The organism is Humibacter ginsengiterrae (assembly GCF_054780115.1).
On record NZ_BAAGWY010000001.1, the window covers coordinates 1 to 114,637 of the forward strand.

Annotated in this window: 113 protein-coding genes and 4 tRNA genes (1 of these 117 cut by a window edge); 38 read left to right on the forward strand and 79 right to left on the reverse strand. The window is 67.3% G+C overall.

The genetic code is table 11. The annotated features are described in order from the left end of the window. From ACYVII_RS00005 to ACYVII_RS00025, 5 genes are all read left to right on the forward strand, one after another. Positions 1-609 (forward strand): HNH endonuclease signature motif containing protein (locus ACYVII_RS00005; RefSeq protein ID WP_460529091.1); only part of this gene is annotated, 609 nt, incomplete at its 5' end. A gap of 52 nt (positions 610-661) precedes the next feature. Further along, positions 662-1,309, forward strand: a complete 648-nt coding sequence (locus ACYVII_RS00010; RefSeq protein ID WP_460529094.1) for an HAD family hydrolase — start codon at positions 662-664, stop codon at positions 1,307-1,309. Positions 1,310-1,550: 241 nt separating this feature from the next. Continuing rightward, complete coding sequence (locus ACYVII_RS00015) at positions 1,551-3,188, forward strand: HAD family acid phosphatase (RefSeq protein WP_460529097.1); 1,638 nt, start codon at positions 1,551-1,553, stop codon at positions 3,186-3,188. Positions 3,189-3,327: 139 nt separating this feature from the next. Beyond that, positions 3,328-3,969: a hypothetical protein gene (locus tag ACYVII_RS00020; protein WP_460529101.1), complete on the forward strand. Its 642-nt coding sequence runs from the start codon at positions 3,328-3,330 to the stop codon at positions 3,967-3,969. Positions 3,970-4,013: 44 nt separating this feature from the next. Continuing rightward, positions 4,014-4,565 carry an EXPERA domain-containing protein gene (locus ACYVII_RS00025; protein WP_460529104.1) on the forward strand — a complete coding sequence of 184 codons (552 nt, stop codon included), beginning with the start codon at positions 4,014-4,016 and terminating at the stop codon, positions 4,563-4,565. Between the two features lie 64 nt (positions 4,566-4,629). On the opposite strand, the gene ACYVII_RS00030 is transcribed toward ACYVII_RS00025, so the two are convergent. After that, positions 4,630-5,004 carry a hypothetical protein gene (locus tag ACYVII_RS00030; RefSeq protein ID WP_460529107.1) on the reverse strand — a complete coding sequence of 125 codons (375 nt, stop codon included), beginning with the start codon at positions 5,002-5,004 and terminating at the stop codon, positions 4,630-4,632. Between the two features lie 151 nt (positions 5,005-5,155). Here ACYVII_RS00030 and ACYVII_RS00035 point away from each other — a divergent pair, with 151 nt between their 5' ends. From ACYVII_RS00035 to ACYVII_RS00045, 3 genes are all read left to right on the forward strand, one after another. Continuing rightward, on the forward strand, positions 5,156-5,941 hold the full coding sequence (locus tag ACYVII_RS00035) for an SGNH/GDSL hydrolase family protein (RefSeq protein ID WP_460529110.1): 786 nt from the start codon (positions 5,156-5,158) through the stop codon (positions 5,939-5,941). Positions 5,942-6,061: 120 nt separating this feature from the next. Further along, on the forward strand, positions 6,062-7,534 hold the full coding sequence (locus tag ACYVII_RS00040; RefSeq protein ID WP_460529113.1) for an MFS transporter: 1,473 nt from the start codon (positions 6,062-6,064) through the stop codon (positions 7,532-7,534). Positions 7,535-7,620: 86 nt separating this feature from the next. After that, positions 7,621-8,259, forward strand: a complete 639-nt coding sequence (locus ACYVII_RS00045; RefSeq protein ID WP_460529116.1) for a phosphoribosyltransferase — start codon at positions 7,621-7,623, stop codon at positions 8,257-8,259. A 15-nt stretch (positions 8,260-8,274) separates the two neighbouring features. Here ACYVII_RS00045 and pyk read toward each other — a convergent pair whose 3' ends face one another. The 44 genes from pyk to ACYVII_RS00265 form a co-directional block, all read right to left on the reverse strand. Further along, positions 8,275-9,723, reverse strand: coding sequence for a pyruvate kinase (gene pyk, locus ACYVII_RS00050; RefSeq protein WP_460529119.1), 1,449 nt, complete (start codon positions 9,721-9,723; stop codon positions 8,275-8,277). A 76-nt stretch (positions 9,724-9,799) separates the two neighbouring features. Then, the gene (locus tag ACYVII_RS00055) at positions 9,800-11,257 is read right to left on the reverse strand and encodes a glutamate synthase subunit beta (protein ID WP_460529122.1); all 1,458 of its coding nucleotides are present in this window, start codon (positions 11,255-11,257) and stop codon (positions 9,800-9,802) included. Positions 11,258-11,310: 53 nt separating this feature from the next. Further along, entirely contained in the window at positions 11,311-15,888 is a 4,578-nt protein-coding gene (gltB, locus tag ACYVII_RS00060; RefSeq protein WP_460529125.1) for a glutamate synthase family protein, read from the reverse strand. A 151-nt stretch (positions 15,889-16,039) separates the two neighbouring features. Beyond that, positions 16,040-17,038 carry a prolipoprotein diacylglyceryl transferase gene (gene lgt / locus ACYVII_RS00065; RefSeq protein ID WP_460529128.1) on the reverse strand — a complete coding sequence of 333 codons (999 nt, stop codon included), beginning with the start codon at positions 17,036-17,038 and terminating at the stop codon, positions 16,040-16,042. Between the two features lie 80 nt (positions 17,039-17,118). Further along, positions 17,119-17,922: a tryptophan synthase subunit alpha gene (gene trpA, locus ACYVII_RS00070; protein WP_460529131.1), complete on the reverse strand. Its 804-nt coding sequence runs from the start codon at positions 17,920-17,922 to the stop codon at positions 17,119-17,121. Beyond that, complete coding sequence (trpB, locus tag ACYVII_RS00075) at positions 17,919-19,154, reverse strand: tryptophan synthase subunit beta (RefSeq protein WP_460529134.1); 1,236 nt, start codon at positions 19,152-19,154, stop codon at positions 17,919-17,921. The genes trpA and trpB overlap by 4 nt, the downstream gene beginning before the upstream one ends. 2 nt (positions 19,155-19,156) lie before the next feature. After that, positions 19,157-19,945, reverse strand: coding sequence for an indole-3-glycerol phosphate synthase TrpC (gene trpC / locus ACYVII_RS00080; RefSeq protein WP_460530469.1), 789 nt, complete (start codon positions 19,943-19,945; stop codon positions 19,157-19,159). Between the two features lie 3 nt (positions 19,946-19,948). Further along, positions 19,949-20,179: a DUF6704 family protein gene (locus ACYVII_RS00085; RefSeq protein WP_460529137.1), complete on the reverse strand. Its 231-nt coding sequence runs from the start codon at positions 20,177-20,179 to the stop codon at positions 19,949-19,951. 38 nt (positions 20,180-20,217) lie between these two features. After that, positions 20,218-20,919, reverse strand: a complete 702-nt coding sequence (locus ACYVII_RS00090) for a Trp biosynthesis-associated membrane protein (RefSeq protein WP_460529140.1) — start codon at positions 20,917-20,919, stop codon at positions 20,218-20,220. Between the two features lies 1 nt (position 20,920). Then, positions 20,921-22,474, reverse strand: a complete 1,554-nt coding sequence (locus tag ACYVII_RS00095) for an anthranilate synthase component I (protein ID WP_460529143.1) — start codon at positions 22,472-22,474, stop codon at positions 20,921-20,923. After that, positions 22,471-22,881, reverse strand: a complete 411-nt coding sequence (hisI, locus tag ACYVII_RS00100; RefSeq protein ID WP_460530471.1) for a phosphoribosyl-AMP cyclohydrolase — start codon at positions 22,879-22,881, stop codon at positions 22,471-22,473. The genes ACYVII_RS00095 and hisI overlap by 4 nt, the downstream gene beginning before the upstream one ends. Positions 22,882-22,895: 14 nt before the next feature. Further along, positions 22,896-23,660, reverse strand: a complete 765-nt coding sequence (gene hisF / locus ACYVII_RS00105; RefSeq protein ID WP_460529146.1) for an imidazole glycerol phosphate synthase subunit HisF — start codon at positions 23,658-23,660, stop codon at positions 22,896-22,898. Between the two features lie 18 nt (positions 23,661-23,678). Next, positions 23,679-24,560, reverse strand: coding sequence for an ATP phosphoribosyltransferase (gene hisG / locus ACYVII_RS00110; protein WP_460529149.1), 882 nt, complete (start codon positions 24,558-24,560; stop codon positions 23,679-23,681). 59 nt (positions 24,561-24,619) lie between these two features. Beyond that, positions 24,620-24,883 (reverse strand): phosphoribosyl-ATP diphosphatase, encoded by a 264-nt coding sequence (locus ACYVII_RS00115; RefSeq protein ID WP_460529152.1) that lies wholly within the window; start codon positions 24,881-24,883, stop codon positions 24,620-24,622. 30 nt (positions 24,884-24,913) lie between these two features. After that, positions 24,914-25,570 (reverse strand): ribulose-phosphate 3-epimerase, encoded by a 657-nt coding sequence (gene rpe / locus ACYVII_RS00120; RefSeq protein ID WP_460529155.1) that lies wholly within the window; start codon positions 25,568-25,570, stop codon positions 24,914-24,916. Between the two features lie 2 nt (positions 25,571-25,572). Further along, positions 25,573-27,000, reverse strand: a complete 1,428-nt coding sequence (locus tag ACYVII_RS00125) for an RsmB/NOP family class I SAM-dependent RNA methyltransferase (RefSeq protein WP_460529158.1) — start codon at positions 26,998-27,000, stop codon at positions 25,573-25,575. Then, positions 26,997-27,944: a methionyl-tRNA formyltransferase gene (locus tag ACYVII_RS00130; RefSeq protein WP_460529161.1), complete on the reverse strand. Its 948-nt coding sequence runs from the start codon at positions 27,942-27,944 to the stop codon at positions 26,997-26,999. Before ACYVII_RS00130 ends, ACYVII_RS00125 begins: the two co-directional genes overlap by 4 nt. A 129-nt stretch (positions 27,945-28,073) precedes the next feature. After that, positions 28,074-30,071 (reverse strand): primosomal protein N' family DNA-binding protein, encoded by a 1,998-nt coding sequence (locus tag ACYVII_RS00135; protein WP_460529164.1) that lies wholly within the window; start codon positions 30,069-30,071, stop codon positions 28,074-28,076. A gap of 8 nt (positions 30,072-30,079) precedes the next feature. Continuing rightward, positions 30,080-31,273 carry a methionine adenosyltransferase gene (metK, locus tag ACYVII_RS00140; RefSeq protein WP_460529167.1) on the reverse strand — a complete coding sequence of 398 codons (1,194 nt, stop codon included), beginning with the start codon at positions 31,271-31,273 and terminating at the stop codon, positions 30,080-30,082. Positions 31,274-31,371: 98 nt separating this feature from the next. Then, on the reverse strand, positions 31,372-32,610 hold the full coding sequence (gene coaBC, locus ACYVII_RS00145) for a bifunctional phosphopantothenoylcysteine decarboxylase/phosphopantothenate--cysteine ligase CoaBC (protein WP_460530474.1): 1,239 nt from the start codon (positions 32,608-32,610) through the stop codon (positions 31,372-31,374). A 60-nt stretch (positions 32,611-32,670) separates the two neighbouring features. Further along, on the reverse strand, positions 32,671-32,928 hold the full coding sequence (gene rpoZ, locus ACYVII_RS00150) for a DNA-directed RNA polymerase subunit omega (RefSeq protein WP_460529170.1): 258 nt from the start codon (positions 32,926-32,928) through the stop codon (positions 32,671-32,673). Between the two features lie 100 nt (positions 32,929-33,028). Then, the gene (gmk, locus tag ACYVII_RS00155) at positions 33,029-33,985 is read right to left on the reverse strand and encodes a guanylate kinase (RefSeq protein ID WP_460529173.1); all 957 of its coding nucleotides are present in this window, start codon (positions 33,983-33,985) and stop codon (positions 33,029-33,031) included. Positions 33,986-34,008: 23 nt separating this feature from the next. Beyond that, positions 34,009-34,842 carry a beta/alpha barrel domain-containing protein gene (pyrF, locus tag ACYVII_RS00160; RefSeq protein WP_460529176.1) on the reverse strand — a complete coding sequence of 278 codons (834 nt, stop codon included), beginning with the start codon at positions 34,840-34,842 and terminating at the stop codon, positions 34,009-34,011. Beyond that, positions 34,839-38,126, reverse strand: coding sequence for a carbamoyl phosphate synthase large subunit (gene carB / locus ACYVII_RS00165; RefSeq protein ID WP_460529179.1), 3,288 nt, complete (start codon positions 38,124-38,126; stop codon positions 34,839-34,841). The genes pyrF and carB overlap by 4 nt, the downstream gene beginning before the upstream one ends. Positions 38,127-38,129: 3 nt before the next feature. Continuing rightward, positions 38,130-39,380, reverse strand: coding sequence for a carbamoyl-phosphate synthase small subunit (gene carA, locus ACYVII_RS00170; RefSeq protein WP_460529182.1), 1,251 nt, complete (start codon positions 39,378-39,380; stop codon positions 38,130-38,132). A 1-nt stretch (position 39,381) separates the two neighbouring features. Beyond that, complete coding sequence (locus ACYVII_RS00175) at positions 39,382-39,969, reverse strand: PH-like domain-containing protein (RefSeq protein ID WP_460529185.1); 588 nt, start codon at positions 39,967-39,969, stop codon at positions 39,382-39,384. Then, positions 39,962-41,326, reverse strand: a complete 1,365-nt coding sequence (locus tag ACYVII_RS00180; protein WP_460529188.1) for a dihydroorotase — start codon at positions 41,324-41,326, stop codon at positions 39,962-39,964. Before ACYVII_RS00180 ends, ACYVII_RS00175 begins: the two co-directional genes overlap by 8 nt. Next, entirely contained in the window at positions 41,326-42,276 is a 951-nt protein-coding gene (locus ACYVII_RS00185; RefSeq protein WP_460529191.1) for an aspartate/ornithine carbamoyltransferase family protein, read from the reverse strand. Before ACYVII_RS00185 ends, ACYVII_RS00180 begins: the two co-directional genes overlap by 1 nt. Next, entirely contained in the window at positions 42,276-42,869 is a 594-nt protein-coding gene (pyrR, locus tag ACYVII_RS00190; protein WP_460529194.1) for a bifunctional pyr operon transcriptional regulator/uracil phosphoribosyltransferase PyrR, read from the reverse strand. The genes ACYVII_RS00185 and pyrR overlap by 1 nt, the downstream gene beginning before the upstream one ends. Before the next feature lie 200 nt (positions 42,870-43,069). Then, positions 43,070-43,780, reverse strand: a complete 711-nt coding sequence (locus ACYVII_RS00195; protein ID WP_460529197.1) for a DsbA family protein — start codon at positions 43,778-43,780, stop codon at positions 43,070-43,072. A 52-nt stretch (positions 43,781-43,832) separates the two neighbouring features. Next, positions 43,833-44,249, reverse strand: coding sequence for a transcription antitermination factor NusB (gene nusB / locus ACYVII_RS00200; protein ID WP_440293318.1), 417 nt, complete (start codon positions 44,247-44,249; stop codon positions 43,833-43,835). Between the two features lie 14 nt (positions 44,250-44,263). Then, entirely contained in the window at positions 44,264-44,830 is a 567-nt protein-coding gene (gene efp, locus ACYVII_RS00205; RefSeq protein WP_440293319.1) for an elongation factor P, read from the reverse strand. Between the two features lie 121 nt (positions 44,831-44,951). Continuing rightward, positions 44,952-45,422: a type II 3-dehydroquinate dehydratase gene (aroQ, locus tag ACYVII_RS00210; RefSeq protein WP_460529201.1), complete on the reverse strand. Its 471-nt coding sequence runs from the start codon at positions 45,420-45,422 to the stop codon at positions 44,952-44,954. Next, a complete protein-coding gene (aroB, locus tag ACYVII_RS00215) occupies positions 45,419-46,525 on the reverse strand; it encodes a 3-dehydroquinate synthase family protein (RefSeq protein ID WP_460530477.1) in 1,107 nt (368 codons plus the stop codon). Before aroB ends, aroQ begins: the two co-directional genes overlap by 4 nt. Beyond that, positions 46,522-47,022 (reverse strand): shikimate kinase, encoded by a 501-nt coding sequence (locus tag ACYVII_RS00220; RefSeq protein ID WP_460529204.1) that lies wholly within the window; start codon positions 47,020-47,022, stop codon positions 46,522-46,524. The genes aroB and ACYVII_RS00220 overlap by 4 nt, the downstream gene beginning before the upstream one ends. Then, positions 47,019-48,218, reverse strand: a complete 1,200-nt coding sequence (aroC, locus tag ACYVII_RS00225) for a chorismate synthase (RefSeq protein WP_460529207.1) — start codon at positions 48,216-48,218, stop codon at positions 47,019-47,021. Before aroC ends, ACYVII_RS00220 begins: the two co-directional genes overlap by 4 nt. Before the next feature lie 103 nt (positions 48,219-48,321). Then, positions 48,322-49,245 (reverse strand): shikimate dehydrogenase family protein, encoded by a 924-nt coding sequence (locus tag ACYVII_RS00230; RefSeq protein WP_460529210.1) that lies wholly within the window; start codon positions 49,243-49,245, stop codon positions 48,322-48,324. Then, the gene (gene mltG / locus ACYVII_RS00235) at positions 49,229-50,632 is read right to left on the reverse strand and encodes an endolytic transglycosylase MltG (RefSeq protein WP_460529213.1); all 1,404 of its coding nucleotides are present in this window, start codon (positions 50,630-50,632) and stop codon (positions 49,229-49,231) included. The genes ACYVII_RS00230 and mltG overlap by 17 nt, the downstream gene beginning before the upstream one ends. Next, positions 50,629-51,102 carry a RuvX/YqgF family protein gene (gene ruvX / locus ACYVII_RS00240; protein ID WP_460529216.1) on the reverse strand — a complete coding sequence of 158 codons (474 nt, stop codon included), beginning with the start codon at positions 51,100-51,102 and terminating at the stop codon, positions 50,629-50,631. Before ruvX ends, mltG begins: the two co-directional genes overlap by 4 nt. Positions 51,103-51,109: 7 nt before the next feature. Next, positions 51,110-53,764: an alanine--tRNA ligase gene (gene alaS, locus ACYVII_RS00245; RefSeq protein ID WP_460530479.1), complete on the reverse strand. Its 2,655-nt coding sequence runs from the start codon at positions 53,762-53,764 to the stop codon at positions 51,110-51,112. A gap of 62 nt (positions 53,765-53,826) precedes the next feature. Then, positions 53,827-54,042: a hypothetical protein gene (locus ACYVII_RS00250; protein ID WP_460529219.1), complete on the reverse strand. Its 216-nt coding sequence runs from the start codon at positions 54,040-54,042 to the stop codon at positions 53,827-53,829. A 66-nt stretch (positions 54,043-54,108) separates the two neighbouring features. Beyond that, a complete protein-coding gene (locus ACYVII_RS00255; protein ID WP_460529222.1) occupies positions 54,109-54,489 on the reverse strand; it encodes a DUF948 domain-containing protein in 381 nt (126 codons plus the stop codon). 172 nt (positions 54,490-54,661) lie between these two features. Continuing rightward, entirely contained in the window at positions 54,662-55,285 is a 624-nt protein-coding gene (rpsD, locus tag ACYVII_RS00260; RefSeq protein ID WP_440298895.1) for a 30S ribosomal protein S4, read from the reverse strand. Positions 55,286-55,547: 262 nt separating this feature from the next. After that, positions 55,548-56,927 carry a replication-associated recombination protein A gene (locus tag ACYVII_RS00265; RefSeq protein ID WP_460529226.1) on the reverse strand — a complete coding sequence of 460 codons (1,380 nt, stop codon included), beginning with the start codon at positions 56,925-56,927 and terminating at the stop codon, positions 55,548-55,550. 313 nt (positions 56,928-57,240) lie between these two features. Here ACYVII_RS00265 and ACYVII_RS00270 point away from each other — a divergent pair, with 313 nt between their 5' ends. The 3 genes from ACYVII_RS00270 (at position 57,241) to ACYVII_RS00280 (ending at position 60,082) form a co-directional block, all read left to right on the forward strand. After that, positions 57,241-58,053 (forward strand): peptidylprolyl isomerase, encoded by an 813-nt coding sequence (locus tag ACYVII_RS00270; protein WP_460529229.1) that lies wholly within the window; start codon positions 57,241-57,243, stop codon positions 58,051-58,053. A gap of 99 nt (positions 58,054-58,152) precedes the next feature. Then, positions 58,153-59,382 (forward strand): DUF349 domain-containing protein, encoded by a 1,230-nt coding sequence (locus ACYVII_RS00275; protein ID WP_460529232.1) that lies wholly within the window; start codon positions 58,153-58,155, stop codon positions 59,380-59,382. Between the two features lie 97 nt (positions 59,383-59,479). After that, the gene (locus ACYVII_RS00280; RefSeq protein WP_460529235.1) at positions 59,480-60,082 is read left to right on the forward strand and encodes a type IV toxin-antitoxin system AbiEi family antitoxin; all 603 of its coding nucleotides are present in this window, start codon (positions 59,480-59,482) and stop codon (positions 60,080-60,082) included. On the opposite strand, the gene ACYVII_RS00285 is transcribed toward ACYVII_RS00280, so the two are convergent. From ACYVII_RS00285 to ACYVII_RS00325, 9 genes are all read right to left on the reverse strand, one after another. Beyond that, positions 60,052-62,307: a RelA/SpoT family protein gene (locus ACYVII_RS00285; protein WP_460529238.1), complete on the reverse strand. Its 2,256-nt coding sequence runs from the start codon at positions 62,305-62,307 to the stop codon at positions 60,052-60,054. The genes ACYVII_RS00280 and ACYVII_RS00285 overlap by 31 nt on opposite strands. A 76-nt stretch (positions 62,308-62,383) precedes the next feature. Continuing rightward, on the reverse strand, positions 62,384-62,725 hold the full coding sequence (locus ACYVII_RS00290) for a rhodanese-like domain-containing protein (RefSeq protein WP_460529241.1): 342 nt from the start codon (positions 62,723-62,725) through the stop codon (positions 62,384-62,386). Then, a complete protein-coding gene (secF, locus tag ACYVII_RS00295; RefSeq protein WP_460529244.1) occupies positions 62,722-63,744 on the reverse strand; it encodes a protein translocase subunit SecF in 1,023 nt (340 codons plus the stop codon). Before secF ends, ACYVII_RS00290 begins: the two co-directional genes overlap by 4 nt. Beyond that, positions 63,744-65,483, reverse strand: a complete 1,740-nt coding sequence (secD, locus tag ACYVII_RS00300) for a preprotein translocase subunit SecD (RefSeq protein ID WP_460529247.1) — start codon at positions 65,481-65,483, stop codon at positions 63,744-63,746. Before secD ends, secF begins: the two co-directional genes overlap by 1 nt. A 59-nt stretch (positions 65,484-65,542) precedes the next feature. Next, positions 65,543-65,947 carry a preprotein translocase subunit YajC gene (gene yajC / locus ACYVII_RS00305; RefSeq protein WP_460529250.1) on the reverse strand — a complete coding sequence of 135 codons (405 nt, stop codon included), beginning with the start codon at positions 65,945-65,947 and terminating at the stop codon, positions 65,543-65,545. A 76-nt stretch (positions 65,948-66,023) separates the two neighbouring features. Continuing rightward, complete coding sequence (gene ruvB / locus ACYVII_RS00310; RefSeq protein ID WP_460529253.1) at positions 66,024-67,061, reverse strand: Holliday junction branch migration DNA helicase RuvB; 1,038 nt, start codon at positions 67,059-67,061, stop codon at positions 66,024-66,026. Then, complete coding sequence (gene ruvA, locus ACYVII_RS00315) at positions 67,058-67,675, reverse strand: Holliday junction branch migration protein RuvA (RefSeq protein WP_460529257.1); 618 nt, start codon at positions 67,673-67,675, stop codon at positions 67,058-67,060. Before ruvA ends, ruvB begins: the two co-directional genes overlap by 4 nt. Before the next feature lie 47 nt (positions 67,676-67,722). Continuing rightward, positions 67,723-68,349: a crossover junction endodeoxyribonuclease RuvC gene (gene ruvC / locus ACYVII_RS00320; protein WP_460529260.1), complete on the reverse strand. Its 627-nt coding sequence runs from the start codon at positions 68,347-68,349 to the stop codon at positions 67,723-67,725. Between the two features lie 25 nt (positions 68,350-68,374). Then, positions 68,375-69,133: a YebC/PmpR family DNA-binding transcriptional regulator gene (locus ACYVII_RS00325; protein ID WP_460529263.1), complete on the reverse strand. Its 759-nt coding sequence runs from the start codon at positions 69,131-69,133 to the stop codon at positions 68,375-68,377. Between the two features lie 199 nt (positions 69,134-69,332). On the opposite strand from ACYVII_RS00325, the gene pdxY reads away from it, so the two are divergent. Continuing rightward, a complete protein-coding gene (gene pdxY, locus ACYVII_RS00330; protein WP_460529266.1) occupies positions 69,333-70,184 on the forward strand; it encodes a pyridoxal kinase PdxY in 852 nt (283 codons plus the stop codon). 16 nt (positions 70,185-70,200) lie between these two features. On the opposite strand, the gene ACYVII_RS00335 is transcribed toward pdxY, so the two are convergent. The 6 genes from ACYVII_RS00335 to ACYVII_RS00360 form a co-directional block, all read right to left on the reverse strand. Next, complete coding sequence (locus tag ACYVII_RS00335; RefSeq protein ID WP_460529269.1) at positions 70,201-70,815, reverse strand: HIT family protein; 615 nt, start codon at positions 70,813-70,815, stop codon at positions 70,201-70,203. Then, entirely contained in the window at positions 70,803-72,737 is a 1,935-nt protein-coding gene (gene thrS, locus ACYVII_RS00340; RefSeq protein WP_460530482.1) for a threonine--tRNA ligase, read from the reverse strand. The genes ACYVII_RS00335 and thrS overlap by 13 nt, the downstream gene beginning before the upstream one ends. Positions 72,738-72,844: 107 nt before the next feature. After that, positions 72,845-74,164 (reverse strand): alpha/beta hydrolase, encoded by a 1,320-nt coding sequence (locus ACYVII_RS00345; protein ID WP_460529272.1) that lies wholly within the window; start codon positions 74,162-74,164, stop codon positions 72,845-72,847. A gap of 642 nt (positions 74,165-74,806) precedes the next feature. Then, positions 74,807-74,878: transfer RNA gene (locus ACYVII_RS00350), tRNA-Val, on the reverse strand. A gap of 38 nt (positions 74,879-74,916) precedes the next feature. Further along, positions 74,917-74,990 (reverse strand) — tRNA-Cys (locus ACYVII_RS00355). Between the two features lie 62 nt (positions 74,991-75,052). Then, a tRNA-Gly gene (locus ACYVII_RS00360) sits at positions 75,053-75,125 on the reverse strand. Between the two features lie 191 nt (positions 75,126-75,316). Here ACYVII_RS00360 and ACYVII_RS00365 point away from each other — a divergent pair. Then, positions 75,317-75,389: transfer RNA gene (locus ACYVII_RS00365), tRNA-Val, on the forward strand. A 99-nt stretch (positions 75,390-75,488) separates the two neighbouring features. Here ACYVII_RS00365 and ACYVII_RS00370 read toward each other — a convergent pair. Continuing rightward, positions 75,489-76,721, reverse strand: a complete 1,233-nt coding sequence (locus ACYVII_RS00370) for a tyrosine-type recombinase/integrase (RefSeq protein WP_460529275.1) — start codon at positions 76,719-76,721, stop codon at positions 75,489-75,491. Next, the gene (locus ACYVII_RS00375; protein WP_460529278.1) at positions 76,718-77,515 is read right to left on the reverse strand and encodes a hypothetical protein; all 798 of its coding nucleotides are present in this window, start codon (positions 77,513-77,515) and stop codon (positions 76,718-76,720) included. The genes ACYVII_RS00370 and ACYVII_RS00375 overlap by 4 nt, the downstream gene beginning before the upstream one ends. A gap of 86 nt (positions 77,516-77,601) precedes the next feature. Between ACYVII_RS00375 and ACYVII_RS00380 the strand changes: the two genes are divergently transcribed. From ACYVII_RS00380 to ACYVII_RS00440, 13 genes are all read left to right on the forward strand, one after another. Then, on the forward strand, positions 77,602-77,796 hold the full coding sequence (locus tag ACYVII_RS00380) for a helix-turn-helix domain-containing protein (RefSeq protein WP_460529281.1): 195 nt from the start codon (positions 77,602-77,604) through the stop codon (positions 77,794-77,796). A gap of 42 nt (positions 77,797-77,838) precedes the next feature. Then, on the forward strand, positions 77,839-78,159 hold the full coding sequence (locus ACYVII_RS00385) for a hypothetical protein (protein ID WP_460529284.1): 321 nt from the start codon (positions 77,839-77,841) through the stop codon (positions 78,157-78,159). After that, positions 78,156-79,496, forward strand: coding sequence for a YfjI family protein (locus tag ACYVII_RS00390; RefSeq protein WP_460529287.1), 1,341 nt, complete (start codon positions 78,156-78,158; stop codon positions 79,494-79,496). The genes ACYVII_RS00385 and ACYVII_RS00390 overlap by 4 nt, the downstream gene beginning before the upstream one ends. Continuing rightward, a complete protein-coding gene (locus ACYVII_RS00395) occupies positions 79,493-79,696 on the forward strand; it encodes a hypothetical protein (RefSeq protein WP_460529289.1) in 204 nt (67 codons plus the stop codon). The genes ACYVII_RS00390 and ACYVII_RS00395 overlap by 4 nt, the downstream gene beginning before the upstream one ends. Beyond that, positions 79,693-79,956, forward strand: coding sequence for a hypothetical protein (locus tag ACYVII_RS00400; RefSeq protein ID WP_460529292.1), 264 nt, complete (start codon positions 79,693-79,695; stop codon positions 79,954-79,956). The genes ACYVII_RS00395 and ACYVII_RS00400 overlap by 4 nt, the downstream gene beginning before the upstream one ends. Continuing rightward, positions 79,953-80,135 carry a hypothetical protein gene (locus ACYVII_RS00405; protein WP_460529295.1) on the forward strand — a complete coding sequence of 61 codons (183 nt, stop codon included), beginning with the start codon at positions 79,953-79,955 and terminating at the stop codon, positions 80,133-80,135. Before ACYVII_RS00400 ends, ACYVII_RS00405 begins: the two co-directional genes overlap by 4 nt. After that, the gene (locus ACYVII_RS00410) at positions 80,132-80,839 is read left to right on the forward strand and encodes a hypothetical protein (protein WP_460529298.1); all 708 of its coding nucleotides are present in this window, start codon (positions 80,132-80,134) and stop codon (positions 80,837-80,839) included. Before ACYVII_RS00405 ends, ACYVII_RS00410 begins: the two co-directional genes overlap by 4 nt. A gap of 19 nt (positions 80,840-80,858) precedes the next feature. Beyond that, positions 80,859-81,158: a hypothetical protein gene (locus ACYVII_RS00415; RefSeq protein WP_460529301.1), complete on the forward strand. Its 300-nt coding sequence runs from the start codon at positions 80,859-80,861 to the stop codon at positions 81,156-81,158. 65 nt (positions 81,159-81,223) lie between these two features. Continuing rightward, a complete protein-coding gene (locus tag ACYVII_RS00420) occupies positions 81,224-81,586 on the forward strand; it encodes a hypothetical protein (protein WP_460529304.1) in 363 nt (120 codons plus the stop codon). After that, entirely contained in the window at positions 81,573-81,884 is a 312-nt protein-coding gene (locus ACYVII_RS00425) for an HNH endonuclease (protein ID WP_460529307.1), read from the forward strand. Before ACYVII_RS00420 ends, ACYVII_RS00425 begins: the two co-directional genes overlap by 14 nt. A 144-nt stretch (positions 81,885-82,028) precedes the next feature. Then, complete coding sequence (locus tag ACYVII_RS00430; protein WP_460529310.1) at positions 82,029-82,445, forward strand: hypothetical protein; 417 nt, start codon at positions 82,029-82,031, stop codon at positions 82,443-82,445. 22 nt (positions 82,446-82,467) lie between these two features. Further along, positions 82,468-82,773, forward strand: a complete 306-nt coding sequence (locus ACYVII_RS00435) for a hypothetical protein (RefSeq protein WP_460529315.1) — start codon at positions 82,468-82,470, stop codon at positions 82,771-82,773. Further along, complete coding sequence (locus tag ACYVII_RS00440) at positions 82,773-83,207, forward strand: hypothetical protein (protein WP_460529318.1); 435 nt, start codon at positions 82,773-82,775, stop codon at positions 83,205-83,207. Before ACYVII_RS00435 ends, ACYVII_RS00440 begins: the two co-directional genes overlap by 1 nt. On the opposite strand, the gene ACYVII_RS00445 is transcribed toward ACYVII_RS00440, so the two are convergent. Next, the gene (locus tag ACYVII_RS00445; RefSeq protein ID WP_460529321.1) at positions 83,197-83,460 is read right to left on the reverse strand and encodes a hypothetical protein; all 264 of its coding nucleotides are present in this window, start codon (positions 83,458-83,460) and stop codon (positions 83,197-83,199) included. The two genes, ACYVII_RS00440 and ACYVII_RS00445, sit on opposite strands and share 11 nt — an antisense overlap. A 69-nt stretch (positions 83,461-83,529) precedes the next feature. Then, positions 83,530-83,745: a hypothetical protein gene (locus ACYVII_RS00450; RefSeq protein ID WP_460529324.1), complete on the reverse strand. Its 216-nt coding sequence runs from the start codon at positions 83,743-83,745 to the stop codon at positions 83,530-83,532. 421 nt (positions 83,746-84,166) lie between these two features. Between ACYVII_RS00450 and ACYVII_RS00455 the strand changes: the two genes are divergently transcribed. Beyond that, complete coding sequence (locus ACYVII_RS00455; RefSeq protein ID WP_460529327.1) at positions 84,167-84,526, forward strand: hypothetical protein; 360 nt, start codon at positions 84,167-84,169, stop codon at positions 84,524-84,526. Positions 84,527-84,538: 12 nt separating this feature from the next. Here the strand turns inward: ACYVII_RS00455 and ACYVII_RS00460 are convergent, their stop codons facing one another. The 3 genes from ACYVII_RS00460 to zapE all read right to left on the reverse strand — a co-directional run bounded on the left by ACYVII_RS00460 (position 84,539) and on the right by zapE (position 87,865). Next, positions 84,539-84,781: a hypothetical protein gene (locus tag ACYVII_RS00460; protein ID WP_460529330.1), complete on the reverse strand. Its 243-nt coding sequence runs from the start codon at positions 84,779-84,781 to the stop codon at positions 84,539-84,541. A gap of 569 nt (positions 84,782-85,350) precedes the next feature. Then, entirely contained in the window at positions 85,351-86,625 is a 1,275-nt protein-coding gene (locus ACYVII_RS00465; protein WP_460529334.1) for an ammonium transporter, read from the reverse strand. A gap of 187 nt (positions 86,626-86,812) precedes the next feature. Then, positions 86,813-87,865, reverse strand: a complete 1,053-nt coding sequence (gene zapE, locus ACYVII_RS00470) for a cell division protein ZapE (RefSeq protein WP_460529337.1) — start codon at positions 87,863-87,865, stop codon at positions 86,813-86,815. 223 nt (positions 87,866-88,088) lie between these two features. Here zapE and ACYVII_RS00475 point away from each other — a divergent pair, with 223 nt between their 5' ends. Both ACYVII_RS00475 and ACYVII_RS00480 read left to right on the forward strand, forming a co-directional pair. After that, a complete protein-coding gene (locus tag ACYVII_RS00475; RefSeq protein WP_460529340.1) occupies positions 88,089-88,991 on the forward strand; it encodes a sulfurtransferase in 903 nt (300 codons plus the stop codon). Positions 88,992-89,034: 43 nt separating this feature from the next. Next, complete coding sequence (locus ACYVII_RS00480) at positions 89,035-89,475, forward strand: SufE family protein (RefSeq protein WP_460529343.1); 441 nt, start codon at positions 89,035-89,037, stop codon at positions 89,473-89,475. 14 nt (positions 89,476-89,489) lie between these two features. Here the strand turns inward: ACYVII_RS00480 and ACYVII_RS00485 are convergent, their stop codons facing one another. Beyond that, positions 89,490-90,737 (reverse strand): alpha/beta hydrolase family protein, encoded by a 1,248-nt coding sequence (locus ACYVII_RS00485; RefSeq protein WP_460529346.1) that lies wholly within the window; start codon positions 90,735-90,737, stop codon positions 89,490-89,492. 29 nt (positions 90,738-90,766) lie between these two features. Here ACYVII_RS00485 and ACYVII_RS00490 point away from each other — a divergent pair, with 29 nt between their 5' ends. The 5 genes from ACYVII_RS00490 (at position 90,767) to ACYVII_RS00510 (ending at position 96,630) form a co-directional block, all read left to right on the forward strand. Further along, positions 90,767-91,363 (forward strand): DUF3000 domain-containing protein, encoded by a 597-nt coding sequence (locus tag ACYVII_RS00490; protein ID WP_460529349.1) that lies wholly within the window; start codon positions 90,767-90,769, stop codon positions 91,361-91,363. Next, positions 91,356-92,552 (forward strand): ribonuclease D, encoded by a 1,197-nt coding sequence (locus tag ACYVII_RS00495; protein WP_460529352.1) that lies wholly within the window; start codon positions 91,356-91,358, stop codon positions 92,550-92,552. Before ACYVII_RS00490 ends, ACYVII_RS00495 begins: the two co-directional genes overlap by 8 nt. Before the next feature lie 115 nt (positions 92,553-92,667). After that, positions 92,668-93,867, forward strand: coding sequence for a thiolase family protein (locus ACYVII_RS00500; RefSeq protein WP_460529355.1), 1,200 nt, complete (start codon positions 92,668-92,670; stop codon positions 93,865-93,867). An 8-nt stretch (positions 93,868-93,875) separates the two neighbouring features. Further along, positions 93,876-96,017 carry a 3-hydroxyacyl-CoA dehydrogenase NAD-binding domain-containing protein gene (locus ACYVII_RS00505; RefSeq protein WP_460530485.1) on the forward strand — a complete coding sequence of 714 codons (2,142 nt, stop codon included), beginning with the start codon at positions 93,876-93,878 and terminating at the stop codon, positions 96,015-96,017. Between the two features lie 79 nt (positions 96,018-96,096). Continuing rightward, positions 96,097-96,630: a dihydrofolate reductase family protein gene (locus tag ACYVII_RS00510; RefSeq protein WP_460529358.1), complete on the forward strand. Its 534-nt coding sequence runs from the start codon at positions 96,097-96,099 to the stop codon at positions 96,628-96,630. An 18-nt stretch (positions 96,631-96,648) separates the two neighbouring features. On the opposite strand, the gene dxs is transcribed toward ACYVII_RS00510, so the two are convergent. From dxs to dut, 5 genes are all read right to left on the reverse strand, one after another. Continuing rightward, positions 96,649-98,595 carry a 1-deoxy-D-xylulose-5-phosphate synthase gene (dxs, locus tag ACYVII_RS00515; RefSeq protein ID WP_460529361.1) on the reverse strand — a complete coding sequence of 649 codons (1,947 nt, stop codon included), beginning with the start codon at positions 98,593-98,595 and terminating at the stop codon, positions 96,649-96,651. A gap of 119 nt (positions 98,596-98,714) precedes the next feature. Further along, on the reverse strand, positions 98,715-101,537 hold the full coding sequence (gene acnA, locus ACYVII_RS00520; RefSeq protein WP_460529364.1) for an aconitate hydratase: 2,823 nt from the start codon (positions 101,535-101,537) through the stop codon (positions 98,715-98,717). 113 nt (positions 101,538-101,650) lie between these two features. Further along, entirely contained in the window at positions 101,651-102,415 is a 765-nt protein-coding gene (locus tag ACYVII_RS00525; protein WP_460529367.1) for a DUF3159 domain-containing protein, read from the reverse strand. Between the two features lie 2 nt (positions 102,416-102,417). Further along, positions 102,418-103,020, reverse strand: a complete 603-nt coding sequence (locus ACYVII_RS00530) for a DUF3710 domain-containing protein (protein ID WP_460529370.1) — start codon at positions 103,018-103,020, stop codon at positions 102,418-102,420. Then, the gene (gene dut / locus ACYVII_RS00535; protein WP_460529373.1) at positions 103,017-103,475 is read right to left on the reverse strand and encodes a dUTP diphosphatase; all 459 of its coding nucleotides are present in this window, start codon (positions 103,473-103,475) and stop codon (positions 103,017-103,019) included. Before dut ends, ACYVII_RS00530 begins: the two co-directional genes overlap by 4 nt. 38 nt (positions 103,476-103,513) lie before the next feature. On the opposite strand from dut, the gene ACYVII_RS00540 reads away from it, so the two are divergent. Continuing rightward, positions 103,514-103,981, forward strand: coding sequence for a DUF3093 domain-containing protein (locus ACYVII_RS00540; protein ID WP_460529376.1), 468 nt, complete (start codon positions 103,514-103,516; stop codon positions 103,979-103,981). A gap of 7 nt (positions 103,982-103,988) precedes the next feature. Here the strand turns inward: ACYVII_RS00540 and ACYVII_RS00545 are convergent, their stop codons facing one another. Next, a complete protein-coding gene (locus tag ACYVII_RS00545) occupies positions 103,989-104,282 on the reverse strand; it encodes a DUF4193 domain-containing protein (RefSeq protein WP_146322659.1) in 294 nt (97 codons plus the stop codon). 213 nt (positions 104,283-104,495) lie between these two features. Between ACYVII_RS00545 and sepH the strand changes: the two genes are divergently transcribed. Continuing rightward, positions 104,496-105,542, forward strand: a complete 1,047-nt coding sequence (sepH, locus tag ACYVII_RS00550) for a septation protein SepH (protein WP_460529379.1) — start codon at positions 104,496-104,498, stop codon at positions 105,540-105,542. A 32-nt stretch (positions 105,543-105,574) separates the two neighbouring features. Here the strand turns inward: sepH and ACYVII_RS00555 are convergent, their stop codons facing one another. Next, positions 105,575-106,711, reverse strand: a complete 1,137-nt coding sequence (locus ACYVII_RS00555) for an alkaline phosphatase family protein (protein WP_460530488.1) — start codon at positions 106,709-106,711, stop codon at positions 105,575-105,577. 99 nt (positions 106,712-106,810) lie between these two features. Here ACYVII_RS00555 and ACYVII_RS00560 point away from each other — a divergent pair, with 99 nt between their 5' ends. Beyond that, on the forward strand, positions 106,811-109,303 hold the full coding sequence (locus ACYVII_RS00560) for a DNA gyrase/topoisomerase IV subunit A (protein ID WP_460529382.1): 2,493 nt from the start codon (positions 106,811-106,813) through the stop codon (positions 109,301-109,303). Positions 109,304-109,309: 6 nt separating this feature from the next. Here the strand turns inward: ACYVII_RS00560 and ACYVII_RS00565 are convergent, their stop codons facing one another. Then, positions 109,310-111,394 (reverse strand): DNA gyrase/topoisomerase IV subunit B, encoded by a 2,085-nt coding sequence (locus tag ACYVII_RS00565; RefSeq protein WP_460529385.1) that lies wholly within the window; start codon positions 111,392-111,394, stop codon positions 109,310-109,312. A 237-nt stretch (positions 111,395-111,631) separates the two neighbouring features. On the opposite strand from ACYVII_RS00565, the gene ACYVII_RS00570 reads away from it, so the two are divergent. Then, positions 111,632-111,874, forward strand: a complete 243-nt coding sequence (locus tag ACYVII_RS00570; RefSeq protein WP_440293372.1) for a DUF7455 domain-containing protein — start codon at positions 111,632-111,634, stop codon at positions 111,872-111,874. Between the two features lie 59 nt (positions 111,875-111,933). On the opposite strand, the gene ACYVII_RS00575 is transcribed toward ACYVII_RS00570, so the two are convergent. The 3 genes from ACYVII_RS00575 to ACYVII_RS00585 form a co-directional block, all read right to left on the reverse strand. Further along, positions 111,934-113,034, reverse strand: a complete 1,101-nt coding sequence (locus tag ACYVII_RS00575) for an alanine racemase (protein ID WP_460529388.1) — start codon at positions 113,032-113,034, stop codon at positions 111,934-111,936. Then, positions 113,031-114,062, reverse strand: coding sequence for an alanine racemase (locus ACYVII_RS00580; RefSeq protein WP_460529391.1), 1,032 nt, complete (start codon positions 114,060-114,062; stop codon positions 113,031-113,033). Before ACYVII_RS00580 ends, ACYVII_RS00575 begins: the two co-directional genes overlap by 4 nt. A gap of 73 nt (positions 114,063-114,135) precedes the next feature. Further along, positions 114,136-114,637, reverse strand: the 3' portion of a protein-coding gene (locus ACYVII_RS00585) for a hypothetical protein (protein WP_460529394.1). It continues 254 nt past the right edge of the window; 502 of the gene's 756 nt are visible here — the last part of the coding sequence; its start codon lies off the right edge, out of view; the stop codon is at positions 114,136-114,138.

Here is a 114,637-nt window from a genome sequence, read left to right on the forward strand (position 1 = left end):
CGTGCCCTGCCCGGTGAGAACCGCACCCTGGATCAGTTGCGTGCCGACCTGACCCTGCAACTCCTCACCACCGGCGCCACCACCCACGACGGCACCACCACCTGCGGCGGCACCGCCACCTGCGGCGACGCAGCGGGTGTCGCACCGGTGAAGACCGGTGTCCAACCGTTCGTGTTGATCGATGACGCGGGCCGGTTCGCCGAGCTCCTGGGCTACGGTCCGATCCCGCCCAGTGCTGCAGCGAAAGCGTTACGGGACGCACCCTCATTCCGGAAAGTGCTCGCCGACCCGATCCGGCCGGCACAGTTGAACCTGGACACGAAACGGTACCGTCCAACCCCGGATCAGCGGACCTGGCTCACGTTGAGGTACGGGCTGGATGAGGACGCCGCACCCTACCTCCCGGTCAGCGTCACCACCGGTGCCGAGATCGACCACGTCATCGAACGACAACACGGCGGACCCACTGACGTGGCGAACCTTGCCCCGTTGAAACCCCGGCTGCACCGGTTGAAGACGGTGACCGGGATCCGGTTGGACCCGAAACCCGACGGCGGCATCCGCGTCCGCACCCCCACCGGATACGACAGCGACCCACCACCCTTCTAAGCACCATCACCGCGTTCGTCGTCCGACGTTCGTCCGTGTACTCTTCGGCAAGGTGACCACGATCATCCGGGCATCGGCCGTTCTGCTGGACATGGATGGCACGCTCGTCGACTCGTCGGCCGTCGTGGAGCGCGTATGGACCGATTGGGCTCTCGCGAACGACCTCGAGCCGGCCGGGGTGCTCGAAGTCGTCCACGGTAGGCAGGGTCACGAGAGCATGGCCATTCTGCTTCCGAAGCGAGCGCCGGAACAGAACCTCGCCGACAACCGGGCCCTGCTGGAGCGCGAGACCGCGGAGCTCGACGGCATCGTCGAGATCACCGGCGCGGCCAGCCTGCTCCGTTCACTGGCGGATGCGCCGCACGCCCTCGTGACCTCGGCGACCCTTCCATTGGCAACGGCGCGGATGAACGCGTCGGGCCTGGCCATTCCCCGTGTGGCGGTGACCGCGGAGAACGTTTCGGCGAGCAAGCCGGATCCGGAAGGATTCCTGGTCGCAGCCGCAGCACTCGATGTACCGGCCGCTGAGTGCGTCGTCTTCGAGGACTCCGGTGCCGGCATCGCCGCTGCAAGAGCCGCCGGTATGCGGGTCGTCGGGGTGGGCACCATGGCAGAGCGTCACGGCCCGGATTGGCTTGTGCCCGATCTGGCCGATGTGCGCGTTGGCATCCATGAGGACGGCATCGAACTCGTGCTGTAGCGGACGGAGTCGACGCTTCGCTCACTGCGACCTCATAGGCGGCTCACATGAGCAAAACCGCTGTCCGGTTCTAGTCATCCGCACATCGCGTCGATACGGTGCAGGCGGACCCCTGTTCAGGGGTGCAAAGCGCAGGGCCGCAGAGCACCGGCCCTGACGGATCGAGGAATTCGAATCACACAGGGGGTGTGGAATGCAACCTGAGCACGGGAGGGCGGCAACGCGAAGCCTTGGCCTGCGGATGCTCGCGGGCGCGGCCGTGGTGGCGGTCGCGATGGGAGTCGGGCTGTCTTCGGCGGCGCCGGCCCAGGCATGGGACGGCGGACAAGGCCGGGGCGGCGGCTGGGGCCACGGTCAGCAGCTGGCTCCGCGCACGCAGTTCACGATGGCGCCGGACGGGTCGAGCGGAGCGACGCAGGGCGGCGAGGGCATCCCGAACATCGACTCCGTGAAGAAGACCATCTACACGTACTACGGCGACCCGGGCACCGGGATCGCGAACAAGGAGTCCTCGCCGTACATCAGCGAGATGGACCGCATCGTCGCCAAGGCCACGGCCGAACTGAAGCCCGAGTACGACGCCGCCATCGCCAAGGGCGAGAAGCCCGCCATCGTGTTCGATGCCGACGACACCACGTTGTGGACGTACGACATGGAGGTGGGCGACATGCACTTCAACTACAACCCCGCTGAACAGGATGTCTGGGTGCAGGGTCAGAAGTTCCCCGCGGTTCCCGGAATGGTCGCCTTCGCCAATGCGGCCGCTGCCATGGGCTACACCGTGTTCGGCCTCACCGGCCGCAACGACGACCAGAAGGCCGCCACGCTGGGCAACCTGGCCAAGGTGGGCTATACCGCGTTCACCGCCGACGACTACTTCACGAAGTGGACCGGCAAGGGCACATCGCAGCAGCCGCCGTACATCACGTGCGCGACGTCAAGCTGCACGACGGTCGAGTACAAGGCGCTCACCCGCAAGCACATCGAGCACGACCTCGGCTACACCGTCACGTTCAATATCGGCGACCAGTGGAGCGACCTGCAGGGCGGTTACGCAGACAACATCATCAAGCTGCCGAACCCGACCTATTACCTGCCCTCCCCCGACCTGCCTGGCATGTCCGAGCCGAACCTGGCACCCCGCACCCACTTCACCATGAAGCCGGACGGATCCAGCGGCGCGACCGAGCCCGGTGACGGCATCCCGAACATCGACTCCGTGAAGAAGACGATCGCCACCTACTACGGCGACCCGGGAACGGGCATCGCGAACAAGGACACGTCGCCGTACATCCGCGAGATGACCCGTCTCGTCGCCATTCAGACGCCCATCGTGGCGGCGCAGTGCTTCGTCGAGAAGAAGCTGCACAAGAACCCGGCCATCGTGCTCGACGCCGACGACACGACGTTGTGGACGTACGACATGGAGGTGGGCGACATGCACTTCAACTACAACCCCACCGAGCAGGATGTCTGGGTGCAGGGCCAGAAGTTCCCCGCGGTCCCCGGCATGGTCGCCCTCGAACGCGCCGCCGAGAAGGCGGGATGCACCGTGATCGGGCTCACCGGGCGCAACGACAACCAGAAGGATGCCACGCTGGCCAACCTCGCAAAGGTGGGTTACACGGGCCTCACGCCGCAGAACTACTACACCAAGTGGACCGGACAGGGCGCATCCCAACAGCCGTCGTACATCCACTGTGAGGCAGCGAGCTGCACCACCATCGAGTACAAGTCGCAGACCAGAGCGCACGTGGAGTCGTGGGCTGGCGGCCGCTACGACATCGTGGCGAACTACGGCGATCAGTTCAGCGACCTGATCGGTGGCCACGCCCACCGCACGATCAAGCTGCCGAACCCGACGTACTACCTGCCATAGAAATCGGAATCCCGATGGTCCGGCGCCTCTGCAGGGCCGGACCATCGGCGTGTTCGAAGCAGGAGCAGCGTGACATGCAGCACGCTGGTGCCGGTGTCCATCGCAATCGACCGCGCGGCGGTTGCCGTGAGGAGGGCAAGTGGACTGGGCTGTACTGGCCGACTTCGGCACCGCCATCGGCACGCTGGTACTCGCGGTCGCGACGTTCGTCTCGACTCGCTCGGCCAACCACTCTGCGCGCCTGGCGGAGCGGGCGCTTCTGGAGGGGCTACGCCCCCTGCTCCTGCCGTCGAACTTCACCGACGACGCACAGAAGGTGCGCTTCATGGATGGCCGTTGGCTCACCGTGCAAGGCGGGCGAGCCACGATGGAGGTTGACGAATCCGTTGTCGCGCTCGCACTGTCGGTGCGTAACGTCGGCTCGGGCATCGCCGTGCTGCACGGCTGGCACATTCCGGAAGGTCCGTACGCTCAACCCGCAACGCCGGAGGAGTTCCAGCGTCTGACGAGAGACATCTACCTTTCGACCGCGTACGTCGGATTCGTGCAGGTGGCGATCCGGGATCCGCGCTCCGACGCCTACCGGCGCGTCGTCGATCGGATGAGTGCCGGTGAAATCGTGCTGGTGGACGTGCTCTATGGCGATGCGGAGGGGACTCAGCGCGTGATCAGCCGCTTCAGCGTGAGCAGAGGCCCGGCCGAGCACGACGCGTCCGAGCAGGAGTTGTTCGTGACGGTGTCGCGGCACTGGAACATCGACCAGCCGGCGCCGCGCGTCTGAGCGGTACTGCGCCGCAGTGGCCTTCCGGCGATAGTCTGCAGACCATGTCGGAAGCCCCCACCACTACCGCGCACAACGCATCGGTTGCCGGCGCGACGAGCCCTGCGAACCTTCCGCTGAAGAAGCGGCCGATCGACATCGTGTTCCTGGTCATCTTCGCTGCGTTCATCGTCACCTGCATCATCAGCGACTCCGTCGAGGGACTCGGTCTCGACCAGGTGAAGGACTCGCCGAACATCCTCGTGCAGTGGAACTACTGGTACGCGTCGAACTTCGACCCGCTCTACCGCTCGCATCCGGTGTGGCTGCGGTTCATCAGCGGAACGTCGGCGTTCGTCTACGTCGCGTTCTACGTGCTGCTGATCCTGGCCATCGTGCGCAGATGGAACTGGATCCAGCTGCCGAGCGTCATTTACGCGACGATGATCATCTCGCTCACGGGCATCCCGATCTTCGGCGTGGAGTTCTTCGGATCCGCGGCCGAGCGGACACCGAACCCGGCCGTGTTCCTGGCGTTCAACCTGCCGTACATCGTGTTCCCGTTGCTGCTGCTCATCCGCATGCGCAAGCCGCTGCCGTTCACCCGCAGGTTCTGAGTCAACAAGCTGCGAGCCGGATGCCCAGGAGGGCATCCGGCTCGCGCGGTCTCTGCCGGTTCGCCTACGCGAACACCTTCACGCCGTTGGCCATCTTGAACGTAGGCGCGATGATCACCGCGAAGAACGGCACGGCGATCCGCAGGAAGTAGACGAGCGGCACCAAGTGCAGGAAGTCGCCGAACGCGAAGCCGACGACAGCGATCAGCGCGAACAGCAACGCGATGCCGAATCCCTTGACCGTCTTGAGGAACGGCGTCGCCGTGCCGACACTCGCAATGACGATGCCCACGTCGACGATGAAGGGCTGCCACGCGCCGGTGTTGCCGAGCGCGACCCCGGCGACGATCCAGGCGGCGATCGCCACCACCCAGAACAACAGGAACACGGCGCCTGCGATGCGCTTGTCGAGTTCACCCTTCGGTGGCCGAGCGATCATCTTTTCAGTAGTCCTTCCGAAGGCGGTGGGCCGGCGAATTCAGCACGTCGTCTGAGGTGAGACGGCTGGTCGAAACGTCCTCTCGATAGTACCGCCGGGCGCGAGCCGCCCGAGCGCGAAGCACCCTGGCTGCGCCGGATACCGTTGAGGGATGTACACGAGCTACGTCGCGATCGGAGACAGCTTCACCGAGGGCGTCGGCGATGTCCTTCCGGACGGTCGTGTGCGCGGGTGGGCCGATCTCGTCGCCGTCGGGCTCGCCGCCGCAGCGGACGAGCCGGTGCGTTATGCGAACCTGGCGATCCGCGGCCGCAAGCTGGGACCGATCGTCGGTGAGCAGCTGGATGCCGCCATCGCGATGCGCCCTCAGCTGCTGAGCATCAACGGCGGCGGCAATGACATCATGCGGCCCCGCGTCTCGGTGGACGACATCGCCGGGCAGACTGCCGAGGCGGTGGGCAAGGCCGTGGACGCAGGCATCCACGTGCTGCTGCTGAGCGGCGCCAACCCGAGCGACAACCTTCCGGGCGGTCGTGCGATCCAGCGCAGGGGCGACGAGCTGGCGGTGCGGGTGCGCGCCTTCGTGAGCGAGGTGACGGCGGCCGAAAGCGACGTCACCTTCGTGGACAACTTCGCCGATGCCGGGCTACGCGACCTGCGCTACTGGTCGCTCGACCGGCTGCACCTGAACTCGTTCGGCCATGCACGCGTCGCCTCCAACGTGCTGACGGCGCTCGACGTGGGCGTGCCGTCGGCCTGGCGCGTCGACGAGGTGGCGGCCCAGCCGCCGTACGGACGGCGCCCGCCGTCGTTGAAGTACTACCGGGAGTACGTGCTGCCGTGGATCGGACGCCGGATCACCGGGAGGTCGTCGGGCGACGGCCGCAGCGCGAAGTTGCCTGAGCTGACGCCGATCGATCCCGGCGCCATGTTCTGAGGCGGAGTCTCGCCGCTTTCCGGTTTCCACGAGCGGTGCCTGCAAGGGGTTGTCGCGCCGTCTCTCCTGCCCTTACCGTCGCCAGGTCGCCGTCGAGGTAGGCGGGGTTGAGGAGGACGCATGAGCACGCACGAGTTGAAGACGATCCGCACGAGCATTCCGGCGCGGATGGATCGTCTGCCATGGTCGAAATGGCACTGGATGGTCGTGGTCGGGCTCGGCACCGTGTGGATTCTGGACGGACTCGAGGTCACGATCGTGGGGGCGATCGGCAGCCGCCTCACCGAGAAGTCCAGCGGACTGGGACTCACTGCCGGCGAGGTCGGGCTTGCGGCGGCGATCTACGTCGCCGGTGCCTGCGTCGGAGCCCTGGTCTTCGGCTACCTCACCGACCGGTTCGGCCGCAAGAAGCTCTTCATGATCACGCTCGGACTGTACCTGCTGGCGACGGTCGCGACGGCGTTCTCGTTCACGCCGATCTTCTTCTTCGTGTGCCGGTTCTTCACCGGGGCCGGCATCGGCGGCGAGTACTCGGCCATCAACTCCGCCATCGACGAGCTGATCCCGGCGAAACGCCGCGGCGTCGTGGACCTCGCGATCAACGGCTCGTACTGGCTGGGCACGGCGTTCGGTGCCATGCTCACGGTCGTGCTGCTGAATACCGCGATCTTCGCACCCGCGCTCGGCTGGCGCCTCGCGTTCGGCCTCGGCGCTGTGCTCGGCCTCACCATCCTGCTCGTCCGGCGCAACGTGCCCGAGTCGCCCAGGTGGATGTTCATCCACGGCCGCGACAAGGATGCAGAGAAGGAGGTCGGCGAGATCGAGCAGCAAGTCGAGGACGACACGGGCGAGAAGCTTGCGAGCGTCGACGACGTCAAGGCGATCGAGATCAAGCAGCGTGAGACGACCGGTTTCGGCGAGATCGCACGCGTGGCCGTGACGAAGTACCCGAAGCGGTTCGTTCTCGGGCTCTCGCTGTTCATCGGCCAGGCCTTCCTCTACAACGCGGTGTTCTTCACGTACGCGCTCGTGCTGACGACGCTTCTGCACGTGCCCGACGACGTGGCACCGTGGGCGCTGGTGCCCATCGCGGTGGGCAACTTCCTCGGTCCGCTCTTGCTCGGCAGGCTGTTCGACACCGTCGGCCGCAGGGTGATGATCTCGCTGTCGTACATCCTCAGCGGTGTGTTGCTGGTGGGCACCGGCATCCTGTTCGATGCTCGCATCCTGGACGCCACGTGGCTCACCGTGTGCTGGGTGATCGTGTTCTTCTTCGCCTCGGCCGGCGCCAGTTCCGCCTATCTCACGGTGAGCGAGATCTTCCCGATGGAGACCAGGGCCATGGCGATCGCGTTCTTCTATGCGGTGGGCACGGGCCTCGGCGGCATCATCGGCCCGTTGCTGTTCGGACAGTTCGTCTCCATGGGCATCGGCGCCGTCGCTGTCGGCTACTTCATAGGTGCAGGCCTCATGATCGCCGCCGGGCTCGTCGAGGTGTTCCTCGGCGTGAACGCGGAGAACCGGTCGCTGGAAGACATCGCCGACCCGCTTTCCAAGACGGATGCCCCGCAGCAGGAAGCGCATGCCACCTGAACTGGTGCGCGGTTGCACCCGTGTTTGCCATCCGACCGGTTCCACGCGGATGCCGCGCCGTAAGCTTGGGCCGGAAAGGGACGGACATGATCTTCGTGGATCGTCTTGACGCGGGACGCCGCCTCGCCGCGGTGTGCTCGACGTACCGGCAGGACTGGCCGCATCCCGTCGTCCTCGGCATTCCACGTGGCGGGGTTCCGGTCGCGGCGGTCGTCGCCGAGGCGCTGGATGCCCCGCTCGACGTGATCCTCGTGCGCAAGCTCGGACTTCCGCACAACGAGGAGGTCGCGATGGGCGCGATCGGCGAAGGCGTGCGCGTGGTCGACGAAGATCTCATCCGCGTGATGGGCGTGACCGATGAGCAACTGGCCCGCGTCGAGGAACGCGAGCAGGCGGAGCTGGAACGGCGGGTGCGGCGGTACCGGGAGGACAGGCGTCCGGTCGATCTGAACGGCGCGACGGCCGTGGTCGTGGACGACGGGCTCGCGACCGGCGCGACCGCCCGCGCTGCGTGCGCCGTGGCGCGGGCGCAAGGGGCGGCATCCGTTGTGCTGGCCGTGCCGGTCGCACCTCCCGACTGGGAGCCCCAGCCGGGAGTTGACGCGGATTCCTTCGTGTGCGTCGCGCGACCGAGCGGGTTCTTCGCGATCGGTCAGTGGTACCGAGACTTCACGCAGACCACCGACGCCGAGGTGCGCCGGCTGCTCGGCTTGCCCAACGAGTAGAAGGGCGAAGCCCGATCACCTGAGTGCGGCGTACGCGGGCGCTGCCTCGTTGTGCACATCTCCGACGACGTGCACGCGCACGTCGTTCGTCGAGCCGGGGATGCCGGGAGGCGATCCGGAGATGACGACGACCTTGTCGCCCATCTCCGCCAAGCCCTTGCCGATGAGCAGGTCGTCGACCTGGCCCATCATCTGGTCGGTGTGGGTCACTCGGTCGACGAGGAAAGCCTCGATGCCCCACGTGAGCGCCAGCCTGCGCCGGATGCCCTCGCTCGGGGTGAACGCTTTCATCGGCAGCGGGGAACGTAGCCGCGACATGCGTCGTGCCGAGTCGCCGGACTCGGTGAAGACGCAGAGATAACGCGCGTCGACGAAGTCCGCCACCTCCGCAGCGGCCAGCGTGAGAACGCCGCCCTGCGTGCGCGGCGTGGTGCCCAGCGGCAGGATGCGCTCCAGCCCGTGCTCCTCGGTGGACTCGATGATGCGCGCCATCGTCTGCACCGTGACGACGGGGTACTCCCCCACGCTCGTCTCGCCGGACAGCATGACAGCGTCGGCACCGTCGAGCACGGCGTTGGCGCAGTCGGATGCCTCGGCGCGGGTGGGCCGTGGGCTGGTGATCATCGACTCCAGCACCTGGGTCGCCACGATGACCGGCTTCGCCATGCGGCGTGCGATCTCGATGGCGCGCTTCTGCACGATCGGCACTGCCTCGAGCGGGAGCTCCACGCCCAGGTCGCCGCGGGCGACCATGATCGCGTCGAAGGCGTCGACGATCTCGTCGAGGTGATCGACGGCCTGCGGCTTCTCGATCTTGGCGATGACCGGCACCCGCCGGTTCTCCTCGTCCATGATCTCGTGCACGCGCTTCACGTCATCCGCGTTGCGCACGAACGACAGCGCGATGTAGTCGGCCCCGAGATTGAGGCCCCAGCGCAGGTCCGCCTCGTCCTTCTCGCTCAGCGCGGGAACGTTGACGGCGACGCCGGGCAGGTTGATGCCCTTGTTGTTGGAGACCGGCCCTGGCACGATGACCTGCGTCTTCACCCGCGGACCGTCGACCTCGAGCACGCGCAGCGCGACCTTGCCGTCGTCGATCAGGAGCGGGTCACCCGGCTTCACGTCCTGCGGCAGGCCCTTGAAGGTGGTGGAAGAGAGCTCCTTGTCGCCGAGCACGTCCTCCGTCGTGATCGTGAAGATGTCGCCCTCGGCGAGCTCGTACGGCCCGCCCTCGAACTTGCCGAGACGGATCTTCGGACCCTGCAGGTCGACCATCACCGCCACAGCGCGACCCGAGTCGTCGGCAGCGCGGCGCACGTTGGCGTAGACCGCTTCATGCACGTCGTAGGTGCCGTGGCTCAGATTCAGGCGGGCGACGTCGACGCCCGCATCGATGATGGCGCGGATGTTCTCGTAGCTGGACGTTGCCGGGCCCAGCGTGGCGACGATCTTGGCTCGTCTCATACTTATTCTTCGTACTCCATGGTTGCTTGCACGTGCACTATCGATCGCACCGTGATCGATGCGGATGCGACGAGCGTCAGATCGAGATGGCGCGGTCGGTCGGCCTGATGGGCGACGGAAGGGCGGTCTCCCCTTCAAGATACCGGTCCACAGCCGCCGCCGCAGCCCGGCCCTCCGCGATGGCCCACACGATGAGCGACTGGCCGCGTCCCGCGTCGCCCGCCACGAACACGCCGGGCTCCTGGGTTTGGTAGTCGTCGTCGCGCACGACGTTGCCGCGCTGGTCGAACGGAACGGAGAACTGCGCACCGAGCGTGTCCTGCTCCGGCCCCGTGAAACCGAGCGCCAGCAGCACCAGGTCGGCCGGGATCTCGCGCTCGGTGCCCGCCTTGGGCACGCGCCGGCCGTCCAGGTACTCGGTCTCCGCCACCCGGACGGCCACCACCTCGCCGACGTCGTTGCCGACGAACTCGACGGTGGACGCCAGATACTCGCGTCTGCCGCCCTCTTCGTGCGCAGTCTGCACCTCGAAGAGGGTCGGCGTGGTCGGCCAGGGCTGGTGCTCCGGCCGCTCATTCGGCGGCTGCTTGCCGATCGCGAGATTGGTGACGGATGCCGCCTTCTGCCTGTGCGCCGTGCCGATGCAGTCGGCGCCGGTGTCGCCTCCGCCGAGGACGACGACGTGCTTGCCCTCTGCGGTGATCTGCGTGGGCACCGAGTCGCCTGCACCGACGCGGTTCTGCTGCACCAGGTATTCCATCGCGAAGTGCACACCGGCGAGGTCGCGGCCGGGGATGGGCAGATCGCGTGGCACCATGGCGCCGGTGGCGATGACGACGGCGTCGTAGCGTGCCTTGAGGTCACGCCAGCTGATGTCGACGCCGATGTCCACGCCGGCACGGAATCGGGTGCCCTCTGCGGTCATCTGCGCCAGCCGCGCCTCGATGTGCTTCTTCTCCATCTTGAAGTCCGGGATGCCGTAGCGCAGCAGACCGCCGATGCGGTCGTCGCGCTCGTACACCGCAACCGTGTGCCCGGCGCGGGTGAGCTGCTGGGCGGCGGCGAGACCGGCGGGACCCGATCCGACGACCGCGACGGTCTTGCCGGTCAGCCGCTGCGGCGGATGCGGCTGCACCCAGCCGTTCGACCAGGCCTGATCGATGATGTCGTGCTCGATCTGCTTGATCGTCACGGCCGGCTGGCTGATGCCGAGCACGCAGGAGTCCTCGCAGGGGGCAGGGCACAGGCGTCCGGTGAACTCCGGGAAGTTGTTCGTCGCGTGCAGACGTTCGATGGCCTGGCGGCCTTCGCCGCGCCACATGAGGTCGTTCCATTCCGGAATGAGGTTGCCCAGCGGGCATCCCTGATGACAGAACGGGATGCCGCAGTCCATGCAGCGGCCCGCTTGGCGACGCAGCTGCGCCGGGTCTCCGGCCTCGTAGACCTCTTTCCAGTCCATCAGGCGCACCGAGACGGGCCGCCGCTTGGGCAGCTCGCGCTCGGTGACCTTGAGGAAGCCCTTCGGATCAGCCACCAGTGACCTCCGGCGTTCTCGAGAGCGCAGCTCGATTCCAGACGACGTTCGGGTCAGCCACCGGTGACCTCCAAGATTCGATTCCAAACAATGTCACCGTCGGGGTCGAGCCCCTCGTCGACAGCGTTCCTGCGTGTCTCCAGCACGGCGGCGTAGTCGCGCGGCAGCACCTTCGTGAAGCGAGCGGATGCCGCCTCGAGATCTGTCAGCAGCGTCTTGGCCACGGTCGAATCGGTCTCGGCGACGTGCTGCTCCAGCAGGTCGCGAACGATCTCGATGTCTCCGCTGCCGAGCGTGGAGAGCTCCAGCTCCCCCGTGGCCAGCGACTCGCGGTTGACGCGCTCCTCACGCAGGTCCAGCACGTAGGCGGTTCCGCCCGACATGCCGGCGCCGAGGTTGCGGCCGGTCGTGCCGAGGATCAGCGCGAGACCGCCCGTCATGTACTCCAGCGCGTGGTCGCCGACGCCCTCGACCACGGCGGTGGCACCCGAGTTGCGCACCAGGAACCGCTCGCCGACCGTTCCGCGGATGAACATGCTGCCCTGCGTGGCTCCGTAGCCGATCACGTTTCCCGCGATCACATTGCGCTCGGCCGGGAACACGCTCGACCGATCCGGTCGGACGACGATGCGTCCGCCGGAGAGCCCCTTGCCGACGTAGTCGTTCGAGTCGCCCTCGAGTCGCAGCGTGATGCCGCTCGGCAGGAACGCGCCGAACGACTGGCCGGCCGAACCGGTGAGCGTGACATCGATCGACCCGTCTGGCAGGCCGTGCTCGCCGTGCCGCACCGTCACCTCGTGACCGAGCAGGGTTCCGACCGCGCGCTCCGTGTTGCGGATGGGCAGCGCCAGCTCGACATGTCCGCCGTGCTCGAGCACGTCGGCCGCCCGCTCGATGAGCCGGTTGTCGAAGTGCTTCTCGATCTCGTGGTTCTGGTGCCTGCGGTTGCTGCGCGGGGCATCCTCGGGGAACTGCGGCCCGTGGAGCACGGGCGTGAGGTCCAGCCCGGACGCCTTCCAGTGATCGACGGCGCGGTGCACGTCGAGCAGTTCGACGTGACCGACCGCCTCCTCGATCGAGCGGAAGCCCAGTGCGGCCAGGTACTCGCGCACCTCCTCCGCGATGAACTCGAAGAAGTTGACGACGAACTCGGGCTTGCCGCTGAACCTGCTGCGCAGCACCGGGTTCTGCGTCGCGACGCCGACCGGGCACGTGTCCAGGTGGCAGACGCGCATCATGACGCAGCCCGAGACCACGAGCGGTGCGGTGGCGAATCCGAACTCCTCGGCTCCGAGCAGCGCGCCGACGATGACGTCGCGCCCGGTCTTCAGCTGGCCGTCGACCTGCACGACGACGCGGTCGCGCATGCCGTTCAGCATGAGGGTCTGCTGCGTCTCGGCGAGGCCGAGCTCCCACGGGGTCCCCGCGTGCTTCAGCGAGTTGAGCGGGCTGGCGCCGGTTCCCCCGTCGTGCCCGGAGACCAGGATGACGTCGGCCAGAGCCTTCGCTGTACCCGCGGCGACTGCCCCGATTCCGGTCTCGCTGACGAGCTTCACGTGTACCCGGGCATCCGGATTCGCGCGCTTCAGGTCGTAGATGAGCTGCTTCAGATCTTCGATCGAGTAGATGTCGTGGTGCGGCGGCGGCGAGATGAGACCGACGCCGGCGGTCGCATGCCGGGTGCGCGCGACCCACGGGTACACCTTCGCGGGCGGCAGCTGGCCGCCTTCACCGGGCTTCGCGCCCTGCGCGAGCTTGATCTGCAGGTCGGTGGCATGCGTCAGATACATGCTCGTCACGCCGAACCTGCCGGACGCCACCTGCTTGATGGCGCTGCGCCGCTCGGGATCGAGCAGCCGGTCGATGTCTTCTCCGCCCTCGCCCGTGTTGGACTTGCCCCCGAGCCGGTTCATCGCGATGGCGAGGGTCTCGTGCGCCTCGCGCGAGATGGAGCCGTAGCTCATCGCGCCGGTGGAGAAGCGCTTCACGATGGAGGCGACGGACTCGACCTCCTCGATCGGCACCGGTGGCCGGATGCCTGTGCGCAGGTCGAACATGCCGCGCAGCGTCATGAGCTGCTCGGACTGGTCGTCGACGAGCTTCGTGTACTGCCGGAAGATGTCGTACCGGCGGGTACGCGTGGAGTGCTGCAGCCGGAAGACGGTCTCCGGGTTGAACAGGTGCGGGGCGCCGTCGCGGCGGTACTGGTACTCGCCGCCGGTGGCCATGCGCTCGTGCGCCAGCACCGCACCCTCTTCGGGGTAGGCGGAGCGGTGACGCGCCAGGTTCTCGGCGGAGATCACCTCGATGCCGACGCCGCCGAGCTTCGAGGTGGTGCCGGTGAAGTACTCGTCGACGAACTCCTGAGCGAGTCCGACCGCCTCGAACGCCTGGGCACCGGCGTACGAAGACACCGTGGAGATGCCCATCTTCGACATGATCTTGAGCACGCCCTTGCCGAGCGCCTTGATCACGTTCTTCACGGCCTTGTCACCGGAGATGCCGGTGATCATGCCGCTGCGCACGAGGTCTTCGCACGTCTCCATCGCCAGGTACGGGTTCACCGCGCTGGCGCCGTAACCGATGAGCAGCGCGACGTGATGCACCTCGCGCACGTCACCGGCCTCGACCACGATCCCGACCTTCAGACGGTCCTCCGTGCGGATGAGGTGGTGGTGCACAGCCGAGAGCATCAGGAGCGACGGGATGGGCGCAAGGTCTTTGTTCGAGTCGCGGTCGCTGAGCACGATGAACTTCGCGCCGTCCGCGATCGCCTGGCTGACCTCGTCGCAGATCTCGTCGAGGCGGCGTTCCATGGCGTTCACACCCGCGTCGAACCGGTACAGGCCGCGCACGGTCACGGTAGTGCGCTGTCCAGGCGCCGGGTCGATGTGCTGGATCTTCGCCAGCTCGTCGTTGTCGATCACCGGGAAGTCGAGCACGACCTGGCTGGTGTGCTCCGGCCCGGGCTCGAGGAGGTTGCGCTCCGGGCCGAGGCCAAGGCTCAGCGAGGTGACGACCTCCTCGCGGATCGAGTCGAGCGGCGGGTTGGTGACCTGCGCGAACTGCTGCGTGAAGTAGTCGAAGAGCAGGCGAGGCCGCTTCGACAGCACCGCAATCGGTGTGTCGGAGCCCATGGCGCCGAGCGGCTCTGCACCGGTCTTCGCCATCGGCGTGAGCAGAATGCGCACCTCCTCCTCCGTGTAGCCGAAGGTGCGCTGCCTGCGCGTCACCGACGCGGGCGTGTGCACGATGTGCTCGCGCTCCGGGAGGTCCTTGAGGTTGATGCGGCCGGCATCCAGCCATTCGCCGTAGGGCTGAGCGGATGCCAGCGACGACTTGATCTCGTCGTCTTCGATAAGGCGGCCCTCGACCGTGTCGACGAGGAACATCTTGCCGGGGCGCAGACGCCCCTTGCGCACGACGCGGCTCGGGTCGATGTCGAGCACGCCGGTCTCGCTGCCCAGCACGACGAGACCGTCGTCGGTGATCAGGTAGCGTCCGGGGCGCAGCCCGTTGCGGTCGAGCGTCGCGCCGACGAGCGAGCCGTCGGTGAAGACGAGAGCGGCAGGGCCGTCCCATGGCTCCATGAGCATGGAGTGGTACTCGTAGAACGCCCGGCGCGCCGGATCGATCTCCGTCTGCTTCTCCCACGCCTCCGGCACCATCATCATGATGGCGTGCGGCAGCGAGCGGCCGCTCAGCGTGAGGAGCTCGACGACCTCGTCGAAGGATGCCGAGTCGCTCGCGCCCGGTGTCACGATCGGATACAGCGACTTCAGCTCGCCGAGCAGGTCACTGTGCAGCTGTGATTGGCGTGCGCGCATCCAGTTGCGGTTGCCCTGCACGGTGTTGATCTCGCCGTTGTGCGCGATCATGCGGAACGGCTGGGCAAGCGGCCAGGACGGGAACGTGTTGGTCGAGTACCTGGAGTGCACGAGCGCGAGCTTCGAGGCGAACCGCTCGTCGGAGAGGTCGGGATAGAACGGCTCCAGCTGGAGCGTCGTGACCATGCCCTTGTAGACCAGGGTGCGGGCCGACAGCGATGCGAAGTACACGTCGAGCTCGCGCTCGACTCGTTTGCGCAGCCGGAATGCGAGCCGGTCGAGCGCGATTCCGGACAGGTGCGAACCGTTCTCGGCGGTGCGCTCGGTGTCGACATAGAGCTGCTCGATGGCAGGCATCGCCTGACGGGCGAGCGTGCCGATCTCGTCCGCCCGCACCGGCACCTCGCGCCAGCCGAGCACGCGTAGTCCCTCTTCGTCGGCGATACGCTCGATCGCCGCCTTGACGGGTGCGCGGTCGGTGTCCTCCAACGGAAGGAACGCGTTGCCGACGGCGTACTTGCCGACCTGCGGAAGCTCGAAGTCGACGACGGCGCGCAGGAAGGCATCCGGTATCTGCGTCAGGATGCCTGCACCGTCACCGGTCCCCGCATCGGAGCCGACCGCGCCGCGGTGCTCGAGGTGACGCAGCGCGTTGAGCGCGTTGTCGATGATGTCGTGGCCGGCGGTGCCGCGCAGGGTGGCGACCATCGCCAGGCCGCACGCGTCGCGCTCGGCGCTCGGGTCGTAAAGGCCCTGGGCGTCGGGAACGGTGCTGAACCGGGAAAACGGGGTGCGCTGCGCCATGGGTACCGTCCTCACATCGATCGGGGAGAGGGACGACGTCGGCCCGTGGACAGGGAGGGGATTCGCGGGTCGCCCGCCGTGTGGTGGGGTGACGCTCGCAACGTGGCTGTACGGGTGTGCCGTGATACCTGTCAGCCAGTTGTCGTTGGGATCAGCCTGCAGAGCTTGTGGCTTCGGCCTTGGTTTCACGCGATTCGCTCGAATTGCTCGTCGCGGAGGCGTCGTCGTCGACGTTGTCCTCATCGGAATCGGTGTCGAACGAGTCTACCGCGTCGCCGGACTGCTTCCATTCACGGCCGCGCAGGTACACGCTCGTCTCGAGTCCAGGGTGCCTGCGCGACTGCACGACGAACAGCACCAGCCCGAGCACGAAGGCGAGGAAGGCCGCCCACACGTTGAACGGGATGCTCAGGAACGAGTACTCGCTCGGGTCGATGCGGATGGACTCGAGGTAGCTGCGCCCCAGCCCGTACCACATCAGGTAGCCGGCGAACATCTTGCCCCAGCGCCACTGGAACCGCTTCTCGAGCGCCACCAGCACGATGACGCCGACGACGTTCCAGATGATCTCGTACAGGAACAGCGGCTGGAACAGCGTGCCGCTCGGAAGACCCGTCGGGTACGCGGCGTTCGTGCTCTCGATCTGCAGCCCCCACGGCAGGTTCGTGGGAAGCCCGTACAGCTCGTGGTTGACGTAATTGCCGAGCCTGCCGATGGCCTGGGCCAGCAGGATGCCTGGGGCGAGGGCATCCGCGAAGGAGAGGAAGCGCACCCCGGTCTGCCTGCTGGCGATGAACGCACCGACCGCGCCGCCGATCAGCGACCCGAAGATGGCGTTGCCGCCCTCCCAGATGAAGAAGATGCGCCACGGGTTCGCGCCCGGGTAGAAGTAGTCGTGAGGGTGCGTGAACACGTGGTACAGACGCGCGCCGATGAGACCGAGCACGACGGCCCAGATGAGGAAGTCGATGACCACGCCCGGCTCGCCGCCGCGGCGTGTGAGCCGGCGAGACGTCCAGATGGTGCAGATGATGATGCCGACCAGGATGATCAGGGCATACGTGCGGATCTCCCAGTGCAGCCCGAAGAGGTCGATCGGGATCGACTGCCACGCAATCGGCGGGCTCGGAATGCTGAGGTGTGCGATCACCTGTCGGGTTCCCTTTCGTGTGGATGCGCGCAAGCAGCGCGCGTAACGCAACTGAAGTCTAAGAGGTCCCGCTGGTGGGACTACTGCGCCCGTGCGCCTTCGGCGAGGCTCCTGGCCGTCTCGGCGGCACCGGCGACTCCCCCGTCCGCCAGCGCGTGCACCAACGCCGACCCGACGATGGCGCCGTCGGCGTACTCGAGAACCTCGCGCACCTGCTGTCCCGTCGAGATGCCGATGCCGACGCACACGGTGCCGGCCCCGGCGGTGCGCAGACGCGAGACGAGAGTGCGAGCCGCGGAATCCACGTCGGCGCGCTCGCCGGTGATGCCCATGGTGGAGACGGCGTAGACGAAGCCGCGGGAGGCGCCGGCCGCCAGCCGCAGCCGTTGGTCGCTCGAGGTCGGCGCAGCGAGGAAGACGCGGTCCAGCCCCGTTCGGTCGCTGGTGGCGATCCAGTCGGCGGCCGAGTCCGGCGTGATGTCTGGCGTGATGAGCCCGCTTCCGCCTGCGGCGGCGAGCTCGTCGGCGAAGCGGTCGATGCCGAACTGCACCACCGGGTTCCAGTACGTCATGACCAGTGCAGGCACATCCGACCGGGAACGGATCTCACGCAACGCCGTGAACACGTCCCTGACGCGGAAGCCGTTGTGCAGGGCCTGCTGGGTCGCCGCCTGGATGACGGGCCCGTCCATGACGGGGTCCGAGTACGGCAGCCCGAGCTCCAGCACGTCGACACCGTTCTCGGCGAGTGCGACCGCGGCGTCGATGCTCGTGGCCAGATCGGGGAAGCCGACCGGCAGGTATCCGACCAGTGCACCGCCACGGGTCGCGCGTGCGGCCTCCACGGCCGGCTCCACGTGGGCAGGCGTCATCACGTCGCTCATCGTGTCGTGCCGTTCGCGTCGTCCGTGCCGGGGAGCTTCTCGTCGAGAAGGCCGAAGTACGCGCCGGCGGTCTCGACATCCTTGTCACCGCGACCGGACAGGTTGACCAGGATGAGGGCATCCGGTCCCAGCTTGCTTCCCAGCTGGAGCGCGCCCGCCAGCGCGTGCGAGGACTCGATCGCGGGCAGGATGCCCTCGGTGCGGCTGAGAAGCCGGAACGCCTGCATCGCCTCGTCGTCGGTGATCGGCAGGTAGCTGGCGCGTCCGATGTCGCGCAGCCACGCGTGCTCCGGGCCCACCCCCGGGTAGTCGAGACCGGCCGAGATGGAGTGCGACTCCATGGTCTGGCCGTCTTCGTCCTGCAGAACATAAGTCTTGGTGCCGTGCAGGATGCCGGGGGTTCCCTCGCTGAGTGTCGCTCCGTGTTCGCCACTGGAGATGCCGTGACCGCCCGGCTCGAACCCGTAGAGCTGCACATCCGCGTCGTCGAGGAACGCGTGGAAGATGCCGATCGCGTTCGAGCCTCCGCCCACGCACGCCGCAACGGCGTCCGGGAGCCGGCCGGTGAGGTCGAGCACCTGCTGCCGGGCCTCCTCGCCGATCACCTTGTGGAAGTCGCGCACCATCGTGGGGAACGGGTGCGGGCCATTGACCGTGCCGAGCAGATAGTGCGTGTTGTCCGCGTTGGCGACCCAGTCCCTGAAGGCCTCGTTGATGGCATCCTTCAGGGTGCGCGAGCCGGTCTTCACCGGGACGACCTCGGCGCCGAGCAGCCGCATGCGCGCGACGTTCAGCGCCTGGCGCTTCGTGTCCACTTCGCCCATGTAGATCGTGCACGACATGCCGAAAAGTGCTGCGGCGGTCGCGGTGGCCACACCGTGCTGGCCTGCCCCGGTCTCGGCGATGAGGCGCGTCTTGCCGAGTCGGCGAACGAGAAGGGCCTGGCCGAGCACGTTGTTGATCTTGTGCGATCCGGTGTGGTTCAGGTCTTCGCGCTTCAGGATGACGCGGGCACCCCCGGCGTGCTGGGCGAACCGCGGCACCTCGGTGATGATCGACGGACGGCCGGTGTATGTGGCGTGCAGCCGCGCCAGCTCTTCGGCGAAGGCTGGATCCTGTTTGGCCGCCTCGTACTCGGCCGAGAGCTCGTCGAGAGTGGCGATGAGCGACTCGGGCATGTACCTGCCGCCGTAGTCGCCGAAATCGGGACCGTTCTGGTCGCGTAAGGCCATGGTCACTTCCCGTCGGGGATGGGCACGGAGAGGAATTCGGCCAGGCGCGCCGTCGGGTCGCCCGTGACGAGCGCCTCACCGACGAGCACCACGTCGGCGCCCGCCTCGCGGTAGTGCGCGACGTCGTCCGGACCGAGCACGGCTGACTCCGCGACGCGGATGACGCCTGAGGGAATGCGGTCGGCGAGCGACCCGAAGAGATCGCGGTCGAGTTCGAACGTGTCGAGGTCGCGCGCGTTGACGCCCACCAGGGCGGCGCCGGCATCGACCGCACGGGAGACCTCCTCCGCCGAGTGCGTCTCGATGAGGGCGGTCATGCCCAGCTGCACGGTGAGCTCGTGCAACAGCACCAGCGTCGGCTGGTCGAGCGCCGCCACGATGAGCAGCACGATGTCAGCCCCTGCGGCGCGCGCCTCGTACACCTGGTATGGCTCGGCGATGAAGTCCTTGCGCAGCACGGGGATGCTGACGGACCGGCGCACTGCTCGCAGATCGTCGAGGGACCCCAGGAATCGGCGCTGCTCGGTCAGCACGCTGATCGCGCTCGCCCCGCCCTGCTCGTACAGCGATGCGAGCGCAGCGGGATCCGGGATGTCCGCCAGCCGGCCGCGAGATGGGCTCGCCCGCTTCACCTCGGCGATGATCTTCACGCGGTCGGCGGGTGCAAGCGCCGCAAGCGCATCGAGCGCATCAGGGGCGCGTTCGGCGGCCGCGGCGACAGCGTCGAGCGGCACCTCGGCGGCGCGAGCGCGGGCATCCGCCACCGATCCGCCGACGAGTTCGTTCAGCAGCACTCAGTGACCCTTGGGCTGATACTTCGGCCCGTTCACGCCGTAGCCGGCCCTGGCCATGATGAGGCCGACGATCGGGCCGATGACCACGACGATCGCGCACGCGACGACGACCCACGGCTGGTCGAACCAGAAGGCGAACACCCCGACGACGAAGCCGATCAGCATGATGATGACGGCCGTCCATGCGGCAGGTGAGTGGCCGTGGCCCGGATCCGAGGACTCAGCGCTCATGACTCTCTTTCGGTACTGGCGAGTGGGACCTTCCCATCCTATCGAACGGGAGGATCCTGCCCGTCTTCGGTGGGGTCGTCTCCGCGGCTGAGCTCGTCCCAGTCGTCGATGGCGGCGTCGCGGGCCCTTGCTCGGCGATCTGCGGGCGACAGGGCGTTCTCGTCGTCCGGAACGTCCCGCCCCTCGAGGTGCGCGGAGCGCGCGTTCGGTACCTCTTCCGTCGTGCCGTAGCGCCGCGACGTGGCCGGCCACAGGTGGCCGGTGCCGGCGACGCAGAGCGCGGCGACCGCCAGCGCGATACCGCCGGCCAGCGCGAGCGCGGGCCAGGGCGAGGCATCCGCGCGGGAGACGATGGCGCGCACGCTGGTGTCGCCGGCGATGCCGGTCGCCTTGCTGACCACGGTGATGCCGGTGGCGACCGGATCCGCCATCGCGGAGATCGTCGAGCCGATGATGCCTGCAGCGAGCACGAGGCCCAGCAGCGCGAGCACGTAGCGCAGGATGCGCCCGGCAAGCGCGAGTGCGCCGGCGAAGGCGACGCCAGCCAGAGAGAGTGCGGCGATAGCCGGCGCGGCCTGGGCGCCGGTCACCGTCAGCGTCCCCGCATGACCGGAGGCCGCCGTGAGGTGCAGCGTGTACCAGGTCTGCGTCGACGCACTGAGCACGAGACCGCAGGCGAGCACGGCGAGCAGCATCGTGCCGTACTTGAGGCGACCGGCGAGTCGGGTGCGCTCTGCCATGTCAGACCACGCGTTCCAGGGCGTTCGCGATGGCCACGGCGCGCAACGGGGCCGCCGCCTTGTTCTGCGACTCGATGAACTCGCTCTCCGGCACGGAGTCCGCCACGAGGCCACCCCCGGCCTGAACACGGGCGACGCCGTCCATGATGGTGGCGGTGCGGATGGCGATGGCCAGGTCGGCGTCGCCGCCGAAGCCGAAGTAGCCCACCACTCCCCCGTACACGCCTCGCTGCGCCGGCTCGAGCTCGTCGATGATCTCCAGCGCCCGCGGCTTGGGCGCTCCGGAGAGCGTGCCGGCCGGGAACGTCGAGCGGAAGACGTCGACCGCGGTGGCGTCGTCCCGCAGATCGCCCTCCACCGACGAGACGATGTGCATGATGTGGCTGAATCGTTCGACCCGCATGAACTCGGTCACCTCGACGGTACCGGCCACGCACACTCGAGCCAGATCGTTGCGGGCGAGGTCGACGAGCATGAGGTGCTCCGCTCGCTCCTTCTCGTCGGTGAGCAGCTCGGACTCGAGTTCGGCATCCTCCTCGGGCGTCGCGCCGCGCGGCCGGGATCCGGCGATCGGATGCGTGTATGCTCGCCGCTCCTGCACCTTCACGAGTGCCTCGGGCGAGGATCCGACGACCGTGTACGGCGCTCCGCCGACGCGCTCGAGCCGGAGCAGATACATGTAGGGGCTCGGGTTGAGGCTGCGAAGCACGCGGTACACGTCGAGCGGGTCGGCAGCCGTCGGCAGCTCGAACCGCTGGGAGACGACGACCTGGAAGATGTCGCCCGCCCTGATCCGCTCCTTCGCCGTCTCGACCGAGGAGAGGAAGTCCTCTCGCCGGGTGCGGGAGACGGGCGAGGGCGCTATCGAGAAGTCCGCGCGCTCGAGGTGCGCCTCGGCCGGCTTCGACAGCGCGGCCTGCATGCGATCGAGCCTTGCCTGGGCATCCGCCCAGCGCTTGTCGGCCCAGTCGGCGCCCGCATCGTCGCCGGGGGCGAGCACGTTCGCAATGAGCTGCACAGTGCCGAAACGGTGGTCGACGGCCACGAGGTCGGAGACGAAGCACAGCGCCTGACCGGGAACGTCGAACTCCGCGGGCGGCTGGTCGGGCAGCCGTTCCAGTTGGCGCACCGCCTCCCAGCCGATGAAGCCGACGAGCCCGCCGGTGAGGGGCGGCATGCCCTCGACCGGCTCGGAGCGCCAGCGCTCGTACAGCAGCGCGAGCAGCTCGAGCGAGGGTGTCGCAGCCAGCCGGGATGCGGCATCCGCTCCGAACGCGGCCGAGGCATCCAGTCCGTAGTCCAGCCACAGAGCGTCGTCGCCGTTCTGCGTGAGAACGCCGAACGCTGCGACGCCCACGAACGAGTAGCGGGAGAAGATCCCGCCCTGCTCGGCCGACTCGAGGAGGAACGTGCCAGGTCGTCCGTCTGCGAGTTTGCGGTAGATGCCGACCGGTGTCTCGCCGTCGGCAAAGAGCTCGCGAGCGACCGGGATGACCCGCCGTGTGCCGAGCAGCTCCTCGAACCGCTCGCGCGTGGTGGTTCCCGCGCTGCTCATGATCCGCTCCGTTCGGCGTGCTGCACGGGAGTCTGGATCTCGAGCGGATCCAGGAGGTCGGTGTCGAAGCACGTGCGCGTTCCGGTGTGGCACGCGGCTCCGATCTGCTCGACGCGCACCAGCAGGGTGTCGCCGTCGCAGTCCAGCGCGGCGCCGCGCACGTACTGCACGTGACCCGAAGTGTCGCCTTTCCGCCAGTACTCCTGGCGCGACCTGGACCAGAACGTGACTCTGCCCTCGCTCATGGTGCGCAGGAACGCCTCGCGGTCCATCCAGCCGACCATGAGCACCTCACGGGAGTCCCACTGCTGGATGACGGCGGGCAGAAGCCCCTTGTCGTCGAAGCGCACGCGATCGAGAATCGCGGATGCCTGTTCCCTGGCCTGCTCGCGATCTCCCTGCGCCACTGCACCCTCGTCGGTCACCGCCGCACCTCCTCGCCCGCTGCTTGCAGGGCATCCTTCACGTCACCGATCGTCATCAGCCCGTCGTGGAACACGCTGGCTGCGAGCACCGCATCCGCGCCGGCATCCACCGCTGGGGCGAAGTGCTCGACGGCGCCGGCGCCTCCGGATGCGATCACCGGAACGGTGCTGGCCTCGCGCATCCGGCGCACGAGCTCGAGGTCGAAACCCTGTTTCGTGCCGTCAGCGTCGATCGAGTTCACCAGGAGCTCCCCCGCGCCCAAGTCGATGGCCTGCCGCGCCCAGGCGATGGCATCCAGATCGGTCTCGGTGCGGCCGCCGTGTGTGGTCACCACGAAGCCGGAATCGGTGCGCGGCGACCGTTTCACATCCAGCGAGAGCACGAGCACCTGCGCACCGAACCGGTCGGCGATCTCCGCTATGAGCGCTGGACGGGCGATGGCCGCGCTGTTCACGCCGATCTTGTCGGCGCCACTGCCGAGGAGCCGCGCGACGTCATCGCTCGAACGGACTCCCCCTCCGACGGTGAGCGGGATGAAGACCTGCTCCGCCGTGCGCCGCACGACATCGTGGGTCGTGGCACGGCCCTCGACCGTGGCGGTCACGTCGAGGAACGTGAGCTCGTCGGCGCCCTGCTCGTAATACCTGGCGGCGAGTTCGACGGGGTCGCCGGCGTCGCGCAGGTTCGCGAAGTTGACGCCCTTCACGACGCGCCCGTCGGCAACGTCGAGGCACGGGATGACCCGGATCGCAAGAGACATCGAAAGCCCTCCTACGCCTCAGAGCCTCGCCGCGTGGATCGCGGTCACCAGGATGGCCCGGGCGCCGAGCTCGTAGAGGTCGTCCATGGTGCGGTTGGTGCTGGTGCGCGGCACCATGGCCCGCACTGCGACCCAACCGGAGTCGCGCAGCGGCGAGATCGTCGGCGACTCGACGCCTGGCGTGAGGGCGACCGCCTTCTCGATCAGGTGCGAAGGCAGGTCGTAGTCGATGAGCACGTACTGCCTGGCGACCATGACCCCCTGAAGGCGGCGGTGCAGCGTGGCCAGGCCGGATGTCCGCTCCTGTTCGGCCGAGGCATCCGCCGACGCCCGCGCGGCCCCATCGGGGGCGGCGATCAGCACGGCCTGCGACTGCAGAATGACAGGCCCGAAGATCTCGAGACCCTGCTTGCGCAAGGTGGAACCGGTCTCGACGACATCGGCGACGGCATCCGCGACGCCGAGGCGCACCGCCGACTCGACGGCCCCGTCGAGGCGGACGAGCGTCACCGAGACGCCCGCATCGCGCAGATAGCCGCCGACCAGTCCGTCGTAGCTGGTGGCCACCCGGTGGCCCTCGAGATCCTTGACATCGGTGAACCGCCCCGCCGGTCCGGCGAACCGGAACGTCGAGGAGGCGAAGCCGAGCTCGTCGATCTCTTCGGCGGGCGATCCGGAGTCCAGCAGTAGGTCACGGCCGGTGATTCCCACGTCAAGCGCACCGCTGCCGACATAGGTGGCGATGTCGCGCGGGCGAAGGTAGAAGAACTCGACGTCGTTCGCCGGGTCGGCGACGATGAGCTCCTTGGGGTCTTTGCGTCCGTTGTAGCCGGCTTCGGCGAGCATCTGGGCGGCGGTTTCGGAGAGCGAGCCCTTGTTGGGCACGGCGATCTTCAGCATGGGGTGCAGGTCTTTCTTGTCGTGTATCTGGCAGCTGTCATCGGCTGGGCTGGTGCCGTTCACAGATGTCGGTACACGTCCTGCAGCGTGAGGCCCTTCGCGAGCATGAGCACCTGAAGGTGGTAGAGCAACTGGGAGATCTCCTCGGCGGTCTCGTCATCGCTCTGGTACTCGCCCGCCATCCACACCTCGGCGGCCTCTTCGACGATCTTCTTGCCGATGGTGTGGATGCCTGCGTCGAGCTCGCGCACGGTACCGGATCCCTCTGGTCGGGTCTCGGCCTTCTGCGTCAGCTCGGCGAACAGGTCGTCGAAGGTCTTCACCCCACCAGGTTAGCCGCGATAGTGGCGCGATCAGTGCGCGAGAGACGCACGCTCCCGCAGCAGGTCGATCTGGGCGGCAGGATCGTCGGCACGGAACACGCTCGAGCCCGCGACGAACGTGTCGGCGCCCGCCTCCGCGGCTGTGACGATCGTCTCCTCGGTGATGCCGCCGTCGACCTGCAGCCAGACATCCAGACCCCGCGCCGTCGCGGCATCCCGCAGCCTTCGCAGCTTCGGCAACGTCTCTGGCATGAAGCTCTGGCCGCCGAATCCGGGCTCGACGGTCATCACGAGCACCTGGTCGAACTCCTCGAGCAGGCCGAGGTAGGCATCCGGCTCGGTACCCGGCTTGAGGGCGATGCCCGCCCGTGCCCCGATGTCACGCAGCCGACGGGCGAGCGCGACCGGCTCGGAGGCCGCTTCGGCGTGGAACGTGACCGAGTAGGCGCCCAGCTCCGCGTAGCCCGGCGCCCAGCGCTCCGGGTCGGTGATCATCAGGTGCACGTCGAGCGGTACGGGCGAGACGTCTTGAATGCGCCCCACCATCTGCGGCCCGAACGTGAGGTTGGGCACGAAGTGGTTGTCCATCACGTCCACGTGCACCAGGTCGGCCGAGGCGATCCGATCGAGCTCGTGCTGCATGTTCACGAAGTCGGCGGCGAGGATGCTGGGGTTGATACGGGGCATGGCTATTGCTTCTCCAGGAGTGCGATGAACATGGCATCCGTTCCGTGCCGGTGCGGCCACAGCTGTACCTGCGCCGGGTCGCCGGCGAGTTCGAGCGGACTCACGGCGAGGCCCTGCACGACATCCTGGGTGGGCAACTCCCGCAGCTCCCCCGGATGCCGCTTCAACGCGTCGCTGACCTGCACGCGCGTCTCCGCGAGGTGCGGCGAGCACGTGACGTAGCAGAGCAGTCCGCCGGGCCGCAGTGCCTTCACCGCCGAGTCGATGAGCGCCGCCTGCAGCCTGGTGAGCTCGGGAACGTCGCCCGGTGTCTTGCGCCATCGTGCCTCAGGCCGCCGCCGCAGCGCGCCCAGGCCGGTGCACGGGGCGTCCAGCAGCACACGGTCGTACCGTTCCGGTTCGTGGCTTCCGATCGTCGTCCCGTCGCGCTCGGTGAACTCCACCACGGATGCGACCGGAGCGACCGCGCGTCGCACCAGTTCGAGGCGGGCCGGCACGAGCTCGTTCGCCACGAGCCATGAACCGGATGCCTTCGCCGCCGCCGCGAGGATCGCCGCCTTGCCGCCGGGTCCGGCGCAGAGATCGAGCCAGCGCTCGCCGCGGGCGACGTCGCGGGCACGGAGGAACAACTGCGCCGCGAGCTGAGAACCCTCGTCCTGTACTCGGATCGCGCCGTCCGTCGCCGAGACGATTGCTGCCGGGTCTCCGCCCTTCCACACGAAGCCGATCGGTGAATAGCGGTCGAGGTCGGAATCCTCCGGGCGCTGGGCGAGTCCCGGCAGCGCCGCCAGGTTCACCCGCGGTGCCTCGTTGTCGGCCTTCAGCAGCTCCTCGAGCTCCGCTTCCCGGTGCTCGGCGGCAAGCGCATGGCGGAAGGCGCGCACGATCCACGCCGGATGCGACTCGAGTGAAGACAGGCGATCGTCTTCCGTTCGGGCACGGTCGGCCACGCGCTGCTGCCAGACATCCGGCTTCACGCGTGCGATCGCACGAAGCACGCCGTTCGCGAAGCCCACCGCGGAGCGGGACGCTGCCGTGCGCACGAGCTCGACGGTCTCGTTCACGGCGGCGTGGCTCGGCGTGCGCAACGTGAGCAGCTGATGGCAGCCCAGGCGGAGCGCGTCGAGCACGGGTTCGTCGATGCGGTCGGTTGCGCGGCCGGCGGCGAGCTCGATGACCCGGTCGTAGTAGCCGAGCATGCGCAAGGTGCCATACGTCAGCTCGGTGGCGAGCGCCGCGTCGGAGTGCGGAAGGCGGGCACGTTCGAGGCGCACCGGCAGCAGCAGGTTGGCGTAGGCATCCGACTCGGCGACGGCTCTGAGCACGTCGAACGCGATGGAGCGTGCCGAAGCCGCCGTGCGAGCCGGAGCAGTTGTGCGGCCGGAGGCACTGGTGCGGCCCGATGCGTGCCTGGCCGGGCGGTCGCTCACGATGTCGCCCCCGCGTCGCAGGGAGCGCACGCCACGTCAGCGCTCGCGTCTTGCGGGAGGCCCCGGAGCCAGTCCGCAGCGGCCATGGCGCGCTTGCCCGCCGGCTGAACGGTCAGGAGCTCGAGCGGAGACGTGCCCGTGCCGAGGTACGCACGGCTGCCGTGCAACCGAAGCGTACCGGCGGGTAGCGGCTCCGATGCGGACCGTGCCGCCGCCAGCACCTTCACCCTCGTGCCGCCGATCGTGAAGAACGCACCCGGCTCCGGTGTGACGCCTCGCAGGCGGGCATACACCTCGCGGGCGTCGCGAGTGAGGTCGAGTCGTGCGTCGTCGAGCGTGAGCTTGGGGGCGAGGGTGGTCTCCCCCACCTGCGGAGTCGCGGCAGCGGCGCCGTCGGCGATCCCGTCCACGACGCGGGCGACCAGTCCGGCACCGTCGACCGCGATCGATTCGAGAAGGTCGCCTGCAGTCTCGTCCGCACCGATCGGGCGTTCCAGGGCGTCATAGACGTCTCCGGCGTCCAGCTCGGGAACCAGCCGGAACACGGCCGCGCCGATGGTCTCGTCTCCGGCGATCAGCGCGCGTTGCACCGGAGCAGCACCTCGCCATCTGGGAAGCAGCGAGAAGTGCAGGTTGATCCAGCCGTGCGCGGGCGCGGAGAGCAGCGGTTCGCGCACGAGACCGCCGTAGGCGACGACCACGCCGAGCTCCGCACCTGTCTGCAGAATGCGCTCGGTCGCCTCGTCGTCGAGCCGCGCCGTCTTCAGCGCCGGGAGCCCGAGTGCGCCGGCGGCCCGTGCGACCGGGGAGGGCGTGAGCACGCGCTTACGACCGAGCGGGGCGTCCGGCCGGGTGACGACCAGGGCCACGTCGTGCGGACCGCCGGCCAGCATCTGCAGCGTGGGAACCGCGGCGGACGGAGTTCCGGCGAACACGATCCTCATCGGATGGGCGCTCCTTAACGGTGGGCTGGCAGCTCTGGGAAGTCGTCGTTCTTTCGCGGCTCCGCGGCTCAGAGACTCAATCGGTTCGGCCGCGCGAGTGAACTCGCGCGGCTCTCACCTCAATCGTCTCTATGTGAGTTCGGGGTCGTCGAGCCTGACTCTGAGTGTAGGCGGCGGCCGGTAGCCGCGGTCGCCGCGGGGTCTTCGGCCCTTCGCAGCGGCGCGCACGACCGCTGACCGCAGGGCGGCGGCGACCTCCGCTCCGTGGGCGTAGTCGAAGCGGACGATCGCGCGAACGGCATCCGGATGCGTGCGAGCCGTTCGGGCCGCCGCCACGTTTTCGCCCTGCCTATCAGGAGTGGGCCCGAGAACGTCGATGAAGGTGCCCGGCCGGAGGGCGGCGATAGCCTCGCCTACCGACTTGGCCGTTCCGGTCACGGTGGCCATCCGCACGGCCGGCGGGAATCGCAGTGCGCGCCGGTCGGCGAGCTGCTCGGACGCGTACGCCGGCTGACGCCAGGTCGCCAGCGCCTGAGCGAGCGGGCCGGCGACTCCGACGAGCACGACAGGAGCACCGGGAGCGGCGAACGAGGCCGCATTCGACCACCAGCGCAGGCAGTCCTCCGCGACGTTGAGGGACTCGCGTGCGAGCATCCGTTCCCCGTCCAGCAAGAGCACAGCACGGTATCCGCCCGGTGCGACGGGTTCGGCGCCCCGGGTAGCGACCACCAGCGCGGGCCGCTCGTCGACGGCCGTCACCCGGCGCCCGCCGTCGGAGACGACGACGCGGGTGCCGGGGAACGCGCGGCCCAGCTCCTCGGCCGTGCGCGAGCTGCCGCGAGTCACGAGCCGCACCCGGGTGCCGCCGCAGTGCGAGCACGTCCATCCGGTCGCGATGGCGCCGCACCAGCGGCACGATGGGGCCGCACCGGCGCGATCGAGTCCCAAGGGACCGCCGCACCGCCGGCACCGCGCTGCCTCTCGGCACTGCGCGCACGCCAGCACCGGAGCGTAACCGGGTCGGGCGACCTGCACGAGCACCGGCCCCTCCTTCAGCCCCTCGGCGGCCGCACGCCAGGCGCCGTCGGGCACCCGGGACGGCGCGGCGTCGCCGGACTGCGCGGCAGTCACCACGATGCGCGGAGCCACTCGTGGTTCCGGTGAATGGGCGGTCAGCCAGCCGAGCTCGACGAGCCGTTGCACCTCGAGGCTCCGGGTGTGTGCGACGAACGCGAGGCCGCATCCTTCCTCCTCGGCCCGCACGAGCGCGACATCCCTGGCGTGCGCATACGGCGCGAGCGGCTCGGCGTGCAACGGGTCGGAATCGTCCCATAACGCGATCAGTCCGAGGCGATGCGCGGGTGCGTACACGGCGGAGCGGTTCCCGATCACGACGACCGGGCGTGATTCCAGGCAGCGCAGGAACGCTCGGTACCGGTCCTGATTCGGTTGCGCGGCGTCGAGCCGCGTCACGGCCCCCGGCTCGACGAGGCCGGCCAGGGCTGCCTGGAGCTGGTCGAGGTCGCGGTAGTCGGGCACCGCGAGGATGGCGCTTCGACCGGATGCCAGACACCGGGCCGCCAGCTCCGCCAGCGTCACCGCCCAGCCGCCCACCCACTCGCCGTCAGCCGTGCGCGCCAGTCGCGGCACGGCATCCACCGCCAGACGCGCGCCGTCGTCCACGGCCCGGCCGAGCTGTGAGCCGTAACCGCGAACGGGACGCTCCGGTCCCTGGACCGAGGCAGGAGCGGCAGGATGCTCGCTCGCCAGCCACGTCTTCTCCACCCGCACCATACGCGGAGGGATGGCCAGCCGCAGCACGTCGCTGGCGCTGCCTGCGGAGCGATCCGCGACGCGACGAGCCAGTCGCGCCACCTCCGGCGTGAGCACTCTGGCGGCGGAGACGACGGAGTCCAGCTCGCTCAGCTCCCCCTCGAAATCGGCGTGATCCGTCACCTCGACGAGGTAGCCGTCAGCGAGCCGGCCGGCAGAGCGCAACGGCACGGTCACCCGCACGCCGGGCACGGCCTCACCGCGCAACCGCTCCGGGATCGAGTAGTCGAACAGCCGGTCGAGCTGAGGCAGAGGCGTGTCGACGATCACCCGCGCCACACGGGCTGCCGGCATCGCAGCTCCTAGATTCCGGCGGCCGACCGCAGATCGTCGACGCGGTCGAGTCGCTCCCAGGTGAAGTCGGGCAGCTCGCGGCCGAAGTGCCCGTACGTGGCGGTCTTCGCATAGATGGGCCGCAGAAGCTCGAGGTCACGGATGATCGCCGCCGGTCGCAGGTCGAACACCTCGCGGATGGCGGCCGTAATGCGGTCGTCGGGGAGGTGCCCCGTGCCGAACGTCTCGACATAGAGGCCTACAGGCGACGCGGTGCCGATCGCGTAGGCAACCTGCACCTCCAGCCGGTCGGCAAGCCCGGCGGCGACGGCGTTCTTCGCCACCCAGCGCATCGCGTACGCGCCGGAGCGGTCGACCTTCGACGGATCCTTGCCGCTGAACGCCCCACCGCCGTGCCGGGACGCGCCGCCGTACGTGTCGATGATGATCTTGCGGCCGGTGAGTCCGGCGTCGCCTTGCGGGCCGCCGATCTCGAACCTGCCGGTCGGGTTGATCAGCAGCTTCACGTCGCGCGAGTCGAGGTCCACCCTGTCGAGCACGGGACGGATGACGTGCTCGGCCACCTCTGCCCGCAGCCGCTCCGTCGAGACGGCGGGCGAGTGCTGCGTGGAGAGCACCACGGTGTCGATGGTGCGCGGCACGATGCCGTCGTAGCCGATAGTCACCTGGGTCTTGCCGTCGGGTCGCAGGAAGTCGAGCTCATCAGCCTTGCGCACCTCGGCGAGCCGCTCCGCGAGACGGTGCGCGATCCAGATCGGCACGGGCATGAGCTCCGCCGTCTCGGTCGTCGCGTACCCGAACATGATGCCCTGGTCGCCCGCGCCCTGCCGGTCGAGCAGGTCGACGGATGCCTCCTCGCGCGACTCGTAGGCGTCGTCGACTCCCTGCGCGATGTCGGGCGACTGGCCTCCGATAGAGATCGAGACGCCGCACGACCGTCCATCGAACCAGACGTCTGACGACGTGTAGCCGATCGAGGTGATGATGTCGCGCACGATGGCCGGGATCTCGACGTAGCCACTCGTGCTGACCTCCCCGGCGACGTGCACCAAGCCGGTGGTCACCAGCGTCTCCACGGCGACGCGACTATACGGGTCGACGGAGAGGAGGGCATCCAGGATGCCGTCGGAGACCTGGTCGCAGATCTTGTCGGGGTGGCCCTCGGTCACCGATTCGGAGGTGAAGAGACGCAGAGATGTCATGAGTGCTCCAGCTGATCCTCAGGGCGCTTCTCGCGCCTCGCTGGTCGCGACGCGCTCGGGAACGGCGCCCCTCGCCCCATCCACGTTCTGGTCGCGGGTCAGGCGGAGGTGATGACGTCGAGAATACGGTCGGCCACCGACGCCTTGGTGCCGGAGGCCTCCATCACTATATCGCCGCCGGAATCGAGGACGACGACCTCGTTGTGGTCGGTGGAGAACCCGGTGTGCCAGCCCACGTTGTTGATGACCAGGAAGTCGCAACCCTTGCGCTGCAGTTTGCGTCTGCCGAGCTCGATCAACGCTTGCGGATCGCGCTCGGTCTCTGCGGCGAACCCCACCACGACCTGGTCGGGCTGCTTCTGCGCGGAGAGCTCGGCGAGGATGTCGGGGTTCGCGACGAGCGAGAGCTCGAGCCCGTCGCCGACGTTCTCCTTCTTGATCTTCGCCTCGCTGGTGGCCTCCGGCCGGAAGTCGGCGACGGCGGCGGCCATCACCACGAGATCGGCGTCGGCCGCGGCGTCCGTCACAGCGCGCTGCAACTCGAGAGCCGTCGACACGGTGCGCGTCTCCACCCCCTCGGGAGCAGGCACGTCCAGGTGCGCCGCGACCAGCACGACGTCCGCTCCCCTGTCGCGCGCCGCCACGGCGAGCGCGACACCCTGCTTGCCGCTGGATCGGTTGCCGAGGAATCGCACAGGGTCGAGGGGCTCCCTGGTGCCTCCTGCGGTGATCACGATGCGGTGACCCGCCATGTCCCGGCGGCCGCGTGCGGCGTCCTGTGCGGATGCCGCACGGTCGCGCCGCCCCTGCTGTCGCACAGCGAGCGCCATGGCGGCCGCCACGATCGCGTCCGGCTCCTCCATGCGCCCGGGACCGGAGTCCGATCCAGTGAGCTGCCCGACGCCTGGACCCACGACGGCGACGCCGCGCAGGCGCAGGGTCTGCACGTTGGCCTGAGTGGCCGGATGCCGCCACATCTCCGTGTGCATCGCAGGCGCGATGAGCACGGGCGCTTCCGTCGCGAGCACGGTGTTCGTCAGCAGGTCGTCCGCCAGACCATTCGCAAGCTTCGCGATGGTGTTGGCAGTGGCCGGCGCGATCACGACGAGGTCGGCGCGCTTGCCGATCCCGACGTGCCGCACCTCCGAGACCCCCTCGTAGAGGTCGGTGTTCAGTGGGTTGCGGCTGATCGCCTCGAAGGTGGGAGCGCCGACGAAGCGCAGAGCGGCGTCGGTGGCGATCACGTGCACGTCGTGCCCGAGGAGCACGAACGAGCGGATGACCGACACCGCCTTGTATGCGGCGATGCCGCCGGTCACACCGACGACGATCGTCAACGGCGTGCTCACGGCGGCACTCTCGCTCGAGCTCACTCGACTGTCGTCACTCGCAGGCGATCACTCGTCGACGGGACGGCTGACGAGCTTGTCCTCGTTGATCTCGTGCAGGGCGACCGACAGCGGCTTGTCGTCGATCGTGGAGTCCACGAGCGGTCCGACGTTGTCGAACAGGCTGCCCTCGTGCAGGTCGGCGTAGTAGTCGTTGATCTGACGCGCTCGCTTGGACGCGAAGATCACCAGCGCGTACTTGGACTCGACGCGCGAAAGCAGCTCGTCGATCGGCGGGTCGATGATGCCCTTGGCTGCTGTTGACATGAATGCTCCTTCGATTACGGCCGCTGGTCGTGCCTGTTCCGCCTTACCACTGCCGGGACGAGACTCTGGGTCTGCTGCGGAGGCGGGCTGACCTCGACGTTCAGCGACCGGATGACGTTGCGGCGCGACGCGGTCGGCGCGCGCGCACCTTCATCAAGTCTACGACCTGAAGCGCGGCGTCGGCCACGGTGCTGTTCACCACCTGCGCGTCGAACTCGTCCTGCGACGCGAGCTCGACCTTCGCGGTGGCCAGTCTGCGGTGCTGCTCCTCTTGCGATTCGGTGCCGCGGCCGATGAGGCGGCGCACCAGCTCGTCCCAGCTCGGTGGCGCGAGGAAGACGAGCACGGCATCCGGCATCGCCGCCCGCACCTGCCGCGCGCCCTGAAGATCGATCTCCAGCAGCACGCTGCGACCCTCGGCCAGAGCGCGCTCGATCGGCGCACGCGGCGTGCCGTAGCGGTGGCTGTTGTGAACCTTCGCCCACTCGAGCAGTTCGTGGTCCGCGATCATGCGGTCGAACTCGGCGTCGTCGACGAAGTAGTAGTCGACGCCGTCGATCTCTCCTGGACGTGGACGCCTCGTGGTCGCCGAGACCGACAGCACCACCTGCGGGTAGTTCTCTCTGATGTGCCTCGCCACGGTGCCCTTGCCGACGGCGGTGGGTCCGGCGAGCACCGTGAGCCGGGCACGGTGACCGGCCGTCGGCCGCTCGAAGCGCTCGATGAGGAACTCGCGCAGGCGGGTGCGCTGGTGCTTGCCGAGCCCTCCGAGCCGCTTGACGGGGGCGATCTCTAGGCGCGACAGAATGTCTGCGGTCTTCGTCGCGCCGATGGCCTTCAGGCTCATCAGGAAGTCGGTGATGCGCAGCGTGCCTTCCGGGCCGCCGGGGTTCGCGGTCGCCTTCTCGAGCACCTCGACGGGCGACCGCACGCCCTTCGAAAGATCCGATTTGACGGCGGCCCGGGCGCGGCGGGCGGCCACCGCGGCGCGCGACGCGGCGACGCGGTCGACCTCTGGCGGTCGGATGCGGGGAGAGCGGAGTGCTGAGTCGGGCATGTCGTCAGTAAGGGTGGTGTTGGTCAGCGGGCACTGAGGTATTCGTTCGCACGCGAGGCGATCGCGTTGGCGAGGCTATCGGGACCCGCCGACAGGATGCTACGGCTCTCGCTCGCGATGACCCACTCGGCTGCCGCCCCGAAGCGGGCGAGGTCGGCGATATCGGCACCCTGGTGCCCGAATCCGGGGCCAAGAATCGGAGCGGGGGGCGAGAACGCTGCGAGGCCGGCATCTGCCCAGTTTACGGTTCCGCCGACGACGAACCCGAGGCAGGCCCACTCCCCCGTCGGCGTGTGCTCGGCGTTGCGTGAGGACACCTCGGCGACGATGCGGGCCGAGACCGTGTCACCGTCGTCGAGACGTGCACGCTGCGCGGCGAACGCGTCCGGATTGCTTGTCGCCGCGAGCACGAAGACGCCCTTCTCGTGGGCCTCCGCGAGCTCGAAGGCGTGATCCAGAGCGCCAGTACCGAGGAACGGGTTCACGGTCATGGCGTCCGCCTCCAGTGGTGACCCGGGACGCAGCCAGGCGTCGGCATACGCGTCCATGGTCGTGCCGATGTCGCCGCGTTTGGCGTCGGCGATCACGACGAGACCCGCGGACCTGCCGGCACGCACAACCTCTTCCAGCGCGGCGAACCCGGCTGACCCGTAGCGCTCGAAGAACGACACCTGCGGCTTCACGATCCCGGCAGAGCCGATGGCTGCCTCGACCACGCGCAACCCGAACTCGCGCGCGCCGGCGGCAGAGACATCCAGACCCCACCCCGTGAGCAGAGCAGGATGCGGATCGATGCCGACACAGAGCGGACCGCGTTCGCCGAGCACAGCCCGGACGCGTTCGCCGAAACCGGTCACGCGCGCTCCGCCCTGTCGATCGCGTACTGCTGCAGCGATCTCACGTCGAAGCCCTCGCGGATCGCGTCGATGGAGGCGACGGCCGCGCTCAGCTCGGCGATCGTGGTGAACAGTGCGATGTCGGCGGCGACCGCGGCCGCACGGATCTCGTACCCGTCGGCGCGCGCCGAGCGACCGCTCGGCGTGTTGACGACCACGTCGATCTCGCTGCGATTGATCAGGTCGACGATGCTCGGCTCGTCGCCGGATGGTTCGTCGCTGAACTTGCGCACCGTCGAGGCCTCGATGCCGTTGCGCGCCAGCACCTCCGCCGTCCCCTCCGTCGCCACCAGCCTGTAGCCCTGCTGCGCCAGACGCAGCGCGGGCAGCACGATGGACCGCTTGTCGCGATCGCTGACCGAGACGAAGACCGTGCCGCTCAACGGCATCCCGCCGTACGCCGCCGTCTGGCTCTTCGCGAACGCGCGCGGGAAGTCACGGTCGATGCCCATCACCTCACCGGTCGAGCGCATCTCAGGGCCGAGCACGGAGTCGACCATCTGGCCGTCGCGGGTGCGGAAGCGCTTGAACGGCAGCACGGCCTCCTTCACCGAGATCGGCGCGTCGAGAGGTACCACCGAGCCGTCCTGCGCGGGTAGCAGGCCGGCATCCTTCAGCCCGGCGATCGACTCGCCGACCATGATGCGGCTCGCTGCTTTGGCAAGGGGGATGCCCAGCGCCTTAGACACGAACGGCACCGTGCGACTGGCACGCGGGTTGGCCTCCAGCACGTACAGCACGCCGGCGGCGATGGCGAACTGCACGTTCAGCAGTCCTTGCACGCCGATGCCCTGCGCGATCTTCAGCGTCGCCTCGCGCACCCGGTCGATCTCGGCACGGCCGAGCGTGACCGGCGGCAACGTGCAGCTGGAGTCGCCGGAGTGGATGCCCGCCTCCTCGATGTGCTCCATGACGCCGCCGATGTAGAGCTCGGTTCCGTCGTACAGCGCGTCAACGTCGATCTCGGTGGCGTCGTCGAGGAACCGGTCCACCAGCAGCGGATGCCCTGGCCCGATGATCGCCTGGTCGGCGACGCGCTCGAAGTAGTCCTCGAGCGACGGCGAGTCGTACACGATCTCCATGCCGCGACCGCCGAGCACGTAGCTGGGGCGCACCAGCACCGGGAACCCGATCTCCGCAGCGACCGCTTGCGCGCCTGCGACGTCGTACGCCGTGCCGTTTCGCGGAGCGAGAAGGCCGGCGTTCTCCAGGATCTCCGCGAACAGTCCGCGCTCCTCCGCGAGGTCGATCGCGCTCGGCGACGTGCCGAGGATCGTCACGCCCGCCGCCTCCAGGCCCTTCGCGAGGCCCAGCGCGGTCTGGCCGCCCAGCTGCACGACGACGCCGACGAGCTCGCCCGACTGCGACTCCGCGTGGATGACCTCGAGCACGTCCTCGAGGGTGAGCGGCTCGAAGTAGAGCCGGTCGCTCGTGTCGTAGTCGGTGGAGACGGTCTCGGGGTTGCAGTTGATCATGATCGTCTCGAACCCGGCGTCGTGCAGGGCGAACGAGGCGTGCACGCAGGAGTAGTCGAACTCGACGCCCTGCCCGATCCGGTTCGGACCGGAGCCGAGGATGACCACCTTGCGCTTGTCGCTCGGCTCCACCTCGGTCTCGCTGTCGTAGCTCGAGTAGTGGTACGGCGTGAGTGCCGGAAATTCGCCCGCACACGTATCGACCGTCTTGTACACCGGGCGCACGCCGAGGATGTGCCGCACCTCGCGCACCTCGGCTTCGCCGAAGCCTCGCAGCTGCCCGATCTGGGCATCCGAGAAGCCGTGGTCCTTGGCCAGCAGCATGGTCTCCGTGTCGAGCATGCCGGCACCCGCGATCTGGTCGGCGACCTCGTTGACGAGCACGATCTGGTCGAGGAACCACGGGTCGATGCCCGTCGCGCGATAGACGTCGTCGATGCTCGCACCCTTGCGCAGCGCCTGCTGCACGGTGACGATGCGGCCGTCCGTGGGGGTCGAGGCCGTCACGAGGAGTTCGTCGACGCTCCTGTGCTCATCGCCCCAGTGGAACGACGAGCCGTTCTTCTCCAGCGACCGCAGCGCCTTCTGCAGTGCGCTCGTGAAGCTGCGGCCGATGGCCATCGCCTCGCCGACGGATTTCATGGTCGTCGTCAGCGTGGGGTCGGCTGCCGGGAACTTCTCGAACGCGAACCGCGGAACCTTCACGACCACGTAGTCCAGAGTCGGTTCGAAGCTCGCCGGGGTGACCTTCGTGATGTCGTTCGGGATCTCGTCGAGCCGGTAGCCGATGGCGAGTTTCGCCGCGATCTTCGCGATCGGGAAGCCGGTCGCCTTCGACGCGAGGGCACTCGAACGCGAGACACGCGGGTTCATCTCGATGACGATCACGCGCCCGTTCTCCGGATTCACCGCGAACTGGATGTTGCAGCCGCCGGTGTCGACGCCCACGGCCCGGATGATGTCGATGCCGATGTCGCGCAGGCGCTGGTATTCGCGGTCGGTGAGCGTGAGCGCAGGAGCGACCGTGATGGAGTCGCCGGTGTGCACGCCGACCGGGTCGACGTTCTCGATCGAGCAGACCACGACCGTGTTGTCGGCCGTGTCGCGCATGAGCTCGAGCTCGTATTCCTTCCAGCCGAGGATCGACTCCTCCAGGAGCACCTCGTGAGTCGGCGAGTCGTGCAGGCCGGCTCCCGCGATGCGGCGCAGGCCGTCCTCGTTGTATGCGAACCCGGAGCCGAGCCCGCCCATCGTGAAGCTGGGTCGCACCACGAGCGGGTAGCCGAGTTCCTCGGCGCCCGCGAGCACCTCGTCCATGGTGTGGCAGATGCGGGATGCCGCGACATCCGCTCCGCACTCGATCACCAGCTCTTTGAAGACCTGCCGGTTCTCGCCCTTCTCGATGGCGTCCACGTTAGCGCCGATCAGCTCGACGCTGTATTTGTCGAGCGTGCCGGCCTTGAACAGCGCCATCGCGGCATTGAGCGCCGTCTGGCCGCCGAGGGTCGGAAGGATGGCGTCAGGCTGCTCCTTCGCGATGATCGTCTCGATCACGTCGGGGGTGATCGGCTCGATGTAGGTGGCGTCGGCGAAGTCCGGGTCGGTCATGATCGTCGCCGGGTTGGAGTTGACCAGGATGACGCGCACGCCCTCCTCGCGCAGCACCCGGCACGCCTGCGTGCCCGAGTAGTCGAACTCGCAGGCCTGGCCGATCACGATCGGGCCGGACCCGATCACGAGAACGCTGGAGATGTCTTCTCTCTTGGGCATGGCTCAGGCTTCTCCGCTTTCGTTCATATCCTCGTCACCGTCGTTCTCTGCGCCTTCGCGTCGCGCCACGACCATGTCCCTGAACCGGTCGAACAGGTAGTTCGCGTCGTGCGGGCCGGCCGCCGACTCGGGGTGGTACTGCACGCTGAACGCCGGGATGTCCAGGCAGTTCAAACCCTCGACGACGTTGTCGTTGAGGTCGTAGTGGCTCACCTCGACCCGGCCGAATCCGGCGGCCGACTCGCTTACCTCGTCCAGTGGCGCGTCGACGGCGAATCCGTGGTTGTGGGCCGTGATCTCCACTCGTCCCGTGGCGCGGTCGAGCACCGGCTGGTTGATGCCGCGGTGCCCGAACGGCAGCTTGTATGTGCCGTATCCGAGCGCCCTGCCGAGCAGTTGGTTGCCGAAGCAGATGCCGAAGTAGGGAACGTCGTTGCGCAGGACTGTGCGCAAGAGCTCCACGTGCTGGTCGGATGCCGCAGGGTCGCCCGGTCCGTTCGAGTAGAACAGCGCGCTCGGGTGAAGCGCCATGATGTCGTCCGCGGTCGCGGTCTCGGGAAGCACGATCACGTCGAATCCTCGCTCTGCGAGGTAGTTCAGCGTGCTGGTCTTGACCCCGAGGTCGAGCACGGCGACGGACCCGATCCGCTCCCCCTGCGCCGGAATCGTGTACTGCTCAGGCGTCGAGACGATCGAGGAGAGGTTCAGCCCGCGCATGTCGGCGCCGCCGCGCACCAGGTCGAGCTGCTCGGGGGCACTGAGCGCGGCATCCGCCCCGGAGAAGATGCCGGCGCGCATGGCGCCCGCCGAGCGCAGGTGCCTGGTGACGGCTCGCGTGTCGATGCCGCTGATGCCGACGACGCCATTCCCGGTGAGGTCGTCGTCGAGGCTTCGCTTCGACCGGAAGTTCGAGACGATGCGAGCCGGCTCGCGCACGGCGAACCCGGCGACCCAGATGCGCTTCGACTCCATGTCGTCGTCGTTCATACCGGTGTTGCCGACGTGTGGCGCCGTCATGAGCACGATCTGGCCCGCGTACGACGGGTCGGTCAGCGTCTCCTGGTAACCGGTCATGCCCGTAGCGAAGACGGCCTCCCCGAGCGTTCGGCCGAGCGCACCGTACCCGCGGCCCTCGTATCGGGTGCCGTCCTCGAGCACGAGCACGGCCGGCTCGCGACGCGCGGCGACGGCGCCGTCCGAGGGTGCAGCCGGCTCTACGCGTGGTGCGTTCGGAGTGAACTGTTCGTCTGACATGTCAGGCCTCGTTTCCGGGGGTCGTGTCTGCGCTGGTCTCCTGTGCGGCGACGTCGTCGGCGCCGGGTGTGCTGTTCTGGTGCGAGCGGAGCGAGCGGATGCCCGCGATGAGCCGTTCCTGCTCCGTCGCGTCCGCGGTGCGCAGGTAGGTGTCGATGACGGTGCCGCCGGCATCCGTTTCCGCGCTCTTGCCTTCGCTGCTCCACGCGAGGAGCACGAGCCCGTCCTGCTCCACGGTGCGGTCGATCGTCCAGGTGGCGGTGCCGGCGCCGAGGATCGCATCCGCGGGGATCGCCACGCTGGTCTCGCCCGGTGCGCTGATCACGACGCCTCCGGTCGACACCGTGACCGTCGCGTTCGCGCGGAAGGCGAGCCCTGGCACGACGACGCGGTCGAGCGGACGGCCGTTGTGGGTGCTTCCCACGTGCAGCGCCTTGATGGTGAGGAGCATCTCGCCGGGCGTGGCCAGGGCCGAGGGAACCGCGATCGCCGAGTCACGCCGGGCGCGGCGCCGCCAGCCGATCCACATGCCCACGAAGATGAGCACGACGACGATCGCGATGAGGGCGGTTGGCCAGAGCTTATCCATGCGACGCCTCCGCCCGGTTCGTCGCAAACGTCGCGTCGGCCGCGAGCCGCTCCGCCTCGTCCACATCGATCAGGCCCCCGTCGCGGACTGTTGCGGTGCCGTCGTGGAACGTCCAGACGACCCGTCCCGGCAGCTCACGGCCGAGGTAAGGAGAGTTCACGCCCTTTCCGGCGAGCCGGTCCAGGCCGAAGACGCTGCTCGAGCTCGGGTCGTACAGCGTGAGGTCGGCGCGCAATCCGGTGGCCACGGGCATCCCGCGATCCACGCGCCCGATCCGGGCGGGCGTGTGCGACATTACACGGGCGACATCGGCCCAGTCCAGCAGCCCCGTCGCCACGACCGCCTGGTGAACCACGCTCAGCGCGGACTCGAGGCCGACCATGCCGTTGGCGGCGGCATCCCACTCGCAGTCCTTCGCCTCGATGGGGTGCGGGGCGTGGTCGGTCGCCACGATGTCGATCGTGCCGTCGGCGAGGGCCTCGCGCAGCGCGAGCACGTCCTCGTCGCGCCGAAGCGGCGGATTCACCTTGTAGCGGGCGTCGTATCCGGCCACCAGGTCTTCGGTGAGCAGCAGGTGGTGCGGCGTCGCCTCGGCGGTCACCTCGATGCCGCGCGCCTTCGCCCAGCGGATGATGTCCACGGACCCCGCCGTGGACACGTGGCACACGTGCAACCGGCTGCCCACGTGCTCGGCCAGCAGCACGTCGCGCGCGATGATGGACTCCTCGGCCACCGCGGGCCAGCCCGCGAGGCCGAGCGCGCCGGAGAGTGCGCCCTCGTTCATCTGCGCCCCGATCGTGAGCCGGGGTTCCTGCGCGTGCTGGGCGATGACGCCGTCGAACGCCTTGACGTACTCCAGCGCCCTGCGCATGAGCAGCGGGTCGGCGACGCACAGGCCGTCATCGGAGAAGACGCGAACCCGGGCCCGGGATGCCGCCATGGCGCCGAGTTCTGCCAGGCGCTCCCCCGCCAGCCCGACCGTGACCGCGCCGATCGGCTGCACGGTCGCGTAGCCGGCGGCTTGCCCGAGGGAGAGTTCCTGCTCGACGACGCCGGCGGTGTCGGCGACCGGCGACGTGTTCGCCATCGCGAACACCGTGGTGTAGCCGCCCGCCGCCGCTGCGCGCGTTCCGGTGAGCACCGTCTCGCTCTGCTCGAAGCCGGGCTCGCGCAGGTGCGTGTGAAGGTCGACCAAGCCGGGCAGCGCGATCAGACCGGAGGCGTCGATGCGCGTGGCATCCGTCGCGCCGTCGCGGGCATCCGTGCCGACCGTCAACACCCCTTCGGCGACGAGGATGTCCGCACTCGAGCCGTCGACGAGTGTCGCGCCTTCGATGAAGAACCGTGTCCGTGACACTAACCGACCTCCCGATCGCCTGACAGCAGCAGATAGAGCGCAGCCATGCGCACCCAGACGCCGCTCGCGACCTGGTCGCGCACCAGCGAGCGCGGCGAATCGGCGGCTGCGGCAGAGATCTCCAGGCCCCTGATCATCGGGCCCGGATGCATCACCATCGTACCGAGAGGCAACCTGGCCAGACGCTCGGCGTCGAGTCCCCAGGTGCGCGAGTACTCGCGGGTGTTGGGGAAGAACGCGGCGTTCATCCGCTCGGCCTGGATGCGCAGCATCATCACGACGTCGGGATCGTCGGCGATCGCCGCGTCGAGGTCGTAGCCGATCGCCGCCGGCCACTGGGCCGTGTCCACCGGCAGCAGCGTGGGCGGCGCCACGAGCGTCACGTGGGCGCCGAGCGTGTCGAGCAGCCACACGTTCGAACGGGCGACGCGAGAGTGCAGGATGTCCCCCACGATCACGACCCGCAGCCCGGCGAGATCCTTGCCGCGGCTGGCGCCGCCGTGCAGCCGTTTGCGCATGGTGAAGGCATCCAGCAACGCCTGCGTCGGATGCTCGTGGGTGCCGTCGCCCGCGTTGAGGATGCCCGCGTCGATCCAGCCGCTGGAGGCCAGCGTGTGCGGTGCGCCCGATGCGGAGTGCCGCACGACGACGGCGTCCGCTCCGATGGCCGCGAGCGTCTGCGCTGTGTCTTTCAGGCTCTCGCCCTTGGACACGCTCGAGCCCTTCGCACTGAAGTTGATGACGTCGGCCGAGAGACGCTTGGCCGCGGCCTCGAACGAGATGCGGGTGCGCGTCGAGTCCTCGAAGAACAGGTTCACGACCGTCTTGCCGCGCAGGGTGGGGAGCTTCTTGACCTCCCGGGTGGAGACGTCCGCCATGTCTTCGGCGACGTCCAGGATGCCGACCGCCGTGTCGCGGTCCAGGTCGCGTGTGGAGAGCAGGTGCCGCATCAGCGCTCAGCCTCCTCGCCCGCGCGGGTTCTGGCAGCCTCCGTGACGGCATCCGGTGCAGAGTCCGAGTCGATGGTGACGGCGTCTTCGCCGTCGACCTCGGTGACGCGCACGTTGATACGCTCCCGGGTCGAGCTCGGAAGGTTCTTGCCCACGAAGTCGGCCCTGATCGGGAACTCGCGGTGTCCGCGGTCGACCAGCACCGCCAGGCGCACGGCGCGGGCCCGGCCGAGGTCGCTCAGCGCGTCGAGCGCCGCGCGGATCGTGCGTCCGGAGAACAGCACGTCGTCGATCAGCACGACGGTCCTGCCGTCGATCGAGACCGGAACGCTCGTCGGCGAGGGAGCACGGGTCGGATGCTTCGCGAGGTCGTCCCGGTACATCGTCACGTCGAGCGATCCCACCGGAGGAGCCGCGCGGTCTTCAATCCGGGCGATCGCGGCGCCGATGCGCTCGGCGAGCGCGACTCCGCGCGTCGGGATGCCGAGAAGCACGAGATCGGCGGATCCCCGGTTGGACTCCAGGATCTCGTGTGCGATCCGAGTCAACGCCCGGGCGATGTCAGCCTGTTGCAGCACGGTGCGTGCCGTCATGCCGACCCCCTTCCCCGCCTCACAGGACGGCCTTAAAGGTTGCCAAACTCGCACAAGCCTATCAGGGCTGCGGGCCGGTCATCGCGCACCCCTGCCCGTTGGCCGTTCGCGCTACACGTATCGGCACTCGCTACGTGAATGTTCTGTAGCGGATGCGAGTTCGACGGCCGGCCCCCAGGACCGCGCGAGGCTCTGTGACGCTATTTGCCGCCCTTGGCGATGAACGCGAGAAGCGCCTTCGTGTCTGTGATGTCCCCGCCGTACTGGTGCCCGTTCACGAGCACCGTCGGAGTTCCCTTGATGGTCTTGATGTCTGCACCCGGGATTGGGCCGTTCAGGGCTTTCTGCGTGTTCTGCGTCAGCCAGCTCGCGTATCGGTGCGAGGTGATGCACGAGTCGGCGGATGTCGACCCCACGCCGTGCGCCAGCGACTTCAGCTTGGTGTCGGTCAGGCCCGATGAGCCCTCTTCGGGCTGGTTCGCGTAGAGCGCGGCGAGATACGTCAACGTGGTCTTCGGATCGGATGCCGCCACGCAGGTGAGCGCGCTCCCCGCCCGCGACGAGTAGTTCGTGCCCTGGGAGTTCGGATCGAGGAAGTTCAGCGGATGCACGCGCAGAGTGATCGTGCCGTCGTTCACTTTCTCAGCGAGGGTCCGCCCGTTCGCACGCTCGAACTCCCCGCAGTACGGGCACATCGGGTCGATGTATGTGTCGACGATCGTCTTGCCATCGCCAACCACGAGCGCACCCTTGTCGAAATCCGCGGCCCCGGTCACGCCGGTCGGCACCGCGGCGGCGCTCGGGCTGTGGCTCGTCGAGGCGGCAGGTGTCGCCGAGCATGCGGCGAGCACCGCGGCGACGGCGACGGTTAGCGCGGCGGCGCCAAGGTGCCGGGTGAGCGATCGTCTCATGCGGAAGAGTTCCTCACGTTGTGTGCCGGCGAACAGCATCCGCCGGATGTCGTCAGTGCGCGACGGCAGTACCGATCTTGGCCAGCAAGCCGTTCACGAACTTGGCGGAGTCGTCGGTCGAGAGGATGGTCGCCTGCTCCACCGCCTCGGAGATGGCGACACCATCGGGGATCGACGGGTTGTGCAGCAGCTCCCACACACCCATGCGCAGGATCGCGCGATCGACGGCGGGCATCCGGTCCAGTGTCCATCCCTGGGCGTAGGTCTGGATCAGCTCGTCGATCTCGTCGCTGTGGTCGATGACGCCGTCGACGATCTCGCGTGCATAGAGCCACGAAGCCTCACGTGCCGGCTCCTGCGCGGCGCGTTCCGCCTCTGCTGCGAGCGCCCGCGCGAACGGGATGCCGCGCACATCGGCGCTGTACAGGATGTCGATGGCGCGTTTGCGTGCCTTGCTCCTGGCGCTCATTCCGTCGCCGGCGCCTAGTCGTTGACGCGGCCGAGGTACTCGCCGGTGCGCGTGTCGACCTTGACCTTCGTGCCGGTCTCGAGGAACAGCGGAACCTGGATCTGGTAGCCGGTCTCGACGGTGGCGGGCTTGGTTCCGCCCGTCGACCGGTCGCCCTGCAGGCCGGGCTCGGTGTAGGTGATCTCGAGCACGACGGATGCCGGCATCTCGACGTAGAGCGGGTTGCCGTTGTTCGTCGCGATGGTGACGTTCTGGTTCTCCAGCATGAAGTTGGCGGCGTCGCCCACGATGGTGCCTGGAACCGTGAACTGGTCGTAGTCGCTGGTGTCCATGAAGACGAAGCCGTCGCCGTCGCTGTACAGGTACTGGTATTCGCGGCGGTCGACGTTCTCGAACTCGAGCTTGGTTCCCGCGTTGTACGTGCGGTCGACGACCTTGCCGCTCACGACGTTCTTGAGCTTGGTGCGCACGAACGCGCCGCCCTTGCCCGGCTTGACGTGCTGGAACTCGATCACGGTCCAGAGCTGGCCGTCGATGTTGAGGACGGCGCCATTGCGGATGTCGGCGGTGTCGGATGCCATGCGTGAAGATCCTTCGAAGGGGTGAGAAAGAGGAAGCCGGACGGTCAAGGCGCCGGGGAAGGCGCCGACCATCGCACGATTCTACCGGGTTCGACGACGGGAGTTCGCTCGGAACGGGTTGTCAGCCGTCGGCACGACCGGTGATCACCTCGACGAGCTTCGCGACCGCGATGGCGTACCCGGGCACACCCTCTCCGATCACATGTACCGCGGAAACGTCGCGCACATACGAGAGCCGACGGAACTCCTCTCGTGCGTTCACGTCCGAGATGTGCACCTCAGCGACCGGCAGTGCGACGCTGGAGAGCGCATCCCGCAGCACGACGGACGTGTGGGTCAGGCCGCCGGGATTGATGACGATGCCTGCGCAGTCCGCGCGCGCGGCGTGAATGGCGTCGATCAGCACGCCCTCGTGGTTGCTCTGCACGGCGCGCACCTCGAACCCGTGCTGAGCCGCGGTGCGCTCCACGAGAGAGACGACGTCGTCGAGCGTTTCGGTTCCGTAGATCTCCGGCTCACGAACGCCGAGGAGGTTGAGGTTCGGCCCGTTCACGAGCAGCAGGCGCCGTGGCGCGGCCTCCGACGCGGTCACGAGCCGATCTCCTGGTAGGCGGCGAACAGCAGACTGGGATCCGGCGCCTGCATGATGGTGGGCCGGGCGATGTCATCGAGCACGATGAATCGCAGTGTGTTGCCGCGCGTCTTCTTGTCGCGCCGCATGGTCGCCAGCAGCGTCTCCCAACGTCCCGCGGGATAGGTGATCGGCAGTGTGAGCGAGGTGAGGATGCTGCGGTGCCGGTCGACGACGTCATCGTGCAGCCGGCCGCTGAGCCGGGCGAGCTCCGCAGCGAAGACCATGCCGACGGACACGGCCGCTCCGTGCCGCCACTGGTAACGCTCGGTGTGCTCGATGGCGTGCCCGAGCGTGTGCCCGTAATTGAGGATCTCCCGCAGCCCCGCTTCCCGGAAGTCCTCGCTGACGACCTTCGCCTTCATATCGATCGCGAGCTCCATGTTGCGGCGGAACACTGGACTGTGCGGATCGGTGGAGCCATCCAGATCGCGCTCAACGTTGTCGAGGATCTCCGGGGCCCAGATGAACCCGGCCTTCACGACCTCCGCGTACCCGGCGAGCACGTCGTTGCGCGGAAGCGCCTCGAGCGTGTCGAGGTCGCAGAGCACGCCGGCCGGTGCGTAGAACGCGCCGACGAGGTTCTTCCCCTCTGCCGTGTTGATGCCGGTCTTGCCGCCGATCGCAGCATCCACCATGCCGAGCACGGTGGTCGGGATCTGCACGAGCTTCACCCCGCGCAGCCAGGTGGCGGCGACGAAGCCGGCCAGGTCCGTGGCTGCCCCTCCCCCGAAGCCGATCACGGCGTCGCTGCGGGTGAAGTCGGCCTGACCCATGATCTGCCAGCAGAAGGTGGCTACCTCGACCCGTTTCGCGGCCTCGGCGTCCGGAATCTCCGCCAGGAGTACCTCGTAGCGATCCACCAGGTTCTCACGCAGTTCGGCCGCTGCCGCGGCGAGCGTGGGCTGGTGCACGATCAGCACCCGTCGCACATCGGGACCCAGCAGCTCGCCGGCCTGGAAGCGGATTCCTCGCCCCACCCGGATGCCGTACGGGTTCGCTCCCGTCACCTCGAGCAGCGTCGTCTCCGTTCCCGTTTCGCCGGCTGCGCTCTCCTGAATCATGCGTCCTTCCGTTCCGATCGTTCGCACCACTGAGCGATCTCCTCCACGATCGCGGAGATCGGCCGCCGCGATGTGTCTGCCCGGTAGTCCGCGAGCGACTCGTACAGCGGCATCCGCTTCGCCACGAGCGCCTGCCAGGAGTCGAGTCCCTGCACGAGTGGCCGCTTGCCGTCGTCGATGCGGGCGGCGACCGCTTCGGGGCTCACCGTGAGCAGCACGACACTCGTGCGCTTCAGGTCTTGTTGCGTGCGCTCATCCAGTACCGCTCCCCCGCCGACCGACACGACGCCGCCGGCCGACAGCGCACGCACGACCGCATCGCGTTCCAGCGCCCGGAAGGCCGGCTCGCCGCGATCGGCGAAGATCTGCGCGATCGGGCCGTGCTCGCGCACGATCGCCGAATCCGTGTCGATGAACGGCACATCGAGCCGCCGGGCGAGCCGTTTGCCGATCCTGCTCTTGCCCGCCGCAGGCGGCCCGATGAGCACGACGGTCACGCGCGCACGGTCTCGGTATGGAGGGCGGCCGGGATCGCGTCGAGGTAGGCGCGCAGGTTGCGCTGCGTCTCAGGCAGGGAGTCTCCGCCGAACTTCTCCAGCACTGCGTCCGCGAGCACGAGCGCGACCATCGCCTCGGCCACGACACCGGCGGCGGGAACGGCACACACGTCGGAGCGCTGGTGGTGTGCCGGTGCGGCGTCGCCGGTGGCGACGTCGATGGTGCGCAGGGCGTGCGGCACCGTCGCGATGGGCTTCATGCCCGCTCGAACGCGCAGAAGTGACCCGGTCGTCATGCCGCCCTCCGTGCCGCCCGCCTTGTCGCTCGTGCGCGAGATGGTCGAACCGTCGGTGACGAGCTCATCGTGGGCCGCCGATCCGCGCCGTCGCGTGGTCTCGAACCCGTCGCCCACCTCGACGCCCTTGATCGCCTGGATGCTCATCAGCGCCTGAGCAAGTCGCCCGTCGATCCTGCGGTCCCAGTGCACGTGCGAGCCGAGCCCGACGGGAACCCCGTATGCCAGCACCTCGACGACGCCGCCGAGGGTGTCGCCGTCCTTGTGCGCAGCATCCACCTCGGCCACCATGAGCGCCGAGGTCGCCGCGTCGAAGCAGCGCAGCGGATCCGCATCGAGGGCGTCGACGTCGGACGGCCTCGGAAGCGGTGAATCATCCGGAACGCGCACGGGTCCGATCGCCAGAGTGTGGCTGACGGTGGTGATGCCGAGCTCGGCGAGGAACGACTTCGCCACGGCACCGAGTGCGACCCGGGCGGCGGTCTCGCGGGCGCTCGCCCGCTCGAGGACGGGCCGGGCCTCGTCGAACCCGTACTTCTGCATGCCGACCAGATCGGCATGACCAGGACGCGGCCTCGTCAGGGCGGCACCACGGCCGGTGGTGAGCTTCTCAGGGTCGACCGGTTCCGGGTTCATCACATCGACCCACTTCGGCCACTCCGTGTTGCCGATGCGCAGCGCGATCGGGCTGCCCATGCTGAGGCCATGCCGAACCCCGCCGGAGAGCGCGAGCTCGTCCTGCTCGAACTTCATGCGGGCGCCGCGGCCGTACCCGAGCTTGCGGCGTGCGAGGTCGTCACGCACGGCATCCAGCGAGACGGGCACGCCTGCCGGCAGCCCCTCCAGAATGGCCACCAGTTCAGGGCCGTGCGATTCTCCTGCGGTGAGCCAACGAAGCATGCGTCAATTCTGGCATGCACGCACAGGCCGTCCCGCCATCGGCGGCAGCGCCCCGGCTCGGCTCAGAAGCTCCGCTCAGAGGCCCAGGCTCAGAGGCCGAGGCTCAGACGGGACGCCCGCTCGCGTCGAGCCCCACGGCCTCGAGCATCGCGGCGAGCACGCGGGCCTCGTCGGGCAGCTCACGCTCCGGGTCGCCGGTCACGAAGATCCGCACCTGCAGGAGCGCCTGTTGAACGAGCATCGCGAGGCCGGAGAGCACATTCGGCGCTCTATTCGCGGCGCGAGCGGTGGTGCTCCATTCGGAGACGATGCGCGTGGGCCACGGGTCGTACGCGACGTCGAAGAGCAGGATGCCCTCCGCCGCCGCCTGCTCCAGCGCGGGCGAGCGCACCAGCAACTCCGCTGTGCCGTCCGCACCTGCATGCCCGGGAAGTGTGCTGACGACCAGGTCCGGTCGCCTGGCGACGGGATTGTCGAAGCGCGCGATGAGCACGCGCAGGCCGGCGGATGCGCCGAGCGAGACGAGGTGCTCGGCGCGAGCTGGCTCCCGCACCTGCACCACGGCCTCGTCAGCGCCGAGCTCGGCAGCCGCGACAAGGGCTGACGCCGCGGTCGCGCCACCTCCCCAGATCAGCACGTACCGTGCCGCCCCCGTGCCGGCCGCGGTCAGTGCGCGCACGATGCCAGCGACATCCGTGTTGAAGCCGCGCAGAACCCGTTCCCCGTGCTCATCCGCATCGAACAGGATGGTGTTGGCCGCACCGGTGAGCCGAGCCGTCTCGTCGAGCGTCGCCACGAGCGGCAGCACCGACTGCTTGAGCGGCATGGTCAGCGAGAGTCCGCGCCAGGCATCCGACCTGCCACGCACGAAGCCGGCGAGCTCGTCGGACGCGACTTCGGCGCGTCCGTAACTCCAGGGAAGGCCGAGTGCTCGGTATGCGGCGCCGTGCAGGTCGGGCGATTTCGAGTGCGCGATCGGTGAGCCCAGCACCGCGAGCTCGCGCACCCCGTCACTGGCAGTAAGCATCGTTCGCCGGGCTCGCGTTGCACCAGTCCTGGAGCTGCTGCACGGCCTGCTCGTGCTGCTGCTCGGTCTCCGAGAAGACGGTTTCGCCGGTCTTCAGATTCACCGCGACGAAGTACAGCCACGGGCCGGGTGTCGGGTTCAGCGCCGCCTTGATCGCGTCGTCGCCCGGGTTCGAGATGGGGCCGACCGGGAGCCCGGCGTGCACGTACGTGTTGTACGGGTTCGAGGCATCCGCGCGCTGCGCATCGGTGGTGAACACAGTCTTCACGCCGGCGCCGTACGCGACGGTCGCGTCGGATTGCAGGTCCATGCCCTGATCCAGGCGGTTCTGGAACACCCTCGCCACCTTGCCCATATCGGCGACGCTGCCCGCTTCCTTCTGCACGATGGAGGCGAGGACGACGGTGCTGTAACGCTTGTCGGCGGGCACGCCGTCGGCGTCCAGCGCCTGGAACGCGCGATCGACCAGGGTCTTGATCACGGTCTTCGCGTCGACTCCGGGGTCGAACGTGTACGTCGCCGGGAACAGGAACCCGTCCAGGTTCGGTGCCTGAGCCGGGAGCCCGAAATCGGCGGGCTTGGCGGCCGCCTGGAGATCTGCCAGTGGAATGCCCGTCGTCTTGGCGAGTGCGGGAAGGATGCTTGCCTCGGTGTCGCCCTCCACGATCGTGAGCGTGCGCTGCAGCTTGTTCTTCGGGTCCTGCAGCGCGGCCAGCGCGGCCTTCGCGCTCATCTGCTTCTTCACTTTGTACACGCCGGGCTGGAAGACGGGATCCGGCTTGGTGTGCAGCAGGAGCGTGTAGAACGCATCGGAGGTCTTGACGACTCCGGCCTTCGCGAGGGTCGCGGCGACGTCCGACCCGTTGTCGCCGTCGTGAATCGTGATGTCCACGGGCGTCGTGCCCGATCCGGTGTAGTCGTTCGGCTCGTTCAACGCGAGCAGCTTGCGCACCTCGGGCTGGAACGCGTTCCACACATAGGCACTCGCGCCGCCGAGCAAGCCGAGGATGACGACGATCACGATGGTGACGACCAGCCAGCGGCGCTTCTTCTTGGGCCGCTGCGCACGGGCATCCGTCGGATAGTCGAGGCTCGACCACGCGTGAGGTCCGCCCTCGCCCGGCGGTTTGCGTGCCCCGGCGGATGTCGCGTCTGCGTCACCGACGGCGCGGTCGTCACCGAGTGCACCCCAGAACGACTCTTCGAGGCCGGACTCCGGCTCAGGGGGCTCGTGCCGTTCTTGCACCGCGTGCCCCTGCGCCTCGCGCTCCTGCTTCTCGCTCAGAAGGGCCTCACGCTCCCGGGCCTCGCGCCGGGTCAGCGGAGGACGCTCGGAATCGAGCGCGGGTTCAGACTGCGGGGATCCGGGCGGGTGGGGCTGCGTCACGATGATGGTCCAATGCTGGGGGCCGCGAGCTCGCCGGGGGGCCTGCCGCTGGAGCGTTCGGCGTCGAGCGCGTGCTGCAAAATTACCGTGGCAGCCGCCTGATCGACGACGGAACGGGAATTCCGAGTGGTGCGTCCCGACGCCCTGAGCGCGGACTGAGCGGAGACGGTCGACAGCCGCTCGTCGACGAGCCGCACCGGAATGCCGCACACGTCGGCCAGCCTGGAGGCGAAGGCCACCGCGTCGTCCGTCGACGCTGTGTGAGCGCCGGAGAGCGAGAGCGGAAGACCGACGATAGCCTCGACGGCTCCGAGTTCCGTGGCAAGCGCCTGAATGCGAGCGATGTCGCTGCCGTCGTCGGCCCGTTGCACCGTTTCCACCGGCAGCGCCAGCATCCCGGCCGGGTCGCTGCGGCTCACGCCGATCCGCGCTCTCCCCACGTCCACGCCGACGCGAACACCTGCGCGCACGCCGCTGCTATCCGATCGCCGAACGCACGGATGCCAGTGCCGCCTCGATCGCGCCGGAATCGGACCCGCCGCCCTGGGCGAGGTCGTCCTTGCCGCCCCCGCCGCCGCCCAGCACGGACGCCGCGCCCTTCGCGAGCGGTCCCGCCTTCACGCCCGCGTCGCGCGCCGCCTGATTCGTTGCGACGATCACGACGGGACGCTCTCCGGCGACAGCGGCCAGCGCGACGACAGCCGCGTCCGAGCCGAGTCGTTCGCGCACCGTTGTGGCGAGCATCCGCAGATCGTCCGCGGAGCCGAGCGAGCCGGCGTTCTGCGCGACCAGACGCACGCCACCGACGCGTTCCGCCTTCTCAACGAGGGCGGGAACGCGGTCGAGCACGGCCCGTGCCTCGAAGGCCGCGATCTTCTTCTCCGCAGTCTTCAGACTCGTGATGAGGTCGTCGATGCGTTGCGGCAGCTGCTCCCGCGGAGTCTTCAACATGCCGCTCAGCTGCGAGACGATCGTGCGCTCCGCTGCGAGGTCTCGGAACGCCTCGATGCCCACCAGCGACTCCACGCGGCGGTTGGTGGACCCGACCGACGACTCGCTGATCAGATTGATCATGCCGATCTCGGAGCTCGACGACACGTGCGTGCCTGCGCAGAGCTCGCGCGACCACGGACCACCGATGTCGACGACGCGGACCACATCGCCGTACTTCTCGCCGAAGAGGGCCATTGCGCCCATCGCCCGGGCCTCGTCGAGGGGCAGCTCCCGTGTCACCACCTCGAGGTCGTCGCGGATCGCATTGTTCGAGATCTCCTCGATCTCGCTGCGCGTCTCGGCAGAAAGGCCCTGATTCCACGAGAAGTCCAGGCGCAGGTAGCCTGCCTTGTTGTACGAACCGGACTGGTGCGCATTCGGGCCAAGCACCTGGCGAAGCGCCGCGTGGATGATGTGGGTTCCGGAGTGCGCCTGTCGCGCGCCCCTGCGGTAGTCGGCATCCACCACGCTCGTCGCGGGCGCGTCGACGCCCACCTCGCCGCGCGTCACCTGCACCGTGTGGCTGATCAGCCCCTTGACCGGTTTCTGCACGTCGAGCACCTCGAGCTCGTAGCCCGGACCGACGATGACGCCCTGGTCGGCATCCTGTCCCCCGGACTCCGCGTACAGCGCCGTTTCGGCGAGTATCACCTCGGCGAGCTGCCCTTCGGATGCCCGTGGCACGGAGACGCCGTCGACGAGGATGCCCAGCACCCGCGACTCCGTCTGCAGCTCGTTGTATCCGGTGAAGACGGTCTCACCCTTGCCGCGCAGCTCGCTGTACACGGACAGGTCGGCCAGCTGGCGCTTCTTCGCCTTCGCGTCGGCCTTGGCCCGCGCCTTCTGCTGCGACATCAGGGAGTCGAACGCGGCCCGGTCGACGGTCAGACCCGCTTCTTCCGCCATCTCCAAGGTGAGGTCGATCGGGAAGCCGTAGGTATCGTGCAGCAGGAACGCGGTGTCGCCTGCGAGCTGCGACCTGCCCGAGGCGCGCGTGTTCTCCACAGCGGTGTCGAGGATCGTCGTGCCGCTCGCGAGCGTGCGTAGGAAGGTGTCCTCTTCGGAGAAGGCCAGATGAGAGATGCGGTCGTAGTCGTTCTCGACTTCCGGGTAGGTCGCCTTCATCGCATCCCGTGACGCCGCGAAGAGTGTCGGGAACGTTGCCCCCTCGACGCCGAGCAGGCGCATCGCACGAACGGTGCGACGCAGAAGCCGGCGCAGGATGTATCCACGTCCCTCGTTCGACGGCGTGACGCCGTCCGACATCAGCATCAGCGCGCTGCGCACGTGATCGGCGACCACGCGCATCCGTACGTCGTCCTCGTGGTCGGCACCGTACGCCTTGCCCGACAGCTCCGCTGCGCGGTCGAGGACCGGGCGGATCTGGTCGATCTCGTAGATGTTCTCCACGCCCTGCTTGAGGAACGCGACGCGCTCGAGGCCCATACCGGTGTCGATGTTCTTCTTGGGCAGTTCGCCGAGGATCTCGAAGTCGGTCTTGCCGGTTCCCTCACCGCGCAGGTACTGCATGAAGACGAGGTTCCAGATCTCGACATACCGGTCGTCGTCGGTGGCGGGGCCCCCGTCGACGCCGTACTCCGGACCACGATCGAAGAAGATCTCCGAGCACGGTCCGGCCGGGCCCGGCACGCCGGTCGACCAGTAGTTCGTGTCCATGCCGAGGCCCTGGATGCGCTCATCCGGCAGCCCGGCTACCTCTTTCCAGTAGCCGCGCGCCTCGTCGTCGTTTTCGAAGACCGTGACCCAGAGGTCCTTCGGATCGAATCCGAGCCCGCCCTCGGCCTCCGGCGTCGTCAGGAGCTCCCACGCGTACCGGATGGCCTCCTTCTTGAAGTAGTCGCCGAACGACCAGTTGCCGAGCATCTGGAAGAACGTGCCGTGCCTCGGGGTCTTGCCGACCTCTTCGATGTCGAGTGTGCGGATGCACTTCTGGGAATCGGCTGCGCGGGGGTACGGCGCAGGAACCAGACCGGTGAGATAGGGGACGAACGGCACCATTCCGGCGATGGTGAAGAGCAGCGTGGGGTCGTCGCTGACGAGCGACGACGACGGCACGATCGTGTGGCCGCGCTCGGCGAAGAAGTCGAGGAATCGGCGGCGGATCTCTGCCGTTTGCATGGGGGCCGTCGACAGGGGTGCGGTCTGCATGTTTCCGTTCGTTCGGTTGGTGTGATGCGTGCTCAGGACAGGTCGGAAATGACGTCTTCCGCTTGATCGATCGCGGTGCGCAGCTCGGCCTCGCGCTTGCGGTAGCCGTCGCTGACGGCAGCGCCGAAGTCGTGGGCCTTGCGGTCCAGTTCCTCGAAGAACTGCTTGCCCTGATCGGTCTTGTTCACCTGGTGTGCGATCGCGAAGCCGGCGGCGATGCCGACGACGAACCAGAAAAAGCTCTTCATGGCGGATCTCCTAGTGGTCGTGAGCGTATTGATGATAATGAGGGCGGTCGGCGCGGCAGGGGGTCGTCAGTTCTGCGGGGCGCCGTTGTCGGCCTTGCCGCCCCGGCCGAAGCGGAACGCGGCACGCACCGCGGCACTGAACCCGGCCAGCTTGATGAGCGGACCGCCGACGGTTGCGGCGAAGAGGGCCACCAGCGCCGACACATTGCCCGTGACATCCTGCACGTTGCGAGTGATCGCATCCACTCGCTTCAGCTGCATGTTGGTCTCGCGGAGCGTCTCGGTGGTCTCTTCGAGGATCGGCGTGATGCCGTCGCTGACCTCTTTGATGGAGTCGGTCGTCTGATCGAACACCTTGCCCAGCTTCACGAGCGGGACCGCCATCAGCGCGACCAGCACGGCGAAGACGCCTGCGGCGATCAGGCCCGCGATGTCTCCACCTGACACGGTGCACCATCCATTCCGTAACGGGAATATACGTGAAGGGCGGGCCGCGTGAACGACCCGCCCTCCAGCGTAGTAGGTACGACCGCCGCGTTGCCTAGAGCGGTCGCTACGCGCCTGTGTTGCTGGCGCGTAGGCTCTGCTCTTCGGCCGCTCCGCGGCTGAGTACGCGCCGCTATCGCGCTGCGTAGTACTCCACGACGAGCTGCACGTCACAGGTCACGGGGACCTCGGCGCGCTTCGGCCGGCGAACCAGGCGCGCCTGGAGCTTGTCGAGCTCGACCTCGAGGTAGGCAGGCGTCTTGGCGAGCACGTCCGCGTTGCCACCGGCGGCGGCAACCTGGAACGGCTCGGTGCCCTCGGAGCGCGCCTTCACGTGCACGAGCTGGCCCGGCTTTACGCGGAACGAGGGGCGGTCGACGATACGGCCGTCGACGAGGATGTGGCGGTGCACCACGAATTGGCGCGCCTGCGACATGGTGCGGGCGAAGCCGGCGCGCAGCACGAGGGCGTCGAGACGCATCTCGAGCAGCTCGACGAGGTTCTCACCCGTCAGGCCCTGGGTGCGGCGGGCCTCGTTGAACGCGATGCGGAGCTGCTTCTCGCGGATGCCGTACTGGGCGCGCAGGCGCTGCTTCTCACGCAGACGCACGGCGTAGTCGCTGTCGGCCTTGCGCTTGGTGCGACCGTGCTCACCGGGAGCGTACGGACGCTTCTCCATGATGCGAGCGGCCTTCGGGGTCAGGGCGACGCCCAACGACCGCGAGAGGCGGGTCTTGCTGCGGGAACGTGATGACACGTCTTTCCTTTCGTAGTTCTTCTCGCTTGTGCTGCCTTGCGCGGTGTGGACCGCGGCAGCCATTGGCTGATCCGGCGACGCATGTCGGATCGACATGCACGGTGACCTGCCTCGGGCACGGCACCGCCATGGTCGCTTTCGCAATGGGAGGGATGGCCGGGGATGCTCGGCTAAAGAGCGCTTCCCTGTCGAAAAGGATGCCCGCAGCCGCACGGAATCCTTCTTCTCGGCCCGTCAATGGTAGCAGAGCCTTATCTGGACGTCACTTGCCCTTCGTGATGCGCCGAAGCTTCGCGAGTCTCGCGGCGATGTCCCGTTCGTTGCCGTGCTCGGTCGGCGTGTAGTAGATGGAATCCTTCAACGCGTCCGGCAGGTACTGCTGGCGCACGACGCCGAGCTCGTCGTCGTGCGGGTACAGGTAGCCCTTGCCGTGACCGAGCCGCTTCGCGCCGGGGTAGTGCGCGTCGCGCAGCGGCTTCGGAACACGACCGATCTTGCCTGCGCGAACATCCGCGATCGCGGCGTCCAGCGCCATGTAGGCCGCATTCGATTTCGGCGCTGTCGCGAGATGAACGACGGCCTGCGCCAGTGGAATGCGTCCCTCGGGCATTCCGATGTATTGCACGGCGTCGGCGGCGGCCACCGCGACACCCAGCGCGGCGGGGTCGGCCATCCCGATGTCTTCGGAGGCCAGAACGATGATGCGCCGTGCGATGAACCGTGGATCCTCCCCCGCCTCGATCATGCGGGCCAGGTAGTGCAGAGCTGCGTCCACATCCGAACCGCGCACCGACTTGATGAATGCGCTGATCACGTCGTAGTGCTCGTCGCCGTTCCGGTCGTAGCGCAGCAGCGCCCTGTCGACAGCGGATGCCACGAGCTCAGCCGTCACAACCGGTTTCGCTGGGCTCTCCCCGGTCTGTTCCTCCTCGGCTCGTTCCGCGTCCTCGCTGCCCCGTGCGTTGTCGACGGCCGAGTTGGCGGCCGCCTCCAGCGCGGTCAGTGCACGCCGTGCGTCGCCCGAAGCGAGCCGGATCAGCGTGGCGCGAGCCTCGGCGTCCACGATGACGGCATCCTTCAACCCGCGCTCGTCGCTGACTGCACGGTCGACGAGCGTCCCGAGGTCGTCGTCGGACAGCGGCTCGAGCGTGAGCAGCAGGGACCGGGACAGAAGAGGAGAGATCACCGAGAATGACGGGTTCTCCGTCGTTGCCGCGACGAGGATGACCCAGCCGTTCTCGACGCCGGGCAGGAGGGCATCCTGTTGCGCCTTCGTGAAGCGATGGATCTCGTCGAGGAAGAGCACCGTCGACACCCCGTAGAGGTCACGGTTGGACTGGGCCTCCTCCATCACGGCACGCACGTCGCGCACCCCGGCGGTGACGGCCGACAGCTCGACGAATCGGCGTCCGGAGGAGTGGGCGATGACCTGGGCGAGCGTGGTCTTGCCCGTACCCGGCGGTCCCCACAGGATGACCGAGACCGAGCCGCGCTCCCCCGTCGTGTCACCTGCCAGGGTGACCAATGGAGAGCCGGGAGTGAGGAGGTGGCGCTGTCCTGCGATCTCGTCGAGCCGGCGAGGACGCATCCGCACGGCCAGCGGGGTGGCGCCCGCGCGCAGCCCCTGCTGTGTGCTCGGCATGCGCTCAAGGATAGAAGGTGCGTCTGACGAAAGAGGCAGCCTTTGAGCGACGCAGTCGCGTTAGAGGCGATTGGGGTGAGTGCCGCGTAAGCTTGCTTGCATGGCTGAACCGAGTGAGCCTTTGAGCGACGCAGTCGCGATAGAGGCGATTGAGGTGAGTGCCGCGCAAGCTTGCTTGCATGGCTGAACCGAGTGAGCCTTTGAGCGACGCAGTCGCGATAGAGTTCGTTTCTGGGATCGGCCGGCCTCGGTCCCGGGCCGTCGCGGCCCCCGAACACCCTGACTCGGCGCCGCCGACGCGCCGAAGTGGAGGATGCCCGTGTCCCCGAAGAGGCAGAACGACCGTGAAGCGCGCCAGGCGCGCGAACGCCTTCGCGCGTATCAGGCACGTCAGGCAGTGCACGAGCACACCAGGAAGCGGCGCGTGCGCGACAACATCATCGCGGGAAGCGTCGTGGTCGTCGTGCTCGCGTTAGCGGTCGTGCTGCAGCTCACCTACTTCGCGGCGGGACCGGGCAAGCACGTCGCATCGCCGAAGGCATCCGCGTCGTCTACGGCGACCCCGACGCCCGCCGCGACGGGGAAGAACGAGGGCGATGTGCCGTCGAAGGCGATCGCCGACGGCCGCACCTGGACTGGGACGCTCACCATCAACGGCATCCCGCTCGGCGTCTCGCTCGACGGGGCGAAGGCGCCGCAGGCCGTGTCTTCGATGATCTCGCTCACGAAGAAGAAGTTCTTCGACGGCACGGTGTGCCACCGTCTCACCACGGGTGCGACTTTCAAGGTGCTGCAGTGCGGCGACCCGAAGGGCGACGGCACGGGCGGTCCCGGCTACAGCTTCGGCCCGATCGAGAACGCGCCCTCCGACGCCAAGTACCCCACGGGCACCATCGCGATGGCACGGCAGAGTGGCAACGCGTACAGCAACGGGAGCCAGTTCTTCATCGTCTACGGCGACACGACGATTCCGAACGACAGCGCCGGTGGGTACTCCGTGATCGGCAAGATCACGAGCGGGCTCGACCAGCTCAAGGCTGACGTCACGGACAAGGGCGTGCAGGGAGGCGGCGACGACGGCAAGCCGGTCGTCAGTCCGAAGATCGATTCCTTCACGCTCGAATAACGGCCTGATTTCGACTCAGGAGTGCGCCTTCAGCGGTGCAATAGGCTTTGTAGGCAGCAACGACGGCCATCCCCGGCCGTCTTCGAACAGGTGAGGCTCGTGTCAACTACTGATCAGCACCCGTGGGGTCGTGTCGACGATGCCGGTGTGGTCTACGTGCGCACCGCGGACGGTGAACGTGTCGTCGGCGAGTATCCGGATGCGACGGCGGACGAGGCGCTCGCCTACTTCGAACGCAAGTACGCCGATCTCTCGGGGCAGGTCGGGCTGCTGGAGCAGCGGGTGCGCCGTGGCGCCCCCGCCGCCGACGTGGCGAAGGCCGTCGCGACGCTTCGCAGCGCAGTCGCCGCCGCCAACGCGGTGGGTGACCTCGCGGCCCTCGACGAACGGCTCGCCAGGCTCGGCGGCACCGTCGAGGAACTCACCGAGCAGCAGTCGGCCGAGGCGAAGGCCGCCGTCGAGCAGGCGATCGCGGAGCGAACGGCGATCGTCGAGCAGGTCGAAGCGCTGGCCGCGGAAGACCCGGCGAAGACGCAGTGGAAGCAGGCGAGCGCACGCCTCGACGAGCTGTTCTCGGCATGGCAGAAGCACCAGCACGAGGGCCCGCGGATTCCGAAGAACGACGCTAACGAGCTGTGGAAGCGGTTCAGGGCTGCGCGCACGACGCTCGAGCGCAACCGCAAGGCGTTCTTCGCCGAACTGGACTCCCAGCATCGGGACGTTCGCGCGCGCAAGACGGAGCTGATCGAACGCGCCGAGGCGCTCGCGCCTCTGGGGGCGGATGGGGTACCGCAGTACCGTTCGCTGCTCGACGACTGGAAACGTGCTGGTCGCGCCGGCAAGCGGAACGACGACGCGCTCTGGGCCAGGTTCAAGGCGGCCGGTGACGTTCTCTACGCCGCGAAGGCGGAGTCCGACGCCGTCGAGAACGAGGAATACCAGCAGAACCTGGAGCAGAAACTGGCGCTTCTGGCCGAGGCCGAGCCGCTGCTGAAGGCGACCGATCGAACGGCGGCGCGCTCCGCGCTGCTGTCCATCCAGACGCGATGGGATGCGATCGGCAAGGTTCCGCGCGACCAGGTGAAGTCGGTCGAAGACCGCTTGCGCAAGGTCGAGACGGCCGTACGCAAGCTCGACGACGAGCACTGGGAGCGCAGCAACCCGGAGAAGAAGGCGCGCTCCGAGGGGCTCGCCGCACAGTTGATGGATGCCATCGCGAAGCTCGAGGAGGAACTCGAGGAGGCGAAAGCGTCCGGCGACTCCAGGGCGATCAAGCAGGCGCAGGAAGCGCTCGACGCGCGGAAGGCGTGGCTGTCCGCGCTGCGCTGAGTCGAGCGCTGGGCTGACTCCAGCGCTTCACCGAGTTCTCCACCGTTCGTCGGACGACTCCTCTTCTCCACCGATGCGCGCCTTCGGGAGGCGGCGGATGCCGACGTGGCGCGACGATGGGAACATGGCGCACTCGATGGCATCGGTACTCTCCCCCGGAGCACTGCCTCTGGCAGAACTGCATGCCGCCAGGCTCGACGGCGAACTGTTCACGATCGATGAGCGGTTCTCTCCCGTCGACGAGGTCGAGACCGCGTGGTTGCGAGCGAGAGCGTTACGGAGCGTCGCTGGAACACGCATGATCGCAGAGCTCGACAGTGCGCTGTGGGTGCACGGGCTGTTGCCCGTCGTGCCGTCGATCCACACGATGTGCGTGCCGCGATCCGATCGCCTCAAGTTCCCGCCGTCGCCGCGTTTCGTGCTCCGCGAGATGACGCACGAACCGGGAGACACGATGGAGATCGCGGGGCTTCGGGTCACGGTGCCTGCGCGCATCCTTCACGATCTGGCGTTCGTGGAGCGCGAGGATGTCGTGGGCGCGGCACGGAGCATCCTCGGCCGCCACCCAGAGCTCGCGCACGAATGTGCTCGACGGATCTCCGGCACGCCGAATCTGCCGGGCAAGGGCCGTGCCCTGCGCCGACTCGAGGAGTGGGACGTCTCGGACTCTCAGCCCGCGCTGACGCGATATACGTCGTAGACCGCGTCGATCCTGCGCACCGCGTTGAGCACACGGTCCAGGTGGGTGGTGTCGCCCATCTCGAAGACGAACCGGCTCAGCGCCAGACGATCGCTGGAGGTCGACACCGTTGCCGAGAGGATGTTCACGTGGTGCTCGGAGAGGACTCTCGTCACGTCCGAGAGCAGCCCTGCCCGGTCGAGCGCCTCCACCTGGATCTGCACGAGGAAGACGCTCTTCGACGAGGGCGCCCACTCGACATCGATCATGCGTTCCGGTTCGCGCATCAGCTCCTGCACGTTGTGGCAGTCCGCTTGGTGCACGCTCACCCCGGAGCCGCGGGTGATGAAGCCGACGATCGGGTCGCCAGGCACCGGCGTGCAGCACTTGGCCAGTTTGACCAGGATGTCCGGGGCGCCACGCACCAGCACGCCGGAATCGCTGTTGCGCAGCCTGCGCCCACGGACCCGGGCTGGCGGCGGCAGCTCGGTGACGTCGCTCTCCGTCTCGGACTGCAGCGACGCGACCACCTTCTCCAGCACGGATTGCGTGCTGACATGTCCCTCACCGATGGCGGCGTACAGGGCGGAGACGTCGTCGTACTTCATCTGCGCGGCGACCTCGCCGAGCGAGTCCTGCGTCATCAGCCGCTGCAGCGGGAGATTCTGCTTGCGCATGGCACGAGCAATGGCATCCTTGCCCTGCTCGATCGCCTCGTCGCGGCGCTCCTTCGTGAACCACTGGCGGATCTTGTTGCGCGCCCGCGGGCTCTTCACGAAGTTGAGCCAGTCCTGGCTCGGGCCGGAGTCGGGGTTCTTCGAGGTGAACACCTCGACCACATCTCCGGTCGACAGCGGCGACTCCAACGGCACGAGGCGGCCGTTCACCTTGGCACCCATGGTGCGATGCCCCACCTCGGTGTGCACGGCGTAGGCGAAGTCCACGGGCGTTGCGCCGGAGGGGAGCCCGATCACCCTGCCCTTCGGGGTGAAGACGTAGACCTCCTTGGCACCGATCTCGAATCGGAGCGAGTCGAGGAACTCGCTCGGATCCGCGGTCTCGGCCTGCCAGTCGGAGATGTGCGCGAGCCACGCCATGTCGGTGTCGACCTTGCCGATGTCGTCGGACTTGCCCCCGGCGACCCGTTCCTTGTACTTCCAATGCGCCGCCACACCGAACTCTGCGCGCTGGTGCATCTCCTCGGTGCGGATCTGGATCTCGACCGCACGGCCCTCCGGACCGATGACGGTGGTGTGCAGCGACTGGTAGAGGTTGAACTTCGGCGTGGCGACGTAGTCCTTGAACCGACCGGGCATCGGCGTCCACCTCGCGTGGATCTGCCCGAGAACGGCATAGCAGTCGCGCACCGAGTTGACGATGACACGGATGCCGACGAGGTCGTAGATCTCGTCGAACTCGCGTCCGCGAACCACCATCTTCTGGTAGATCGAGTAGTACTGTTTCGGCCTCCCGACGACCTTGCCGCGGATCTTGGCGGACTTCAGGTCGTCGTTGATGGAATCCGTCACCTGCTGCACGACGCGTTCCCGCTCGGGGGAACGCTGCTTGACGAGATTCTCGATCTCCACGTACAGCTTCGGGTACAGCACCGCGAACGAGAGGTCCTCGAGCTCCCACTTGATCGCCTGGATGCCGAGCCGGTGTGCGAGCGGAGCGTAGATCTCCAGGGTCTCGGTCGCTTTGCGGGTCGCCGTGGCCGGCGGCACAAAGCCCCAGGTGCGCGCATTGTGCAGGCGGTCGGCCAGCTTGATGATGAGCACGCGGATGTCTTTCGACATCGCCACGATCATCTTGCGCACCGTCTCGGCCTGGGCACTCTCGCCGTACTTGACCTTGTCCAGCTTGGTGACGCCGTCGACGAGCATCCCGATCTCGTCGCCGAAGTCGGCACGCAGCTCGTCGAGTGCGTAGTCGGTGTCTTCGACGGTGTCGTGCAGCAACGCTGCTGCGATCGCCTTCGACCCGATGCCGAGGTCGGCCAGAATCTGGGCTACCGCGACAGGATGTGTGATGTACGGCTCGCCGCTCTGTCGCGTCTGCCCGGAGTGCGCACGCTCCGCCACGGTGTATGCACGCTCTATCAGGGCCAGGTCGGCCTTCGGGTGGTGCAGCCGCACGGTCTTCAACAGCGTGTCGACCGCACCGGCTGGCTGCTGCGCCCTGGAGAAGATCCGGGGCACGAGACGGCGCAGGGAAGCGGTCTGCTGGGTTGTCGTATCGACCATCAGCATCCCCTCCCGAGTCTCATTATCGCGACTCGGTGCCGACCTCGTCGGCGGGTCCGCCCACAGCGCACGGCGGCTACCGCTCCCGCTCGGCCTCGGCGCCCACGACATCGCCTCCGGATGCCTGCCACGCCACCATCCCGCCCGCGATGTCCACGGCGGCGTATTGTGCCTCGACCAGGGCGTCGGTGACCATGCGGGAGCGCTGTCCGACGTGGCAGATCACGGCGATCGTGGTGTCGTCTGGCAGTTCGCCCTGCCGCGGGCCCAGCTCGCCGAGCGGGATGTGATGCGCCATTGGGGCGTGGCCCGAGCTCCACTCGAAGTCCTCGCGCACGTCGAGGAGCCACAGCTCGCCGGATGCGACTAGCGCGATCGCCTCGCCTGCCGTGACCGACTCCCCTGGCTCGTGCGTCACTTGGCGGGGACCACCTCGGTCACCGGCGATTTCGCCCTGGCCGCCAGGACCTTGCGGTCGTGCTTGACGATCTCCTTCTCGCCGCGACGGAAGTCCGCATAGAGCGGGGCGGCGATGAAGATGGTCGAGTAGGTGCCGATCAGGATGCCGATGAAGAGCGCGAGCGAGATGTCGCGCAACGTGTCGGCTCCGAGAACGAATGCGCCGATGAAGAGGATCGCGCCCACCGGGAGCGCTGCGACGACGGCGGTGTTGATGGAGCGCACGAGGGTCTGGTTCACGGCGAGGTTCACCGACTCGGCGAACGTGTGCTTCACCGCGTCCTTGTCCTGCCTGGTGTTCTCACGGATCTTGTCGAACACCACCACCGTGTCGTACAGGGAGTAGCCGAGGATCGTGAGGAAGCCGATCATCGTGGCGGGCGTGATCTCGAACCCGACCAGCGCATAGATTCCCGCGGTGATGATCAGGTCGTGGAACAACGAGAGGATGGCTGCCGCCGACATCTTCCACGTTCGGAAGTAGAGGGCCATCGCGATGAACGCGAGCAACAGGAAGACGACCAATCCCTGGATCGCCTGCCTGGAGACATCCGCTCCCCAGCTCGGGCCGATGTAGGTGGATGCCACGTTGTTCTGCTGCACTCCGTACGCAGATCCGAGGTTGGCGGCGACCGCCTTCGTCTGGTCGGTGGTCAGCTGGTCGGTCTGCACTCGGATGCCCTGACCGCCGGTGCCGTTGGTCACGCTGACCTGCACGACGGCGTTGGGTTTGACGTCATGCACGGACTTCTCGGCCAGGGACTGGTCGGTTGTCTTGACGTCGGAGACGGTGAACTGCGAGCCGCCCCGGAAGTCGATGCCGAAGTTGAATCCGCCCTTGGCGATCGGGATGATCACCGACACGACGATGAGCACGGCGGCGACGATATACCAGATCTTGCGTTTGCCGACGAAGTCGATCGAACGCGCACCGGTGTAGAGGTCGTTTCCGAACTTCTGGAAGCGTGTGGCGGCCATCAGGACTCCTTCTCGTCCTTCTCGGTCTTGCTGCCGCCCGCGGCGACGAGTTCGGCCTGCTTGCGCTCCGCGATCGTCTGGCGTCTCGCAGCCTCGCGGCTACTGGCCGCGCGCTTCGTCTCGCTGACGGCCGTCGAGGTGCGGAACTGTGCTGCCCCTCGGTAGACGGCGCCGAGCGCATCCGGATCAAGGCCGGACCACTTGTTGCCGCTGGCGAAGAACCGCGTGCGTGCCAGGAGTTGAAGGGTCGGGTGCGTGAACATGATGACGATCAGCACGTCGAGCACCGTGGTCACACCGAGAGTGAACGCGAAGCCCTGCACATTGCCCACCGCGAGAACGTACAGGACGATGGCCGCAAGCAGGTTCGTGGACTTCGATGCGTAGATCGTGCGGCGGGCTCTCTTCCAACCCGCTTCGACAGCGGATTCGAGACTTCGCCCGTCGCGCAACTCGTCACGTATTCGCTCGAAGTACACGATGAACGAGTCGGCGGTGAAGCCGATCGCGACGATCAGACCCGCAACGCCGGCGAGCGAAAGACGATAGTCGATGCGCCACGACAGGATCGTGATCACGAGATAGGTGAGCAACGCGGCCACCACGAGCGAGGTGATCGTCACGAGTCCGAGCAACCGGTACTGGAAGAGCGTGTAGATCACCACGAGGATCAGGCCGATCGCTCCGGCGATCAGACCGCTGAGCAGCTGTGCGGACCCCAGCGTCGCCGAGATGGTGTCCGAGCTCTGCACCTTGAAGCTGACGGGCAGGGCGCCGAACTTCAGCTGGTCGGCCAGTGTCTGTGCCGAGGACTGGTTGAAGCTGCCGCTGATCTGCGCCTGGCCGTTGGTGATCGCGCCCTGCATGGCGGGTGCCTCGAGAACCTTGCCGTCGAGCACGAACGCGAAGCGCGCGCGGGGGTCGCTGGAGTCCTTGCTGTAGTACCCGTACAGCCGGGTGCTCACGGTTCCGAAGTCCTTGGTGCCCTGGCCGTTGAACGTGAGGTTGACGACCCACTGCCCGGTCGAGTTGCCGCTGGAGTCGGTGGCAAGACCCGCCGTCGCGTTCGTGATCTCGGAGCCTTGCACCTCGACCGGTCCGAGCAGGTACTTCGCCGTGAGGTTGTCGTCGCACGTGATGAGCGGCTTGTCGGCGGGCGCCACGTTCGTGGTGCTGTTCTTCAGCGACGAACAGGAGAAGGCGTTGTACTGCGCCTGCAGCGCCGGCGTGATCCAGGCCGTGTCGCTGCCGTTCGTGGGCTTCGCGGTCGGTGTCGACTGCAGAGTGGGAGCCGGCGACGGGTACGGCGTGCTCTTGCCGTTCGACCCCACGAACGTGTTCGTGGGCGCTCCGGTGAGTAGCACCGGGCGCAACTCCATCTTCGACGACGACTTGATGCGGTTCAGAGTCGCCTGGTCCGGGGTGCCGGGAATGGACACCACGATGTTGTCGCTGCCCTGCGTGCTGACCTGCGCCTCGGAGACGCCCGCGGCGTCGACACGCTCGCGGATGATCGAGACGGCCTGGTTGAGTTCGTCGTTGCTGATCGTCTGACCGCCCTCGAGCTGTGGCGTCAGGATGATCTCGGTTCCGCCCTCGAGGTCGAGACCGAGCTTCGGCAGCCAGGTGGCGGTGGAGAACAGCACGCCGCCGCCGAGCACGAGTCCCAGCACGACGACGATGACGCCGAGCCAGATCAGCGACCGCGAGGCACTCTTGACCGGAGACGACTTTGCCACGGAGGAACTCTTTCTATGCTCGTGCGGCGGCCATCATCGACCGCGCACGGAAGGAGGGACTATTCGTCGGTCTTCTTGAAGTCAGCCGTCTTCGACGCGGTGTCGACATCTTCGATCCGCTCCCCGAACTGCGGCTTCTCGTCACCGACCGTGGTCTCGGTCTCGACGGCGTCTGCCGGCGTCTCCTCCGCAGTCTCGGGCGTCGTCTCGACTCGGCCGATGGTCTGACGGTGCACGGTGAGGATGTGGCCCGGGCTCGTCTCGAGCTCGACCTTGTTGTGCTCCTCGTCGATGGACACGATCGTGCCGAAGACACCGAAGTTCGTCATGACCGTGGCTCCGGGAACGACCTGCTTCTGAAGCTCCGCCTGTGTCTTCTGGCGCTTGCGGCTGCTGCGGAACATGAAGAAAATGAGGGCCGCCAAGATGACGACCATGACTATGGTCAGGATGTTCTGATCCAACGTGGAACCTTCCGGAAATGAGGGGGCAATGGGAACAACCACCTCATTGGCATGGGGGCTGCAGGCTAACTAAGGATTATAGGTCATCGGTGAAGAGGGCTTGCTGCGCGCCGGCAGTGGACTTCCTCGGTATTCCCAGGTGGTCCCATGCCGCCGGCGTTGCTACCCGGCCACGCGGTGTGCGGGTGATCAGTCCGATGCGCACGAGGAACGGCTCCACCACAGATTCGATGGTGTCCGCTTCTTCCCCGACCGAGACGGCCAGCGTGTTCAGGCCGACCGGGCCTCCGTCGAAACGCATCAGGATGGCCTGCATGACGGCGCGGTCGATGCGGTCCAGGCCGAGTTCGTCGACATCGTAGAGCTCCAGCGCCGCACGCACCGCCTTACGGTCCGCCCGCTCGCCGTGCACAAGCGCGTAGTCGCGCACGCGGCGCAGGAGGCGGTTGGCGATGCGGGGCGTGCCCCGGCAGCGGCCTGCGATCTCGGCGATGGCATCCCTGTCGATCTCGAAATCGAGGAGCACGGCGGCCCGATCGAGAACGCGTTCCAGTTCGGCGTCGTCATAGAACTCGAGATGAGCGGTGAATCCGAAGCGGTCGCGAAGCGGGTTCGGCAGCAGCCCGGACCGGGTGGTCGCGCCGACGAGCGTGAACGGCGCGAGGTCGAGCGGGATCGAGGTCGCCCCGGCACCCTTTCCGACCATGATGTCGATGCGAAAGTCTTCCATGGCGAGGTACAGCATCTCCTCGGCCGAACGCGCCATGCGATGGATCTCGTCGATGAACAGCACCTCGCCGGGCACGAGCGACGACAGCAACGCGGCGAGATCCCCGGCATGCTGGATGGCCGGACCGCTCGACATGCGCAGCGTGCGGCCGCTCTCGTGCGCGACGATCATCGCGAGCGTCGTCTTCCCGAGGCCGGGCGGCCCGGCCAGCAGGATGTGATCGGGCGTGCGCTCCTGCATACGGGCGGCGGTGAGCAGGAGCTGCAGCTGCCCGCGCACCTTGGACTGGCCGACGAACTCTGCCAGCGACTTGGGACGCAGCGCCCCTTCGAACGCGAGCTCCGCCTCTGACTGCGCCTCGGGAGCCGTGAGATCGTCGCTCATGCTTGCTGCCTCGCGGTGGGACCGAGCCGCGACAGCGCGAGTCGCAGCAGCGACTGCACCGTGTCGCGCTCCGGCTCGGGATGCTCGTCGACCAGTTCACGGACCACCTCGGTGGCGGTCTTCTCGGCCCAGCCGAGTCCGACGAGCGCGATCACGACGCTGTCGGAGACATCCGAACGCGGTATCTGAGCAACGGTCTGCACGGGTTTCGCCGGAGCGAACAGCTTGCCGGTGAGCGAGACGACGATGAGCTTCGCGGTCTTCGGCCCGATGCCGCTCACCTTGCGGAACGCGCCGTCATCGTCAGATGCGACGGCCAGTGCGATCTCGTCGGGCGACAGCGCGGCGAGCACGCCGAGCGCCGACTTGGGACCCACTCCGGAAACGCCGATGAGCGACTCGAACACGCCGAGGTGCTCCCTGGCGGGAAAGCCGAACAGGGCGACGGACTCCTGGCGCACGACCATCGAGGTGTACACCGTGGCCTCCTCGCCGATCCGCAAGCTTCTGGCGTGATCCGGCGTGACCTGAACGGCGTATCCCACTCCCCCGACGTCGATGACGACGACGCCGTCGGATGCCTGCAGCACGGTTCCGCGAAGGGAGGAGATCACCTCGCAAGCCTATGGGCGATTGAGGCTCGGACGTTGAGGGCTGGCCCTCAACGTCCGAGCCGATTGAGTCTGTGAGCGGCGTCAGCCGCGATATTGTGGGCCGCTGACCGTCCCGACGACTTCTCCGCGGCGCGCCACGCCTGCTGGGCGGGCGTCAGGGTGGACGAGCCGGCATCCGGCGCGACGAAGGGTGCGCGCCAGGCATGGCAGATGGCGATGGCGAGGGCATCCGCCGCATCCGCCGGTTTCGGAATCTGATCGAGTCCGAGAACCTTGGCGACCATGTTCTGCACCTGGCGCTTCTCCGCCGTGCCGTAACCGGTGATCGCCGCCTTGACTTCTGTCGGCGTGTGCAGACCGACTGGCAGCGCGCGTGAAGCCGCTGCGTGCAGCGCGACGCCACTGATCTGCGCCACGCCCATCACCGTGCGCACGTTGTGCTGAGCGAAGACGCGCTCGATCGCGATCGCATCCGGCCGATGCTGGTCCATGAGGGCGGCGATGCCGTCGCCGATCGTCAGAAGCCGCCGCTCGAGCGGGGCATCCGGTGCTGTACGGATGACCGTGACTGCGACGAGCGTCGCCCGCCTGTCCGGTGCGACGTCCACGACGCCGACCCCGCAGCGAGTCAATCCTGGATCGATCCCGAGAACCCGCACCGCGTCTCCCCGCATCCGATCGCTTGCAGGCCTCGTCGCTCTACTCGTCGTCTTCGAGTTCTGCCTGAACCTCGGGGCTGAGGTCGAGGTTGGTGTAGACGTTCTGCACGTCGTCGGAGTCCTCGAGCGCGTCGATCAACCGGAACACCTTGCGCGCGGTCTCGACGTCGACCTCGACTTTCACCTGCGGCACGAACTCGACATCGGCGGAGTCGTAGTCGATTCCGGCATCTTGCAACGCGGTTCGCGTCGCGACGAGGTCGCTGGCCTCGGTCAGCACCTCGAAGCCGTCGCCCTGCGGGGTGACCTCTTCGGCGCCCGCATCGAGCACAGCGGTCAGCACGTCGTCTTCCGTCGTGCCCTCTGCGGGAACGACGATGACGCCCTTGCGGTGGAAGTTGTACGAGACCGATCCCGGATCGGCCATCGTTCCGCCGTTGCGGGTCATCGCAGTGCGCACGTCGGCCGCCGCCCGGTTCTTGTTATCGGTGAGGCACTCGATGAGCAGCGCGACGCCGTTCGGGCCGTACCCCTCATACATGATCGTCGCGTAGTCGATGCTCTCGCCGGTCAGGCCGGCGCCGCGCTTGATGGCCCGGTCGATGTTGTCGTTGGGCACCGAGGTCTTCTTCGCCTTCTGCACAGCGTCGACCAGCGTCGGGTTGCCGGAGAGGTCGGCGCCGCCGATCTTGGCGGCCACCTCGATGTTCTTGATGAGCTTGGCGAACGACTTGGCACGGCGTGCGTCGATGACAGCCTTCTTGTGCTTCGTCGTGGCCCACTTGGAATGCCCGGACACAATGCTCCTGACGTTTCGTGAAAGATCCGATCCATTCTAGAGGCGACTGAGGCGAGAGTTGAGCGAGCTCGCTCGTTCAACCGAGCCGATGGAGTCTCTGAGTGGCGCAGCTGCGAACGGACCGGCGCTGTCCGGCATCAAGGTCGTCGCCGTCATGGCGGACGGGAAATCGGGTTTCCCGACATGGCATGATCGACCGGTGAAGGTCCTCTCGATCCAGTCCGCCGTCGCATACGGGCACGTCGGCAACTCCGCCGCCGTCTTCCCCCTTCAGCGCATCGGAGTCGAGGTTCTGCCGGTGTACACGGTGAACTTCTCCAACCACACCGGATACGGAGCGTGGCGAGGACCGCTGATCGCACCGGCCGACGTCGCCGAGGTCATCGCGGGCATCGAGGATCGCGGAGTCTTTCCCGAGATCGACGTCGTGCTCTCCGGCTACCAGGGCAGCGACGGGATCGGCGATGTGATCCTCGACGCCGTCTCTCGAGTGAAGGCAGCCAACCCGAACGCGATCTACGCGTGCGATCCCGTGATGGGCAACGCGAAGTCCGGATGCTTCGTCGCGCCGGAGATTCCGGTACTGCTGCGCGACCGCGTGGTGCCCTCGGCCGACATCGTGACGCCGAACCAGTTCGAACTCGGTTACCTCACCGGCACGCAGCCCCGCACCCTGGAATCGACCCTCGCCGCCGTCGACGCGCTGCGAGCGGCGGGCCCGGACGTCGTGCTGGTCACCAGCGTCGAGCGCCCCGACCGGGAACCGGACACGATCGAGATGCTCGCGGTCGATGAGCATGGCGCCTGGATCGTTCAGACCCCGCTGATTCCGATGAAAGCCAACGGCTCTGGCGACGTCACGGCGGCACTGTTCACCGCCCACTACCGGTCAAGCGCCGACGCGGCCGATGCACTCGGCCGCACCGTTTCGAGCGTTTACGACCTGCTCGCCCTCACGAATGAGCGCCGGTCCCGGGAACTGCTGCTCGTGGAATCGCAGGAGTTCTACGCGCAGCCTCGGCTGCAGTTCACTGTTCGGCAGATTCGCTGACCCTCGCGCCGCGAAGTCAGGCCGGCCAGGCATCCGCGATCGCCTGGCGCACCTCCCCGAGAAGCTGCGGCAGTGCCTTCGTCTTGGCGATGATCGGCAGGAAGTTGGCGTCGGCACGCCACCTCGGCACGACGTGCTGGTGAAGATGCGAGGCGATGCCGGCGCCGGCGATCTCGCCCTGGTTCATACCGATGTTGAACCCATCGTTCCGTGACACCGAACGGATGACTCGCATCGCGGTCTGCGTGATCGTCGCGATCTCGTCGGTCTCCTCCGGCGTCGCCTCGTCGTACAAAGACACGTGACGGTACGGACAAACCAGCAGATGGCCACTGTTGTACGGGAACAGGTTCAGCAGAGCGTATGCGTGCACGCCGCGATGCACGATCAGGGACTGCTCGTCCGACAGCGAAGGAGCCACGCAGAAAGGGCATTCGCCGGCGTGCGGTGCCTGCTGCCCCTGCTGGATGTACACCATGCGATGCGGCGTCCACAGCCGCTGGAACTCGTCGGGCACACCGGCGAGCAGCGACGGGTCGTCCAACTGAACCCGCTGAGCGTCATCCCCCTGTGCCTGCCGCGGCTCGTCGTCCTGGACCGAATCGTAAGAATCCAGCGTCAGGCGGGCCATGCCGTGACGACCTGCTCATGATCGCGAATGGAGCGAAGGATGCGCTCGATCGCGTCGTCGATCGGAACCCCGTTGAGTTGCGAGCCGTCGCGGAAACGGAAGCTGACTGTACCGGCCGCTCGGTCCTGCTCCCCCACGATCAACTGGAACGGCACCTTCTGCGTCGTCGCATTGCGGATCTTCTTCTGCATGCGGTCGTCCGAGCGATCCACCTCGACACGCACGTCGTGCTCGCGAAGGCGCCGTGCGACCTCTTCCAGGTATGGCGCGTACTCGTCGGCGACGGGGATGCCAACGACCTGCACCGGCGACAGCCAGACCGGGAAGGCGCCGGCGTAGTGCTCGAGCAGGATGGCGAAGAACCGTTCGATCGACCCGAGAAGGGCACGGTGAATCATCACCGGCCGCTTGCGTGTGCCGTCGGCCGCCGTGTACTCCAGCTCGAACAGCTCAGGCTCGAAGAAGTCGAGCTGCACGGTGGAGAGCTGCCAGGTGCGGCCGATGGCATCTCTCGCCTGCACCGAGATCTTGGGGCCGTAGAACGCAGCTCCGCCCGGGTCGTCCACGAGTTCTAGCCCCGACTCCAGCGCGACCTGACGCAGGGTCTCGGTCGCCTCCTCCCAGACGGCGTCGTCTCCGACGTACTTCTCCGGGTCCTTCGTCGACAGCTCGAGATAGAAGTCGCTGAGGCCGTATCCGCGCAGGGTCTCCAGCACCAGCTCGAGCTGCGTGGCGATCTCGGCCTTGACCTGCTCGGGCGCGACGTAGGCGTGCGCGTCGTCCTGCGTCAGCCCGCGCACCCGGGTGAGGCCGGAGAGTGTTCCGCTCTTCTCGTACCGGTACACGGTTCCGAACTCGGCAAGGCGCAGTGGCAGTTCGCGATAGCTGCGGCCGCGCGCCCGGAAGATCAGGTTGTGCATCGGGCAGTTCATCGGCTTCAGGTAGTAGTCCTGCCCGGGTTTGACGACGATGCCGTCGGCATCCGTCTCCTCGTCCACGTGCATGGGAGGGAACATGCCGTCCGCGTACCACTCGAGGTGCTTGCTGATCTCGTACAGGTGCGCCTTGGTGATGTGCGGAGTGTTGACCAGCTCATAGCCGTTGCGCAGCAGCTGCTTCCGGAGGTAGTCCTCGATCTCGTAGCGGACGATCCCACCCTTCGGATGGAACACCGACAGACCGGAGCCGATCTCGTCGGGGAACGAGAACAGGTCGAGCTCGGCACCGAGCTTGCGGTGGTCGCGTCGCGCCGCCTCTGCCATGCGCTCCTGGTAAGCGCGCAGCTCGTCCTTGGTGGGCCATGCGGTGCCGTAGATGCGCTGCAGCTGCGGGTTCTTCTCACTCCCCCGCCAGTACGCGGCCGCGACTCGGGTGAGCGCGAAGCCATTTCCGATCAGCCGGGTGTTCGGCAGATGCGGACCCCGACAGAGGTCTTTCCAGATCACCTCGCCCGTCTTCGGGTCGACGTTGTCGTAGATGGTCAGCTCTCCGTGGCCGACCTCGACTTCTTCGTTGTCCTGCCCGAGCGCATCAGCGGATGCCGACCCGCCCTTCAGTCCGATGAGTTCGAGCTTGTAGGGCTCGTCGGCCAGCTCCGCACGCGCCTCATCATCGGTGACGACCCGGCGCACGAATCGCTGGCCCTGCCGCACGATGCGATCCATCGCCTTCTGGAGCGACTTCAAATCCTCCGGTGTGAACGACTCCGCGACGTCGAAGTCGTAATAGAAGCCATCGGTCACAGGGGGACCGATGCCCAGCTTCGCCTCCGGGTTGATCGACTGCACCGCCTGCGCGAGCACGTGCGCCGTCGAGTGCCGAAGGATGTTCAGGCCATCCGGTGAATCGATGTCCACGGGGACGACATCGTCGTCCGTAGTCACCGTGGTCGCGAGATCCTTCAACTCACCGTTGACGCGCATGGCGACAACGGAAGGGTCTGGGAAGAGCTCGAAACCGTCCGGCACTGTCCACTCCTGAGTCGGTGGGGCGAAAAGGGATGCCTTCTACTCTAGGGGCGATCCCGATATCACCCTGCCGCTTGGGAGCATCCCTCGCAGGGCGCCGCGAGGCCCAGTGCCGGGGCGAGCCGCGCGAACCCGGCCGTGAGTCCGTCGGCGAGGTTCTTTCCGACGTGAGCGACGCCGGGAAGCGTCAGCAGCGTCACGTGCATGCCGGCAGCCGCGGCCGACGTCGCCAGGGAGCGTGTCGCCGGTCCGAACGCCGTGTCGAGCGCTCCGGTCGTGATCACCGCGTCGACGCCCGAGTACGAACCCGTATGCGCGGCGAGGATGGCCTCCGGCTTGTCCGCCGCCCATGCGCTGCGGTCACCGGCGTACACCGACTGGATGACCGTCTGCGAGTAGTGCATTCCCGGGTATTCCTCGGGCGAGACCGAGAGCACGTTGCGGAAGACATCCGGATCTTGCGCCGCGAACTTGACGGCGCAGGTCGCACCGTTGGAGTATCCGGCGATCACCCAGTACCGGGGGTCCTGGATGATGTGCAGGTGCGACTTCGCCCAGTCGAGGACATCCGTCTTGACGTAGGTGGCCGCGTCTCCACGAGCCGCGGAATCGGCGCAGGCCGGGTCGCCGTCCGTCCCGACCTGGTCTGCGACGACGACGATCGGTGCGAGTCCTTCATGCTGGCTCGCGAATCGGTTCATGACGGCCGAGATCGGGTCCGGATTCGGTGTGCCCGGGTATCCCATCATCATGATGACGAGCGGCAGGGCCGGCGCGTCCTTCACAAGGGCTGCCGGGGGCAGGTAGAGGCCCGCCGGACGTGCATGGAACCTCGACACCGGTGCCGGGATGGTGACCGTGCCCACCCGTCCGATGGTCGGCATGTCGTGCGGTGCAACCCACGTGGCCGCCAGAGGCTCCCCGGTGGTGGGCGAAGAGGTCGCATGCGCCTTGGGAAGTTTGATCGGATGCCGAACGACGACGCCGAGCAGGTCGCCGATCGTTGGATTGAGACCGAACACGGCGTTCACCTGCACGGTGCCGGTGATCACGAAGACGGCGATGCCCACGATCGCAATCGCCCGTCTCCGCCACCGCGTCTTCCAAAGACTGACGATGGCGAGTCCCACCGCGGCGAACGTCGCTACGCACCAGATGGCGACCTCGGCCGGAAGCGGTATCTCGAACATCCCCGTCGCGTCTGCGATGAGCACGAACACGAACGCGATGAGTGCTCCCGCGAGGATGCCCGCCGCCGCAAGGACCATCCATCGCGGGCTCGGCCGCCGGAGAACCAGCAGCAGCACGAAGACGGCCGACAGGACGCACAAAATCCACGGAACGGGACCGCCGATGATCTGCGTCGTCAGCAGTGCGTCCATGGCTTTCCCCCTCGTGGTCGGGGTCAACCGTATGTGTCGAGGGTCGCGGTCACCTGCGCGGCGCAGCTGGCGGGGCTGAGAGTTCCATCATCGACGCCTATCCGGACTCCGAGTGAATGCCGGGTTACAGCCCCTGGAGCGCTCAGCCCTGATCTAGCGCGTGTCGGTGGTCGGTGGCATGATTGCCGCCGTGCCGACCCGTCGATGCCCTGTCTGTGGCTCTGAGCGCATCGCGCGCGCCGTCTACGGCCAGCTGGAGCGCCCTGGAGATGTTTTCTACGCCGGATGCGTGGTCGAGCCCGACGGGCCGCGCCGGTTCGGATGCCACGAGTGCGAAGCGCTCTTCGATCAGCCCTCCACCGGAGCACCTGCAGCTAGGGCTTGAGCAGTCCGCGACCCGCGCGACTTGCGCATCCGTCGGCGGCTCCCGCGACGGTCGGCTCCGTCGCTGTCTCCTCCGGTCAGATCAATTCCCAAGCATCACGCACGGGGCATGGCAGAAGTCGGCCCGTCCAGATCTCGCCAGTCGAACCCGTCACTTTCGTTGGACGGACTGCGCGGAATGGCACGCGAAAGGAACGGCCCGGAGATCAGAACAGCCTCTGACCGGATAATTCCCGATCAGAGGCTGTTTCTGCTCTGTGCGCGATACTGGGATCGAACCAGTGACCTCTTCCGTGTCAGGGAAGCGCGCTACCGCTGCGCCAATCGCGCCTGTAAAGGCTGTTGCTTTGTCCGACCGAAGTCGAGAGTGGAGGTGGCGACGGGATTCGAACCCGTGTATACGGCTTTGCAGGCCGCTGCCTCGCCTCTCGGCCACGCCACCGTGTGTGGGTTCGTGTGTGGCTTCCCACATCCATGCATCGGCCGGCGGCCGACTCACACTCGAGCGGATGACGAGACTCGAACTCGCGACCCTCACCTTGGCAAGGTGATGCGCTACCAACTGCGCCACATCCGCATTTGCTCGCATTTCTGCGTGCCTTGAAACTGTAGCCGATCATCCTTCCGATGTTCAAACCGACGGCAGGTGCGTGTCGCCCATCGCGCGTGTCGCGAAGAAGGACTCGCCCGGACCGCTCCGCGATGTGCGTGGCCGGCTCAACGTCGGCTAGTATCGGTACCCGCGGCAGTCGAGATATCGATGCTCGCGGGCGATTGGCGCAGTTGGTAGCGCGCTTCCTTCACACGGAAGAGGTCATCAGTTCGAGTCTGGTATCGCCCACAAGAAATACCCCCGGTTAACCGGGGGTTTTCTCGTTCTTCGGGTGAGTCTGTCGATGTCAGATCGAGGCTGTACCCCAACCGATACCCCAACGCGCTTTCATAGGCCGACCGCCGCGGCTGCAGCCTTCATCGCGGCATCCTGTGCGTTCGCGGTCGCGTGCGCGTAGACGTCAGCGGTGATACTCGCTCGCGCATGCCCGAGCACCGCCGAGACTGCAGCCAGCGGCACGCCCGCCTCAAGCATCGCTGTCGCGGCAGTGTGTCGCAGCGTGTGCACCGCGGCACCCTTCACGCCCGCACGCGCCGCCGCCAGCTTGAGACTGCGCAGTGCCGTCGACGGATCGACAGGACGGCCCGTGAGCGTCGTAAACACGTGCCCTGAATCAACCCACAGCGACCCCGCGGCGAGCCGCGCCTCTAGTTGCCGCACTCGGTGCGCTCGTAGTAGTGCGACGACGCCTGGCGACAGCGTGAGCGTGCGCCGACTCTTCGCCGTCTTCGGCGTCGTCACGATCAAGCGACCGTTGACCCGTGACAGAGTGCCCGCGATCCTCGCTGTGCTCGCATCGAGGTCGATGTGCTCCCAGTGCAGCGCGAGCGCTTCGCCTTTACGCAGCCCGGTCGCGGCGATGAACGCCAGCAGTGGGTACATGGTCGAGATACGCCCGTGCGGGTTCTCGTCAAGCTCCTTCGCTGCCTTGAGAATCGCCGTCGACTCGTCGTGCGTCAGAAACCGCGCCTCGTGGTGTTCGACGGCTGGTGCCTCTGCCGCAGCTGCCGGGTTGCGCGCAAGCAGCCGGTCGCGAACCGCTCCGTCGAGCACGACCCGCAGGCAGTTGTACGCCTTCCGGATCGTTGCGTCTGACAGCCGCCGAACCGTCACGGGTTCACCGTCCTCGCCCGTGACCGGCTTACCGTCGTCACCGCGAACCGGCTTCGTGAATGCCCGCAGGTCCACGAGCCAACGATCCACGTCTGAGGGCCGCAGCTTCGCGAGCGTGATCCGACCGAGCCGCGTCGGAGTCACGTACGACCGCAGCACCGTCGCGAACGTCTGCTTCGTCGTCGGCTTGCGCGCGCTCGCCGCGAGCGTCGTGCTGATCCACGACTCAACCCAGCCAGAGACCGTCATCGCGGCATCCGTGGCCGGGCTGCCCGCTTCGATGCGCCGCCGCGCCTCATCGAGCTTCACCTTCGCTGCCGCTCGGGTGCGTCCATAGAAGCTCAGTCGCTTCGTCGCACCGTCGTCGTCTGTGTACGCGAGGCGAGCCTCCCAGCTACCGTTAGTCCGCTGTCTGATCGTGCCCTCGCCGTTGAGCCGCTTGCTCACTGCTCCCTCTCCTTCGCTGCCTTCCGCCGTCTTCTGCCTTCGCGCTCCACCTGTGCCTTACGGCAGTGTTCCGAGTGGTACTTGACCCCTGATGCGTGACCCTGATCGGGGTTTGCGCGCCGCGAGCTTCGGTGTCGAGTGAAAGGCAAGCCGCAGCTTTCGTTGGCGCAGATGAAGAACTCGCGCCCCTGAGCGGCGACCGTGACGAGTTGAAGCACACACGCGTCATAGAGCGTGTGCGTGTTCTCGTCCTCCGCGCCCCCGTAGCGGATGCCGGACCCGGACACCTCGACGAACATCGGGAACGCCTGCAACGCGTCGTTTGCGGCCATCTGCCAGCTGAGCCACGCATCGCTCAGATTGTGCACCGTAAGCGGCTTGGTCATCGCTTCGACGACGCCGTGATCGTTCCCCTGGCGGCTGGCCAGGTATGCACCACTGAGCGCTTGGAGCGTCCGCAGCGCGTTGATTGCATCGGCCACGGGATACGTGTCCCCGACGGTGCTCGTGTCGCTGAACGTATCGACTAGTGCCCCGTGGTCGCTCATGAATCTGACTACAGACTCGGCATCGAGTCGCGCCTGCATGACCTCTTGAAAAACGAAGTCCTCGGGGATGGACACGTACCGGTCGATCGCATCCCAGCCCCCTGCCGCGATCACTCGGGGATCGTCATCGCTGGCAAGTGTCACCATTCCGGCTTCTGTCAGGGTCAGCGGCTCGCGCCACACCCGCACACCATCACGTGGCTCAGCTGGCCACAAGTCAAACGTGGTTCCAAACGTGTTCTTCACGAGACCATCATTACGTGGTTCATTAGACACGTCAAGACGAACCACTGTCAGCGGTGGACATCTACGGACTAGAAGGAGATGAAATCGTGCCTGTCGCCACTCCCCCGCTAATGCACCCGGTCTATCCGGATGCCGCGCTGGTGCTCGGGGGTATATCCCGCGCGAAGCTCTACACCGAAATCAAGGCCGGGCGTATCCGGGTTGTGAAGGTCGGGGCTCGAAGCTTCATCACTCAGGCCGAGCTAGAGCGATATGTCGCCTCGCTCAACGTCGGTGCCTGAACAGACCACTCCGAGGGCCGCGCAACGACCGAAGGACAACTGATGTACGCACAGAAAAGCCGCCCCGGACGGGAACCCGAGGCGGCCAGTACAACTGATGTACCACCGATTCTATCCGCTCATCGGCTGGGCATGCCCGTGCTCGTCGTCGTGTTGGACGAGACGCACGACTGGCGGCACCTGGTGCACGCCACGGCATCCGCCCGCCCTGGCCAGCACGTTCGTGTCGTCATCGTCGGCGACGTGCGCCCGCCCGTGTTCGGCATCGAGCAGGTGCGCACCGACTTGACGCTCCAGTTCGAGTCCACCAGTGCGGACGTTCTCGACGTCTGGTGCACGGCGTTCGAGGGGGTGACTCGATGAGGGACTTCTGGGATACCCGCGAAGAGTTGTCCGCGATCCGGTCGTTCGCGCACTCTCGGATGCTGTCAGCTGATGCCGTATTGGCTGCGACGCTGGCACGAGTCGCTGTGCTCGTTCCGCCGACGATCCAGCTACCGGCGATCATCGGCTCGCGGTCGCCGCTGTCGACGTACGTGGGCATCGTGTCCGCGTCCGGTGGCGGCAAGTCGTCGGCGTGGGCGGCAGCCGGGGAGCTCATAGGTACACCTGCAGGTGCCGCTGCTTACGCGCAGGTCGGCATGGGTTCCGGCGAGGGCATCATCGAGCATCTGTCCGCGACGGGCGACGACGACCACCGAGAGCACGAGAACCTACTGCTTGAGGCCGACGAAATCGGTGGGCTCGAAACGCTGGCCGGTCGGACGGGCGCGACCCTCGCGGGCGTCCTCAAGACCGGATGGTCAGGCGGGCTCCTGCACAACGCGAACCGGTCCGCCAGCGGCAAGGTCGAAGCGGGAACCTACGCGCTGGGCTGCTACGTCGGCATCCAGCCGAAAGCCGCGGGGTGGCTGCTCGACGCCACGGGCGACGGATTCTTCCAGAGGTTCGTGTTCTTCCGCGGCAACGACGACACGGTGCCGGTCGACGCCGCCGACACGGGCGAACGCCTCAGTATCGCTATCCCGCGCCCCGGTGACCTCGACGCGGGCGCGCTGCACGTCGAGTCCAGCATCCGGAAGGTGATCCGCGCTGACCGACTCCGCGCCGTTCGCAACGTCGACCTTGGAGTCGAACGCATCGACTCGCACCGCAACCTGATTCGCCTACGACTGGCCGCGCTGCTCGCGATCCTGTGTAAGAGCTTCATCGTCCGCTGGGACGACTGGCAGCTGGCGGGAACGATCTTGGAGCGCTCTGACGCCCTCGCGGATGGCATGCGCGCCGTCGTCGCAGAGTCCGCACGAGATGCAGCTGTAGCGGTTGCTTCTGCGCGTCTCGACGTTGCCGAACGTGTGGAGGCAACGACCATCGGCAAGGCGTCGGTGCGCATCGTCGGATTACTCACCGACAAGTACGACGCCGCGTCGAAGGTCCGCAAGAGGCTGACGAACTCGCTCCGAGGGTCGTTCGATGACGCACTTGACGTGCTCGAAGCATCCGGCCAGATCGAAGTGAAGTCGACGGGTGACGGGCGCTGGATTCGCCGACGTGCCGTCACCCCGTCACCCCGTCACCCCTTGAAAACACTGGGATCGGAGGGGGTGACGGCGGGTGACGCGTCACCCCTCCCCAACCCAGACCAGCACGTGACCCGCGCCCGCGAAGCGTGGGCCACAACGAAAGGAACCGCAGCATGACCGAGAACGAAGACCTGATCGAGCGGGCGGCCAGGGCGGTGAACACCTGCCGCGACCACGCGGGCAATGTCAGCGCGTTGACGCAGGTACTAGCCGACGTCGAACACCAGGGGGCACGCGCCCCGCGCACGCTGCCGTCGCACGTGTGGCCCGATGGTCGACCACCCGTTGACGAGTACGAGCGTAGGCCACGCCCGTGAGCGACGAGCACAAGCTCGTGCACGAGCGCAGCGGCGGCCAGCTGGTCACCCGGTGCGCGTGCGGTACCGGCCACCAGGTGAAGCGCACCACGCTGACCGACTCATGGCCGGGGCGCAACACCTACCACCGTGCGGAGTGTTCGTGCGGCTGGCGATTCGAGCTATCCGTGGCAGAAGCCACGTACCGAGCACTGGCGCAGCATCTTGCCGCCAGCCATCCAGCCGCGACCGCGGCACACACCGAGAGGAACGAACCATGACCGTCGAACACGCCCGAGCAGCAGACACCACCACCGACACCGGCTGGGGGCAGACCAATACCACGGTCGCATGCACGTGCGGCACATGCTTCCGAGGCCTGTCCAGCACCGACAGCGAGCCGTACGTGCTCGCCGTCCAGACCATCGCGGAACACATCGCACAGGCCAACGGGCAGTGACCGAACCGACCAATCGAAAGGAACGAACCATGACAACGAAAGCGTTGACACCATCCAAGACCGCAGCCAAGACGGCGGCACCGACCATCGAACAGCGCGAAGCGAGCCTTGCCGAGGCGCAGCGGAAACTGAAGGCGGAACAGGCGCGGCTTGCCGCCGAGCGAGCCGAGCATGACGCGCGGATCGCCGAGGCGCAACGCAAGGCTGAGGCATCCGTGCTCGACGGTATCGAGGCGGGCATCCGTGCGCGCCGCATACAGCAGATCGAAGCGCAGCAGGCGCTCGACGCTATGGCCGGTGCCGAAGTGCTCGACCTGAACGCATTGGCTGTCGCGTTCGATGCCGCCGCGAACGCCGCCGCACGACTCCGCGGCTACCAGCAGAGCGCCTATGACGCGCTCGGCAAGGCAGGGCTTGACCAGTCCATCGCGGACGACGGCATCAGCGGCATCACTACGCAGACCCAGCACCGGCACGAACGGAACGCCGAAGGCACGCTCGTGCCCGTCTACGACGAGGCGGGCCAGGCCGTGATGGAGACGATCACGATTCGCCGTCGTCCGGCGCAGCACGAGGGCATCCCGTTCTCGCAATACCTGGATCGCGTCGTTGTCCACCGCCAGCACCTGGCACAGATCGCCGGGGGCGACGACCTCACGCAGGCGCTCGCCGAAGCCCGCCAGACCGCCGCAACCGCGGCATAACCGAGAGAGGAACACGACCATGGAACTAGGCGAATCCATCAACAGGCAGCGCGCTGCATTCAGGACGCGAGCACGAGAAGCCACTGCCGCACCGGAACCGGAAGTGCCAGGCGTCGACGGGCTCACCCGCACGCAGCGCATGGACGCCGCGCGAGCCGATGCCCTCCGCAGCGGTGCCGAGCACGAGGCTGCGGCGCACGAGGCGCTGCTGAGCGGTGACACAACGCGCCTCATCCAGGCGACCAACGCCGCACTGCACGCGAAGGCACGCGCCACGGCGAACGTGCCCACCTACGCAGACGGCGGATCGCGCCTGTAACCACCCGCCGGGGCGCACGAGGATGTGACCGTGCGCCCCGGCATTCACCAGAACGGAGACACACGATGCCACGACTCGGAACCGTCCCCATCGACAGCGCCCACGTGCTGATCGTTGACCCCATGCACCTCGACTATGACGTGCTCGCCTACCCGCTCGAAGAGCGCGACAACCTCGACCCAGCATGGTGCAGCAAGACGCTCGGCATCGTCCTCGCCGTGCCAGCTGGTGACTGTCCTCTGCACATCGACACCGATGCACAGGCATCCGCAGTCAGGCTCACTGATGGGTGGGAGACAGACAAGCTCGTCATGCTCGGCGGATATCCCGAAACAGGGTTCGTCAACGTCACAGAGCAGTACCGCGCGCAGAACCTCGAAGACTGGGCCGGATACGACGCAGAAGAGGCCACCGATGCCGAGCAATAGACCGCGCGGCAGCGGATACCAGCGAAACGGGTACGTGTGGCAGCGCACCGTGCAGCGCATTCTCACCCGCGATGAAGGCCGTTGCTACGTCTGTGGTGGTACTGCCATCACCGCCGACCACATTGTGCCTGTTGCCTGGGGTGGCTCACACGAAGACGACAACCTCGCCGCAATCTGCAAGCCATGTCACGACGCCAAGACCAAGCGAGAGGCAGCACTTGGCTCGACGTTGCGACGACCGAGAACCGCCATCGCTCGCAACATCGAGCAGCATCCCAACGCTCCACCTCGACCATGACGACGAGCGTCGACGCCAGCCGGATTGACCACGAAGTGGTGTACCGGGGAGTCCACCCCTGCCACCGGCTGGATGCGACTCGCGTATACATGGCCCAAGTCAGCTTGCTTGCTCCCAATCAGCTCTTTTCAGGAGGAATCGACCATGAACGAACCGAACTCGAAACCGCTTCGCGCGCCATCCGGCCTTGGTAAGGCTGGCCGTGCTCTGTGGCGGCAGATCGCGACCGACTGGCACGAGAACAACGTGGCACCTGACGCGCGTGAGCATCGCCTCTTGGAGGATGCCTGCCGCGAGGCCGACACGCTTGCCATGCTCGAAGCTGAGATAGCCACAGCTGCCGCCAGCGGCTCGCTGGTGACGTCCGGGAGCATGGGTCAGGCCGTCACGCATCCGCACGTCTCCGAGGCACGCAGAAGCCGCGCGCAGATCGCCGCGAACTTGAAGGCGCTGCAGCTGGACGTACCAGAACCGAAAGCACTCCAGAGCGGCAGCCAACTGACCATCTCCGAGGTCGCTCGACTGGGCGGCAGGGCACGATGGGCGAAGGCTCATGGTTAGGCCGATTGGCCCGCGGCGTGGCGTGCTTGACCCGTTCGCACAGGCCATCCGATCGGCACACGTCGCACGCCGAGACGTGTTCTTGCAGCAGTGGTGGACCGCCGGCCACGAGGCGCGCTGGCTGGCCGAGCGCGCGCAGTGGGAGGCGGGTGAGGCGATGATCTGCTCGACGGTCGAGATGTTCCGAGCGTGCATGTTCGCTGGCCTGGACCGCGAGGCGGCTCGCTTCACGTTCGCCAACGACCGCGACGACTCGCGCTGGTGGCTTGTCCCCGGCTCAGAGGGCGGTCGCGTGGTCGAGTGCGACGTCGAGGGGATGCCGCTCTGATGCCGCGTACCGATCCCGACGAGCGCCGAGCGTACGTACGTACATGGGCGCGGAATCGTCGTGCCACCGATCCTGAGTGGGCTGAGCGGCAGCGGCGCGACTCCCGTGAGCGGAACCGGGCGCGTTACGAAGCGGATCCGGCGTATCGCGCCGCGAAGGCTGAGGCGGCACGCCGTCGCCGTGTGCGGCTGAAAGAGGCCCCGTTTCGGGCCGCTCTGGAGCGCCTGAAGGCGGGCAAGTCGACGCCGAAGGTGCGGGCGCAGATCGTGCACCCTGGTGGGCGCGTGCGCGTCTCCGATCCGGAGTGGCTTTGCGAGGCGGGCGCGTACTCGGACGCCGACAAGACGGCTGAGGCGCGCTACTGCGACCGTGGCAGCGTTCTCGCTGGCACTCTATGGGAGCGCGTCGCTCACTCGGCAGCGCTCAGACCGTAATGGGCGGGATGGACGTGATGGGCGACTCAGCCAGCCGGTAGGTGCCTCTGCCGCCCATGTCGGCGGCGAGCATCCGCGGCGAGGCAAGCTCGGGATAGTGCTCGATGTTCCACCGCACGATGAACTCGGTCGCGCCCTCGTCGGTCACGTCGATGATCCGAGTGGCGGGCGACTCGGCGCTGTCGGCCACAACCGCGCAGACCTCGCGCGACTCGCCGTCGCTGGTCACGTACCCCAGAACGTAAGTCGCCATGCGCACCCCCTGTTGAATCTCGCAATTCTTCCATCGACCGCCGACAGGGGCCGCGGACTGGGCGAACCGCTAGCTGATGGTCGCAGCGTGAGCTTCGACCTGATCGCTCAGCACTTCCTGCCAGCCAGGCCGATCCATCCGAATGCTCTTCGCGTACCAGCCGCACGAGCACCGCGCTTTCGCGTAGTCGAGCCGGTCACCATCCACGCGCACGCTCGTATACGTGCGTTCCTCGATCACGTGACCGGCGTTCAACGAATGCGCAATCGTCCACTCGGTGCTCACGCTCGCGACTGTACCGGCTGACGCGCTCCAGTTCGCTGCCTGGCCTCGGCCCCGTGGCATGGCAAAGATGACGGCACGGCGTTCATCGCCGGATGCGTGATCGACGCCGAGGGACCGCGCCGCTTCGGCTGCCACGAGTGCGGTGCGCTCTTCGACCGGCCCGTCGCAACGTCGGGCCGAGCGATCCCCGTGAACGGGAGGCATCCTGCGGGGATAGGAAGCTGCCATGATTAGCGTCGTGTTCCGCTACCGTATCTCTGCCGCCGCGGCGATCGTCGCAACATCCATCGCTGTTCTGACAGGCTGCTCGTCGGCAGCAGCAAAGCCTGCGCATACGTCGAAACCGCTCGTGACTCCAGCGATCGTTGCGACAGCGGGAGTACCGAAGTCGATCCTGGACGATCACGGAACCTCTGGCTCAATGACAATCTCGGACCCGCACGCTTCCTCGACCGAGGGCGGCGATATGGAGCTAGCTGTCGACGTCACGCTGCACAATGCGAGCAGCGTTCCGTTCGACTACGACCTCTCCACCACCCTGGGCGCTTGGGACGGCACCCTGACAGACTATGACGCCGGTGACATTCCGCAGATTCCCATCGGGATCGAATCGAGCGGTCTGCCGGAGATTGGTCCGCTCGCTCCAGGAGCGACCGTTTCAGGGCAGGTCACCTTCCTAGACGACAGTGGCGTCGACGAGTCGACCTACACGCTCCGGATGCTCACCCCGAAGACGTTCAAGCCGGTAGCCGTCTGGTTCCTCCGCACGAGCAACCACTGACGGGCACGACGGTCACGACGGTCCATTTCGGGCATCTCCGGGCGGCGCGGCGTCGGCAAGCTCGGCGAGCGCAGCAGCCAGCGCACGCAGTCCTGACTCGCTCAGGTCATCGGCCAGCCAATCGAGCGACCCGCGGATGCCGGTCTCGTCGTCCCACAACGGCGTCAGCGCCGCGACGAGCACGCCGTCAGCTACGACCACAACGGGCTGCCCTGCCGCGGTCCCTTCAGTCGGTTCTTCATCCCAGATCGTCATGAATCCAAGAGTGCCGTCCAACCAAAGTGACGCAACTCCCGGCGTGTCGTTCACTTTCATTGGACGGCTCAGCGGCTCTACTCTCGGGCTATGACTGACGAGGTATGCGAGGAATGCGGCTCGGACGTGATTTACCGAACCGTCGAGACGACCCAGATAACGAGCACTGCGAGAACCTATATGAACGTTCCCGAGCGGTGCTCGAACCAATCCTGCGAGTACTGGCACGGCGCGAGCATTACGGGCTTCACGGTCGCTCGCTCTGAGTGGGAAGCTGCCCATCCGAGTTGACATCCACGCAGCTGGGGTGCGCTCGCTCGCCAGCGCACCCCAACGCGCACCCCAACCAGCACGAATCCACTCCCGTCCAGAGGTGCCCGTACGCGAGTGAGAACCGCGGAATTACGCGGATTCTGGACAGCTGTGGATATCTGTAGACCCCGCGGGTGGCCTTCACACGGAAGAGGTCATCAGTTCGAGTCTGGTATCGCCCACAAACGGAACACCAAAAGAAGAAGGACCCGGAACCTGCCGGGTCCTTCTTCTGTATCAGGCGGAGTATCTGCCGGTCAGACGTTCTCGAGCACGTAGCCTTCCTCGCCGTGCACGATGGTGTCGACGCCGGCGATCTCATCCTCGGTCTTGACCCGGAAGCCCATGGTCTTCTGAATGGCCCAGCCGATCGCGAACGCCAGGGCGAACGAGTAGATCATCACGCTGAACGCGCCGATCGCTTGCGCGCCGAGCTGCAGGAAGCTGCCGCCGTAAAGCAGGCTCGAGTACGGCTTCGTCGGATCGCCGTCGACGTGCGTCAGGCCGAAGATGCCGATGTACAGCGTTCCGATGAGGCCGCCGATGAGGTGGATGCCGACGACGTCGAGCGAGTCGTCGAAGCCCAGCTTGAACTTCAGCTCGATCGTGAAGGCGCACACCGCACCTACCAGCAGTCCGAGCACAATCGCCCAGAACGGCGTCAGGATGTTGCAGGCCGGGGTGATCGCGACGAGGCCGGCGACGGCGCCGGAAGCGGCACCGATCGAGGTGGGCTTGCCGTCCTTGATGCGCTCTACGACGAGCCAGCCGATCGTGGCGGCGGCAGGAGCGGCGAGGGTGTTGATCCACGCGAGTGCGGCGATTCCATCGACCGCGGCCTCCGAGCCCGCGTTGAACCCGAACCATCCGAACCACAGGAGTGCTGCGCCGAGCAGCGTGAGGGGCACGTTGTGCGGCTTGCTCATGCCCTTCTGGAACCCGACACGCTTGCCCAGCACGAGGGCCAATGCGAGACCCGCAGCACCGGCGTTGATGTGCACGGCCGTGCCGCCCGCGAAGTCGTTGACGTGCAGAGTGTGCGCGATCCAGCCGTTCTGCAGATTGAACACCCAGAACGCGACTGGGAAGTAGACGAGCGTGACCCAGATGCCGGCGAAGATCATCCACGAGCCGAAGCGAGCACGGTCGGCGATGGCGCCGGAGATCAGCGCCACCGTGATGATGGCGAACGTCGCCTGGAATCCGGCGAACGCGAGGCCGTTCAGGTCCGGTGTGGTGCCGTCCTTACCGAGCAGGCTCGCCAGGCCCCAGTCCGGGGTTCCCAGCCATCCCGGAATGAGCGGCTTGCCGAACGCGAGCCCGTAGCCATACAGCACCCAGAGAACACCGACGATGGCGATGGCACCGAAGCTCATCATCATCATGCTGATGACGCTCTTCGCCTTGACCATCCCCCCGTAGAAGAACGCCACGCCCGGCGTCATGAGCAGTACGAGTGCTGCTGCGACGAGCAGCCACAGCGAGTTGACGCTCGTCTGCGCATCGTAGGCGGCCGCTGCGTGCAACAACATGGGGTCTCCCTCTAACGAATGCCGGTGTCTCCATCACCGCGGCTCGGGTGCCGTATGCCCGGTGAGGTGTCGTCAGTCTGCTGCCGGGAGATTTCGTGAGAGAGGTTCGTGTGTTTCGCGCCGGTTACAGGGAAAGCGCGGTTGTAAACAGCGTGTTTCGGGGGCCTCGCGTCGTGGTGATGCGGGCTCAGTCGTGCGGCGGGAGTTCGCCCGACGTCAGCGCGATGAGCCGGGACACCGCGCGCAGGTACTTCTTGCGGTAACCGCCCTGAAGCATCTCGGCGTCGAAGACGTCGTTCAACGGCACGCCGCTGGCGACGATCGGGATCTCCGCGTCGTATACCCGGTCCACGAACGCGACGAACCGCAGTGCCTCCATCTGATCGTGCAGCTGCTCGACGCCGGCGAGCGCGATCACGTCGACGTCCGCTACGAGCTTGATGTACTTCGACGGATGCACGGTGGCAAGGTGATCGACGACGTCGCGGAACCGGTCCGCCGTCACGTGCTCTCCCCTGGCGGCGATCGCGTCGACGACCCGGGCGAGCGTCTCATCGTCGACCGTCGCCGCCACGCCGGACACGTCGCGTCTGCGGTAGTCGAGGCCGTCGATGCGCACGGTCTCGAAATGCGACGACAAAGACTGGATCTCCCTGAGGAAGTCCGAAGCCGCGAATCGCCCTTCCCCGAGAGCCTGGGGAGGCGTGTTCGACGTCGCAGCGATGCGGGTGCCGCTGTCGACGAGCGCACCGAGCAGCCGGGTCATCATCATGGTGTCGCCCGGATCGTCCAACTCGAACTCGTCGATGCAGATCAGCTTCGAGCCCCGCAGCAGATCGATCGTCGGCTGAAAGCCGAGCGCTCCGACGAGGGCCGTGTACTCGATGAACGTGCCGAAGTATTTCGGCGCCGGTGCGACGTGCCACAAGGCGGCAAGCAGGTGCGTCTTGCCCACACCGAAGCCACCGTCGAGGTAGACGCCCGGCTTGTGCTCCTCAAGCTTCTTGCGGCCCCAGCCGAAAAAGCCGCCCGGTTGCGGCGGCTCCCAGGTGCGCGCGAACGACGTGAGGGTCTGCACCGCCGCGGCCTGAGACGGGAAATCCCGGTCGGGACGATACGACTCGAACGTGGCAGTGTGGAACTGCGGCGGTGGAACGAGCTCGGCAGCGATCTCGCGGCCCGTGATCGACGGCGTCACTTCGGTGAGGCGATCGGCGGTGGGAAGCGCGTGCGCGGCCATCCAGGTCCTAACGTGTCGAAGTCTTACAGTGCCCCTGCGGTTGCCAGGCGGTGGCGCGTAAGTTCGCGTGAGGGACTTGGCAACAAGGATAGAGGCGATTGAGGTGAGCGTGATGGGAGCTTGCTCGCATCACCGAGCCGATTGAGCCTTTGAGCAGCGCAGCCGCGATATCCGAGGCGCTTCTGCCCAGAACGAGCAGCACCCCTACTACGAGGAGGAAACCATGACCGTGGGATTCGACGATTCCGCGAAGTTCGCCGAGTACGCACATCCCGAGAGGCTGGTGAGCACGGAATGGCTCGCCGAACACCTCGGCGATGAGGGTCTCGCGGTAGTGGAATCCGACGAAGACGTGCTGCTGTACGAGACCGGTCACATCCCGACTGCGGTCAAGATCGACTGGCACACCGACCTGAACGACCCTGTGCTTCGTGATTTCGTCTCGGGTGAGCGCTTCGCGCAGCTTCTCAGTGAGAAGGGCATCTCCCGCGACACCACCGTCGTGATCTACGGAGACAAGAACAACTGGTGGGCCGCGTACGCGCTGTGGATCTTCACGCTGTTCGGACACGATGATGTCCGTCTTCTCGACGGCGGTCGCGACAAGTGGATCGCGGAGGGCCGCGAGATCACGACCGATGTGCCGACGCCGAAGGCGGCCGAGTACCCGGTTGTGGAGCGCGACGACTCCAAGGTGCGCGCGTTCAAAGAGGACGTGCTCTCACATCTTGGAAGCGGCCCCCTCATCGACGTGCGCTCGCCCGAGGAGTACACCGGAGAGCGCACCGAGATCCCCGGTTATCCCACCGAAAGCGCGCTTCGCCCCGGTCACATCCCGTCCGCCGCATCCGTCCCGTGGGCACGGGCTGCCGCTCCGGACGCCACGTTCAAGAACCGTGACGAGCTCGAGGCGATCTACAAGGGCGAAGCCGGCTTGCAGGATGGCGACGACGTGATCGCGTACTGCCGGATCGGCGAGCGCTCGAGCCACACCTGGTTCGTGCTCACGCACCTGCTCGGCTTCACCAATGTGCGCAACTACGACGGTTCCTGGACCGAGTGGGGCAGCGCCGTGCGGGTTCCGATCGTGAAGGGCGCCGAACGCGGAGAGGTCCCGGCCGCCTGATCCGCCTGAGAGATTCGGACCGGTCTGAGACAATAGAAACCTGATGACGAACGCCACGCTCCCCGCCACACTGCAGGAGATCAAGGAGGAGTTCCTCGCGCTGGAACTCCGTGACCGCCTGCAGCTGCTGCTGGAGTTCTCCAATGAACTGCCGGAGCTTCCGGAGCGCTATCGCGATCATCCGGACCTCTTCGAGCGCGTCGTCGAGTGTCAGTCCCCGGTCTTCATCTTCGTGGAGGTCGACGACGACGGGATTGTGCAGCTCTACGCCACCGCTCCGAAGGAGTCGCCGACCACGAGAGGCTTCGCGTCGATTCTCGCGCAAGGGCTCGCGGGACTCACGGCGGACGAGGTGTTGGCGGTTCCAGACGACTACCCGCAGGAGCTCGGGCTCACCGAAGCCGTCTCACCGCTGCGGGTGCGCGGTATGACCGCCCTGCTCGGTCGCACCAAGCACCAGGTTCGGCTGAAACGCGGTGCGTGACGCGGGACCGGCGACTACGCCGGTTCCCGCGTCTGGTCGAGAGAGTCGATGAGTTCGTCGAGCCATGACGAGACGGCCGAGGTCCAGCGATCTCGGTCGTAGTTCCAGAGCTTGGTGTGCTTGGCCTGCCGGAACGGCACGAGCGTGACGATGTCGGGGCGGCTTGCTGCCAGCCTGTGCGAGGCATCCGCCGGAACGTACCCGTCGTCATCGCTGTGCATCAGGAGCACTGGAACGTTCAGCTCGTGGGCGCGCATCGTGAAGTCGAGCCCGGCGAGGCCCACGGGAGCGTCCTGCCCGATCACTCCGGTCGCCCACGCCGAGTCGAGCAGCAGGAGCGCACCCTGGGCCACACCACGCGGCAACCGCATCAGCCCGGCCTGGTAGTCGAGCGTCTCCAGCCAGTCCACGACCGGCGAGTCCAGCACGATTCCCCGCACGCTGTCGGCATGAGCGGACCGAACGGATGCCTGCAGCACGATCGCGCCGCCCATCGACCATCCCATCAGAACGACGTGCCGCGCGCCGTGAGCGAGCGCGTACGCGATGGCCGAGTCGACATCCCGCCACTCCGTCGATCCCAGGCCGTAACGGCCGTCGGAGCTGGACGGCGCGTCACCGTCGTTGCGGTAGCTCGCGACGAGCGACGTGAATCCCTTCTCGTGGAAGACCGGAACCCCTCTGAGCGTCTCCTGGCGTTGAGTCCCTCGCCCGTGAATGTGGACGGCCCAACGATCCGTCGGCCGCTCAGCCGGGAAGAGCCAGGCCGGAGCCACTCCGTCGTCGACGGGCACATCGACGCTCTCGACCGGTAGACCGAGGTCGCTGGGCGACGTGTAGTACCAGCTGCTGAGGCGGCCATGCCGTGCGGAGCGCAGATCGCCCCAGACGACGGACTCGACCTCGCGGGTGACCGATCCGTCGTCCGCAAGCTCGAGGATGTCGCCGATGCGCGCATAACCGCGATCGTTCGAGAACCAGAGCCCGTACCGTCCGGGTACGCGGAGGGCGTCGGCGTTGCCGCCCAGGGTGACTGTGGACAGATCGGCTGCGACCGACCGGATGCCGGCATCCTCCCGTTTGCGCCTGGCCGGCGTCACCACCATCTTGGCGACGACCGTCGCCGCCGTGACGTAGCCTGCCGCGAGCGCGACACCGACGGCGCCGAGGACGGCGAACGGAACGAGAACCTTGGTCAGCCGGCCCACCGACACTCCCCTCCGGGCGAAGGCGGCCCCAGGACGCGGCGTGCCTTCGGTCAACTCCCGAGCCGAAACTCTAGTCTGCCAACGTGTCCCCTACACCCGCGGCCCCCGGCATCCCTGCGGAGTTCGCCGCGGCCGCCGACTCCGTGCGCCGCTTCGATGCTCGCAAGGAGTTGAGCATCGATGAGATCCCGGCACCGACGGGATTGGCGCCGTACGCGATCGCGCTGGCCGCCGACATCGCGCCCGTGAGACACGGACGGGATTCCGACCTGGGCACCGGACGGTTCGTGCTGCTCTACGATCCATCCGCGCCCGAGGAGTGGGGCGGGACGTTCCGCGTCGTGTGCTTCGCGCAGGCTCCGCTGGAGACGGACATCGGTCTCGATCCGTTCCTCGCCGACGTCACCTGGTCGTGGCTGATCGACGCGCTCGACGAGCGCGGCGCCGATTACACCTCCGCCTCGGGTACGGCGACCAAGGTGATCTCGACCGGATTCGGGGAGCTGGCCAGGCAGGGCGACGGTGCACAGATCGAACTGCGCGCATCCTGGACGCCCGGCGACTTCGACATGCGCGCGCACGTCGAGGCGTGGGGCGACCTGTTGTGCATGCTCGCAGGCATCCCTCCGCTGCCCGACGGGGTTCGGCTCCTCACCCAGCGGAGAACATCGCGTGACTGAGTACCACGTCGTCGACTCCGTTTCCGAATTCAGCCGGGCAGTCGACGCGCTGCGGGCTGGCACGGGTCCCGTGGGGGTGGATGCCGAACGCGCGTCCGGTTTCCGGTACTCGCAGCGAGCGTATTTGATCCAGATGTTCCGGCGAGACGCAGGGGTCTTCCTGTTCGACCCGCCTGCACTGGGCGACTTCTCTGCGCTGCAGGACGCGGTGGGCGATGTGCCCTGGATCCTGCATGCCGCCAGTCAGGACCTCGCCTGCCTGCGCGAGGTGGGCCTCGATCCTGCCACCATCTTCGATACGGAGCTCGGCGCCCGCCTGCTCGGATTTCCGCGGGTAGGGCTGGCCACGATCGTGCAGGAACTGCTCGGCATCCATCTGGCGAAGGAGCACTCGGCCGCCGACTGGTCGACACGACCGCTTCCCGCCCCGTGGCTCACGTATGCCGCGCTCGATGTGGAGCTCCTGGTCGACCTGATGGAGGCCGAGCAGGAGATTCTGCAGAAAGACGAGAAGCTTCAGATCGCTGCCCAGGAGTTCGCCTACGAGCTCGCACGCAGCCCCAAGCCGGCACGCAACGAGCCCTGGCGGCGGCTGTCGGGCGTGCACTCTATACGCGGGCTTCGCAACCTCGCCGTGGCCAGGGAACTCTGGCATGCCAGGGACGAACTCGCCCGGAGCAAAGACGTCGCGCCGGGACGGCTGCTCCCGGACGCCTCGATCACCGCTGTGGCCAAAGCCATGCCGGAGAGCAAGCGCGAACTCGTGGGTATGCGCGAGTTCACGGGGCGTGCCAGCCGCACGGAGATCGACAGGTGGTGGGATGCCGTGAGTCGCGGCCGCACCACCGACGACCTTCCCGTGCTGCGATCCAGTGGGGAGAGCATCCCGCCGCCGCGCGCGTGGGCTGATCGCAACCCGGAGGCGAACGAACGGCTACGGTCGGCGCGTGCCGCCGTCATTGCACGTGCCGAGGAACTGCACATGCCGGTGGAGAACCTCCTCTCCCCCGAGACCCTGCGTCGTCTGGCGTGGTCACCACCCGAGACCGTCGACGAGGCGACGATCGCCGCAGCGATGCGCGACGCGGATGCCCGCCCGTGGCAGGTTGAGGCGACTGCAGGCATCGTCGCCGCAGCGTTTGTCGAAGCGGGCCAATCCCCTGTCGAGCCGTCCGAATCCGCTTCGTAGGAACACCCAATCGATTCTCGGCGGCCGGGCGCGGTTTCTAGGATCTGCATAACAGGTTCCGGATGCGGGTGCCGCCTGCCTTCGGGCCTCTGATGACTGCGAAATGGGAGGCGAAGTGGCCGAAAGAGCTGACGTGCTGTTCGTGGACGGGGTACGAACCCCGTTCGGACGGGCGGGCGACAAGGGCATCTACTGGAACACCCGGGCCGACGACCTGGCGGTGAAGTCGATCGTCGGACTGCTCGAGCGCAATCCGGGACTGCCCAAGGACAGGGTGGATGACGTCGCCATTGCGGCCACGACGCAACAGGGCGATCAGGGCCTGACCCTCGGACGCTCGGCGGCGATCCTCGCAGGCCTGCCGACGACGGTGCCCGGTTTCGCGATCGACCGCATGTGTGCCGGCGCCATGACGGCCGTCACGACGACCGGATCCGGCATCGCGTTCGGGCAGTACGACGTGGTCATCGCCGGCGGCGTCGAGCACATGGGGCACCACCCGATGGGTCAGGGCGTCGACCCCAACCCGCGGTTCGTGGCGGAGAAACTCGTCGATCCGGCTGCGCTCAACATGGGCAACACCGCCGAACGTCTGCACGACCGCTTCCCTCAGCTGACGAAGGAACGGTCAGACCGGTTCGGCATGCGCAGCCAGCAGAAGCTCGCCGCGGCGTATGCGACCGGCGACATCCAGGCGGACCTGGTGCCGGTCTCGTACCGGAGCGCGACCGGTTGGGGTCTCGCCACAGAAGACCAAGGCATGCGTCCCGATACCACCATGGAGGGCCTTGCAACCCTGAAGACGCCGTTCCGTCCGCACGGGCGCGTCACGGCCGGAAACGCGTCTCCTCTTACCGACGGCGCCACCGCGTCGCTGCTGGCCTCCTCGCGCGCAGCGAAGGAGTTCGGTCTCACACCGAAGATGCGGATGGTCTCGTTCGCGTTCGCGGGCGTGGAGCCGGAGGTGATGGGGATCGGGCCGATCCCGTCGACGGAGCGCGCACTGAAGAACGCGGGCCTCGGCATCGACGAAATCGGCCTGTTCGAGTTGAACGAGGCGTTCGCTGTTCAGGTGCTGAGCTTCCTCGACCACTTCGGCTTCGACGACGACGACCCGCGGGTCAACCAGTGGGGTGGTGCGATCGCGATCGGGCATCCGCTGGCCGCCAGCGGGGTGCGGCTGATGATCCAGCTCGCGCGTCAGTTCGAACAGCACCCCGAGGTGCGCTATGGCCTGACCGCCATGTGCGTTGGCCTCGGCCAGGGCGGCTCGGTGATCTGGGAAAACCCGCACCACAAGAAGTACGGAAAGTGAGCACGGGCGTGACCGACTATTCGAAGATCGACTTCTCCGACCTGCTGGCGTTCGCGGATGACGAGGTCGTGACGCACAACTACGTGCGCGACGTCAAACTGGCATCAGGAAAGGTGCTCGCGCTCGTCACCATCGACAATGGACGCGACCACACCCGCCCGAACACATTCGGTCCGGTCGGGCTGCTCGAGCTCGGCAAGACATATGACGAGCTGAAGCAGCGCGCCTCGCGTGGTGAGATTCACGCGGTGGCGACGACCGGAAAGCCGTTCATCCTGGCCGCCGGCGCCGACCTTTCGAAGGTCGCCGAAGTGCCGAGCCGTGACATCGCGAAACGGCTGGCACAGCTCGGCCACTTCGTGCTCAGCAAGCAGGCATCGTTCGGCGTGCCGAGCTTCGTGTTCATCAACGGTCTCGCACTGGGGGGCGGCCTCGAGCTGCCTCTCAACGCCGACTACCGCACGATCGACGCCTCGGCCGCCGCAATCGGCCTTCCCGAGGTCTTCCTCGGCCTGGTGCCAGGCTGGGGCGGCACATTCCTCCTGCCCAACCTGATCGGCATCGAGAACGCACTTAGGGTCGTGATCGAGAACCCGCTCAAGCAGAACCGCATGCTGAAGGCGCAGGATGCCTACGAGCTCGGCATCGCGGACCGCTTGTTCGCCCCAGTGAGCTTCTTGGAAGACTCCATCAAGTTCGTCGACGGCGTACTGAACGGCACCGAGAAGGTGGAGCGCAAGAACGCGCCGGGCAAGCTGGAGCGCCTCGCGAAGTGGGACATCGCCATCAAGATCGCGCGCGACCAGGTGGCATCCAAGCTGGGCACTGTCCCGTTGTCGCCGTTCAAGGCGCTCGATCTGCTGAAGGCGGCCAAGAGCGGCGACAAGGAGGCGTGCTTCGCACTGGAGGACGACGCGCTCGCCGATCTCATCGCCGGGGACCAGCTGCAGGCATCCATCTACGCCTTCAACCTGGTGCAGAAGCGAGCGAAGCGGCCGGCAGGTGCGCCCGACAAGGAGCTCGCCAAGAAGGTGACGAAGATCGGCGTGCTCGGCGCCGGGTACATGGCGAGCCAGTTCGCGCTGCTCTTCCTCCGCAGGCTGCAGGTGCCCGTGATCATCACGGACATCGACCAGGAACGCGTCGACAAGGGCGTCGCTTACATCAACGACGAGATCGACAAGCTGCTCGGCAAGGGACGCATCGGCTCCGACGAGGCGAACCGGTTGCGCGCGCTCATCCGCGGCACGACGGACAAGGGCGAGTTCGCCGACTGCGATTGGGTCATCGAGGCGGTCTTCGAGGAGCTCGGCGTCAAGCAGGACGTCTTCGCCGAGATCGAGAAGATCGTGTCACCGGAGGCGGTGCTGGCGACCAACACGTCGAGTCTCTCCGTCGACCGGATCGGTGCGAAGCTCGAGCATCCCGAACGACTCGTTGGCTTCCACTTCTTCACACCGGTCGCGGTGATGCCTTTGATCGAGGTCGTCAAGGCGACGAAGACAGATGATGCGACGCTGTCGACCGCGATGGTCACGGCTGCCAAGCTCAAGAAGAACGCCGTGATCACGGCCGATACCCCCGGGTTCGTCGTGAACCGGGTGCTTGCCAAGCTGCTCGGGGAGGCGATGTACGCGGTCGACAGCGGAACGCCGTTCGAGACCGTCGACAAGGCGATCGCGCCGCTCGGGCTCCCGATGGCTCCTTCTGTACTGCTCGATCTGGTGGGACTGAAGGTGGGCGCGCATGTGCTGGACACGCACCACGCCGCTTTCCCCGAGCGCTTCCACCGGAGCGAGAACCTGCACAAGCTTGCGGACTACGGCAAGCTGCTCGAAAAGGACGGCAAGGGCAACGTCAAGGGTTTCGACAAGGGTGCGCTGAAGGTCATGACCGTCGGCAAGAACCCGCTTACCGAAGAAGAGATCCTGACCCGGCTGCAGGACGGCCTGGCCGACGAGATCCACCGCATGCTCGACGACGATCACGTCGTGGCGGCCGCCGAAGACATCGATCTCTGCATGATCCTCGGCGCCGGCTTCCCGTTCCAGATGGGCGGCATCACGCCCTATCTCGACCGGGTAGGCGCCAGCGAGCGCGTCTTCGGCGACACCTTCCACCACCCGGTGCTGATGGGCGTAGGCGCATAAGGCATCGGCCAGTCCGGTAACGCGGGCTCCCGGCAGGACCGCTTCGTCGGATGTCGGGAGCCCGCGTTACGTTGTGCGGATGACCCGCTTCCGCTACTACGTCGCCTCCAGCCTCGACGGGTACATCGCCGACCGTGATAACGCGATCGACTGGCTCACCGCATTCGGCTTCGCGGAGTTCACACCCGACTACCAGCGATTCATCGCCGAGGTCGGCGCAATAGTGATGGGTGCCTCCACGTACGAGTTCATCCTCGGCGAGGGGCCGGATGCGTACACGTACGAGGTTCCGGCCTGGGTGCTCACGCACAGGGACCTGCCCCGGGTGCAGGGACGCGACGTGCGATTCCATGCCGGCGATGTGGCATCCGTCATCGATGATGTCGCGGCTGCCGCGGGCGACCGCGACGTCTGGCTGGTCGGGGGCGGCGACGTCGTCGCGCAGTTCGCCAGGCTCGGCAGGCTCGACGAGCTCATCGTGACGATCATGCCGGTGGTGCTGGGCGGCGGTGCTCCGTTGCTGCCTGTCGACAGCGACCTGAGGCTGCGGCTCACGGCGCGGCACGACTTTCCGAGCGGAGCGGTCGGACTGCGCTACGACGTCGTTCGCTGACCGGCATCCCCGGCGCGGTCACTCCTTCGCGCGCACCACGATGGGCTGTGCTCCCGTGTCGCCGCTCACGCCGCGCGCGTAGGGAAGCTTCGAGCCGAGCACCATCCCCATCACGTCGTGGGCGATGTGCTGGGGCGTCATCCGAGCGCGGTCCAGGATGTCGGCTCGGGCTCCGTGCTCCAGGAACTCGTCGGGCAGACCGACTTCGGTGACCGCCGTGTCGACGCCGGCCTCGCGCAGATCCTGCCGGATGCGCGTGCCGATGCCGCCCACCCGGATGCCGTCCTCGATGCACACGACCAGGCGATGACGCGCCGAGAACTCGATGACGCTCGCCGGAACCGGCACCACCCAGCGGGGATCGATCACCGAGCAGCCAATGCCCTGGGCTGCCAGCCGTCGTGCCACGTCGAGTCCCGTCGATGCCATCGCGCCGACCGCGACGATGAGGACATCGCGGGCATCATCCTCGCGCAGAACGTCGACACCGTCGGACGTTCGGCGCACGGCCTCGATCGCCTCCGGCACCTCCCCCTTGGGGTAGCGCACCACGGTGGGCCCGTCTTGGACGGCCACGGCCTCGCCGAGCTCTTCACGCAGCCTCTCGCCGTCGCGGGGCGCGGCGATGCAGATGCCCGGTACGACCTGGAGCGTCGCGAGGTCCCAGATGCCGTGATGGCTGGGACCATCGGGTCCCGTCACGCCAGCACTGCTCAGCACGAAGGTGACCCCCGCCTTGTGCAGGCCGACGTCCATCAGCACTTGGTCGAACGCGCGGTTCATGAACGTCGCGTACAGCGCGACGACGGGGTGCAGGCCGCCGAACGCCATACCGGCCGCGCTGGTCGCCGCGTGCTGTTCGGCGATTCCGACATCGATGACGCGTTCCGGGAACCGTTCGGCGAAGCGGTGCAGGCCGACGGGACGCAGCATCGCGGCCGTGATGCCGACGAGCCGGGAATCCGTCTCCCCCAGCCGCACGATCTCGTCCGCGAAGACGGACGGCCATGACGTGCCGTTTGCCTGGGCTATCGGTTCACCGGTCTCCGGATCGATCGGTGCGACGCTGTGGAACTGGTCGGCCGCGTCGCGCAGCGCGGGCTCGTATCCGCGCCCCTTCTGTGTGATCGCGTGCACGATGACGGGAGCGTCGTAGTTCTTCGCCTGCTCCAGCGCCTCCATGAGGGCGGCGATGTCGTGGCCCTGCACCGGTCCGATGTACTTGATGTCGAGGTTTGAGTAGAGCGCCTCATTGTTGGTGAAGCGTGAGAGGAAGCCGTGCAATCCCCCGCGCATGCCCCGGTAGACCGCACGACCGGGAGCGCCCAGTTTGTCGAACGCCGCCCGGCTGGTGAGGTAGAGGCTCTTGTAGCCGCGGCGGGTGCGAACGGTGTTGAGGAAGCGCGCCATGCCACCGATCGTGGGGGCGTACGACCGGCCGTTGTCGTTCACGACGATGATCAGACGGCGGTCGTTGTCGTCGCTGATGTTGTTCAGCGCCTCCCAGGTCATCCCACCGGTGAGCGCGCCGTCACCTACCACGGCGATCACGTAACGCTCTCGCTGGCCGGTCATCGTGAAGGCTCTGGAGATGCCGTCCGCCCACGAGAGCGAGCTGGACGCGTGCGACGACTCGACGATGTCGTGCTCCGATTCGGACCGCTGCGGATACCCGGCGAGCCCGCCGGTCTGGCGCAGGGTGGAGAAGTCCTGACGCCCGGTGAGCAGCTTGTGCACGTACGCCTGATGTCCGGTGTCGAAGACGATCGCGTCGTGCGGCGACTGGAAGACGCGGTGCAGCGCGATCGTCAGCTCGACGACGCCGAGATTGGGCCCAAGGTGGCCACCCGTCTTGGCGACGTTGGAGACGAGGAACTCGCGAACCTCCGCAGCCACCTGCTCGAGCTGTTCCTTCGAGAGAGCGTCGAGGTCGCGGGGGCCCCGGATCGTCTCGAGAAGGGTCATACCGGCCGCCTTTCGTTCCTGAGCCACGAGTCTACGCATCCCGTCCTCAAGAGAGGCCGGAGGCAGAGGGGCCGGAATCGAATGATCCCGGCCCCTCTCAGATGCTCACTGACGAACGGTCACACCAGACTGCGCAGCACGTACTGGAGGATGCCGCCGTTGCGGTAGTAGTCGGCCTCACCGGGCGTGTCGATGCGTACGACCGCGTCGAACTCCACTGGCTCCTTGCCCTCCGCGGAATGATCGGTCGGAGTGGCCGTCACATGCACCGTCTTCGGCGTTGATCCTTCGTTGAGCTTGGTCAGTCCGCTGATCGCGATCTCCTCGGTCCCGTCGAGGCCCAGGCTCTCGGCGGACTCGCCGGCCGGGAACTGGAGCGGCACGACACCCATGCCGATCAGGTTCGACCGGTGGATGCGCTCGAAGCTCTCAGCAATGACCGCCTGCACCCCGAGCAGCGTCGTGCCCTTCGCCGCCCAGTCGCGCGAGGACCCCGATCCGTACTCCTTGCCCGCCAGGATCACGAGAGGAGTTCCCGCCTTCTGGTAGTTCACCGAAGCGTCGTAGATGAACGCCTGCGGACCGTCCTGCTGCGTGAAGTCGCGGGTGTAGCCGCCCTCCACTCCGTCCAGCAGCTGATTCTTCAGACGGATGTTCGCGAAGGTTCCGCGGATCATCACCTCGTGGTTTCCGCGCCGTGACCCGTACGAGTTGAAGTCCTTGCGTTCGACCCCGTGTTCGCTCAGGTAGTGGCCGGCGGGGCTGTCCGCCTTGATCGAGCCCGCGGGGCTGATGTGGTCGGTCGTGACGGAGTCGCCGAGCTTGGCGAGAACGCGTGCGCCGGCGATGTCGACGACCGGGGTGGTCTCTACGGTCATCCCCTCGAAGTACGGAGGCTTGCGCACGTAAGTGGACTCGGCATCCCACTCGAACGTCGAGCCGGTCGGGGTGGGCAGCGAACGCCAGCGCTCGTCACCGTTGAACACGCTCGCGTACTCGCGCGTGAACATGTCCTGGTTGATGGACTCGTCGATGGTCTTCTGCACCTCGGCGGCGTCGGGCCAGATGTCCTTGAGATAGACGTCATTGCCGTCCTGGTCGGCGCCGAGGGCATCCGACTCGAAGTCGAAGTTCATCGATCCGGCAAGCGCATAGGCGATCACCAGCGGAGGGCTGGCCAGGTAGTTCATCTTCACATCGGGATTGATGCGACCCTCGAAGTTGCGGTTGCCGGAGAGCACGGCCGTCACCGCGAGGTCGTTGCCGTTGACCGCCGCGGAGATCTCCTCGGGCAGCGGGCCGGAGTTGCCGATGCAGGTCGTGCAGCCATAGCCGACGAGGTAGAAGCCGAGGTCCTCGAGGTATCCGGTGAGGCCCGCCTTCTCGTAGTACTCGGTGACGACCTTGGAGCCCGGCGCGAGGGTGGTCTTCACCCACGGCTTCGCCTTGAGGCCCTTGCGGGCGGCATTGCGGGCGAGGAGGCCTGCGGCGAGCATCACCTCCGGGTTCGAGGTGTTCGTGCACGACGTGATGGCTGCGATCGCGACCGCACCGTGGTCGATGGTGAAGTCGCCGTCGCTCATCGTCACGTGCGTCGGCTTGGACGCGGTGAGCGGAGCGTGGCTGTGGTGATGATGCTGGTGGATGCTGCGGGCATCCTCTGGGCTCAGCTCACCGGGGTCGGAGGCCGGGAACGACTCGGAGATCGTGAGGTCGACGAGATCGTGGTCGATCTCGGCGTAGTCGTTCAGGTCGGAGTTGAACTGCTCCTTGGCGCGGCTCAACTCGATGCGGTCCTGGGGGCGACGGGGGCCGGCGATGGACGGCACCACGGTTCCGAGGTCGAGCTCCAGATATTCGCTGTACACCGGCTCGATCTCCGGCTCGTGCCAGAGGTGCTGCGCCTTCGAGTACTCCTCGACGAGGCGCACCTGCGCCTCGGAACGGCCGGTGAGCCGCAGGTACTCGAGCGTGACGTCGTCGATCGGGAAGATCGCTGCCGTCGAGCCGAACTCCGGGCTCATATTGCCGATCGTCGCCCGGTTCGCGAGCGGCACCTGTGCGACACCCGCTCCGTAGAACTCGACGAACTTGCCGACGACCCCGTGCTTGCGCAGCATCTGCGTGATGGTGAGCACGACATCCGTCGCGGTCACTCCCGCGGGGATGGACCCGGTGAGCCTGAAGCCGACCACCTTCGGGATGAGCATCGAGACCGGCTGCCCGAGCATTGCGGCTTCGGCCTCGATGCCGCCGACACCCCAGCCGAGCACGCCGAGACCGTTGACCATGGTGGTGTGCGAGTCGGTCCCGACGAGCGTGTCGGGGTATGCCTGGAGCTTCCCGTTCACCTCACGGGTGAACGTGACTCGGGCGAGGTGCTCGATGTTGACCTGGTGCACGATGCCGGTCCCCGGGGGCACCACCTTGAAGTCGTCGAACGCCGACTGGCCCCAGCGAAGGAACTGGTACCGCTCGCCGTTGCGCTCGTACTCCAGCTCGACATTGCGCTCGAAGGAGTCGAGCGTGCCGAAGACGTCGGCGATCACGGAGTGATCGATCACGAGCTCGGCCGGAGCGAGCGGGTTGATCTTCTCGGGGTCGCCGCCCAGCTCGCTGACGGCCTCGCGCATGGTGGCCAGGTCGACGATGCAGGGAACACCGGTGAAGTCCTGCATCACGACGCGCGCCGGCGTGAACTGGATCTCGGTGTCTGGCTCCGCCTCCGGCTGCCAGTTGCTAAGAGCGCTGATCTGGCTCTTCGTGACGTTGAGGCCGTCTTCGGTGCGCAGCAGGTTCTCCAGAAGCACCTTGAGGCTGAACGGGAGCTTCTCGTAGCCGGGAACCGCCTCGATCTTGAAGATCTCGTAGTCCGTCGAATCCACCGTGATGGTGTCTCGTGCTCCAAAGCTGTTCGTTGCGGAAACGCTGTCGGCTGACACGCTGCCCTCTCCTTCGTCGGCAGAAATTTATCTTGATGTCGAGATAACTCTAACACCCGCTCGGAAGCGGATGCAGGGCCGGTGGACGCCTCGCGCGGCTCCAGGCCGAAGCATCACTCCTCGGTATCCGGGGCCTGCTTCGGCGGGTATACGGCACGTGTTACGAGCCAAGAGACGAGCACCAGCGTGGCGTACAGCGGAACGCCCATGAGCAACTTGGTGAAGCCCAGCGCCACGGTGAGACCCGCGAAATAGAGCGGCAGCTGCACGGCGAGGCGTCCCGCGAACAGGGCCAGCCAGCACGCGGTGAGGATCTGCATGACGCGGCGTTTGCTCCTGCTCGCCCGCCAGGCGACACCGTCGCCCATCAGATAGCCGATCACCAGACCCAGCAGTGGCCATCCCACGAGCATCGACACGAGCATCGCGATGCCGTATCCGGCGTCGATGAGGAAGCCCAGCAGGAAGTTGTTCGCCGCGTTGCCGCTGATCAACGCCAGGATCGCCGATGCGGCGACGCCGAGCAGTCCGGCGACCGCCTGGGCGACGTGCGACTTCGTGACGATGCGGGTCAGCGTGAAGGCGCCGGCCACGAGCACCGATGCCCCGAGCGAGACGGGCATGGCCAACTGCTGCGCCCACGGTTCCCGGATGCTCGTGAGCACGGTGAACGGCACCAGGAAGAGGAGCCCAGGGAGGATGGTCTCGCACAGCCCCCGCACGCCGCCCATCGCGTCGAACAGCGCGCGTCCAGTCGGCGCCTCGCCCGCCGCAATGGCACCGATGCCGCCGCCGGCCGCCTGCGTTATCGCTTTGCCGAGTCCGGCCGCCGTCGTCTCGTCGTCCCGCTCGGAGTGGGAATCGTCGCGTTCGGGCACGATCAGGCGTCGCTCGGAGTGGCCGGCATGCGCAGCGGGATCAGATCGCGGGGCGGCATCGGCTGGTTGCCCCGCACGACGACCACGCTGCGGAACAGGTCCTCGATCTCGGCCGCGGCCGTCGGGTCGATCGCCGCATCGCCGGCGATCACGCCGCGCAGGAACCACCGTGGACCGTCGACACCAATGAACCGCGCGATGCGCGTCTCTCCGGGAACACCGGGCTGGGCGACGGGAATCTCGGCCACCAGCTCCGGACCGAAAACGCCGTCGCGTTCGCTGATACGGCCTCCCTGGTGCTGGATCTGGTCCGCGATCTGCGCACGGATCTCGTGCCACAGCCCGCTGGATCTCGGTGCGGCGAACGGTTGCACCTGGAGCGTAGAGCCGGAGTAGTCGAGCCCGACGGCCACCACTCTTCCGGTCTCCTCCTCGACCTCCAGCCGCAGTTGCAGGCCCTCGCGCGGCAGCACCTTCACGCCGCCGAGGTCGATGTACGGGCGTACCGGGTTGGCCTCGCTGTCGTCGAACGGACCCTCGATCTCACGGTCTTCGGGCGCTGACTTCTCCCATTCCTCGGGGGCGATGTCCCCTGTGTCGCTCACGCGTTCTCTCCTGACTGAAGTGCCGTGTATCCGGTGGAGCCGAATCCGTTCGCGCCGCGCACGCTCTCCGGCAGGTCGTCGACGCTGATGAACGTGGCCCGCGTCACCGGCATCAGAACGAGTTGTGCGATGCGGTCGCCAGGAGCGATCGTGTACGCCGTCCTGGCGTCCGTGTTGAGCAAGGTGACGCGGATCTCGCCGCGATAGCCGGCATCCACCGTTCCGGGGGCGTTCACGATCGTGATGCCGTGCCTCGCTGCGAGTCCACTACGAGGGACCACGAACGCCGCATATCCGTCCGGAAGCGCGATCGCGACCCCGGTGCCCACCGTCGCCCGTTCACCCGGGTTCAGCGTCACGGCGTCCGTGGAGCAGAGATCGGCGCCCGCATCGTCGTGGTGCGCGTACCGCGGTGGCTCCAGCGCCGTTGTCAGCACGTCGACGGATTCGATCACGTGTCGAGGGTAGTGCAGAACTCTGGTCGAATAGACGTATGACCGTGTACCGAGAGCGGCTTTGGGCCGCCCCCTGGCTTTTCGTCGCGACAGCGCTCGTGATCCCCGCCAGCATCATCGTGTTCGCGCCGATCAACATGACCGTCGGGATCGTGTGCGCCGTGCTGCTCTACGCGGGATGCGTGGCCGGCCTCATCGCCGGATCACCCACGATCGAGGTGACGACCGGCGAGTTGAAGGCGGGGCGCGCCCACATCGAACGGCGTTACCTCGGAGCTGCCGAGACGTTCGAGGGCACCGAAGCCACCATGCAGCGCGGAAGGCTTCTGGATGCTCGTGCCTGGCTGCTCATCAGGGGCTGGGTCAGCGGCGTGGTGCGTATCCCCATCCTCGACGAAGACGACCCGGCGCCCTACTGGCTGCTGTCCACTCGACGCCCGAACGAGCTCGCCCGGGCACTCAACGACAGAGCCGGCGACAACCTGCCGCCGGCTCCTCATTCTTGATGAAGTCTCAGGCCGCGCACTCCACGCAGATCGGCCCCAGCTTCGTCTCGTGATCGATCTGCGAGCGGTGCTTCACCAGGAAGCAGCTCACGCACGTGAACTCGTCGGCCTGCGGGGGCAGGACGACGACATCGAGATCGATATCGGAGAGGTCTGCTCCGGGAAGCTCGAATCCGCCTGGGTTGTCGGCATCGTCGACGTCGACCACCCCGGACATCTTGTCGGGAACCCGCTCTTTGAGGGCCTCGATCGACTCGGAGTCGTCGTCGGTCTTCCGCGGCGCGTCGTAATCGGTTGCCATTCCCATCCACTTCTTGTTCATGCGATCCGAAGAAATCGGCGGGCATAGTTTGCATCAGGAGGCCTGGAATAGCAAACGCGCCGCGACCGGTTCTTTCGGTCTTCGGTTGTGCGTTCCGATCAACTCGCGGCGCGCCCCGGTTATTCCCCGGAAATACCGCGATTCCATGGCAGGGTTGCCTCGAACGCAACGAGGTCGAAAGAGGCGTTTCGCATGCAGGATTTGAAGGTCATCGGGATCGAGAACGGCGCTCTGCTCGCCGCGAACGACAGCGGTGAGCGGTTCCGCATCGCCATCGACGAGATGCTGCAGTCTCGGCTGCGTCAGATCAAGCCCGATCCCGTGACGGGGCCCAAGGTTTCGCCACGGGAGATCCAGGCGCACATCCGCTCAGGTCTGTCGGCAGAAGAGGTCGCTTCGCTGACCGGTGCCGCCATCGGCTACGTCGAGCGCTTCGAGGGTCCGATCGTGGCCGAGCGCGAGCACATAGTCGCGTCTGCTCTGGCCGTTCCCGTGCGCACCGGCGCCGACATCGACCCCCTCAGCGAGGGCGACACGTTCGGTGCGGTCATCCGGGATCGCCTCGCTTCTGTCGGGGCAACGGGCGAGCGCTGGACGAGTTGGAAGGAGCCCGAGGGCGGCTGGATCGTCAAGCTCACGTTCGTGGCCGACGATGTCGATCACGATGCCCGCTGGACATTCGAGCCGCGCAAGATGGCGCTCGCGCCGTCCAATGCCGACGCGCACACCCTTTCGCAGCAGGGAGAACTGCAGACGGGCCTCATTCCCCGGTTGCGCGCCGTCTCGCCGGTGCTGCCGGTTCCTGACGAATCCCGTTTCGACAGCGGCGCCTTCACCTTCGACGATGCGCCCGCCGGAGCGCGCCAAGAGCAGTCCAGCGGACGAGCGCCGCAGAACGTGAACAACGCGATCACCATCCAGGCGATCAAGCGCGCCGACGACGACGAGCCGAGAGACGTTCACCAGACTGCTGACCTGCTCGAGGCACTGCGCAAGCGGCGCGGCGAACGTGAGGCGGCGGGACTCCGTGACTCCGGACCGCAGGCGGTCGACATCCCGCTCGACACATTCGACTCCACAGACGTGCCGACGCCTGCCGAGCCACCCGTCGCACCGCTGCCGCAGGCGTCGGATCGATCGGGAACCGGTCCGGTGCGCGGCGCGAAGCGCGGTCGCAAGTCGATGCCCAGCTGGGACGAGATCGTCTTCGGTGCGCGCACGGACGACGACCTGGCGTAAGCCCGCTACTCGAAAGACCTGGCGTAAGCCCGCTACTCGAAAGCACCGAGGCGGATCAGCGGAACTCGTCGCTCCTCCGGTGTGAACGAGCCGTGCTGGCCCACCATGCGCCGGCTCTTCGCTCCTTCGGGTGTTGAGTCGTAGTACGCGATGCGTCCCCGAGCGGCGACGAGCACGTTGCCGATGCGGGGTGCGACGTCGGCGTCCACGGCCGGGCCGAACCATCCCGCATCGATCGCCTCCGATCGGGTGGCGATCCAGGCCCGGTGCTCCTCCGCTTCTCGCCAGGCCGCCGCCAGTTCGTGTTCGTCGGACTCCGTGGCGTCCGGACCCAGGTAGAGCTGCAGCAGCCTCGGGTCTCCGCCGACCCGTGTCACCGACTCGGTGAGGCGAGGAACCGCGTCGTAGAGCACGTGAGACGTCTGGGGTACGTCGAGGATCCCGTGGTCTGCGGTCACGAATGCCCCTTCGCCGGTGCGGAGCGACCGGGCGAGCCGCGCCATGGCCGAGTCGAGCTCCTCGAGCGCGACGAGCCAGGCATCCGATTCCCAGCCGCTGGCGTGAGCGGCGACGTCCAGCTCGGGGAGATAGAGGTATGCCAGCCGCTTGCCACCGCGATCGAAGAGGTCGCGCACGACCTCCACGCGGCGTTCCATGCTGTCGGCGGCGACGTATTCCGCTCCCCGGAGCACGGCCGCGGTATATGAGGAGGAGCGGTAGCGCTCGGGACCGACCGCGTAGGAGGGGATGCCCTGACGCGCCGCTGCCTGGAACACGGTCTCGCAACGCTGCCAGCGCTCAGGTGCCGGCACGCCGTTCCATCCGCTGAGGTGATTGAACACGCGTGAGGTCGTCGGATCGTAACCGCGGTAGCCGACGATGCCGTGCTCGCCTGGCATCCTTCCCGTGCACAGTGTGGCGATCGCCGCGGCAGTGGTCGTCGGGGACCCGCTGTCCAGCGTTGATGCACGAGTGAGCCGCGGACCGAGGAAGCGTGCGTGCCCCGAACGGGCCCGCAGCGACTGGGCTCCCAGTCCATCGACGAGTACCACGACAGCCCTTGCGACCCGCGGAATCGGGATGGTCGGACTCGCTCCGGAGATGGTGGACAGGCAACTGGTCAGAACGTCGGCAAGGCTCGTCGATGACGGGAATCCGGCCGGTAGCATTGAGCCCACCCGGCCAGTCTGGCAGACCCGCGCGGACTGGGATCCCTCCCCGCCGGCGGCGTGTGAGTACCCCGTTTCCGCCCGCACGAGATTGCACGAATGAGCCCAGCAGACAACCGCAGACCACCTCGAACCGCCGCGGCGGAGACCGCCACGCCTGAGCGCATCGAAGACATCGACGTCTCCACCGAGATGCAGAGTTCGTATCTCGAGTACGCGTACTCGGTGATCTACTCCAGGGCGCTTCCGGATGCCCGCGACGGCTTGAAGCCGGTTCAGCGGCGCATCCTGTACCAGATGAGCGAGATGGGGCTGCGACCCGAGCGCGCTCACGTGAAATCCGCTCGAGTAACCGGCGAGGTGATGGGAAAGCTGCACCCGCACGGGGATGCCGCGATCTACGACGCGCTGGTGCGCATGGCGCAGGACTTCACGCTCCGCCTGCCGCTCATCGACGGCCACGGCAACTTCGGGTCGCTCGACGACGGACCGGCCGCGGCCCGGTACACCGAGGTGCGTCTGGCACCGGCTGCGCTCACCATGACGGAGGGCATCGACGAGGACGAGGTCGACTTCGTCCCGAACTACGACAACCAGCTCATGCAGCCCGATGTGCTGCCGTCTGCCATCCCGAACCTGCTGGTCAACGGCGCGAGCGGCATCGCGGTCGGAATGGCCACCAACATGGCGCCGCACAACCTGGTGGAGGTCGTCGGCGCCGCCCGCCACCTGCTGGACAACCCCGATGCGTCACTGGACGAGCTGATGGAGTTCGTGCCTGGCCCGGACCTGCCCGGCGGCGGCATCATCGTCGGACTGGACGGGGTGAAGGATGCCTACGCCACCGGCCGGGGCACGTTCCGCACCAGGGCAAAGGTCTCGGTCGAACCCATCACGGCGCGCAAGACCGGACTCGTGGTCACCGAGTTGCCTTACCTCGTCGGCCCCGAGAAGGTGATCGAGAAGATCAAGGACGGCGTGAACTCGAAGAAGCTCGCCGGAATCTCCGACGTCACCGACCTGAGCGACCGCAGTCGAGGACTTCGCCTCGTGATCGGCATCAAGACCGGGTTCAGTCCGCAGGCGGTGCTCGACCAGCTCTACCGCTACACTCCGCTCGAAGACGGCTTCTCGATCAACAACGTCGCCCTCGTCGACGGCAACCCGCGCACCTTGGGGCTCCGTGAGCTGCTGCAGGTCTATCTGGACCACCGCGTCGAGGTGGTGACCCGGCGCTCCCGGTACCGGCTGGCCCGCAAGCGCGAACGGCTACACCTGGTGGAGGGCCTGCTGATCGCGATCCTCGACATCGACGAGGTCATCCAGGTCATCCGTACCAGTGACGACAGCGATCAAGCGCGCACCCGCCTCATGCAGGTGTTCGACCTCAGCCAGGTGCAGTCCGAGTACATCCTCGAGTTGAGACTGCGCCGGCTGACGAAGTTCTCGCGCATCGAGCTGGAGGCCGAACGCGACACGCTGCTCACCGAGATCGCCGAACTGGAGCAGATTCTCGCCTCCGACGACCGCATCAAGGAGGTCGTCTCCACGGAACTCGGCGACGTCGCCGAGCGGTTCGGCACGCCGCGACGCACCATGCTCACCTCGGCGGCTCCATCGAGGGCGACAGCGGGGGCGAAGGCGCAGGCTGTGCTTGAGGTCGCCGACGCGCCGTGCCGCGTATTCCTCTCCGCCACCGGCCGGCTCGTGCGGGTCGACCTGCAGCCCGATGCCGAGGGAGCCGCACCGCGCATCACTCCCCCCTCTCGGCGCAGCAAGCACGACGCTGTGCTGTCGTCGGTCGCAACGACGAGTCGCACTGAGATCGGCGCCGTCACGAACCGTGGTCGCATCGTGCGGTTCTCCCCCATCGACCTTCCAGGGGTGCCGGCGAACTCGGTGCAGCTGGGTGCCGGCGTTCGGGCGTCCGACTACATCGGCCTCACCGATCGAGGCGAACGCGTTCTCGCCGTCGTGGCGGCGGACTCGACCATTCCATTAGCACTGGGCACGGCGCAGGGCGTCGTCAAGCGTCTGACCCCCGGTGACTGGGCGAACAAGCCGGAGTTCGAGGTGATCGCGCTCAAACCCGGTGACTTCGTCGTCGGCGTCGGCGAGGCATCCGATTCCGACGAGCTCGTGTTCGTGACGACGGATGCCCAGCTGCTGCGGTTCGCCGCTTCCTCCGTGCGTCCGCAGGGACGCGGCGCGGGCGGCATGGCCGGCATCAAGCTGTCGGCCGGCGCGAGTGCGATCTCGTTCGACGTCGTACCGCAACAGGCCGTGCACGGCGCCGTGGTCGTGACGATCGCGACAAGCGCCAGCACCCTGGCCGGCACGAACCCTGGAACCGGCAAGGTCTCATCCTTCGCGGAGTTCCCCGCGAAGGGCCGGGCAACCGGTGGGGTGCGCGTGCAGCGGTTCCTGAAGGGCGAGGATCAACTCGCCGTCGCCTGGGCGGGCGAAGCGCCCGCGCTGGCCGTCTCGGGCGACGGCACACCACGGACGCTTCCGGAGGGCGGAGCGAAGCGCGACGCCTCCGGCACGCCGCTCGACGGAGTGGTCGCAGCGATCGGCGCGCAGGTACGCTGACGCGGCCTACGCGTCGATGCGTTCCCGGCTCAGCTGGTCGCTGCTGGAGATGATGAACTCCTTGCGCGGTGCTACGTCGTTGCCCATCAGCATCTCGAACACGTCAGCGGCCCGTTCCGCGTCGTCCAGCCGAACCCGGCGCAGGAGGCGGTGCGTGCGGTCCATCGTGGTCGTCGCGAGCTGGTCGGCATCCATCTCGCCGAGGCCCTTGTAGCGCTGTGGAGGCTCCTGCCAGCGCTTGCCGGCCTTCTTGAGGCCCCCGAGCACGGCGTGCAACTCCTGATCGGAGTATGTGTAGATCGTCTCATTCGGCTTCGAGCCAGGGTTCATCACGATCACGCGGTGCAGCGGAGGAACGGCCGCGAACACGCGGCCGGCCTCGATCATCGGTCGCATGTAGCGGAAGAACAGAGTAAGCAGCAGCGTGCGGATGTGGGCGCCGTCGACATCCGCATCGCTCATGATGATGACCTTGCCGTAGCGGGCGGCGTCGAGGTCGAACGTGCGGCCGGAACCTGCACCGATCACCTGGATGATCGACGCGCACTCCTGGTTGGACAGCATGTCGGAGATCGAAGCCTTCTGCACGTTGAGGATCTTGCCCCGGATAGGCAGCAACGCCTGGTGCTCGCTGTCCCTGGCACGGCGCGCCGTGCCCAGCGCCGAGTCGCCCTCGACGATGAACAATTCACTGTGCGCTACGTCGGTGGAGCGGCAGTCAACGAGCTTGGCGGGCAGGGATGACGTTTCGAGCGCGTTCTTGCGGCGTTGCGTCTCTTTGTGCGCGCGGGCGGAGATGCGTGACTTCATCTCAGAGACGACCTTGTCGAGCAGCTGGGCCGACTGGGTCTTGTCGTCGCGCTTCGACGAGGAGAATCGGGCCGCCAGCCCGTCACTGACCACCTTCGCCACGATGGCGCGCACCGCGGGGGTTCCCAGTACCTCCTTGGTCTGTCCCTCGAACTGCGGCTCGGGCAGTCGCACGGTGAGCACTCCGGTGAGGCCGGCGAGGATGTCGTCCTTTTCCAGCTTCTCCGTCGCCGTGACCTTCAGACGTCGCGCGTTCTGCTCGACCTGCTGCCGGAAGAACTTCATCAGCCCCTGGTCGAATCCAGCTTGGTGACTGCCGCCCTTCGGAGTCGCGATGATGTTGACGAAGGTGCGGAACACGGTGTCGTATCCGGTGCCCCATCGCAGGGCGACGTCCACCTCGCACTCGCGCTCGACCTCGGTGGGCAGCATCGCGCCGTGGTCGTTCAGCACGGGGACGGTCTCGGTGAAGGTTCCCGACCCGACGAGGCGCCAGGTGTCGGTGATCGCGGTGTCGGGCGCGAGGTAGTCGGCGAACTCGCTGATGCCGCCTTCGTAGGTGAAGTCGGTGCGCTCGGGTGCCTCGCTGCGGGCATCCGTGATCCCGATCGTCAGGCCGGGGACCAGGAAGGCGGTCTGCCGTGCGCGGCCGACGAGGTCGTCGACACTGAACTCGACGTTCTTGCCGAAGATCTGCCGGTCGGCCCAGTAGCGGATGCGCGTGCCGGTCACGCCCTTCGCCACCTTGCCGACGACGCGCAGCTCGCTGCGCGACTCGAACGGCGTGAACGGCGAGTTCGGGCTCGGGTCGCCCGAGTCCGCGAACAGGCCGGGCTCGCCGCGATGGAACGACATGGCCCAGGTCTTGCCGTTGCGATCGACCTCGACATCGAGACGCTCTGACAGCGCGTTCACAACAGAGGCGCCAACACCGTGCAGGCCGCCCGAGGACGAGTACGACCCGGAGCCGAACTTGCCTCCCGCATGCAGCTTGGTGAAGACGACCTCAACGCCGGAGAGACCCGTCTTCGGTTCGATATCGACCGGGATGCCCCGCGCCTTGTCGCGCACCTCGACGCTCTCGTCAGGATGCAGGAGGACTTCGATGTCGGAGCCGTAGCCCGCAAGTGCTTCGTCGACCGAGTTGTCGATGATCTCCCAGAGGCAGTGCATGAGGCCCCGGGCGTCCGTCGACCCGATGTACATGCCGGGTCGTTTGCGAACGGCCTCCAGGCCCTCGAGTACCGAGAGGTGTCTGGCGGAGTAGTCGTTCGTCGCCACAGGATCTCCAGTTGTCGGGTTGCGCCCGGTTATCACAGGTGCAGCAATCGGGCCAACGTTCAGAATATCGGGCCCGCGCAGTGGCCCCGCCACCGACACCCCTTGTGGACGAAGCGTTCGTCCAGCGCCTACGCGCACAGCGAAATGGGCCCGGATGGAGCGTGCTCACGGTGTCCGCGTGCTTGTATGGAGACAACCAACCGCTCAACGTTCGGGTTTTCCAGAAAGGAGCTCAGCATGTCGAACTACGCAGGCCATGTCGCCACCCCCGGTGCCGACGAGCTCCCCACGGGCCCGGCGCTGACCGCGGCAGACCGTTGCGACGCGTGCGGTGCTCAGGCGTACGTGCGCGTGACCGTCAACGGCAGCGAGCTGCTGTTCTGCGCTCACCACGCCAAGAAGCATCACGAGAAGCTCTCCAGCATCGCGACGAACTGGCACGACGAGACGTCGCGCCTGTTCGAAGACCAGAGGGCCTGACGACACACTGACATCGGGAGGCGCCCCTTCGCTACGGCGAGGGGCGCCTCCTTCGTCGTTCACTCGCAATATGTACGCGGGATGCGGCGATCCACTTTGAGCACGATCTCCTCGCCGATGGTGTCAATCGCCTCGGCCCATTCCGTGGCGGTCGGTTCGCCGTCGTCGCCCGGTCCGAACAGCACCGCTTCGTCGCCGACCGCCGCATCGTCCGCCAGCACGGACATCCAGTCCCGGCCGATGCGAAGCACAGGATGCCTGGTCCCTCGGATGCCGGCACCGACAGTGCTCCCCTGGGCGCCGGGGTCGGCACCGCGCCCGGCGATGCTCGAGGGCACGCCATGCCAGCCGCCGATCGGCAGGATGGCCTCGCCGTCTCGCACGTCGACGACACGGGTGCGCAGCGACATGACAGGGCTGATCCCGAGCTCCGGCTCGTGCGGGCCGCCGGCCGGCGAAATGCCGTAGACGAAAGCGCCGACGCGCACCAAGTCATACCGGAACTCCGCGCGCATGAACGAGGCTGCACTGGCGGCCAGATGCCGGTACTCGGGCGCCAGGCCCGCCGCTTCCGCCGAAGAGAGCGCCGAGTCGAAGCGACTGCGGGCCTGATCGTCGTCTTCGTCGGACGCCTCGGAGATGTGGCTCCATACCCCCTCGACGCAGATGCGTCCCTCCGATTGAAGCTGCGCTGCCCTGGTGACGAACGGACGCCAGTCCTCGACGCGCACGCCGTTCCGGTTGAGGCCGGTGTCGATCTTGAGGTGCACGCGGATCGGCCGGGTCGTCGCGGCCGATGCTGCCGCTTCGAGCACACCGCGATCGCCCACACCGAGGTCGATTCCGGCGTCGTGCGCGGCGGCCAGGTCGTCCCTGCCGCTGAGCAGCCAGGCGAACACGCGTGGTCCCTCGCCGACGAGGGAACGCACACGGAGCGCCGTCTCCACGTCGAGCGCGCCGATCCAGTTGACGCCGTGCTCGACCGCGCGGGGCACCAGCACCTCCGCACCATGGCCGTACGCATCGTTCTTGACCACGAACATCGTCTCGGCGGGCGAAACCCGGGAACGCACGGTGCGCAAGTTGGCGTCGAACCGTTTGAGATCGACTCTGGCGTGCGTCAGGGGTTCGTGCGCGTCCGGTCGGCTGGCCGCGCTCATCGCGTGTAGCTCCGTACAACTCGGGGGCCCATGGCCGCAGCGATCTCCACCGGATCGAACCCGGAGATCGACGCCCACTCCGTCACGCCCGGCTCTCCCGCCGCCGGGTCGCCGAGGAAGACCACCTCGTCGCCGGCCTGAACGACTGCGTCGCCGACGTCGATCACGACCACGTCCATGGCGACGCGCCCTATGACTCTGGCGGGGCATCCGCCGACGAGAACGGTGGCAAGGTTGCCGATGCTCCGCGGCACACCGTCGGCATAACCGCAGGTGACCAGTGCGATGGTGCCGTCCTCGGGTGCTCGGTAGATGTAGCCGTACGAGACGCCCTCCCCCGCGAGAATGCGTTTCACCGTCACGACTTGGCCGGTCAGGCGGGCGACCGGCACCCCCGTCGATGTGCCTCCCGGCAGTGGAATGCCGTACAGGCCGCGGCCCACCCGCACGTAGGCGTCGTCCGCGCCGTATCCGGCGAGCACGCCCGCGGTGCCGTGCACATGGCCGGGCAGGCCGGGTGCGAGTTCCGCAGCCTCGCGGAGACCGGTGGATGCCGCGGCGTGCGGCGTGCGCGCATCCGTGACGCCCATGAGCGCCACGGGAGGCAGCGAGTCGGCGATCTGATCGAAGGCGGTGCGGTCGGCCGGTCGGATGCCTCGCGGTGCGCCCCCGCAGTCGATCACGACGTGCGCACCAGATGCGCCGAGCGCGTCGGCATCCTCGGCCTCCCGATGCGAGCCGACCGCGGCCTGCACATCGAGGCCGTTCACGGCCGCACCCGTGGGCCGCAGCGCCAGCAGTGGCGCGGAGACGCCGGCGTCCCGTAGCCGAATCGCCTCGTCGAAGTCCGCGACGGCGAGCAGGTCCGCTCCACCTTCGAGGCACGCACGGGCCACCGGAACGAGTCCGTGGCCGAATCCGTCGTGGTCGACACGGGCGATGAGACCGTGGACGTTCGCCCGGTAGCGGCGCACATTGGCAGCCAGCGAGTCGAGGCGGACGGAGAGACGTCGCGAGTCGGCGGTCACAGCAGCGTGATCTTCGTCATGGTCTCGATACTCCCCGCTTCACTGGACGGATGATCGTTGCTGGGCGAACCGGCTACTGGATGGTCGTGAACACACTCGAAACGTGGGCACGCATACGTTCGGTGGCGCGCTCGGCGAGCCGGTCGAACTCTGCGAGCGAGGCGTCCGGTGTGTAGACGATCTCTGCGTGACGAGCGGCTGCAGCTGCGAGACAGTCTGCCAGCCAGGGATTCAGCGGAAGCAACGGGCCCTGCAGCAGAGTTCCGGTGATTGTACGGGTCTGCACGCCGTCGGGGCGGGACATCGGACCAGTCACGTCGCGCACGATCGTGGCGAACGGCGTGGTCACACCAGACAGCTCGGTTGCCTGGTCCTCGAACCCGGTGAGCTGCCGTTTCGTTCCGTCGCCGTGGGTAGTCTCCGCGATCGCATAGCCGACCCGGCGCGCTCGTCCGCGATGCGCGATCGCAGGAATCAGGCCTACGCCCTCGAGCGAGCCGGTGGCGTCTTCGATACGGGAGCAGATGAGCTCCAGCCCTGCACCCACAGCGAAGAGCGGCACACGCTGCACCCAC

Bases quoted from the DNA above. Each gene is read 5' to 3' on its own strand.
- ACYVII_RS00015 (WP_460529097.1), top strand. From the start codon at position 1,551: ATGCTCGCGGGCGCGGCCGTGGTGGCGGTCGCGATGGGAGTCGGGCTG.
- ACYVII_RS00025 (WP_460529104.1), top strand. From the start codon at position 4,014: ATGTCGGAAGCCCCCACCACTACCGCGCACAACGCATCGGTTGCCGGC.
- ACYVII_RS00030 (WP_460529107.1), bottom strand. From the start codon at position 5,004: ATGATCGCTCGGCCACCGAAGGGTGAACTCGACAAGCGCATCGCAGGC.
- ACYVII_RS00035 (WP_460529110.1), top strand. From the start codon at position 5,156: ATGTACACGAGCTACGTCGCGATCGGAGACAGCTTCACCGAGGGCGTC.
- ACYVII_RS00040 (WP_460529113.1), top strand. From the start codon at position 6,062: ATGAGCACGCACGAGTTGAAGACGATCCGCACGAGCATTCCGGCGCGG.
- ACYVII_RS00045 (WP_460529116.1), top strand. From the start codon at position 7,621: ATGATCTTCGTGGATCGTCTTGACGCGGGACGCCGCCTCGCCGCGGTG.
- pyk (WP_460529119.1), bottom strand. From the start codon at position 9,723: ATGAGACGAGCCAAGATCGTCGCCACGCTGGGCCCGGCAACGTCCAGC.
- gltB (WP_460529125.1), bottom strand. From the start codon at position 15,888: ATGGCGCAGCGCACCCCGTTTTCCCGGTTCAGCACCGTTCCCGACGCC.
- trpA (WP_460529131.1), bottom strand. From the start codon at position 17,922: ATGAGCGACGTGATGACGCCTGCCCACGTGGAGCCGGCCGTGGAGGCC.
- trpB (WP_460529134.1), bottom strand. From the start codon at position 19,154: ATGGCCTTACGCGACCAGAACGGTCCCGATTTCGGCGACTACGGCGGC.
- ACYVII_RS00085 (WP_460529137.1), bottom strand. From the start codon at position 20,179: ATGAGCGCTGAGTCCTCGGATCCGGGCCACGGCCACTCACCTGCCGCA.
- ACYVII_RS00090 (WP_460529140.1), bottom strand. From the start codon at position 20,919: ATGGCAGAGCGCACCCGACTCGCCGGTCGCCTCAAGTACGGCACGATG.
- ACYVII_RS00095 (WP_460529143.1), bottom strand. From the start codon at position 22,474: ATGAGCAGCGCGGGAACCACCACGCGCGAGCGGTTCGAGGAGCTGCTC.
- hisF (WP_460529146.1), bottom strand. From the start codon at position 23,660: ATGTCTCTTGCGATCCGGGTCATCCCGTGCCTCGACGTTGCCGACGGG.
- hisG (WP_460529149.1), bottom strand. From the start codon at position 24,560: ATGCTGAAGATCGCCGTGCCCAACAAGGGCTCGCTCTCCGAAACCGCC.
- rpe (WP_460529155.1), bottom strand. From the start codon at position 25,570: ATGCCCCGTATCAACCCCAGCATCCTCGCCGCCGACTTCGTGAACATG.
- ACYVII_RS00130 (WP_460529161.1), bottom strand. From the start codon at position 27,944: ATGAGGATCGTGTTCGCCGGAACTCCGTCCGCCGCGGTTCCCACGCTG.
- ACYVII_RS00135 (WP_460529164.1), bottom strand. From the start codon at position 30,071: ATGCCGGCAGCCCGTGTGGCGCGGGTGATCGTCGACACGCCTCTGCCT.
- metK (WP_460529167.1), bottom strand. From the start codon at position 31,273: ATGACATCTCTGCGTCTCTTCACCTCCGAATCGGTGACCGAGGGCCAC.
- rpoZ (WP_460529170.1), bottom strand. From the start codon at position 32,928: ATGTCAACAGCAGCCAAGGGCATCATCGACCCGCCGATCGACGAGCTG.
- gmk (WP_460529173.1), bottom strand. From the start codon at position 33,985: ATGCCCGACTCAGCACTCCGCTCTCCCCGCATCCGACCGCCAGAGGTC.
- carB (WP_460529179.1), bottom strand. From the start codon at position 38,126: ATGCCCAAGAGAGAAGACATCTCCAGCGTTCTCGTGATCGGGTCCGGC.
- carA (WP_460529182.1), bottom strand. From the start codon at position 39,380: ATGTCAGACGAACAGTTCACTCCGAACGCACCACGCGTAGAGCCGGCT.
- ACYVII_RS00175 (WP_460529185.1), bottom strand. From the start codon at position 39,969: ATGGATAAGCTCTGGCCAACCGCCCTCATCGCGATCGTCGTCGTGCTC.
- ACYVII_RS00185 (WP_460529191.1), bottom strand. From the start codon at position 42,276: ATGCGGCACCTGCTCTCCACACGCGACCTGGACCGCGACACGGCGGTC.
- pyrR (WP_460529194.1), bottom strand. From the start codon at position 42,869: ATGACGGCACGCACCGTGCTGCAACAGGCTGACATCGCCCGGGCGTTG.
- ACYVII_RS00195 (WP_460529197.1), bottom strand. From the start codon at position 43,780: ATGAGACGATCGCTCACCCGGCACCTTGGCGCCGCCGCGCTAACCGTC.
- nusB (WP_440293318.1), bottom strand. From the start codon at position 44,249: ATGAGCGCCAGGAGCAAGGCACGCAAACGCGCCATCGACATCCTGTAC.
- efp (WP_440293319.1), bottom strand. From the start codon at position 44,830: ATGGCATCCGACACCGCCGACATCCGCAATGGCGCCGTCCTCAACATC.
- aroB (WP_460530477.1), bottom strand. From the start codon at position 46,525: ATGATTCAGGAGAGCGCAGCCGGCGAAACGGGAACGGAGACGACGCTG.
- aroC (WP_460529207.1), bottom strand. From the start codon at position 48,218: ATGCTTCGTTGGCTCACCGCAGGAGAATCGCACGGCCCTGAACTGGTG.
- ACYVII_RS00230 (WP_460529210.1), bottom strand. From the start codon at position 49,245: ATGCTTACTGCCAGTGACGGGGTGCGCGAGCTCGCGGTGCTGGGCTCA.
- alaS (WP_460530479.1), bottom strand. From the start codon at position 53,764: ATGCAAACGGCAGAGATCCGCCGCCGATTCCTCGACTTCTTCGCCGAG.
- ACYVII_RS00250 (WP_460529219.1), bottom strand. From the start codon at position 54,042: ATGAAGAGCTTTTTCTGGTTCGTCGTCGGCATCGCCGCCGGCTTCGCG.
- ACYVII_RS00265 (WP_460529226.1), bottom strand. From the start codon at position 56,927: ATGCCGAGCACACAGCAGGGGCTGCGCGCGGGCGCCACCCCGCTGGCC.
- ACYVII_RS00270 (WP_460529229.1), top strand. From the start codon at position 57,241: ATGCCCGTGTCCCCGAAGAGGCAGAACGACCGTGAAGCGCGCCAGGCG.
- ACYVII_RS00280 (WP_460529235.1), top strand. From the start codon at position 59,480: ATGCCGACGTGGCGCGACGATGGGAACATGGCGCACTCGATGGCATCG.
- ACYVII_RS00285 (WP_460529238.1), bottom strand. From the start codon at position 62,307: ATGGTCGATACGACAACCCAGCAGACCGCTTCCCTGCGCCGTCTCGTG.
- secF (WP_460529244.1), bottom strand. From the start codon at position 63,744: ATGGCCGCCACACGCTTCCAGAAGTTCGGAAACGACCTCTACACCGGT.
- ruvB (WP_460529253.1), bottom strand. From the start codon at position 67,061: ATGAGCGACGATCTCACGGCTCCCGAGGCGCAGTCAGAGGCGGAGCTC.
- ruvC (WP_460529260.1), bottom strand. From the start codon at position 68,349: ATGCGGGGAGACGCGGTGCGGGTTCTCGGGATCGATCCAGGATTGACT.
- ACYVII_RS00335 (WP_460529269.1), bottom strand. From the start codon at position 70,815: ATGGCCCGCCTGACGCTGGATTCTTACGATTCGGTCCAGGACGACGAG.
- thrS (WP_460530482.1), bottom strand. From the start codon at position 72,737: ATGCGCGTCAACGGTGAGTTGAAGGATCTCGCGACCACGGTGACTACG.
- ACYVII_RS00345 (WP_460529272.1), bottom strand. From the start codon at position 74,164: ATGGACGCACTGCTGACGACGCAGATCATCGGCGGTCCCGTTCCGTGG.
- ACYVII_RS00385 (WP_460529284.1), top strand. From the start codon at position 77,839: ATGTACGCACAGAAAAGCCGCCCCGGACGGGAACCCGAGGCGGCCAGT.
- ACYVII_RS00390 (WP_460529287.1), top strand. From the start codon at position 78,156: ATGAGGGACTTCTGGGATACCCGCGAAGAGTTGTCCGCGATCCGGTCG.
- ACYVII_RS00395 (WP_460529289.1), top strand. From the start codon at position 79,493: ATGACCGAGAACGAAGACCTGATCGAGCGGGCGGCCAGGGCGGTGAAC.
- ACYVII_RS00405 (WP_460529295.1), top strand. From the start codon at position 79,953: ATGACCGTCGAACACGCCCGAGCAGCAGACACCACCACCGACACCGGC.
- ACYVII_RS00415 (WP_460529301.1), top strand. From the start codon at position 80,859: ATGGAACTAGGCGAATCCATCAACAGGCAGCGCGCTGCATTCAGGACG.
- ACYVII_RS00420 (WP_460529304.1), top strand. From the start codon at position 81,224: ATGCCACGACTCGGAACCGTCCCCATCGACAGCGCCCACGTGCTGATC.
- ACYVII_RS00425 (WP_460529307.1), top strand. From the start codon at position 81,573: ATGCCGAGCAATAGACCGCGCGGCAGCGGATACCAGCGAAACGGGTAC.
- ACYVII_RS00430 (WP_460529310.1), top strand. From the start codon at position 82,029: ATGAACGAACCGAACTCGAAACCGCTTCGCGCGCCATCCGGCCTTGGT.
- ACYVII_RS00440 (WP_460529318.1), top strand. From the start codon at position 82,773: ATGCCGCGTACCGATCCCGACGAGCGCCGAGCGTACGTACGTACATGG.
- ACYVII_RS00445 (WP_460529321.1), bottom strand. From the start codon at position 83,460: ATGGCGACTTACGTTCTGGGGTACGTGACCAGCGACGGCGAGTCGCGC.
- ACYVII_RS00455 (WP_460529327.1), top strand. From the start codon at position 84,167: ATGACAATCTCGGACCCGCACGCTTCCTCGACCGAGGGCGGCGATATG.
- ACYVII_RS00460 (WP_460529330.1), bottom strand. From the start codon at position 84,781: ATGACGATCTGGGATGAAGAACCGACTGAAGGGACCGCGGCAGGGCAG.
- ACYVII_RS00465 (WP_460529334.1), bottom strand. From the start codon at position 86,625: ATGTTGTTGCACGCAGCGGCCGCCTACGATGCGCAGACGAGCGTCAAC.
- zapE (WP_460529337.1), bottom strand. From the start codon at position 87,865: ATGGCCGCGCACGCGCTTCCCACCGCCGATCGCCTCACCGAAGTGACG.
- ACYVII_RS00475 (WP_460529340.1), top strand. From the start codon at position 88,089: ATGACCGTGGGATTCGACGATTCCGCGAAGTTCGCCGAGTACGCACAT.
- ACYVII_RS00480 (WP_460529343.1), top strand. From the start codon at position 89,035: ATGACGAACGCCACGCTCCCCGCCACACTGCAGGAGATCAAGGAGGAG.
- ACYVII_RS00510 (WP_460529358.1), top strand. From the start codon at position 96,097: ATGACCCGCTTCCGCTACTACGTCGCCTCCAGCCTCGACGGGTACATC.
- dxs (WP_460529361.1), bottom strand. From the start codon at position 98,595: ATGACCCTTCTCGAGACGATCCGGGGCCCCCGCGACCTCGACGCTCTC.
- ACYVII_RS00540 (WP_460529376.1), top strand. From the start codon at position 103,514: ATGACCGTGTACCGAGAGCGGCTTTGGGCCGCCCCCTGGCTTTTCGTC.
- ACYVII_RS00545 (WP_146322659.1), bottom strand. From the start codon at position 104,282: ATGGCAACCGATTACGACGCGCCGCGGAAGACCGACGACGACTCCGAG.
- sepH (WP_460529379.1), top strand. From the start codon at position 104,496: ATGCAGGATTTGAAGGTCATCGGGATCGAGAACGGCGCTCTGCTCGCC.
- ACYVII_RS00555 (WP_460530488.1), bottom strand. From the start codon at position 106,711: ATGCTACCGGCCGGATTCCCGTCATCGACGAGCCTTGCCGACGTTCTG.
- ACYVII_RS00560 (WP_460529382.1), top strand. From the start codon at position 106,811: ATGAGCCCAGCAGACAACCGCAGACCACCTCGAACCGCCGCGGCGGAG.
- ACYVII_RS00570 (WP_440293372.1), top strand. From the start codon at position 111,632: ATGTCGAACTACGCAGGCCATGTCGCCACCCCCGGTGCCGACGAGCTC.
- ACYVII_RS00575 (WP_460529388.1), bottom strand. From the start codon at position 113,034: ATGAGCGCGGCCAGCCGACCGGACGCGCACGAACCCCTGACGCACGCC.